Origin of the sequence: Cellulomonas sp. HD19AZ1 (assembly GCF_004535805.1) — a bacterium.
GTDB lineage: Bacteria > Actinomycetota > Actinomycetes > Actinomycetales > Cellulomonadaceae > Cellulomonas > Cellulomonas iranensis.
Genome location: NZ_SPHX01000002.1, coordinates 458442 through 573784 on the forward strand (window position 1 = coordinate 458442; position 115343 = coordinate 573784).

Genomic DNA, 115343 nt, shown 5'->3' on the forward strand with positions numbered 1-115343 from the left:
GCGCGAACAGGTGCTGGTCGAACGTCTGCATCTTGTAGAAGTCGCCGTCCTTGATGAGGTCGGTCAGCGGCGGGTTCTCCTGCGGCTCGACGATCGCCTCGGCCGTGCGGCCCGTGTTCACCATGACCTCGATGACCGCGCAGCGGCCCGCGCCGTCGGCGCGCCGCACGAGGCGCTGCGACACGATCCCGCGCAGCGTCTGCGCGAGCGCGATCCGCACCTGCTTCTGCTCGTGCGGCGGGAAGAAGTCGACGATGCGGTTCACGGACTCGGCCGCGTCGATCGTGTGCAGCGTCGAGAGCACGAGGTGCCCGGTCTCGGCCGCGGACAGCACCGCGCGCACGGTCTCGACGTCGCGCATCTCCCCCACGAGGATCACGTCCGGGTCCTGCCGCATCGCGGCGCGCAGCGCGACCGTGAAGTCGGCCGTGTCCTGCCGCACCTCGCGCTGCGACACGATCGCCTTCTTGTCCGAGTGCAGCACCTCGATCGGGTCCTCGATCGTGACGATGTTGACCTCGCGGTACGAGTTCACGAGGTCGACCATCGCCGCGAGCGTCGTCGTCTTGCCCGCACCCGTCGGCCCCGTCACGAGCACCAGCCCCCGGGGCTCCAGCGCGAGCTCCCCGACCACCTCCGGCAGGCCCAGCTCGCCCAGCGCCTGCGCACCGATCGCGACCCGCCGGAACACCAGCCCGAACGTGCCGCGCGCCTGGTAGGCGTTGACGCGGAAGCGCCCCACGCCCGACAGCGAGTACGCGAAATCCGCCTCCTTGGTGCGCCGGAACTCCTCCACGAGGTCGTCCGGCAGCACCTCCTCGAGCATGCGCTCGGTGTCGACCGGGCGCAGCTCCGCGGCCTGCAGCTTGCGCAGCCGGCCGTCCACCCGCACGCGCGGCGCCGAGCCGACCTTGCAGTGCAGGTCGGAGCCCCCGGTCGAGGCGAGGGCGTGCAGGAAGGGGACGACGGACTGGGGCTGCTGGCTCACCCGGGGGATATCGGGAGCGCGGCTCCCGCACTTGAGCGGCGCGCGGCGCGCGCGGTGTGTGGGACCATGGTGCGACATCCCCGGCGCGTGCCCCCGTAGGCGCGCGCCGCGACCCGAGGAGAAGCAGCGATGAGCAAGCGTGGCCGCAAGCGTCGCTCCCGCAAGGGGAACGCCGCCAACCACGGCAAGCGTCCCAACGCCTGAGCGTTCGACGCCGTGACGTCACGAGGGCCCCGGAGCATCGGCTCCGGGGCCCTCGTGCGTCCCGCCCGGCGGCCGCGGGCCGCCACGGTCACGGGTCGGTGGTCAGGAGTCCTGACCGGTCGCGGCGCGCAGCCGCAGCACCGTGATCTGCTCGCGGATGCGCACGCGCAGCTCCGCGGGCGCCTCCTCCTGGCAGCAGCGCCTCACGAGCTGCTTCATGACGAGCTCGACCTGCTCCTCCTCGAAGCAGTCGGAGCACTCGTGCAGGTGCGCCTCGACGCGGTCGCGGTCGAGCACGCCGAGCTCGGAGTCGACGTACTCCCACAGCCGGTCCACGGCCTCGTCGCACCCGCACGGCGAGCCGGGCGCCGCGCGGCGTAGGTCCGCACCCGGCCGGACGCCGTCCTCCGGGCCGTCGCCGACCGCGCTCATCGCGCACCGCCCGCGGTGAGCCCACGTCCGCGTGCGTAGTCCGACAGCAGGTCGCGCAGCTGCGCGCGGCCACGGTGCAGCCGGGACATCACCGTCCCGATCGGCGTCCCCATGATCTCGGCGATCTCCTTGTACGCGAAGCCCTCCACGTCCGCGAGGTACACCGCGATGCGGAAGTCCTCGGGGATCTGCTGCAGCGCGTCCTTGACGTCGGAGTCGGGCAGGTGGTCGAGCGCCTCGGCCTCGGCCGAGCGCAGCCCGCGCGACGTGTGCGACTCGGCGCGCGCGAGCTGCCAGTCCTCCACCTCCTCCGACCGCGACTGCTGCGGCTCGCGCTGCTTCTTGCGGTAGGAGTTGATGTACGTGTTGGTGAGGATGCGGTACAGCCACGCCTTGAGGTTCGTGCCCGGGCGGTACTGGTGGAACGCGGCGAACGCCTTGGTGAAGGTCTCCTGGACCAGGTCCTCGGCGTCCGCGGGGTTGCGCGTCATGCGCAGCGCCGCGCCGTAGAGCTGGTCCAGGTGGACCAGCGCCTCCGCCTCGAACCGGTCGCTGCGGGCGGCGTCGTCCTCGCCGACCGGGGCACGCGTCGTGCCCTCGTCGTCGAGGCCCGCAGGGCTCTCAGGGTGCTCGCTCATCGCCCACGAGCCTAGTGCTCCGACCTGGACGTCACCTGAGGAGACGGTGAGACCCCACGGTGTGACGACCGGCACGGTCCCGCCCGTCGGGACGGCGGCGACCGCGGTGGCCTCGGGGGTGGCGACTGCACAGCTCATGCCACCCCCAACAGCGACGCGCGGCGTGCGCATTCCCGTGCGGCGTCGCACGGTGCGCACGGCGCACCGTGCGTGGGCGCGCCGCCTCCCGGGTCCGGCACTAGCGTGGGAGGCACCGCGCGTCCGCGGTGGAAGTCCCGGAGGAGGAGCCCGTGCTGCTGCGCCGCATCGCCCGACCCCTGTTCGCCTCGTGGTTCGTCAGCCAGGGGGTGGACGCGCTGCGGCACCCCGCGGCGCACGCGCAGGTCGTGCGCGACGGCGTCGACGGCCTGCGCGGACGCGTGCCCGCGTCCGCGCGGCGACGCGCCCCCGGCCCCCTCGGCCGCGCGCTGGCGGGCGAGATCTCCGACAAGGAGCTCGCGACGCTCGCGCAGGCGCACGGCGCCGCGATGGTCGTCGCGGGTGCGATGCTCGCGGTCGGGCGCGCACCGCGCGCCGCCGCGCTGGCGCTCGCCGGGCTGACGCTGCCGGTCGTCGCGGTCAACCTGCCGGTGGGCCGCTCCGGCACGCTGACGAAGGACGAGCGCCGCGAGCGCTCCGAGCGGTTCGTGCGCGCGCTGTCGTTCACCGGGGGTGCGGTGCTCGCGGGCATCGACCTCGAGGGGCGCCCGGGCGTCGCGTGGCGCGTGCAGCACGCGCGCACCGACCGCGCGGCGCTGAAGGCGGCGCGCGCGGCCGAGGCCGCCCGGCACACGACCGACTGAGGGTGGACGCCGCAGGGCCGCGACACCGGTCGCCGCTAGCCTGAACGGCATGACGAGCCTGCACGCCGACCCGTGGTCCGCCCCCGTCGCCGCCGGGCCGATCGACGCGACCGTCGCGGTGCCGGGCTCGAAGTCGCTGAGCAACCGCTACCTCGTGCTCGCGGCGCTCGCCGACGGCCCGAGCACGCTGCGCTCGCTGCTCGTGTCGCGGGACACGCGTCTCATGGCGGACGCGCTGCGTGCGCTCGGGGTCGGCGTCGAGCTCGGTGACGACGCCGTGCACGTGACGCCCGGGGAGCTGCGCGGGGCCGTCACCGTCGACTGCGGCCTCGCGGGCACCGTCATGCGCTTCCTGCCGCCCGTCGCGGCGCTCGCCGACGGCCCGGTCCGGTTCACGGGCGACGCCGAGGCGCTCGTCCGCCCCATGGGTCCGCTGCTGCGGGCCCTGCGCGCGCTCGACGTGCGCGTCGACGACGAGGGCGAGCCCGGCCACCTGCCGTTCACGGTGCACGGCCGCGGCACGGTCCGTGGCGGCAGCGTCGACGTCGACGCGTCGGGCTCGAGCCAGTTCGTCTCGGGTCTGCTGCTCGCCGCGGCACGGTTCGACCAGGGCCTGACGCTGCGCCACACCGGGCCGACGCTGCCGAGCCTGCCGCACATCGAGATGACGGTCGACGTGATGCGCGCCGCGGGCGTCGTCGTCGACGACTCGCGCCCGGAGATCTGGCACGTCGAGCCCGGCACGGTCGCGGGGCGCGACGTGCAGGTCGAGCCCGACCTGTCGAACGCCGCGCCGTTCCTGTGCGCCGCGATGGTCGCGGGGGGCTCGGTGCGCGTGCCGGGGTGGCCCGCGCGCACGACGCAGCCCGGCGGCCTGCTGCCCGGGATCCTCACGCGCATGGGCGCGTCCGCGACGCTCGACGGCGACGTGCTGACCGTCACCGGCACGGGCGAGGTGCGCGGCGTCGACCTCGACCTGCGCGCGGCCGGCGAGCTCGCACCCACGATCGCGGCGCTCGCGGCCCTCGCGGACTCCCCCACGCGCCTGCGCGGCATCGCGCACCTGCGGGGTCACGAGACCGACCGGCTCGCGGCCCTCGCGGCCGAGATCACGCGTCTGGGCGGGCAGGCCGAGCAGACGTCCGACGGCCTGGTGATCACGCCGCGGCCGCTGCACGGCGGCACGTGGCGCACGTACGCCGACCACCGCATGGCGACCGCGGGTGCGCTCGTGGGCCTGCGCGTGCCGGGCGTCGCGGTCGAGGACGTCGCCACGACCGCCAAGACGCTGCCCGGGTTCGTCGACCTGTGGGCGGGCATGCTCGCGGGCACGACGCCGGCTGGCGCGACGGGGCCGACGGCCTGATGGCGCAGCGGCGCTACGACGAGCGGGACGTGCGGATCCGTCCCGGCCGCGGCTCGCGCCCCCGCACCAAGCAGCGCCCCGAGCACGCCGACGCGTTGTCCGCGATGGTCGTCGCGGTCGACCGCGGGCGCTACACCGTGCTCGTCGACCCCGGCGGCCCGGACGAGACGCGCGTGCTGGCGATGAAGGCACGCGAGCTGGGCCGCGAGCGCGTGGTCCCGGGCGACCGCGTCGACGTCGTCGGCGACACGACCGGCGAGGACGGCACGCTCGCGCGCATCGTGCGGATCGGCGAGCGGCGCACGGTGCTGCGGCGCACGGCCGACGACACCGACCCGGTCGAGCGCGTGATCGTCGCCAACGCCGACCGGCTCGTCGTCGTCACCGCGCTGGCCGACCCGGAGCCGCGCACGCGCATGATCGACCGCTGCGTCGCCGCCGCGTACGACGCCGGCATGGAGGTGCTGCTCGCGCTCACCAAGGCCGACCTCGCGGACCCCGCCGAGCTCACGGCGCTGTACGCGCCGATCGGCGTCGAGGTGGTCGCGACGCGGCGCGTGACCGACCCCGTCACGGGCACGACGACGATCGAGGGCCTGGACGCGTTGCGCGACGCGCTGCGGGGCGAGATCTCCGTGCTGGTGGGGCACTCGGGCGTCGGCAAGTCGACGCTCGTGAACGCGCTCGTCCCCGACGCCCGGCGCGCGACGGGCGTCGTCAACGACGTCACCGGGCGCGGGCGCCACACCTCGACGTCGGCGGTCGCGCTCGAGGTCCCGGACGCGGGCGCACCGACCTGGGTGATCGACACGCCGGGCGTGCGGTCGTTCGGGCTCGCGCACGTCGACCCCGCGCACCTGCTGCACGCGTTCGCGGACCTCGACGAGGTCGCGCGCGAGTGCCCGCGCGGCTGCACGCACCTGGGCGACGCACCGGACTGCGCGCTCGACGAGTGGGTGGCCGACGCCGCCGACGACGCGACGCGTGCGGCGCGGGCCGCACGGCTGGACTCCTTCCGTCGCCTGCTGGTGAGCCGCCTGGGCACCGCAGACGCCGACGACACGCGTCCCTGACGGCGGCGCGCGCCCGCGCGGGCGGACCCTCCCCCACGCGGACGGCGCGCTTGGGTAGGTTGACGCGCGGACCGGCCGCGCCCGTGACCGGCCCGGGGACCGACGAGGGAGCGACGATGGCGTACGACGACGACCTGCGGCTCGCGCACGTGATCGCCGACCAGGTCGACGCGCTGACGATGTCGCGGTTCAAGGCGATGGACCTCCAGGTGGAGACGAAGCCGGACCTCACGCCCGTCTCCGACGCCGACCGCGCCGCCGAGGACCTCATCCGCGCGCAGCTGTCGCGCGCGCGTCCGCGCGACGCGGTGCACGGCGAGGAGCGGCACGACACGGGCCACGGCCCGCGCCGGTGGGTGGTCGACCCGATCGACGGGACCAAGAACTTCGTGCGCGGCGTGCCGGTGTGGGCGACGCTGCTGGCCCTCATGGACGGCGACGAGGTCGTCGTCGGGGTCGTGTCCGCCCCGGCGCTGGGACGGCGCTGGTGGGCCGCGCAGGGCACGGGCGCCTGGACGGGGCGGTCGCTCGCGGCGGCCACGCGCCTGCACGTGTCGAAGGTCGCGACGCTCGCGGACGCGTCGTTCTCGTACTCGAGCCTCACCGGCTGGGAGGAGCACGGCCGCCTCCCGCAGTTCATGGACCTGCAGCGGCGCGTGTGGCGCACGCGCGCGTACGGCGACTTCTGGTCGTACGTGCTGGTCGCCGAGGGCGCGGTCGACGTCGCCGCGGAGCCCGAGCTCGAGCTGTACGACATGGCCGCGCTCGTGCCGGTCGTCACCGAGGCGGGCGGGCGGTTCACGTCCCTGCGCGGCGTCGACGGCCCGCACGGCGGCGACGCGCTCGTGACCAACGGGCTGCTGCACGACGACGCGCTGGCGGCGCTCACGCCCTGATCCCGTCGGACCCGATCCGAGGAGACCCCGACACCGTCGACCCGCGAGGAGGCGCCGTGACCGGCAGCAGGGACGACCGCCACGCCGCGCACGCGGCGTCGTTCACGCACCACGCCGACGAGTACGCGGCGGTCCGCCCGGGCTACCCGCCCGCGGCCGTCGACCTGCTGGTTCCCGCCGGGGCCCGGGACGTGCTGGACCTCGCCGCGGGCACCGGCAAGCTCACGGCGGCGCTCGTGGAGCGGGGGCTGCGGGTGGTCGCGGTCGAGCCCGCGGCGGGCATGCGCGAGCAGCTCGCGGCCGCGCTGCCCGGCGTCGAGCTGCACGACGGCAGCGCCGAGGCGATCCCGCTGCCGGACGCGTCGGTCGACGTCGTGACCGTCGCGCAGGCGTGGCACTGGTTCGACGAGCCCGCCGCGGCCGCCGAGGTCGCGCGCGTGCTGCGCCCGGGCGGGACCCTCGGGATCGTGTGGAACGACCGCGACGAGGACGTGCCGTGGGTCGGCGCGTACGGTGCGCTGCTGCACGAGGCCGCGGGCCCGCAGCTCGCGCGCGACACGCACCCCGAGCCCGGCGACGCGTTCACGGACGTCCTGCGCACCGACGTGCGCTGGGACCACGTGCTGACGCCCGACGAGCTCGTGCGCCTCGCCGGCACGCGCTCGTACGCGATCGTGCTGCCGCCCGACGAGCGCGCGGCCCTGCTCGACCGCGTGCGCACGCTCGTGACGACGCACCCCGACCTGGCCGGCCGCCCCCGCGTCCCGGTCCCCTACGTGACCCGCGTCTACACGGCCCGCCGCCGCTGATCTCGGCGCGAGGCGAGCGCACACGCGAACGACGACGACGTCCCGCGCCCGGCGCCCCGCCCTGAACCCGAACACGGCGACGACCAGTGCTCACCCCCACGAGCCACCCGACCGACCACTGGTCACCTCGGACGCACGACCACCCGAACAGGCACTCCGAAGTGACCAGTGGTCACCCCACGAACCATCCGACCGACCACTGGTCACCTCGGACGCACGACCACCCGAACAGGCACTCCGAAGTGACCAGTGGTCGTCGGACGTGCCGACGAACCGACCAGTGGTCGCTCCCGGGCGCGACGAGGTGACCACTGGTCGGCGGGCAGGCAGTGGCCGTCGCGCCGACGTCAGCGGTGCGACGTCAGCCCGAGGACGGCCGGCAGCTCGGCGAGGTCGTGGATCACGTGGACGCCCGCGGCGGCGACGTCGGCCTCGGTGACCGGCACGCGGCGCGGTCCGGGCCGGTCGAGCCACACCCCGACGAGCCCCGCGGCGCGCGCGGCGGCGGCGTCGACGTCGAGCTCGTCGCCCACGTACGCCGTGCGGGCCGGGTCGGTGCCCAGCCGCGCGCAGCCCTTGAGGAAGACGCGCGGGTCGGGCTTGCCGACGCCGAGCGTGTCGACGCCCACGAGCACCTCGATGCGGTCCGCCAGCCCGGCGCGCGTGAGCTTGTCGGTCTGGTAGCCGACGCGCGCGTTGGTCAGCGCGCCCACGCGCACACCGGCGGCCAGCAGCGCGTCGAGCGCGGGGACGGCGTCGTCGTGCGCGGCCCAGCCGTCGGCGAACGCGGCGTCGAACACCGCGTCCCACGCGTCGTAGGCCGCGTCGTCGAGCACCGGGCCGCCGACGGCCGCGTGCAGCTCGTTGGCGCGCGTCATGCGCTGCTGCCGGAACGTCTGCTCGCCGCGCGTGTACGCGCGGTAGTGACCGCCCGGGTCGGCGCGCCACAGCGCGAGCGCGGCGTCGAGGTCGGCGCCGGGCGCGTACCGGTCGAGCACCGCCGCGAGCGCGCCGCGGAACGCGTCACGCGTCGCCACAAGCGTGTCGTCGACGTCGAGCAGGACCCCGTCGACGCGGCTCACAGGCTCGCGCGCAGGCGTGCGAGCCGCGCGAGCGTCGCGTCCTTGCCGAGAATCTCCATCGACTCGAACAGCGGCGGCGACACGCGACGTCCGGTGAGGGCGACGCGCAGCGGCGTGTAGGCGAACCGCGCCTTGATGCCGAGCCCGCCCTCCTCGGCCGGGGCCACGAGCGCGGCGGCCAGCGCGGTCTGCGTGGCCTCGGTGGTGAACCCGTCCGCGGGCAGGTCGCCCAGCACGCGCGCGGCGGCGTCGAGCACGTCGGCGGCCTCGGGGCGCAGCGCGGCGCGCGCGTCCTCGACGACCTCGACCGCGTCGTCCGCCACGAACAGGAAGCCGAGCATGCCGACGGCCTCGCCCAGCAGCGTCATGCGCTCCTGCACGAGCGGCGCGCCCGCGTCGAGCAGCGCGCGGTGCTCGGGCGCGAGGTCCGCGTAGGAGTCGGCGGGCACCAGGCCGGCGGCGTGCAGGTACGGCACGAGCCGGTCGCGGAAGTCCTCGGGCGCGAGCAGGCGCACGTGCGCGGCGTTGATCGCCTCGGCCTTCTTGAGGTCGAACCGCGCCGGGTTCGGGTTGACGTCGGCGACGTCGAACTTCTCGACCATCTCGGCGACCGAGAAGATGTCGCGGTCGGGTGCGATGGACCAGCCGAGCAGCGCGAGGTAGTTCAGCAGGCCCTCGGGCGTGAAGCCGCGCTCGCGGTGCAGGAAGAGGTTGGACTCGGGGTCGCGCTTCGAGAGCTTCTTGTTGCCCTCGCCCATGACGTACGGCAGGTGGCCGAACTGCGGCATCACCGTCGCGACGCCCAGCTCGAGCAGCGCGCGGTACAGCACGACCTGCCGCGGGGTCGACGACAGCAGGTCCTCGCCGCGCAGCACGTGCGTGATGCCCATGAGCGCGTCGTCGACCGGGTTGACCAGCGTGTACAGCGGGTGCCCGTTGCCGCGGACGATCACGTAGTCCGGCACGGAGCCGGCCTTGAACGTGACGTCGCCGCGCACGAGGTCGGTGAACGTCACGTCCTCGTCGGGCATGCGCATCCGCACGACGGCCTCGCGGCCCTCGGCGCGGTAGGCGGCCTTCTGCTCGTCGGTGAGGTCGCGGTCGAAGCCGTCGTACCCGAGCTTGGGGTCGCGGCCCGCGGCGCGGTGCCGGGCCTCGACCTCCTCGGGCGTCGAGAACGACTCGTACGCGTAGCCGCCCTCGAGCAGGCGGCGCACGACGTCGCGGTACAGGTCGTAGCGCTGCGACTGCCGGTACGGCTCGTGCGGGCCGCCGACCTCGACGCCCTCGTCCCAGTCCATGCCGAGCCAGCGCAGCGCGTCGAGCAGCTGCTCGTACGACTCCTGCGAGTCGCGCGCCGGGTCGGTGTCCTCGATGCGGAAGACGAACGTGCCGCCCACGTGGCGGGCGTACGCCCAGTTGAACAGCGCCGTCCGGATGAGGCCGACGTGGGGCGTGCCGGTCGGGGACGGGCAGAAACGGACGCGCACGGGGGTGCTGGCGAGCACGGGACACCTCGGGTCTGGCGGCGGTGGGATCGACGTCAGCCTACCGAGCGCGGAACGCGACGACGTGCACGGACGTTGGGCTGGGCATGGCACCGGGGACGACCTCCACGCAGCAGACCGACGCGACGCCGGGAGGTCTGGTCCAGACCGTGCGGGACCAGATGGCGACCCACCTCGAGCCGGGGCTCGGCACCGGGGTCATCACGACGGTGCGCGACGCGCAGCGCGAGCTCGCCCGGTTCCGCATGGGCTACGAGTTCGGCATCGAGGAGATGCTCACCAAGATCCGGATCCTGCGCTCGGAGTTCCGCCAGACGCACGACCACAACCCGATCGAGCACGTGACGTCACGCCTGAAGTCGATCGACTCGATCCTGGAGAAGACGACGCGCTACGGCTGCGCGGCCGACCCGGAGACGATCCGCGAGCGCATCCTCGACATCGCGGGCATCCGCATCACGTGCAGCTTCGTGTCCGACGCGTACTGGGTCGCGGACATGCTCGCGTCGCAGCCCGACGTCGAGGTCGTGCGGCGCAAGGACTACATAGCGGAGCCGAAGGCCAACGGCTACCGGTCGCTGCACCTCATCGTGCGGATCCCGGTGTTCCTGTCGGACCGCACCGAGCACGTGCCCGTCGAGGTGCAGATCCGCACCATCGCGATGGACTTCTGGGCGAGCGTCGAGCACAAGCTGTCGTACAAGTACCACGGCGCGCTGCCCGAGGACCTGCGCACCGAGCTGCTCGACGCCGCGGTGACGGGCGCCGAGCTCGACGCGCGCATGGGGCGGCTGCGCGCCGAGGTCCGGGACCTGGGTGCGGAGGGCGCGACGGGCACCCCGCCGGGGACCGACACGCGTCCGGCCTGAGCCCGGCGGGGTCGTCGGGTCTCCGGCGTCAGGGCGTGCGGCGCAGCACCGGGTTGCGCAGCACGCCGATCTCCTCGACCTCGACCTCGACGACGTCGCGGTGGTCGATGCGGCCGACGCCCGCGGGCGTGCCGGTGAGGATGACGTCGCCCGGCAGCAGCGTGAACACCTCGGACGCGTAGGACACGAGGTACGCGACGTCGAACACCATCTGCGACGTGCGACCGTCCTGGCGCGTCTCGCCGTTGACGCGCGCGCTCACCGCGAGGTCGTCGACCTCGAGGCCGGGCACGACCCACGGGCCGAGCGGGCACGACGAGTCGAAGCCCTTGCCGCGCGTCCACTGCGCGTCGGAGCGCTGCACGTCGCGCGCCGTGACGTCGTTGGCGACCGTGTAGCCGAACACGTGCTGCAGGGCGCGCTCCGGCGGGACGTCCTTGGTGACCTTGCCGATGACGACCGCGAGCTCGGCCTCGTGCTCGACGTGCTCGGTCCAGTCCGGGAGCACGATCGGGTCGTCGGGGCCGATCACCGAGGTGTTGGGCTTGAGGAACAGCAGCGGCTGCGTCGGCACGTCGTTGCCGTGCTCGGCCGCGTGGTCGGCGTAGTTGCGCCCGACGCCGACGATCTTGGACCGCGGGATCACGGGCGCGAGCAGCCGCACGCCGTCGTCGTCGAGGCGGACCCGCTCGCCCGTGGGCTGCACGGGCGTGTAGATCGGGTCGCCCGTGATGACGACGAGCTCCTCACGGCCGGGCTCGCCCTCGACGAGCGCGTAGCGGGGGTCGGAACCGGTGGTGAACCTGGCGATGCGCACGGGCCCACCCTAGGTCAGACGCGCGCGAGCACCTCGCCGTGCGGGACCGCGAACCAGCCGTCGAGGGACTGGCCCCACTCGCGCCACGCGTCGGCGAGCAGCTCGAGGCCGACCTCGTCGGCGAGCTTGTGCGCCATGGCCTGCACGGCGAAGTTCGACGCGACGCAGCGGTCGGCCCACAGCCCGGCCCACCAGGCGCGGTCCTCGGGCGTCGCGTAGCACCAGATGCCCGCGCCGGGCGCGATGCCCGCGGGGTCGAAGCCCGCGTCGCGCACCCACGACAGCAGGCGGCGGCCCGCGTCGGCCTCGGCGCCGTTGGCCTCGGTGACCTCGTGGTAGAGCGCCTGCCACTCGTCGAGCCCGTGGTGCTCGGGGTACCAGGTCATGGCCGCGTAGTCGGCGTCGCGCACGGCGACGACGCCGCCGGGGCGCGTGACGCGGCGCATCTCGCGCAGCGCGGCGACGGGGTCGGTGAGGTGCTGGAGCACCTGGTGCGCGTGCACGACGTCGAACGAGTCGTCCGGGAAGTCGAGCGCGTACGCGTCGCCGACCTGGAACGTGACGTTGTCGGCGCCGGCCTCCTGCGCGTGCTCGACGGCCGCCTCGAGGACCTTCGCCGAGCGGTCGACGCCGATCACCTCGCCGGGGGCGACGCGCGACGCGAGGTCCACCGTGACGGTGCCGGGGCCGCAGCCCACGTCGAGCACGCGCTGGCCCGGGGCGAGCGCGGGCAGCAGGTAGCCGGCCGAGTTCTCGGCCGTGCGCCAGCGGTGCGAGCGCAGCACGCTCTCGTGGTGGCCGTGCGTGTAGACGTCGGGGGTGCGGGTGGTCACCAGGGCACTGTAGGCGCGCCTTCCGGCCGGTAACCACAACGCGGGACCGATCGACTCACATGCTGAGAAGGGCTCACCCGGTCGCGCGCGCCGTCGACGGCACCGCTCGCGGGCGCACCGGCGCCGTCCGCATAGGCTGCGCGGGTGCGACGCATCGTCGGGGTGGACACCGCCAGGGGGCTCGCGGTGCTGGGCATGGTCACGGCCCACGTGGGCCCCGACGACGCGTGGCGCACGACGCCGCCGGGCGGCTGGTCGCAGCTCGCCGACGGGCGCCCGTCTGCGCTGTTCGTGCTGCTCGCGGGCGTCGGGCTCGCGCTGCTGTCGGGCGGCGACCGACCCGTGGACGGCACGCGCCTGGTGCAGGCGCGGCTGCGGGTCCTGGTGCGCGCGGCGCTGCTCGTGGTGCTCGGCACGGTCCTCGTGCTGCTGGAGACGCCGGTCGTCGTGATCCTCGTCGTCTACGGCGCGCTGTTCGTGGCCGGGGCCGTGGTGCTGCGCTGGCCACGGTGGGCGCTCGTCGCGGCCGCGGTCGCCGTCGCGGTCGTCGGGCCCGTGCTGCGGCTGCTGCTCGTCCGGCACGTCACGATCGTCGACGAGCGTCCGCTCGACCTGCTGACGGTGCTGCTCGGCCACTACTACCCCGCCGTCGTGTGGGTCGCGTACGTGCTGGTCGGGCTCGCCGTGGGGCGCAGCGACCTGCGGTCGGCGCGCACGCACGCGTGGCTCGCGGCGTGGGGTGCGGGGCTCGTCGTCGTCGGGCACGGCGGTGCGTGGGCGGCGCGCCTCGCGCTGGGTCGCGTCACCGAGCTCACGACCGCGGAGCCGCACGCCTCGACGTCCTTCGAGGTCGCGGGCAACACCGGCGTCGGGCTGCTCGTGCTCGCCGCGTGCCTCGCGGTCGGGCTGCGGTGGCCGCGCGCGCTCGCACCGCTGAGCGCGACCGGGGCGCTCGCGCTCACGGCCTACACGGGCCAGCTGGTCGCGCTCACGCTGCTGGGCGACGACGTGGTGTGGCAGCCGACGACGGCCGGGTGGTGCGCGTTCCTGCTGGTCACCGTCGGCGCGTGCTGGCTGTGGCACGCGACGCTGGGCCGCGGGCCGCTCGAGCGCCTGCTGCACGTCGTGTCGACCCGCGCGGCCGACGTCGCGCCCGACGCGCTGCCGCCGCGCCGGGACGCCGCGCCGGCCGCGGACGGCGCCACCCGCTGACCCCTGCGCGCCGACCCCTCAGAGCGGGTCGAGGATCCGCTGCAGGAACCGGCGCGTGCGCTCCTGGCGCGGGTCGCCCAGCACGTCGCCGGGCCGCCCCTCCTCCACGACGACGCCGCCGTCCATGAACATCACGTGGTCGGCGACCTGCCGCGCGAACCGGATCTCGTGCGTCACGACGACCATCGTCCAGCCCTCGGCCGCGAGGTCGCGCATGACCGACAGCACCTCGCCGACGGTCTCGGGGTCGAGCGCCGACGTCGGCTCGTCGAACAGCAGGAGCCGCGGCCGCAGCGCGAGCGCGCGGGCGATCCCCACGCGCTGCTGCTGACCGCCCGACAGCTCGTGCGGGTAGGCGCCCGCCTTGTCGGCGAGCCCCACCTTCGCGAGCAGCGCCGTCGCCTCCGCCTCGACCTGCGCGCGCGGGCGACGTTGGGCGTAGACCGGCCCCTCGGTGACGTTCTGCAGCGCGGTGCGGTGCGGGAACAGCTGGTGCGACTGGAACACCATGCCGGACGTCGCGCGCAGGCGACGCAGCAGCGCGGGCGTCGGGCGCGCCGCCATGTCGACCTCGACGTCGTCGACCCGGACCGTGCCGGCCTCGGGCACCTCGAGCGAGTTGAGGCAGCGCAGCAGCGTCGTCTTGCCGGACCCCGAGGGGCCGATGAGCACGGTCACGCTGCCGCGCGCGACCGTGAGGTCGATGCCGCGCAGCACGTGCAGGTCCCCGAAGGACTTGGTGAGCCCCCGCACCTCGACCAGGGGGCGCGCGTCCCCCGTCGCCCCGGTGCTGCCGGTGCCGTCCGTCACGGCGTCCTCCTCCCTCGCGCGGCTCATCGCGCCACGAACCGGTCGAGCCGGCGCTCGAGGCGGGCCTGCGCGCTCGACAGCACCAGGCAGATGAGCCAGTAGATCACCGCGGCCAGCGAGTACAGCGCCATGAACTCGTACGTCGGCGCCGCGATCTCCTGCGCCTTGCGCAGCAGCTCGGTCACCATGATCGTCGAGGCCAGCGACGTGTCCTTGACCAGCGAGATGAACGTGTTGGACAGCGGCGGGACCGCGACGCGCACGGCCTGCGGCAGCACCACGCGTCGCAGCGTCAGGGTGTGGTCCAGGCCGATGGTCGCGGCGGCCTCCCACTGCCCCTTGGGCACCGAGAGGATCGCGGCGCGGATGATCTCCGCGGCGTACCCGCCGACATTCAGCGAGAACGCGACGACCGCCGACGGGAACGGGTCGATGACGATGCCCAGCGACGGCAGCGCGTAGAAGATGATGAACAGCTGCACGAGCAGCGGCGTGCCGCGGATCACCGACACGTACGCGCGGGCCAGGGCCGACACGACGCGCCGCCGCGACAGCCGCGCGAGCGCGACGAGCAGCGCCAGCACGAGGCCGACGGCGAACGAGATCAGCGTGAGCGGGATCGTGCCGCGGATCGCACCCGACAGCAGCGGCCCGATCGACGACAGCACGAGGTCCCAGGTGTCCGAGGTCACCGCACCCGCTCCCCCTCCCGCGCCGCCGCCGGCTCGTGCGGCGTCACTGCGAGACGTCCTGGCCGAACCACTTCTCGGAGATCGTCGCGAGCGTGCCGTCGGCACGGAGCGTCGCGAGCGCCTCGTCGATCTTCGGGGTCAGGTCGGAGCCCTTGCGCAGCGCGAACGCCTGCTCGACCGTGTCGCCGGTCTCGAACGCGATCTTGACCGAGTCGTCGCCCGAGGTCTTGAGGTAGTCGAGCACCGCGAGGTCGTCGTTGAACGTGACGTCGATGCGCCCCTGCTCGAGCAGCGCCATGGCCTGCGTGAGGCCCTCGACCGACTCGACCTGCGCACCGGCGTCCCGCGCGACCTGCGACCAGTTCGACGTCGCGGACTGCGCAGCGGTCTTGCCGCTCACGTCGGCGAGGGACGTGATGCTCGTGTCGTCGGCAGCCACCACGGCGACGCCCGTCGACACCGTGTACGGCGCGGAGAGGTCGTACTTCGCCTTGCGCTCGTCGTTGATCGTCACCTGGTTGGCGACGACGTCGTACCGCTTCGCCTCGAGGCCCGCGAAGATCGAGTCCCACGTGGTCTCGGAGAACTCGACCTGCATGCCGAGCTCGTCGGCGACCGCCGTGATCACCTCGACGTCGTAGCCCGTGAGCTCGCCGCTCGCGTCGTGGAACGTGAACGGCGAGTACGTGCCCTCGGTGCCGACGCGCAGCACGTCGCCCCCGGCCGACGCGGACGCACCGCCGCCCGGGGCGTCACCGGAGGAGCAGGCCGCGAGCGCCCCCACGGCGAGCAGGACGGAGGCGGCGAGCAGGCGACGGGGCGTGCGGGACATGGGGGGACCTTTCGGAGGGCGGCGCCGGTGGTCGACGCCGGGGCGGGGGCCCGGGACCAGAGTGCCCCCGGGCGGGGGGTGACGCTCGACGAACGAGCGCGGCGCGGCCGGGAGGCGGGCGCGCGGGACCGGAGCGGTCCGGTCGGTGAGGAGAGCCCTCAGCGACAGCGACGACAGGGACGACACGCGGCGGTGAGGAGCTCACCGGGCGTCGTCATGCGGCCGAGGCTAGCACCGCGGGCCACGTGACCGGGGTCACCGCCGGGCCGGGGCGGCAGGCGTCACGGCCACACGAGGCGGTGGGTCCAGCCCGCGTCGTCGCGGCGGTAGACGAGTCGCTCGTGCGCGCGGTCGGCGCTGCCCTGCCAGAACTCGACCTCGTCGGGCACGACGAGCCAGGCCTGCCACGACGGCAGGACGAACCCCGGGTCGGCGTCGACGCGCTCGCGGGCGGCGGTCATGGCGGCGCGCAGCTCGTCGAGCGAGCCCAGCGGCTCGCCCGGGCGCACGCCGGCCGCGGCCGCGCGCGACGCGGGCGAGCGCGCGAGGTAGTCGGCCGCCGACGCGTCAACGCCGAGGTGCCGGGCGGCACCCGTGACTCGCACCTGCCGCACGACCGCCGGCCACCAGAACCCCAGCGCGGCCCGCGGGTTGGCCGCGAGGTCGGCGGCCTTGGCGCTGCGCGCGTCGGTCGCGAACGCGAACCCGTCGGGGCCGACGTCCTTGAGGATGAGCACGCGCGCGGACGGGCGGCCGGCGGCGTCGGCGGTGGCGAGGGTCGCGGCGTGCGGCTCAGGCGCGCCCGCGTCGACCGCGGCCGCGAACCACTCCGTGAAGAGGTCGAGCGGGTCGTCGGGCGCCGCGCCCGGGTCGAACGGCAGGGGCGTGCCCGCCAGGGCGGGCAGGGACCGCAGCAGCTCGCGCACGGGAGCCATCCTCGCGGGCCGGGCGACGGTCGGCAACGGCTCGCGACCTACCCTGGTGCCGTGCCCTCCCCCGCCCCCGCCGCGCCCGCCGTGCTCGACGCGGCCGCGTGGTCGTCGCTCGTCGACGCGCACGCCGCGCGCGCGGACGCCGCGACGGCCGGGCACCGCGCGCGCCGCTCGCGCCACGAGAAGCACGCCGTCGAGGACTTCCTGTTCGAGTACTACCCGGCCACGCCGGGGCAGCTGCGGCGCTGGCACCCCGGTGCGGGCGTGGCCCTGGCACCGGGACCGGACGGCCCGGCGCCGCACGGCGCGTGGCGCTGGTACCGCACGGCCGACGACGGCACGGTCACGCTCGACGTCGACGCGTTCGCCGCGGCGCGCGGCGACACCGTGCGGTTCGTCGTTGGCCTGCTCGCGGCGACAGCGGGACGGCCGGCCGCGACCGGGTGCTTCGGGCTGCACGAGTGGGCGATGGTCTACCGCGAGCGCGCGGGCGAGCACCGGCACGCGTTGCCGCTGCGGCTCGGCGAGGCCGGCACCGACGCGGTGGTCGAGGCGCACCGGATCCGGTGCACGCACGTCGACGCGTTCCGGTTCTTCACGCCCGAGGCCGTCGGCCGCAACACGCTGACCCCGACGCGCGAGACCCAGACCGCCACGGAGCAGCCCGGCTGCCTGCACGCGACGATGGGCGTCTTGGATCACGTTGCAGGCACTCCAGAGACTGCTGAGCCACCTCCGCTGACCCGCGAGAACCAGTTGCTATACGAGCAGCCCGGCTGCCTCCATGCGGCGATGGACTGCTACAAGTGGGCCTTGAAGCTCGGCCCTCTCGTACCCGGAGATCTACTGCTCGACTGCTTCGAGCTCGCGATAGAGATCCGCCACACCGACATGGCAGCGTCCCCGTACAACTTCACGACGTACGGCCTGGCGCCGATCAAGATCGAGACCATCGAAGGCAAGGCGGAGTACGTGCGTCGGCAGCGCGACTACGCCGTACGGTCCAACACGCTTCGGCACCGGATTCTCGACGTCTGCCAGCTCGCGCCGTTCGCCTAGCTCTAGGCTTACCCGCGCGTGATGGTGTCGGCGGACCTGCACCCACGACCTTCAGGCCTGTGCCCGTGGAAGAAGCGGCCGGAGACGCTCCGTTGGATGGAGCACCCTCCATGAAGACGACCCGTCGACTCACCGCGTCAACAACGCATCGCTGGTTAAGTCAGAAGGTGGGGCCAGTCTGCCCCCGCTCATAATCACCCACCCCATCGGCCCCCTGGAGAAGCGACGGACGAGGCACTCGCTTGATTAATGGCTCAAAGACACCACCGTCGCATTATTTCCGACGTACGCAGGTAACGGCGGTTCGGTGAAACCTGGGATGTCGAGCGTCGAGAGCTGCGACCGCTCACCATCCGGAAGGCGTCCCGGCGCGTATACCCAGAACGGGCTATCGTCAACCCCCCGGATCACCATTTGACTCGGCGCCTTCTCGTCGGTGGGATTCAGATACTCTCCATGCGCACGCGGGTGGTACACGACGGCGTCTTTCACCTGAATTGCTTGACCCATCACGTCGTACGAAATGCTGGCGGTTATCGCGATGGCGAATTCTCCACCAAGACTGTCCCGCAAGCGCTCCGGGATGTCCTTGCGCAAGGTAGTCGTCAGACGACCAAACGCCGGCTCCAGGATCGCTCGCCCATCGAGGATGAGGCGAAGCCGGCGGATCTCGCATCGCGCATGAGTGGTGAGGCTGTCGGGAACGTCGAACGGCATACGCGAGTAGGCGGCGATCACCGCCAGGTCTTCGATCAGTTGCCGCTCATACGCCGGAGCGGACGCAACGACTGGACCGACATCGGGTCCTGTTCGAAGGCTGATCAATACCGAACTTCCACGCAGGACCTCGAACCCTGTGGCGGTAGGAATTGACTCGACTAACTCAATCGCCTGAAGCGCGTCTTGCGCGTTCTCACCCGACATCGCCTGGGTGACGTTTAGGGTCGCGGCCGAGTCGCCCCTGTTAAGCAACAACGTGACGCCCAGCCCACCTGAGCACTCGAGGACGACGCCGCGGCCAACGCCGCCTTCACCAACGTCCTCAACCCAGCCACGGACGGACCGAATAGTTACCTTGTCTTCGTCCACCGTTCGCACGACCACGGGGTCGTGCAGCCGCGGACGCCCACCCAGCTCGATGATGTCGCCTGCGCCCGGGCGAGGAGCCCACTCGGGACCCGTAGTTTTCATGTCGCTAATCGCGTCAGGCGGCAGAGCAACCGAACCGATCCCGTACTGCGCAACGAGTTGCAACGCGGTGCGTTCGTCCTGACCGAGACGGTCGCCAAATACGTTGAACGTATGAACTATCGGCTCGCGCAGGTGCGCATCCGGGCGCTTGGCTATCAACGTCTCGACCACGCCGCCGTCCGCACCGACACTGAACTCACTTCCCCAAAATGCGCTGCGCCCATTCGCCACCGAATGCAAATCGCGGAGTCGTTCAGCGAGGTCACCGGGGCCCGTGAGCGCCGCCTTCTCCTGCCCCATTATTCGCATCACGTCGACGAGCGCATCACGAGTGGCCGCAGCCAGCAGATCCGGTCGCGCCGCCAATTCAGCGTCAAGCTTTGCCCTGCCCCAGACTGCGACTTCGACCTTCCTTTTTTGAGCTAGGGCCCGCACCCATTGCCGCTCCTTTGGCGTGGCGTTTCGCGGAATCACAAGAACCCACCGACGCGGCCGATCCTTTATCGCCTTCTCAAAGGACTTCTTGATTTGCGGACGCCGCGACTTGCCGTGGTCGCCTGAGAACCCCTCGGGGAAAAATTTCAGCTGGTAGATCGTGTCAAGCTCTTCGAGATCGGGACCGACATGCACGTCGACATCACGCCCACCATCGCCACCTCGCCCATCGAGCGCGTCCGCATGCTCGCCCCGCTCCTGGTGGTACCGCACCAAGAGCGCCTCAACGATACGGTCGAACGATGGCTGGTCTAGCTGGTGCCACGGCACCTGGCCGATAACGGGCATTCGTCCATGCCTCCCGTGCTTCGTTACCTGTCGAGCGCAGCAAGAGGCTATCTGGATCTGCTGCGTAAATCGCGACCGTACCGCCAGAACAGCTTTCGGCGCGTCCACTACAGATGAGACCTGTACAAGTGGGCGCTCGAGCTCGGGCCGCTCGCGCTTGGTGAGCTGCTGCTCGACTGCTTCGACCTCGCGCGCGAGGTCCGCACCACGGACATGCAGGCCAACCCGTACGACGTGACGACGTACGGGCTCGAGCCCGTCGCGATCGAGACCCCCGACGGCAAGGCCGAGTACGTGCGCCGGCAGCGCGGCTACGCCGCACGCGGCAACGCGCTGCGCGCGCGGCTCCTGGCGGCGGCGTCACTGCTCGCGCCGACGCCGGCGCACCCGTCACCGGCCATCGACCTACCCTGACACCACCCGTCCTCCCCTCACCGGACATCCCCCTCCACTGACATCACCACCACCGCCGAGTGCGGGGTTACGCCGTTCCACGGCCCGCGAGACCGGCAGAACCCCGCGTTCGACGAGTGGTCGTCGGGGGCGTCGGCGGCACCGACCGCGGGTGCCGGAACCGAGGCACCGTCCTAGACCGTGCACAACCGTCGAACGCGGGGTTCTGCCACTTCCGGGTCCGCCAGAACGGCCGAACCCCGCGGTCGGCGGTCGCGGGTCGCTGGAGGCGCCGATCGGGTGGTCGACGGCTCAGGGGGCTCCGGTCAGCAGGTGGACGGCGACGACCGGCGGGCTCGGCGTCGGGCCGTCGGTGACGAACGCGACCTCACGAGCATCGAGGGCCACGTGCTCGTCGACCCCCGCGGCGACGACCGCGGCCAGCGGAAGGTCCACCGTGCGCGTGCCCGCGGCGGAGTCCGCGACCTCGAGCGTGCCGACCTCCACGCCGTCGACGAGCACGCGCGCGACGCCCGGCTGCGCGAGGTACGTCACGCGCAGCACCGCGCCGCGGCCCTCGGGGTCGGCCAGCCGGTAGGAGAACCGCTCGCGCGTCGCGCGCCAGTGCCGTCCGTCGTCGGTCGCGCCGGTCCACGTGCCGGTGCCGGCGTACCGGTGGTCGGTCTCGGGCTGCTGCTCGCCGCACGCGACCGCGTCGACCGTGCGGGCCGCGAGGCCGAGCTGCGCGTCGTCGGCGGCCGCGAGCGCGGCGCGGCGCGCGGGCACGGCGGCGGCGGTCGGCACGACCGGCAGGTAGAGCGTGTAGCGCGCGTCGTGCAGGGTCGCGAACGGCTCGAGCACGAGCGGGTCGTCGGCGCCGCGGTCGAGCACGAACGTGCCGTCGTCGGCGGGGCGCAGCGCGGCCGCGAGGTCGGCGTCGGAGCCGACGAGCAGCGGCGCCGCGGACAGCGGGCGCAGCGGGCCGTGTGCGACGTGGCCCATGCGCGCGTCGTCGGCGCGCAGACCCACGAGGTCGTCGGCGTCGCCGCGGACCGCGAGCGCGTGCGGGCCCCAGCGCAGCGCGACCCACCCGTCGTCGCCCGGCAGCCGCTCGGCCGCCGCGCCGGCGACCAGCCGCCACACGAGCGTCTCGCCGCCGTGCCACGTGCGGCGCACCGTGACGTGGCCGGCGCGCTCGCCACGACCGCCGACGGGCTCGCCGTCGAGCGTGAGCTCCACGTCGTCGAGCGCCCACGCGGGCCGGCGCACGTGCACCGCGAGGTCGGTGGGTGCGTCGACGTCGACCGTGAGCGCGACGTCGGTGACGCGTGCGGGCGCCGGGTACGTCGACGCGAGGCGCACGCGCACGCCGCGCTCGGCCCAGTCGAGCGTCGAGGGCACCGGCAGGTTGACGAGCAGGTCGTCGCCGGCGTGCGCGAACGCGAGCTCGCCGAGCCGCGCGTACGTCTCCATCGCCGTGCCGACGCAGCACCACATGCAGTCGTCGCGCGTCGAGTACACGCGGTAGTGGCCCGGGCGCGCGGACGTGAAGTACACGAACCCGCCGTCGGGGTGCTGCGCGGACAGCACGTGGTTGACGAGCTGGCGTTCGGCCGCGTCGAGCAGGGTCGTGTCGCCCGTGAGCGCGTAGAGCCGCCGTTCGACCTCGAGCAGGTTCGCGGTGTTGCACGACTCGGGGCCCTCGCGGTGCGTGACGTGCGCGGCCGCGTCGGGCGTGAAGTGCTCGGACACCGAGTTGCCGCCGAACACGAGCGTGCGGCGGTCGAGCACGGTCCGCACGAACGCGGCGGCCGCGTCGGCCTCGCCGATCGCGGGCCAGCCGACGACCTTGGCGATCTGCGTGTTGGCGTGCAGCCCGTCGAGCGCGTCGCGCCCCGCGCGCAGCGGTGCGAGCAGCTCCTCGTCGGCGAACCGCCGCGCGAGGGCCGCGTAGCGCGCGTCGCCCGTGAGCTCGGCGAGGTCGGCGTACGCCTCGCACATGCCGCCGAACTCGGTGCGCAGCATGCGCGCGAACGCGGCGTCGTCGAGGCGCTCGGACAGCGCGACGCCCCAGTCGGCGAGGCGCACGGCGACGGCGAGCGCGCGGACCGCGACGTCGGCGTGTGCGTGCCGGGCGGCGTCGACCAGGCCCGCGTACGTCTTGTGCACGTTGTACCAGGGCACCCACGCGCCGCCGAGGTCGAACGTGCCCGCCTCGGCGCCGCCCGACGCGACCGACTCCCACAGCGCGACCCCGCCGGGCACTCCCCCGACGTACCCCGTGCCGAGCGCGTCCTGGCAGACCCCGAACCCGTCGACGAGCGCGCGAGCCAGGTCCGCGGCGCGGTCGTCGCCCGTCACGGCCCACAGCAGCGACGCCGCGGACAGCGCGTGCCCCCCGATGTGACCGTCGAGCCCGATGGACTCCCAGCTGCCGTACGGCTCGGCGACCGGCGGCAGTCCCGCCTCGCGGCGGAAGGGCGCGAGCAGCCGGTCCGGGTCGAGGCCCAGGACGTACGCGAGGTCGGTGCGCTGCGCGGCGGCGAACGGGCCGTCGGCCAGGCGGACGGCGTGCAGCGGGAACAGGGTCACGGGCGCGGTGGTGGCGGCGGTGCTCACGGCGCCCAGCCTGGCACGTGTAACGATCAACTTCCAGGCGCGCGACGACGCGCGCGAAGTCGCCCCGGAGCCGTCAGACGACGCCCGCGCGCACCTGCGCGACGCCCTGGTTCGCGAGCGCGTCGGCACGCTCGTTGCCGGGGTCGCCCGCGTGGCCCTTCACCCAGACCCACGTGACGTGGTGCCGCGCGACCTCCTCGTCGAGGGCCTGCCACAGCTCCTTGTTCTTCACGGGCTTCTTCTCCCCCGTGAGCCAGCCGTTGCGCTTCCAGCCCGGCAGCCACTTGGTGAGCCCGTTCATCACGTACGTCGAGTCGACGTGCAGCGTCACGCGGCAGGGCCGGCGCAGCGCGCGCAGCCCCTCGATGACGGCCGTGAGCTCCATGCGGTTGTTGGTCGTCGCGGCCTCACCGCCGAAGAGCTCCTTCTCCTGGTCGCCGAAGCGCATCCAGGCGCCCCACCCCCCGACGCCGGGGTTGCCCTTGCAGGCGCCGTCGGTCCACATCTCCACCAGGGGCTGCTCGTCGTTCACGCTCACGCGCACACGGTACGGCGTCGGGCGGGCCCGCCCGTGTCAGGCGTGGGTGTGGAGGTTGTCCCGCACGACGCGGCGCAGCACCTTGCCGACCTGCGAGCGCGGCAGGTCGGGCAGCACGACGAGCCGGCGCGGCAGCGCGTACCGGGCCAGGCGCGTCTCGCACCACGCGCGCACGGCCGCGAGGTCGACGCCGGGCACGTCGCCGTCGAGCACGATCGCCGCGACGACCCGCTCGCCGAGGTCGCCCGCGGGCTCGCCGACGACCGCGACGTCGAGGATGCCGGGCATGCCGCGCAGGTGGTCCTCGACCTGCGACGGGTACACCTTGAACCCGCCGGTGACGATCATCTCCTTCATGCGGTCGACGAGGACGACCATGCCGTCGTCGTCGACGCGCACGACGTCACCGGTGCGCAGCCAGCCGTCGGGCAGCAGCTGCTCGGCCGTCTCCTCGGGGCGCTGCCAGTAGCCGGCGAACACCTGCGGGCCGGAGATGAGCAGCTCGCCCTGCTCGCCGGGCGCGACCTCGCGCGTCGGGTCCTCCTGGTCGACCACGCGGATGCGCGTCGAGGGGAACGGCAGGCCGAGCGCACCGGGGCGGCGGTCCTGCGTCAGGGGGCTGCCGAGCGCGACGGGCGAGGTCTCGGTCATGCCGTAGCCCTCGACGACGAGGCCGCCCGTGACGCGCTCCCAGCGCTCGGCGGTCTCGCGCGGCAGCGCCATGGCGCCGCTGATCGCGTACCGGAACGACGTGAGGTCGGCGCCGGACTCCTCGGCGGCGGCCGCGAGCCGGTCGAGCATGGGCGGCACCGCGGGCAGGAACGTGCCGGGCCGGCGGCGCTGCGCGGCCAGCACGCGCGCGGGGTCGAAGTTCGGGAGCACGACGAGCGTGGCCGCGATGCGCACCGAGTACGTGAGGCAGAGCGTGAGACCGAACGCGTGGAAGAACGGCAGGACGCCGTAGACGACCTCGGTGCCGTTCTCGGCCTGCGTCCACGCCTGGCCCTGGATGGTGTTGGCGAGCAGGTTGCGGTGCGTCAGCACGGCGGCCTTGGGCGTGCCGGTGGTGCCGCCGGTGTACTGCAGCAGCGCGACGTCCTCGGGGCGCGGCTCGTCGTGGCCCTCGGCCGCGATCCACGCGGGCACGGTGCGCAGCAGGCGGTGCCAGTGCGGGACGCCCGCCGGCACGGGACCGCGCATGGCGTCGCGCGTGCGGCGCGCGGCGGGCAGCGGCAGGCGCAGCGCGGCGCGCGCGGCACGCGGCAGGTCGGCGGACAGGTCGACCGCGACGACGCGCCGCAGCGCGGTGCGGTCCTGCGCCTCCAGGACGCGCGGCACGGCCTGCTCCCAGACGAGCGCGACGGTCGCGCCGGAGTCGGCGAGCTGGTGCGCGAGCTCGTCGGCGGTGTAGGTGGGGTTGTGCTCGACGACGACGGCGCCGAGGCGCAGCACGGACCAGAACGCGACGAGGTGCGACGTGCAGTTGGGCAGCACGAGCGCGACGCGGTCGCCCGCGCGGACGCCGAGGCCGTGCAGCACGCGCGCGCCGAGCTCGACGCGCTCGCCGAGCTCGCGGTAGGTGGTGGTCGCGCCGAGGAAGTCGACCGCGACGCGGTCGGGGTGCTCGCGCACGGCGCGGTCGAGCGTCGCGGTGAGCGGCTCGTCGGGGATCTCGACGTCGCGCGGGACGCCGACGGGCCACGCGGCGGGGAGGTCGACGGGTGCGGAGCGGTGCTGCGTCACGCCACGATCTTAACCTACGCAACCGTAAGTTACTGGTGCGTAGGTCCCGCCCGGGCGGCGTCCGCGCATGCCCCGTACCCTGCCAGGGGCCCGCGCCACGCGAGCCCCCGCCCGAGAGGGCCCGGGCCTGCGGGCCGACCCCACCCACCGGACGCACGGGAGGAGCGCGGCATGACCGACGACCGCACCGCCACGACGCCGGAGCACACCGACACGCCGGCGCTCCGCGACCTGCGCGCGCACCTCGAACGGCTCGACGTGCCGGACGTCGTCCACGAGCTCGGCCGCCTGGGGCCCACGCGGCGCGCCGTGGCGTTCCGGCTGCTGCGCAAGGACCGCGCCGTCGAGGTCTTCGAGGACCTCGACCCGGCGCTGCAGGTCGAGCTCGTCGACGCGCTCGCCGGCGAGGCCGCGGCGATCTTCGACGCGCTCGACCCCGACGACCGCGCCGCGCTGCTCGACGAGCTGCCCGCGGGCGTCGCCCGGCGCCTCCTCTCCGGGCTGTCGGCCGCCGAGCGCGCCGCGACGACCGCGCTGCTCGGGCACCCCGAGGAGAGCGCCGGCCGTCGCATGTCCCCCGAGGTCGTCTCGGTCCCCCTCGGCACGACCGTCGCCGACACCATCGCGCGCGTCCGCGCCGCGGGCGAGGACGCCGAGACCGTGTACGTCGTCCCCGTCGTCGCGGCCGGTCGGCGCGTCGTGGGCGTCGTGTCGCTGCGCCGCCTCGTGCTCAGCGACCCCTCCGCGCTCGTCGACGACGTCATGACGTCCCCCGCCACGACCGTGCGCGTGACCGACCCGGCCGAGCGCGCCGCGAACGTCGTGCGCGACGGCGGGTTCGTCGGCGTGCCCGTGGTCGACGCCGAGGACCGCCTCGTGGGCGTCCTCACGGTCGACGACGCGATGCGCGTGCTCGAGGCCGAGGACGACGAGGACTCGGCGCGCACCGGCGGGTCCGAGCCGCTGCGCCGCCCCTACCTGTCGGTGTCGGTGCTGGGGCTGGTGCGCTCGCGCGTGGTGTGGCTGCTGCTGCTCATCGTGGCCGCCACGCTCACGGTCGGCGTGCAGTCGTTCTACGAGGCCGAGCTGTCGCAGGTCGTCGCGCTCGCGCTGTTCGTGCCGCTGCTCATCGGCACGGGCGGCAACGCCGGCTCGCAGGCCGCGACGACGGTCGTGCGCGCGAGCGCGGTCGGCGACGTCCGCCCGTCCGACACGCTGCGCGTCGTGGGCCGCGAGATGCTCACCGGCCTGCTGCTGGGCGTCACGCTCGCGACCGTCGGCGTGGGGCCCGCGATCCTCGTCGCGGGACCGCAGATCGGGCTCGTGCTCGCGCTGACCGTGGTCGCGGTGTGCACGCTCGCGACGACCGTCGGGTCGAGCGTGCCGCTGCTCGCCAAGCGCGTCGGCATCGACCCCGCGATCGTGTCGGCACCGTTCATCTCGACGTTCGTCGACACCACGGGGCTCGTCGTGTACTTCACGATCGCGAAGGCCGTGCTCGGCATCTGACGGGTGGCACGATCGACGTCGTGCCCCCTGCCGACGACACGACCCCGCGCGCCCTCGCCGGCGCACCCACCGGCCCCGTCGCCGTGCCCGCGGCCGTCGAGCGGGTCGCGGGCGGCGCCCGGCTCGAGCCGGTCTGGGAGAACCAGCTCGGCGGCCTGACGTTCCGCGTCGGCGCCGAGCGCTACGTCAAGTGGGCGCCCGCGGGCGTCGCCGGGCTGGACCTGGCCGCCGAGGCGGCGCGGCTCGCGTGGGCGGCGCGGTGGACGAGCGTGCCGCAGGTGCTCGAGCAGGGCGCCGACGACGAGGGCGCGTGGCTCGTCACGGCGGCGCTGCGGGGACGGTCCGCCGTCGAGGCGCCGTGGGCCGACCGGCCCGCCGTGGCGGCCGCGGCGATCGGCGAGGGCCTGCGCGCGCTGCACGACGCGCTGCCCGTGGGCGACTGCCCGTTCTCCTGGTCGACCGCCGAGCGCGTCGCCCGGGCCCTCGAGCACCTCGACGCGGGCGACTCCCCGGCCGGGTGGTCGCCCGAGCACCGCGACCTCACCGTCGCCGAGGCGCGGGCCCGGCTGCGCGACGTCCCCGACGTCGACCTGCTCGTGGTGTGCCACGGCGACGCGTGCGCACCGAACACGCTGATCGGCGACGACGGCCGGTGGGCTGCGCACGTCGACCTCGGCCGCCTGGGCGTCGCCGACCGCTGGGCGGACCTCGCGGTCGCCGCGTGGAGCACCGAGTGGAACTACGGCCCCGGGTACGCCGGCACGGTGTACGACGCGTACGGGCTCCCGCCCGACCCCGACCGGGTCGCGTTCCACCGGCTGCTGTGGGACGCGACCTGACGTCTGCCGGCCGTGCGAGGATCGCGGGATGCCCGAGACGCTCGCCGACCGCCTGCCCACCGGGGACGCCGCGCAGGACCCCGACGCGCTCTACGAGGCGTTCACCACGTGGGCCGGGGAGCAGGGCCTGACGCTGTACCCGCACCAGGAGGAGGCGCTGCTCGAGCTGGTCACGGGCAGCCACGTGATCCTGTCGACGCCCACGGGGTCGGGCAAGTCGCTCGCGGGCGTCGCGGCGCACGCCGTGGCCCTGGCCCAGGGGCGGCGCTCGTACTACACCGCACCGATCAAGGCGCTGGTCAGCGAGAAGTTCTTCGCGCTGGTCGAGATCTTCGGGTCCGCGAACGTCGGCATGATGACCGGCGACTCGGCGGTCAACGCGAGCGCGCCCATCGTGTGCTGCACGGCCGAGATCCTCGCCAACCAGGCGCTGCGCGACGGCCCCGACGCCGACGTCGGCCTGGTCGTCATGGACGAGTTCCACTACTACGCCGACCCGCAGCGCGGCTGGGCGTGGCAGGTGCCGCTGCTCGAGCTGACGCGCACGCAGTTCCTGCTGATGTCGGCGACGCTCGGCGACGTGTCGTTCTTCGTCGACGACCTCGCGCGCCGCACCGGGCGCGACGTGTCCGTCGTCGCGAACGCCGAGCGGCCCGTGCCGCTCACGTTCTCGTACTCGGTCGAGCCGCTGCACGAGCTGCTCGACGAGCTCGTGCGCACGCGGCGCGCACCCGTGTACGTCGTGCACTTCACGCAGAAGGAGGCCGTCGAGCGCGCGCAGTCGCTGCTCTCGACGCCGCTCGCGAGCCGCGAGAAGCGCGACGCGATCGCCGCCGAGCTGGGCGGGTTCCGGTTCGGCCCCGGGTTCGGCACGACCCTGTCCCGGCTGCTGCGGCACGGCGTCGGCGTGCACCACGCGGGCATGCTGCCCAAGTACCGGCGCGTCGTGGAGCGGCTCACGCAGAAGGGCCTGCTGCCCGTGGTGTGCGGCACCGACACGCTCGGCGTCGGCATCAACGTGCCGATCCGCACGGTCGTGCTCACGAGCCTCGTCAAGTACGACGGCGTGCGCATGCGGCACCTGTCGGCGCGCGAGTTCCACCAGATCGCCGGGCGCGCCGGGCGCGCCGGGTACGACACGGTCGGCGAGGTCGTCGTGCAGGCGCCCGAGCACGTCATCGAGAACCGCAAGGCCCTGGCCAAGGCGGGCGACGACCCGCGGAAGCAGAAGAAGATCGTCCGCAAGCAGGCGCCGGCCGGGCACGTGAACTGGACCGACAAGACGTTCGAACGCCTGCGCGACGCGCCGCCCGAGCCGCTGACGTCGTCGTTCGCGGTGTCGCACGCCATGGTGCTGCACGTGCTGCAGCGCGGGCGCGACGGCCTCGGGGACCCGGTCGCCGTCATGACGCACCTGCTGACCGACAACCACGAGCCCGAGGGCGCGCGGGCGCGCCACGTGCGCCGCGCGGTCGACGTGTACCGCTCGCTGCGCGCGGCGGGCGTCGTCGAGCGCCCGTGGGTCGACGACCCGACCGCGCCGCACGGCCGCCGCCGCACGGTGCGGCTCGTGGCCGACCTCGCGCCGACGTTCGCGCTCGACCAGGCGCTGTCGCCGTTCGCGTACGCCGCGCTCGACCTGCTCGACCCGGAGGACCCCGGGTACGCGCACGACGTCGTGTCCGTCATCGAGGCGACGCTCGACGACCCGCGTCAGGTGCTCGCGGCGCAGGAGAACAAGGCCCGCGGCGAGGCCGTCGCGGCCATGAAGGCCGAGGGCCTCGACTACGACGAGCGCATGGCGCTGCTCGAGGACGTGACGTACCCGCGTCCGCTCGCCGAGCTGCTCGAGGCCGCCTTCACGACGTACCGGCGCACCAACCCGTGGGTAGCGGACCTCGCCCTGTCCCCCAAGTCGGTGGTCCGCGAGATGCACGAGCGCGCCGCGACGTTCGCCGAGTACGTGCAGCTGTACTCGCTCGACCGCACCGAGGGCGTGCTGCTGCGCTACCTCGCCGACGCGTACCGCGCGCTGCGTCGCACGGTCCCCGAGGACCGCCGCACCGAGGAGCTCGAGGAGCTGATCGCGTGGCTCGGCGACCTCGTGCGCCGCACCGACTCGTCGCTGCTCGACGAGTGGGAGCGCCTCGCGAACCCCGACCTCGAGGACGACGCGGCCGTCGAGGACGCCGACGACGCACCCCCGCCGCCCGTCACGACCGACCCGCGCGTGTTCCGCGCGCTCGTGCGCGGCGCGCTGTTCCGCCGCGTCGAGCTCGCGGCGCGCGAGGCGTGGGGTGCGCTCGCGGCGCTGGGCGACCGGGACGCCGAGGGCGACGCGTGGGACGCCGACCGCTGGGCCGACGCGGTCGAGCCGTACTTCGACGACCACGACGAGATCGGCACGGGCCCCGCCGCGCGCGGGCCGGCGCTGTTCCAGGTGACGCCGGGCTCGCACGACCCGCACGGCCCGGCCGCGGGCACGTGGTTCGTGCGGCAGGTGCTCGACGACCCGGCGGGCGACCACGACTGGCGGATCGACGCACTGGTCGACCTCGCGGCATCCGACGAGGCCGGCGAGGTGCGGCTGACCGTGCTCGAGGTCGGGCCGCTCTGAGGCGCGTGCTCGTGACCTGCGACGACCCCGGGGAAGGGTTGGCTGACCTACGTTTGCGCAGGTCAGGCCAGCCTTTCCTGCGGTGACAACCGCGCGCGACCGACCTACCGTGGAGCTATGACCACGACCTCCGAGCGCGTCCCCACCCGGGTCCCGGGCCTCACCGGGCTGCTGCACGGCTCGCGCGGCCCCGCCGCGCCGGCCGCCTCGAACGCGGGCCTGAACTGGCTGCGCGCGGGCGTCCTGGGGGCGAACGACGGCATCGTGTCGGTCGCCGCCACGGTCGTCGGCGTCGCGGGTGCCGCGGCGTCCACGTCGACCATCGCGCTGGCCGGCGGCGCCGCGCTCGTCGCGGGTGCGCTGTCGATGGCGTCGGGCGAGTACGTGTCGGTGAGCTCGCAGCGCGACGCCGAGCGCGTCGCCGCCGCGCAGGGCACCCCGGTCAACGGCGTCGACGAGGACTTCACCAACCCGTGGCACGCGGCGCTCGCGTCGATGCTCGCGTTCACGGTCGGCGCGCTCATCCCCCTGCTCATGGTGCTGGCGCCGTGGTCGGTGGCCGCGCGCGTGCCCGTCACGTTCGGCGCGGTCGTGCTCGCGCTGGTCCTCACGGGGTGGGCGTCGTCGCGGTTCACGGGCGCGTCGCCCGCGCGCTCGGTGCTGCGCAACGTCGTGGGCGGCTCGCTCGCGATGGCCGTGACGTACGGCGTCGGCGCGCTGGTGGGCGTCGCGCTCTGAACCGCCCCGCGGCGTCTACCCTGACGCCGTGGCCAGGAAGGACGCCCGCGCGCACGCCGGGACCCCCGCGCTCGTCGCGCTCGCCGCGGCGGGCGTGACCCACGTCGCGCGCACCTACGAGCACGACCCCGCGAGCGACCTCGGGTACGGCCTCGAGGCCGCGCACCTGCTGGGGGTGCCGCCCGAGCAGGTCTTCAAGACCCTCGTCGCCGACGTCGACGGCGCCCTGACCGTCGCGGTCGTGCCCGTCACCGGGCGGCTCGACCTCAAGGCCCTCGCGACCGCCGTGGGCGGCAAGCGCGCGACCATGGCCGACCCGCACGCGGCCGAGCGCGCGACCGGCTACGTGGTGGGCGGCATCTCGCCGCTCGGCCAGCGCACCCGCCTGCGCACGGTCGTCGACGAGACCGTGTGGCTCTTCGACACCGTGCTCGTCTCGGGCGGTCGCCGTGGGCTGGACGTCGAGCTCGCGCCCGACGACCTCGTGCGGCTCACCGACGCGGTCGTCGCGGACGTCGCGCGCGACTAGCGCCCGTACGCCGCGAACGCGCGGTCCGTCGGCACGATGTCCTTGCCGAGCGGCACGAGCGACACCGGGATCAGCTTGAGGTTCGCGATGCCCATGGGGATGCCGATGATCGACACGAACAGCGGCACGGCCGTGGCGACGTGCCCGATCGCGAGCCAGATGCCCGCGACGAAGAACCAGATCACGTTGCCGATGGTCGACAGCGCGCCCGCGGTCGGCTTGTCGACGATCGTGCGCCCGAACGGCCACAGCACGTAGCTCGCGATGCGGAACGACGCGATGCCGAACGGGATCGTCACGACCAGCACGCAGCAGACGATGCCCGCGGCGACGTAGCCGAGCGCGAGCCACGCACCCGCGAACACGAGCCAGATGACGTTGAGCAGGGTCTTCATGGCACCACCGTGCCATGACGCTGCGCAGGTCCGGCATCCGGGATCCCCCGGGTCGCACCCCGGTCTCAGTTCATCGACACGTCGTCCGGCGCCGTCGACAGGAGCGCGAGGTCGCCGGGCTGGCGCCGCAGCACGCGGCGCCACAGCCCGCGCGGGTCGGCGCTGAACGCGTCACCGGGCTCGTGGTCGACGACGAACCAGCCGCCCGCCTCGACCTCGGCGTCGAGCTGCCCGGCGGCCCACCCCGCGTAGCCCACGAACAGCCGCAGACCCCGGACGCCGCCCGCCACGAGCTCGGGCGGCGCGTCGAGGTCGACGACCCCCAGCCGGGTCTCGAGCGCCTGCACGCCCGGCGGCACGTCGTCACGGTCGACGTCGGCGAGCGCGAGCACCGAGTCCCGCGCGACCGGCCCGCCGTTGAAGAGCCGGCCCGGTGCGCTCAGGTGGGGCTGCCAGCGCGGCAGCACGGCCGACGCGTCCACGTCGAGCGGCCGGTCCAGCACCACCCCGAGCGCACCGTCCGCGGTGTGCTCGAGCACGAGCACGACGCTGCGCCGGAAGCTGCCGTCCCGCAGTCCCGGCGTCGCGACCAGCAGCCGGCCCGTGCACGCCTCCACACCGCCAGCATGGTGCCGGGCCCGGGGGCACGCCACACGGCGAGGGTCGCACGCGCCGCGGGCCGGGCACCCGGCGTCCACCGGGCGGAGGCGCGCCGACCCCGCGGCGCCCGCCGGGTACGGTCGGGCGTCGTGGAGTTCCAGGACGTCGCGGCGCGCCTCGCGCGCGTGCACGAGCGGGTCAGGTCGGCGTGCACGGCCGCCGGGCGCGACCCGCACGAGGTCCGCGTGCTGCTGGCGGCGAAGACCATGGACGCCCCCGCGGTGCGCACCGCCCTGCTGGCCGACGCCGCGGCCCGCGCCGCCGGGTCGGGCACCGCGCCGGTGCTGCTCGGCGAGAACCGCGTGCAGGAGCTCGTCGCGACCGCGCCGCACCTCACCGACCTCGCCCCGACCTGGCACGTGATCGGACCGCTGCAGTCCAACAAGGTCAACGCGGCGCTGCGCTGGGCCGACGCGGTGCAGTCCGTCGCCGACGACGCGCTCGCGCTGCGGCTGTCGCAGCGCGTGCAGGACCGCGCGGCACCGCTCGACGTGTGGGTGCAGGTCAACGTCTCCGGCGAGCCCACCAAGCACGGCACCTCCCCTGCCGAGGCCCCCGGCCTCGCGGTGCGCGCCGCCGCGCTGCCGGGCCTGCGGCTGGCCGGCTTCATGACCGTCGGCGCACGCAGCGACGACGAGCGCGTCGTCCGTGCCGGCTACGCGCGGCTGCGCGCGGTGCGCGACGCCGTGGTCGCCTCCGGTGCGCCCGGCACCGCCGACGCGCACGGGCTGTCGATGGGCATGAGCGGCGACCTCGAGGCCGCCGTCGCCGAGGGCGCGACCGTCGTGCGGGTCGGCACCGCCGTGTTCGGGGCACGGCCCGCGCCGCGGTGACGCCGCCGGGCCGCGCACGTTGCGAGGATGGGGTCATGTCCCCCGACGGCCCCGCCCCCGACCGCCGCTTCCCCCGGTGGGTCTACCGCGTCGGCACCGAGCCCGACGCCCGGTTCTCGCTGGCCAACGAACGCACGTTCCTCGCGTGGGCCCGCACCGGGCTCGCGCTCCTCGCGGCGGGCGTCGCGCTCGAGGCGCTCGACCTGCCGATCGCACCCGGCCCGCGCCTGACGGCGTCGGTGCTGCTCGTCGGGCTCGGGACGGTCGCGCCGACCCTCGCCTGGTGGGGGTGGGCCCGCGCCGAGCGGGCGATGCGGCGCGGTGACCCGCTGCCCGCCCCGCTGGGGTTCGGCGTGCTCGTGGCGGGCATGGGCGTGGCCGGGCTGCTGGTGCTGCTCGGGCTGCTGCTCGCATGACCGGGCCGGCCCGGCCGACGCTCGCGCCCGAACGGACCGCGCTGGCCTGGCGCCGGACCGCGCTCGGTCTCGTCGCCGGGTCAGTCGCAGCCGGTCGGCTGCTGTCCGTGGTCTGGGGCGTGGCGGCGTGGGGCGTCGCGGCGGCGGGCACCGTCCTGGCGGTCGTCGTGCTGGTCGCCGCCCGGCGCCGACGTACCGGCGGAGGTCGCGGCCCCGGGGCTGCCCCGCACGCGACCGCGTCGGACGCCCTGGAGCGCGCCCCGGGAGGCCGCCTCGTCACGGCGTGCGCCGCGGCGCTCGTGCTGCTCGGGCTCGCCGCCCTGGCCGTCGTCCTCACCGGGGCGGTCTGAACCGCACGCCCTGAGCGGCACGGCCCCGTCCCGCGCCGGGGCGCGCGGCCGCCCCGGCGCGTCCGGTCAGGGGACGCGCGCGGTCCAGACCGGGTCGGAGAACTTCGTCTCCACCAGGTGCAGGGCGCGCTCGAGCTCGGCCGGGCGCAGCTCGTCGTCGACCGTGCGGTAGCGACCGCGGAAGTGCGCGACGAACGCGTCGATGACCTGCTCGCGCGGGAGCCGGGTCTGCGAGCGCACCGGGTCGACCCGCTTGTTCGCCGAGCGCGTGCCCTTGTCGGACAGCTTCTCGCGCCCGATGCGCAGCACCTGGAGCATCTTGTCGGCGTCGATGTCGTAGGCCATCGTCACGTGGTGCAGCACGGCGCCGCCCGCGAGCCGCTTCTGCGCCGACCCGGCGATCTTCCCCGCGGGTGACGCGATGTCGTTGAGGCCCGACGTGGTGGCCTGCACGCCGACGTCGGCGAGCGCGCCCAGCACCCACGCGTTGAGGAACGCGTACGAGTCCTCGAACGACATGCCGTCGACCAGCGAGCCCGGCACCACCAGCGAGAACGTGATGCAGTTGCCGGCCTCCATGAACATCGCGCCGCCGCCCGAGACGCGGCGCACGACCGTCACGCCCAGGTCCCGCGCCGCGTCGAGGTCGACCTCGTTGCGCAGCGACTGGAACGAGCCGATGACGACCGCCGGGTCCTCCCACTCCCAGAAGCGCAGCGTGGGGCCGCGACGCCCCGCGTCGAGCTCCTCGGTGAGCACCTGGTCGAGGGCCGCGTGCACCGCCGGCGGCATCGGCCCCGGGTGCAGCACCGCGAACTCGTGGTCCGACCACGCGGTCGACAACCCGAGCGCGCGACGCACCGCGACCGCGACCGCGCGCGTGTCGAACCCGACCATCGCGACCGGCGCCACGATCCGGCCCTGCTCCTGCGCGAGGCGCAGCGCGTCGTCGAGCACCTGGACGAGCTGCGCGACGTGCGCGTCGCGCGGCACGCCCACGAGGGCGCCGGCGAGCACGCCGAGCGCGTCGTCGGGCTCGAGGAAGAAGTCTCCGGACAGGACGACGTCCCGCAGCCGGCCGTCGTCGTCGACCTCGAGGTCGATCACCACGAGCTTGCCGTCGGGCACCTTGTACTCACCGTGCACACCCCCACCCTAGGCGCGCCGCGGCCCTGCTCAGGTCAGCGCACGGACCGCCGCGAGCGCGCGCGACTCGACGACCGCGCTCAGCTCCGCGGACGAGCCCAGCACCGCGTGGGCGGCCTGTGCGTCGGCGGCGGTCGGGGCGCTCGCCGTCCAGGTGACCACGGCGTTGCCGACCAGCACGTGGCCCGTGACCTGCGGCACCGCGACCCCCTCGGTCACGGCCGTGACGTCCTGCACGATCGCCGGGAACACGCCCTGCCCCTCGAGCGCGGGCTCGGCCGTCCAGGTCGTGCCGGCCGCACCGGGCACCACCCGCGTGTACCGGGCGCACGCGTCGACGGTCGTGACCAGCGCGCGGAACGCGTCGCTCGCCGCGGCCGCGTCCGGGAGCACCACGACGTCCTGCTCGAACGTCATCTCGTCGTTGCCCCACGACTGCGCGTCGTGGTGCACCGGCGGCGACGTCACGACCGTGACGGCCGGCAGGCACTCGGGCGGCTCGACGACCGCGCCCTCGGGCAGGCCCCACGTGCTGGTGCCGGGCTCGAGACCGCGCCCCACACCCGCGGCGGCGGCCGGGAGGGCCTGCTCGAGGTCGGCGCGCGTGACGAGCAGCGACGCCGCCGTCGTCGCGTCGAAGCGCGCGTCGGCGCCCGGCGGGCTCACCGCCGTCGACGTCGGGCCGGGCGTCGGGGCGTCCGGCGACGCGTCGTCCGTGGCGGACGGCGTCGCCACGACGACCGTCGCCGTGGGGACGGGTGTCGCGTCCACGGCCCAGGGACGCGTGGCCAGCACGACGACGCCGACCAGCACGAGCACCACGACCGCGACCCACCCCGCGCGTCGCCACCCGCGGCCAGGGCGGGCACCGCCGCCCGGCCGCGCGTCCGCGCGCCACCTCGCCTCGTCGCCGGAGGGCGGGGGCGGGGCCGAGCCGGACACGGGGGCTCCTTCCGTTACGGGCCGCGGGGGCCACCCCCGAGGCTAGGGCGTGCGTCCGTCCCCGGCGCGACGACCCGCGGGCGCACCCCGCACCCGCGGCGGCGTCAGCGCGGCAGGACGCCCCGGTGGCGCAGACCCCAGATCGCGGAGTCGGTGAGCGCCTCCCACGAGGCCTCGATGAGGTTGGGCCCCACGCCGACCGTGCTCCACGACGTCTCGCCGTCCGTCGTCTCGATGAGCACGCGCGTGACGGCGTCGGTGCCCTGCATCTGGTCGAGGATGCGGACCTTGAAGTCGATGAGCTCGAAGCCCTCGAGCTCCGGGTAGACGCGCAGCAGCGCGTGCCGCAGCGCGTGGTCCAGCGCGTTGACGGGACCGTTGCCCTCGCCGGTGCTGACGATCCGCTCGCCGCCCGCGTGCAGCTTGACGGTCGCCTCGGCCGTCGCGGGCGTGCCGCGACCGCCGTTGCGCTCGACGATCGTGCGCCACGACTCGACGCGGAAGTACCCCGGGCGCGCGCCCTCGAGCTCCTCCACGAGCAGCAGCTCGAACGACGCGTCGGCGGCCTCGAACGTGTAGCCGTGCGCCTCGGCGTCCTTCACGCGGTCGGTGACGCGCGAGAGGACCGCGGGCTGCTCGGCCAGGTCGATGCCGAGCTGGCGCCCCTTGAGCTCGATCGACGCGCGGCCCGCCATGTCGGACACGAGCATGCGCATGTCGTTGCCGACCAGCGCGGGGTCGGTGTGCTGGTAGAGGTCGGGGTCGACCTTGATCGCCGACGCGTGCAGCCCGGCCTTGTGCGCGAACGCGCTGGCGCCCACGTAGGGCTGACGCGCGAACGGCGAGATGTTGGTGAGCTCGCTGATGGCGTGCGCGATGCGCGTGAGCTCGGGCAGGCCGCCGGGCGAGTCGTCGGTGCGCGCGAGCACGCGGCGTCCGAGCTTGAGCTCGAGGTTCGCGACGACCGACAGCAGGTCGGCGTTGCCCGTGCGCTCGCCGTAGCCGTTGACGGTGCCCTGCACGTGCGCGCAGCCCGCGTCCACGGCCGCGAGCGTGTTGGCGACCGCGCAGCCCGAGTCGTTGTGCGCGTGCATGCCCAGCACCGCGTCGGGGCCGATGGCGGCCCGCACGGCGGCGACGACCTCGCGCACCTGGTCGGGCAGCATCCCGCCGTTGGTGTCGCACAGCGCGACGACCTCGGCGCCGGCCTCGAACGCCGCCCGCGTCGCACGCACGGCGAAGTCGGCGTCGTACCCGTAGCCGTCGAAGAAGTGCTCGGCGTCGACGAACACGCGCCGCCCCTCGCGCACGAGGAACGCGACCGTGTCCGCGATCATCGCGAGACCCTCGTCGGGGGTCGTGCGCAGCGCGCGCTCGACGTGCCGCACGTCGGACTTCGCGACGAGCGTGACGACCGGGGCCTCGGAGTCGAGCAGCGCCCGCACCTGCGGGTCGTCGACCGCGCGCACGCCCGCCTTGCGGGTCGCGCCGAACGCCGCGAGCTCGGCGTGCCGCAGGTCGAGCTCCTTGGCGGCGCGCTTGAAGAACTCGGTGTCCTTCGGCACCGCGCCCGGCCAGCCGCCCTCGATGAACCCGACGCCCAGCTCGTCCAGCAGCGGGGCGATCGCGAGCTTGTCGGCGACCGACAGGTTGATGCCCTCCTGCTGCGCACCGTCGCGCAGCGTCGTGTCGTAGACGTGGAAGGTGGGCGACGCGGGGGCGTTCACGGGGTGCTCCTTCGGCGGTGCGGGAGTGCGTCGGCGGGTGCGCGACCGGCGGGGGTGGTGCCGGTGCCTCGTCGACGTGTCCGCCCGGCGGGGGGTGGTGCCGGGCTGACGTCTGGACCAACAAAAAGACCCCCCGAGGACGGGAGGTCTGCGCGTCGGCGGGTGGGCCGACGCGCTACGCGATGATGAGCGTGAAGCGGGTCACAGGGTGATCGTCGCACACGCCGCCCGCGTGCGGCAGGCGGTCCATCATGCGGAACAGCCGTCCGGTGCGGGCCGTGCGGCGAGGCGTCCCCCGCCGCACGGCGCCGCCGGTCAGACGAGCCGGTGCATCCAGCCGTGCCGGTCGGCCGCGCGGCCGTACTGCACGTCGGTGAGCTCGGCGCGGATCCGCATGGTCACCGGCCCGGCCTCGCCGTCGCCGACCACGAGGTCGAAGTCGTCGCTCGCGAGCCGCCCGATCGGCGTCATCACCGCGGCGGTGCCGCAGGCGAACACCTCGGTGACGCTGCCGTCGGCGAGGTCGCGGCGCAGCTCGTCGAGCAGCACGGGTCGCTCGGACACCTCGTGGCCCGCGTCGGTCAGCAGCTGCAGGATCGACGAGCGCGTGACGCCCTCGAGGATCGTGCCCGACACCGGCGGGGTCACGACCGAGCCGTCGGCCCGCACGACGACGACGTTCATGCCGCCGAGCTCCTCGAGCTGCGTGCCGGTGCGGTCGTCGAGGAAGCAGACCTGCTCGAAGCCCTTGGCGTACGCCTCCTGCTGCGGGAGCAGGCTCGCGGCGTAGTTGCCGCCGCACTTGGCCGCCCCCGTGCCGCCCGCGCCGGCGCGGTGGTACTGCTGCGACACCCAGATCGACACGGGCTTGACGCCGCCCGCGAAGTACGGGCCGACGGGCGACGCGATCACGAGGAACTCGGCCTCGAGCGACGGCCGCACGCCGAGGAACCGCTCGGACGCGTACATGAACGGCCGCAGGTACAGGCTCGTCTCCTCGCCCGACGGCACCCACTCGCGGTCGACCTCGACCAGCGCGCGGATCGCGCCGAGGAAGTCCGCCTCGGACAGCTCGGGCAGCGCGAGCCGCTGCGCCGAGCGCGCGAACCGTGCCGCGTTTGCCTCCGGGCGGAACGACCACACGCTGCCGTCGGGGTGCCGGTACGCCTTGAGGCCCTCGAAGATCTCCTGCGCGTAGTGCAGGACGGCGGTCGCGGGGTCGAGCTGCAGCGGGCCGTACGGCTCGACGCGGCGGTCGGCCCACCCGTCCGCGTGGGTCCACGAGACACGAGCCATGTGGTCGGTGAACACCGTGCCGAAGCGCGGCGACGCGAGCGCCGCCGCGCGCTCGGCGTCCGGGACGGGGTGGTCGGTGCGGTGCAGCGCGAACGCGGCGGACGAGGGGGTCGTGAGGGTGCTCATCGGGGGGCCTTTCACCAGGGTCGACGTCGACGGTACCGGTGCGGACGGCCGGGTGGACAGGGTGCAGGCGCGCGCCTGCGGACCGACGGACGCTCGTCGTGCGCGGCGTCGTCGGCGAGCCCCGGGCGGGGCGTCAGCCGGCGACGCGGGCGGCGAGGTCCTTGCCCACCTCGGCCGTCGACCGTACTCGGCCGGCGCGCTCGGCGATGTCGGCGGCCACCGCGGCCTCGACGGCGCGCGCGGCGTCGGGCAGGCCGACGTGGTCGAGCAGCAGCGCGACCGACAGCACCGTCGCAGTGGGGTCGGCCTTGCCCTGCCCGGCGATGTCGGGGGCCGAGCCGTGCACGGGCTCGAACATGCTCGGCGCGGTGCGGTCGGGGTTGATGTTGGCCGACGCGGCGAGGCCGATGCCGCCCGTGATGGCGGCGGCCAGGTCGGTGAGGATGTCGCCGAACAGGTTGTCGGTCACGATGACGTCGAACCGCGCGGGGTCGGTGACGAGGAAGATCGTCGCCGCGTCGACGTGCAGGTAGTCCACCGTGACGTCGGGGAACTCGGCGTTGACGGCCTCGACCGTGCGACGCCACAGGTGGCCCGCGTGCACCAGCACGTTGTGCTTGTGCACGAGCGTGAGCTTCTTGCGGGGGCGAGCCGCGGCGCGCGCGAACGCGTCGCGCACGACGCGCTCGACGCCGAACGCGGTGTTGACGCTCACCTCGTTCGCGACCTCGGCGGGCGTGCCGACGCGGATCGCGCCACCGTTGCCGACGTAGGGACCCTCGGTGCCCTCGCGCACGACGACGAAGTCGACGTCGCCGGGGGCGGCGAGGGGGCTCGCGACGCCCGGGAAGAGCGTGCTGGGGCGCAGGTTGACGTAGTGGTCGAGCGCGAAGCGCAGCTTGAGCAGCAGCCCGCGCTCGAGGACGCCCGACGGCACGCTCGGGTCGCCGATCGCACCGAGCAGGATCGCGTCGTGCGTGCGGATCGCGGCGAGGTCCTCGTCCGTGAGGGTCTCGCCCGTGGCGTGCCAGCGCCGGGCGCCGAGGTCGAAGTCGGTCGTGCGGACCGTGGTGCCGGTGCCGTGCAGGGCCTGCTCGAGCACGAGGAGCCCCTGCTCGACGACCTCCGTCCCGATGCCGTCGCCGGCCACGACGGCCAGGTTCAGGGACGTGGGAGGGGTCGTGTCAGCCATGCCGCCACAGTAACCAGCGGTCCACGCCTCGGACGTCTCGTCTCATCAGACGGACGCTGGCTCAGTCGACCGCCGGCGCCGACCCCGTCGTCGGGTACACGAGCTCGAACCGCTCCGTGACGACGTCCATCGTCGGCGAGAACACCGCGTCCCCGAGCACGCGCCGCCACACGGCCTCGTGCTCACGCCGCCACGCCGCGACCGACCGGTCGCCCTCGCCCTCCGCCGCCGCGTGCTCGTCACCCACCGCGTCGAACGGTACGACGTCGACCGCCGTCGTGCGCAGCAGCGCCCGCGGGTCGCCGCGCGAGTCCAGCACGATCGACACGTCCCCGACCCGCGGCAGCGGCGCGTCGGCCGCCGTGAGCTCCGCGAGCGCCGTCGACGTCGCCGTCTTGCGGCCCTCGAGCACCAGGCCGAGCAGCGCGTCGGCCGCGACCGGGTCGTCGCCGAACGACCACGCCGGCGGGGCGACCGCACCGTCGACCGTCTCCCCCATCACCGGGTCGAGCTTGCCCCACCCCAGGTGCCCGCGCGCCGCGTCCCAGAAGTCCGCGATCCGCGTGTCCTGCGTGCCGTCCGGCGCCTGCGGCAGCTGCTCGGTCATCGTGCACCCTTCCCTCGAGGTCACGGGCGACGTACCCGCGCAGCGATCCTTCCGCGCCGCGCGGCGACCTGCACCCCCACCAGGTGCGAGAGGGCGATCCAGCCGGTGCTGGATCGCCCTCTCGCGGTGGGCGGTGGTGGGTCAGCGCGCCGCGCTGCCCTCCGTGTAGTCGGAGTCCGAGGGCTTCACCCACGCGAACAGCTGGCGCAGCTCGCGGCCGACCGGCTCGATCGGGTGGTTCTGGCCCTTCTCACGCAGCGCCTGGAACTCGGGCGCGCCCGCGTCCTGGTCCGTGATGAAGCGCTCCGCGAACGCGCCGTTCTGGATGTCCGCGAGCACGGCCTGCATGTTCGCCTTGACCTCGGGCGTGATGACGCGCGGGCCCGAGACGTAGTCGCCGTACTCGGCCGTGTCCGACACCGACCAGCGCTGCTTGGTGATCCCGCCCTCGAAGATGAGGTCGACGATGAGCTTGAGCTCGTGCAGCACCTCGAAGTACGCGACCTCGGGCTGGTAGCCCGCCTCGGTCAGGGTCTCGAAGCCGTACTGGATGAGCTGCGACACGCCACCGCACAGGACGGCCTGCTCACCGAACAGGTCGGTCTCGGTCTCCTCGGTGAACGTCGTCTTGATGCCCGCCGCGCGCAGGCCGCCGATGGCCTTCGCGTACGACAGCGCGAGCGCCCACGCCGAGCCCGACGCGTCCTGCTCGACCGCGACGATGACCGGCACGCCGCGCCCGTCGACGTACTCGCGGCGGACGAGGTGGCCCGGGCCCTTGGGCGCGACCATGAGCACGTCGTGGTCCGCGGCCGGCTTGATGTAGCCGTAGCGGATGTTGAAGCCGTGACCGAAGACGAGCGCGGCGCCGTCCTTGAGGTTCGGCTCGATCTCCTCGCGGTAGACGATGCGCTGCACCTGGTCGGGCGCGAGGATCACGACGACGTCGGCACCGGCGACCGCGTCGGCGACCGAGGCGACCGTGAGGCCCTCGTTCTCGGCCTTGGCCCGCGACGCCGAGCCCTCGCGCAGGCCGACGGTCACGTCGACGCCGGAGTCGCGCAGGTTGAGCGAGTGCGCGTGCCCCTGGCTGCCGTAGCCGATGACGGCGACCTTCTTGGACTGGATGACCGACAGGTCGGCGTCGTCGTCGTAGAACAGCTCAGCCACGGTGGATCTCCTCGGTGGTGTGTCTTGGCAGGGTGGGGTCTGGACGGGGTCAGGCGGACCGGCTCACGCGCTCGAGCGCGCGGTCGGTGATGGACCGCGAGCCGCGGCCGATGGCGACCGTGCCGGACTGCACGATCTCACGGATGCCGAACGGCTCGAGGGCCGCCAGCAGGGCGTCGAGCTTGCCCGGGCCGCCGGTCGCCTCGATGACGACCGTGTCGGGCACGACGTCGACGACGTGCGCCCGGAACAGCTGCACGACCTCGAGCACGTGCGTGCGCTGCGACACGTCGGCCTTGACCTTGACGAGCAGCAGCTCGCGTTGGACCGACGCCGCGTCCTCGAGCTCGACGATCTTGATGACGTTGACCAGCTTGTTGAGCTGCTTGGTCACCTGCTCCAGCGGCAGCGCGTCGACGTCGACGACGACCGTGATGCGGCTGATCTCGGCGTGCTCGGTCGGGCCGACGGCCAGCGAGTGGATGTTGAAGGACCGGCGCGCGAACAGCCCCGCGACGCGCGTGAGCACGCCGGGCTTGTTCTCGACGAGGACGGACAGGGTGTGGCGGGTCATCGCGGTTCCTTCCTCAGTCCTCGCGGTCCCACGCGGGGCTGATGCCCCGCGCGTACTGGATGGCGTCGTTGCTGACGCCGGCGGCGACCATCGGCCACACCATCGAGTCGCGCGAGACCGTGAAGTCGACCACGACGGGGCGGTCGTCGATCTCCATCGCGCGCTTGATCGTCGCGTCGACGTCGGCCTTGGTCTCGCACCGCAGGCCCACGGCGCCGTACGCGTCGGCGAGCTTGACGAAGTCCGGGACTCGCGCCGTGCCGTGGCCCGTGTGCAGGTCGGTGTTGGAGTAGCGCGACTCGTAGAACAGGGTCTGCCACTGGCGGACCATGCCGAGCGAGCTGTTGTTGACCACCGCGACCTTGATGGGGATCTCGTTGATCGTGCAGGTCGCGAGCTCCTGGTTGGTCATCTGGAAGCAGCCATCGCCGTCGATCGCCCAGACGGTGCGCGACGGGTCGCCGACCTTCGCGCCCATCGCGGCGGGCACCGCGAAGCCCATCGTGCCCAGGCCGCCGGAGTTGACCCAGGAGCCGGGCCGCTCGTAGCGGATGAACTGCGCGGCCCACATCTGGTGCTGCCCGACGCCTGACACGAAGATCGACTCGGGGCCGGAGATCTCGCCGATGCGGGTGATGACGTGCTGCGGCGCGAGCAGGCCGTCGGTGGGCTCGTCGTAGCCGAGCGGGAACGTCGCGCGCCAGTCGTCGAGCTGCTTCCACCACGCCTCGAGGTCGGGCCTGCCGTGCTGGGCGTGCTCGCGCTCGAGCTCGGGCAGCAGGTCGGCGATGACCTCGCGCAGGTCGCCCACGATCGGGACGTCGGCGCGCTTGTTCTTGCCGATCTCGGCGGGGTCGATGTCGGCGTGCACGACGGTCGCGCCCGGTGCGAACGACGCCAGCAGGCCCGTCACGCGGTCGTCGAACCGCGCACCGAGCGCGACCACGAGGTCGGCCTTCTGCAGCGCGGCCACCGCGGCGACCGTGCCGTGCATGCCGGGCATGCCGAGGTGCTGCGGGTGCGAGTCGGGCAGCGCGCCGCGGGCCATGAGGGTCGTGACGACCGGGGCGCCCGACGCGTCGGTCAGCCGGCGCAGCAGGTCGGACGCGCCCGCGCGGATCACGCCGCCGCCCACGTACAGCACCGGCCGGCGCGAGGTCGCGAGCAGCCGCGCGGCCTCGCGGATCTGCTTGGCGTGCGGCTTGGTGACCGGGTGGTAGCCGGGCAGGTTGACGTCCTGCGGCCACGAGAACGTGGTCTGCGCCTGCATCGCCGACTTGGCGATGTCGACGAGCACGGGGCCGGGGCGTCCCGACGACGCGACGTGGAACGCCTCGGCGATCGTGCGCGGGATGTCGTCGGGGTCGGTCACCAGGTAGTTGTGCTTGGTGATCGGGAGCGTGATGCCGACGATGTCGGCCTCCTGGAACGCGTCCGTGCCGATCATCGACGCACCGACCTGGCCGGTGATCGCGACCATCGGCACCGAGTCCATGTTGGCGTCGGCGATCGCGGTGACGAGGTTGGTCGCGCCCGGGCCCGACGTGGCCATCGTGACGCCGACCTTGCCCGAGGCGTACGCGTAGCCCGCGGCCGCGTGCCCGCCGCCCTGCTCGTGCCGCACGAGGACGTGGCGCACGCGCGAGGAGTCCATGAGCGGGTCGTAGGTCGGCAGGATCGCACCGCCCGGGATCCCGAACACGACCTCGACGCCGGCCTCCTCGAGGGACCGGACGATCGACTGCGCGCCCGTGACCTTCTCGGGGCCGATGCGCCGATCGGCCGCCGGCGCGTCACCCTGCCGGGGCGTCGCCTCGGCGGCCGGGCGCACGGGGCGCACGGCAGCGCGCGGTGGTGCGGGATGGGGACCCTGAGCCATCGTCGTCTCCTGCGGGTCGAGTGCGGGTGTGGTCGTCCGGTGCGGGGTGCGCCGGGCGGCTGCCGGGCACGAAAAAGCCCCTCGACCCGGGCACCGGGATGGACGAGGGGCGAGCGCGCGCGACGAGCGACCTGTGCGGTGGCGTCAGCCGGCGCGCTCAGGAAGTACTACGAGGATCATCTGCACGTCGGCGACCCTACGCCTGTCCCGTGCGGGTGTCACATCCCTCACCTCTCGTCTCACATCGTGGTTCACACGTCCATGGCGTGGAACGTCGACCCGGACCGCCGCGCCTCGGCGGGTCACGCGCCCGGCCTGGTGCCCCCGCCCCCTAGCGTGGACGCACGCGACAGGGAGGCCACCATGACGACCACGACCGCCCGCCGGCTGCTCGCCGCGGCGACCACGCTCGGCCTGGGCGCCGCCCTCGCGGCGTGCGCCGACGACCCCGCGCCGACGTCGACCGCCACGACGACCGTCTCCGCCACGCCCACCCCCACGGGCACGTCGTCCCCGACGCCGACGCCGACCGGCACGGCACCGACCGGCGCCGCCACGCCCGGCGCCGCCGAGCCGACGGACGGGCTCGACGGCTTCGCCGCGCCCGGCACCGAGCTCACGTCCGAAGGGGACGCCTCGCTCTACGTCGTCACCGGGGTGCGCACCGGCGAGCACGAGGGGTACGACCGGGTCGTCTACCAGCTCGAGGGCGGCACCGGCACGCCCGGCTACCGCGTGCGGTACGTCGAGCGCGCGGTCGAGGACCCGAGCGGCGCCGTCCGCCAGGTCGACGGCGACGCGATCCTCCAGGTCACGCTCCTGGGCACCACCTACCCGACGCAGGACGGGCTGCAGGAGTTCTCGCAGGACCTGCGGCCGGACGACGGCGACGTCGAGCACGTCGTGCGCCCCCTGACGTTCGAGGGCATGACCGACTCGTTCGTCGGCGTCGACGACGGGCCCCGCGCGTTCCGGGTCCTGGTGCTCGCCGACCCCGTGCGCGTGGTCGTCGACGTCGAGGACCGCTGACGCGCGTCAGACCACGGCGCGCGACGTCCCCGACAGGCCGAGCACCACGACGCACAGCACGGCCACGACCATCGCGAGCGTGAACGGCGCGCGGCTGCGCCCGCGGCGCAGGCCGACCAGCCCGGCGACCACGCCCACCAGGACCGCCACGACCCCGACCGTCGCGGCAGCGGCGCGCGGCGGCCCCGGCGGCCCGAGCACGGCCACCACGACCGCCACCGCGAGGACCGCCGGCGCCAGCACGCTCGCCGCGCGCCGACCCAGCCGGTGCGGCAGGCCCCGCACGCCCGTCGCGGCGTCGTCCTCGAGGTCGGGCAGGACGTTCGCGAGGTGCGCGCCCACGCCGAGCAGCGCACCGACCGCGAGCAGCCACCCCGCCGGCCTGCCCGGCCCGGGCAGCGCGAGCACGACGAACCCCGGGAGCAGCGCGAACGCGAGCGCGTACGGCAGCCAGGACGCCGCCGTCGCCTTGAGCCCGAGGTTGTACGCCCAGCCCGCCGCGACCGCGACGAGGTGCGTGCCCGCGGCGAGCGCTCCCGTCGGCAGCGACGCGAGCACCGACACCACGACCGCCGCGACCGCGGCGCCGCGCAGCAGCCGGGCCGTCACGGTCCCCGCGACCACCGGCTTGTCCGCGCGCGCCACGGCGCGGTCGCGCGCGGCGTCGAGCCAGTCGTTCGACCAGCCGATCGACAGCTGGCCCGCGAGCACGACGACGAGCACGAGCAGCACGGTGCGCGGCGGCGCCGCGAGCCCGACCGCCAGCGCCGTTGACAGACCCGTGACGACGACCGTCGGTCCGGCGTGGGACGCGCGGACCAACCCCGCGAGGGTCCTGCCGGGTGCGGCCCGCCGGGCCGGGTCGCGACGCAGCGCGCGGTCGGGGTCGGTGGTCGTCGACGGCTCGCGCACGACGCGACGCTAACCCGCGGCACCGCGGTGCGCGCGGCCTGCGGGCGACCTGCGCGCGACCTGCGCTCCCCCGCGCGGGCACCGCCGCCGCGTGCCACGATGCCGGGATGTCGCACCTGCTGGCCGTCGCCCCCGCGCTGCCGGGGCCGCCGCGCTCGCAGCACAAGATCCTCGACGTCGTCGCGCCGCTCGTCGCCGCGGGCGACGCACGCACCGAGGCGCTCGCGCGACGCCTGCACGCCGGCTGCGGCGTCCGCACGCGGCACCTCGCCCTCCCCCTCGAGCGGTACGGCGAGGTCCGCGACTTCGGGCAGGCCAACGACCTGTACCTCGAGCTGGCCACCGAGCTCGCCGCGCGCGCCGCGGCCGACGCGCTGGACCGGGCCGGGCTGTCCGCGCAGGACGTCGACCTCGTGTTCCTCACGTCCGTGACGGGCGTCGGCGCCCCGTCGGTGGACGCGCTGCTCGTCGACCGGCTCGGCCTGCGGCGCGACGTCACGCGCGTGCCGTCCTTCGGCCTCGGGTGCGCGGGCGGCGCGGCCGCGCTCGCCCGCACGCACGACCACCTCACGGGTCACCCGCACGACGTCGCGCTCGTCGTCAGCGTCGAGCTGTGCTCCCTCACGCTGCAGCCCGACGACCCCAGCCCCGCGAACCTCGTCGCGAGCGGCCTGTTCGGCGACGGCGCCGCCGCGGCCGTGCTCGTCGGCGACGACCACCCCGCCGCGGCGGTCACCACCGGCCCCCGCGTCGTCGCGGTCGGCAGCCGCCTCTACCCGGGCACCGCCGACCACCTCGGCTGGCGGGTCGGCGCCTCGGGGTTCCGCATCGTGCTGTCCGCGGGGCTGCCCGACGTCGTGCGCGCGGGCGTCGCGGCCGACGTCGAGGGTCTGCTCGCCGCGCACGGCCGCAAGCCGGGCGACGTCACGCGCTGGGTCGTGCACGCGGGCGGCCCGCGCATCCTCGACGCCGTGCAGGACGCGCTCGGCCTGCCCGCCGACGCGCTCGACGCGAGCCGCGCGTCGCTCGCCGACGTCGGCAACCTGTCGTCCGCGTCGGTGCTGCACGTGCTCGACCGCACGCTGCGTGCGGGGACGCCCGCGGGCTCCCCCGGCGTGCTGCTCGCGTTCGGGCCCGGCGTCGGCCTGGAGATGGTGCTGCTCGAGTGGTCCACGGGAGGACACGGGTGCTGACCGTCTACCTGGTGGTCGTCGGCCTCACGGCCGTCGAGCGCGTCGCCGAGCTCGTCGTGTCGACGCGCAACGCCCGCTGGTCGTTCGCGCGCGGCGGTGTCGAGAGCGGCCGCGGGCACTTCCCCGCGATGGTCGCGCTGCACACCGCGCTGCTCGTCGCGTGCGTCGTCGAGGTGCTCGTCGCCGACCGGCCGTTCCTGCCGTGGCTGGGGTGGCCCGCGCTCGCGCTCGTCGTCGCGAGCCAGGGGCTGCGGTGGTGGTGCATCGCGACGCTCGGGCCGCGGTGGAACACGCGCGTGATCGTCGTGCCCGACCTGCCGCTCGTGGACCGGGGGCCGTACCGCTGGCTGCGCCACCCGAACTACGTCGCGGTGGTCGTCGAGGGGATCGCGCTGCCGCTCGTGCACACGGCCTGGGTCACGGCTCTCGTGTTCACGCTGCTCAACGCGGTGCTGCTGGCGCGGTACCGGATCCCCGCGGAGGAGCGCGCGCTGCGCGCGGCGACCGTGGGCGCGTGAGCGCGGGGCGACGCGCGGCGCGGCCGTCGCGCGGCGGGCCGGTGCCGTGACGGACACCGACGTGCTCGTGGTGGGCGGCGGCCCCGTGGGCCTGGCCGCCGCGGTCGAGGCGCGCCGCCGCGGGCTCGACGTGGTCGTGCTCGAGGCCCGCGACGGCACGGTCGACAAGGCCTGCGGCGAGGGGCTGATGCCGGGTGCGCTGCGCCTGCTGCGCGCGTGGGACCTCGACCCCGCGGGGCACGTGCTCGCGGGGATCAGCTACCGCACGGCGAGCGGTCACGTCGACCACGCGTTCCGCGGCACCCCCGGGCGCGGCGTACGGCGCACGGTCCTGCACGACGCGCTGCGCGCCCTCGCGGCCGACGTCGGCGTCGTCGTCGTCCCGCGCCGCGCGCACGACGTGCGGATCACGCCCGCGGGTGTCGACGTCGACGGCCTGACGGCTCGCCACCTGCTCGCGTGCGACGGCCTGCACTCGACCGTGCGCCGCCGGCTGGGGCTCGAGCCCGCGTCCGAGCCGCCGACGGAGCGCGCCCGCGAGCGCGTCGCGGGCCGACGCCGCTACGGCCTGCGGCGGCACTACCGCGTCGCCCCGTGGAGCGACCTCGTCGAGGTGCACTGGGCACCGCACGCCGAGGCGTACGTGACGCCCGTGGCCGACGACCTCGTGGGCGTCGCGGTGCTCGGCCCGCGCGGCACCGACCTCGACGCGACGCTCGCCGCGCTGCCCGAGCTCGCGGACCGGCTCGCCGGCGCGGCCCCCGCGAGCACCGTGCGCGGCGCCGGGCCCCTGCGGCAGCGCGCGACGCGTCGCGCGCTCGGGCCCGTGCGGCTCGTGGGCGACGCGTCGGGCTACGTCGACGCGCTCACGGGCGAGGGGCTGCGGGTCGGGTTCGCGCAGGCCCGCGCGGCCGTCGCGACGCTCGACGACCCGGCGGCGTACGAGCGCGCGTGGCGTGCGGCGACGCGCGAGTACCGCGTGCTGACGACGGGGCTCGTCGCGTGGGCGAGGTCGCCGCTGCGGCCCGCCCTCGTGCCCGCGGCGCGGCACCTGCCGGCGCTGTTCGGCGGGGTCGTCGAGCGCCTGGCCCGGTGACCGCCGCGCGGCGGTCTCACGCGTCCGGCGGCTCGGGGTCCATGTCGAACCCGGGCAGACCGTCGACGCTCGTGCGGTTCCAGAGCCGCCGGTACGCCGCGCGCCCCTCCGCCCCCTTGCGCTCCATGAACGGGGGCAGCAGGTCACGCTCGCCGACGTGCGACATCAGCGGGACCCCGTACCCGCAGGAGTCCGAGACGCGCTCGACGTCGACGACGATCACGGCCCGGGCGCCACGCGACTCGTCCAGGCCGCCCTCGAACCGTCCGAGCAGCTCGTCGAAGCCCTCGTCGTAGAGCGTCACGAACCGGCCGCGGCCGTGCAGGCGCACGATGTCGGGCGGCCCCTCGAACGCGCAGAACATCAGCGTGATCCGCCCGTCGTCGCGCAGGTGCGCGATGGTCTCCGAGCCCGACGCCGTCAGGTCGACGTACGCGACCGTGCGCTCGTCGAGCACCGCGAACGTCCCGCCGACCCCCTTGGGCGACACGTTGACGTGACCGCCCGGCCCGCTGGGGGCCGTCGCGACGAAGAACACGTGCTGCGCCAGCAGCCACGTGCGCATGCGCTCACCGATGTGCTCGTGCACCTTGCCCATGCGCGCATGGTGGCACCGACCGCCCGAGCGCGGCGTCGTGCGTCCGCCCTGCGGCTCGCACCGCCCTACGCGGCGCGGCGCACCCAGGCCTCCCAGGGGCGCAGCGTGACGCGCCCCGCGACCACCGCCGAGGGCTCGGCGAGGTTGCCCAGCACGAGCGACGCGTCGTGCCACCCCTCCCCCAGCTCGACCGTGCGCTCGTCCCCGGTGAAGTTGCCCACGACGAGCAGCCGCGAACCGTCGAGCGAGCGCTCGAACGCGTAGACGTGCGGGTCGTCCGGCAGCAGCATCGTGAAGTCGCCCAAACGCACCACGGGGTCCTCGTGGCGCAGCGCGACCAGCCGCCGGTAGTGGTGGAAGACCGAGCGCGGGTCGGCGCGCTCGGCCTCGGCGTTGACCTCGACGTGGTTCGGGTTCACGGGCAGCCACGGCGTGCCGGTCGTGAAGCCCGCGTGCGCGGTCGCGTCCCACTGCACGGGCGTGCGGGCGTTGTCGCGGCTCATGGCCGCGAGCCCCGCCAGCAGCCGCTCGTCGGGCACGTGCCCGAGCGCGCGCTGCTCGGCGGCCCACCGCACCGACTCGATGTCGCGGTACTCGTCGAACGACGTCAGGTGCGCGTTCGTCATGCCGAGCTCCTCGCCCTGGTAGACGTACGGCGTCCCGCGGTGCAGGTGCAGCACGGTCGCGAGCATGGTCGCCGAGTCGCGGCGGTGCGCGCCGTCGTCGCCGAACCGCGACACGACGCGCGGCTGGTCGTGGTTGTCCCAGTAGAGCGAGTTCCACCCGCGCTCGGCCAGGCCGGCCTGCCACCGCCCCAGCACGGCCTTGAGGTCGCGCAGGTCGAGCGGCACGGGGTCGAACTTGCCGCCCGGTCCGTGGTCGAGGCCGACGTGCTCGAACGTGAACACCATGTCGAGCTCGCGCCGCGCGGGGTCGGTGAGCAGCACCGCGTCGTCGACCGTCGCACCGGGCGTCTCGCCCACCAGCAGCAGGCCGTCGCGGCGCCCCTCGAACACCTCGCGGTGCATCTCCTGCAGGTACTCGTGCAGGCGCGGGCCGTTCGTGTACTGCGCCGTGCCGTCCCCCAGCGCACCGTGGGTCACCGGGCCGTCCGCGAGGCCGCCGTCGGCGTCCACGACCTTGGATACCAGGTTGATGACGTCCATGCGGAAGCCGTCGACCCCGCGGTCGAGCCACCAGCGCATCATCGCGTAGACCGCCTCGCGGACCTCGGGGTTCTCCCAGTTGAGGTCGGGCTGCTTGCGGCTGAACAGGTGCAGGTAGTACTCGCCCGTCGCCTCGTCGAGCTCCCACGCGGGCCCGGAGAAGAACGACGCCCAGTTGGTCGGCTCGGCGCCGGGGGTGCCCGGTTCCATGCCGTCGCGGGCCGGCCGCCACCAGTACCAGTCGCGCTTCGGCGAGTCGACCGACGCGCGCGACTCGACGAACCACGGGTGCTCGTCGCTCGTGTGGTTGACCACGAGGTCCATGACGACCTTGATGCCGCGCGCGTGCAGCGCCGCGACCACCTCGTCGAGGTCGTCGAGCGTGCCGAACAGCGGGTCGACGTCCTGGTAGTCGCTGATGTCGTACCCGTTGTCGTCCTGCGGGCTGCGGTACAGCGGCGAGAACCACACGACGTCGACGCCGAGCTCGGCGAGGTGGTCGACGCGCCGCAGCACGCCCCGCAGGTCGCCGACCCCGTCGCCGTCGGAGTCCTGGAAGGACCGCGGGTAGATCTGGTAGACGACCGCACCGGTCCACCAGGGGGCGTCGTCGACGGTGAAGGTCATGCGCGGCAGCTCCTCGCCCGAGGCGTCGTGGGGACGGTCCGACGCTCGCACGGCGCCGCGCGCGACGCACGTCGTCCGCCGCGGCGCCCGGGGCACCCCGGCGCCGCGCTGGGCCGTCCGGGCGATCCCGGGACCTCGGTCCCCCGCCGCGTTGACACATCGTCAATAGCGTCCTCCTCATGAGCACCGAGCAGCGACGGGTCGTCAAGGCCCCCGACGTCCGACGCGACGAGATCGTCCGCGCCGCACGTGAGCTGTTCGCCGATCAGGGCGTCCGCAGCACGACGTTCCAGCACGTCGCCGACCGCGTCGGCGTCACCCGCGGGCTCGTCTACCACTACGTCGGCGACATGGAGACGCTCGTCGGCCTCGTCATCGACGCCTGCATCGACGACTTCGTCGCCGACCTGCGCGCGTGGGACGCGGCCCGGCGCCCCGGCGACGTCGACGGCGCGGTCGTCGAGTGCGTCGCGCTGTTCCGCCGCCACGTCCCGACCCGCCGCCGGGGCGACGGCAGCAGCCCCCGCACCGCGACGCCCCTGCCGCGGTTCGACGACGCCGCACTCTCGGTGCAGTTCCTCGACCGGGCGGTCGAGGCGCTCGTCGACACCCTCGAGGTCACGACGATCCCCGCCTACGCGGCCCGGCACACGATCGAGATCGCGCACGTGCGCGCCACGTTCGTGGTGCTTGTGCACGGCCTCATCGCACTGGTCCGATCCCAGCCCGACACGCCTGACGACGTGCTCGCCACGCTCGTGCGCCAGACGTTGCGACTGGCACCCAACGACCCTGCCGCGTCCTAGCGGTCAGGGCGCACGTCGAAGGAGAGACATGTTCCTGTTCGAGAGCATCACGCCGCTCCAGGCACTGATGTTCGTCGTGGTCCTCGCGGGCCTCATCGGCCTCAACGAGATCTCGCGACGCGGCAAGGTGGCCGGGCTCGCGCTGTTCGTCGCGCTGCCCCTGGTCCTCACGGTCTTCGTGTGGCCGCACACCGCGGGCGCGGGGTCGTCGACCGGGTCGTGGTTCCACTGGGTCAAGGTGTACTCGGCGCTCGCCGGCTGCCTGGGCTTCATGCTCATCCGGTACGTGCCGCGCCTGGCCGCGAACAGGTGGATGCTGCTGTTCCCGCCCGCGATCCTGTCGATCAACATCCTCGAGGCCGTCATCCGTGACTTCCAGGTCTCGGGCATGCAGGAGGGCGTCGTCGACGGCGTCATGATGGTGCCCGGCCCGTGGAACGTCATGAACGGCGTCGCCGGCATCCTCAACATCGTGACGATCTGCGGCTGGGTCGGCATCTACGTCAGCCGCGACAAGACCAAGGACATGATCTGGCCGGACATGCTCTGGTTCTGGATCGTCGCGTACGACCTGTGGAACTTCGCCTACGTCTACAACTGCGTCGGCGACCACGCCTTCTACGCCGGCGCGGCGCTGCTGCTCTCGTGCACGATCCCCGCGTTCTGGCTGCGCCGCGGCGCGTGGCTCCAGCACCGCGCGCACACGCTCGCGTTCTGGATGATGTTCACGATGGCCGTCCCGGCGTTCGTCACCGACTCGCAGTTCTCGGTGCAGTCGTCGCACTCCCCCGCCGCGCTCTTCACGGTGTCGGCGCTGTCGCTCGCGGCCAACGTCGCGGTCGTCGTCTACCAGGCCCGCCGCCTGCTGACGCGCCGCCTCAACCCGCTGCGCGACGAGCTGTGGACCGACCTGCCGGCGTACCGCCGCGTGGTCGAGAACATCCCCGGCTACCGGCTCGCCGGTGCCGGCGCCCCCGTCGCTGTCACGACGGGCGCAATCGCGGAGCCCGAGGTCGTCGCCCCGCGCTGACCCACCCCGCGCCGACCCACCCCACGACGCCGGGTCCGGGCACGTCCCGGGCCCGGCGTCGTCGTGCGTCCCGGAACGTTCCACCCCGCCGGGGCTCGCCCGCGACGCGCCCCGTCGGCGAGGCTGCTGCCAGACCCGAGCCGAGCCAGGGGGCCCACCATGACCGACGCGTTCCACGGTGCCGACGTCGCCGCGCTGCGCACGCAGGCCGTCGCGCTGCACGACGCCGCGCAGACGCTCGTGACGTGCGCGCAGCGCACCGGCCGCGGGCTCGACGCCCTCACGTGGGCCGGCCGCGACGCCGACCGCGCCCGGACCGCGTGGCAGACCGAGCAGGTGCCCGCGCTGCTGCGCACCGCGCACGCGCTCGGCGAGGCCGCGCTGCGGCTGCTCGACGAGGCCGACGCGCAGGAGTCCGCGAGCGCCGCGACCGGGGTCCCGGGCGGCGCGACCGAGGGCCCGGGCGGCGCGGCCCCGACGCCGGGCAGCGGCCCGGGCGCGGCCGTGCCCGCCCCTGCGCCCGCCGGCACGGGCACGGCGACGGGCGCAGGCACGTCGTGGGCGGACGTCCGCGCGCAGGTCGACCGCGCGCACGACGTCGTGTCCGACGCGCTCGGCCGGCTCGGCACCGTCACGACGGCGGCGGACGCGGCGGCCGTCGCGGCGGCGCTCGGCCGCTGGGACAACGTCACGCTCGGCTCGTCGTACCGCGTGCTCGACCAGGCGGTCGGGATCATGCAGGACGCGCACATCGGCCCCGCGGTCGGCGGCGTGCTGCAGGGCGCCGCGGCGCTGGGCGTCGCGTCGGACGCGTACGGCGCGTACCGCGCGCACGGCGCGGGCGACCTGCACGGCACGGTCGACAACGCGGTGTCCGCGGTGCTGGGCGCGGGGTCGTTCGTGCCCGGCTGGGGCCTGGGCAGCGCCGCCCTCGGCGCGTCGTGGCAGGTCGGCACCGCCGTGGGCACGGCCGCGAACGACGCGATGCAGGGCACCGACTTCCACGCGCGGTTCACCGACCGCATGGACGCCGCGTTCGACCTCGGCGGCGCGTGGGGCATGCTCAACACGCCCGGTGCGCTGATCGTCACGGGTGCCGAGGAGGTCGGCCTGCGCGCCCGTGCGCTGTGGGACGGCCTCACCGGTCCGGCCGACGGCACGCTCGACGGCCGCCGCTAGTCTCGGTCGCGGGGGACGCCGGGCACCGGCGCGGGGCGGGGACGAGGAGCGATGGACGACGACGAGCTGTGGGCGCCCACGCCGACGCGCACGACCCGGGTCGACGTCGACCTCGGGCTGCCCGGGTACACCGACCTGCGCGAGGTCGCCCGCGGCGGCGACTCGGTCGTCTACCGCGCGCACCAGCCCGCGCTGCACCGCGACGTCGCGATCAAGGTCCTGCTCGAGACCGACCCCGCCACGCGTGCGCGGTTCGCGCGCGAGCTCGAGATCACCGTGCGGCTGGGGCGCCAGCACCCGCACGTCGTGACCGTGCTCGACACCGGGACCACCGCGCAGGGCCACCCGTGCCTCGTCATGGACTTCCACGACCTCGGCTCGCTGCACGACCGCCTGCGCAGCCACGGCCCGCTGCCCGTCGCGGAGGTCGTGGCCGCGGGCACCGCGGTGGCCGACGCGCTCGCGTTCGCGCACGCGCACGGCGTGCTGCACCGCGACGTCAAGCCGCAGAACGTGCTGCTGCTGCCCACGTCGTACGTCCTGACGGACTTCGGCATCGCGCGCATGGCGGACGCGGGGCACACCGCGTCGCTCGAACGCTTCAGCTACCGGCACGCGTCGCCGCAGGTGCTCGACGGGCTGGAGCCCACGGCCGCCGACGACGTGTGGTCGCTCGGCTCGACGCTCTCGACCCTGCTCGACGGGCGCGCGCCGTTCGCCGCGCCCGACCCGGACGACGACACCGCGCTGGGCTACCTGCGGCGCGTGCGCACGGGCGAGCGGCGTCCGGTGCGGCGCGACGACGTGCCCGCCGCGCTGCTCGCGGTCGTCGACCGGTGCCTCGCCCCGGCGCGCGAGGACCGGTTCGCGTCCGCCGCGGACGTGCACGCCGCGCTGCTCGCGCTGCCGACCGAGACCCGGTCCTGGTCGCCGGGCGGCGCGCCGGCCACGCCCGCGCCGTCGCCGACGGACGCCGCGCGGCGCGCGGCCGCCGAGGCTGCCACGCCAGCGGGGGCGGCCGCTGCCCCCGCCGTCGACCCCGCGCCCGGCACCGGGACGCCCGCCACGTCGGACGCCGCGCCCGCCGCCGCACCCGTGGCCGCCCGGGGAGGCGCCCTCCCCCCGCTGGAGCTGCCGCCCGTCCAGCCCGAGGACGACCGGGCGCTCGCCCCGTCGGCGCTCTCGCTGCTGCACGCCCCGGTCCCGGCGGCCGTGGGCGCCGACGACGAGGCCACGGGGCTGCACCCGGCTCCCCCGGGGCTGCCGCCACGCACGGCCGACGCCCCCGACGCGACGGCCGGCGGCGGACGCGGCGGCTGGGTGCGCGTCGCGGCGTTCGTGGGCGGCGCGATCCTGCTGGGCAGCGCGGTCGGCGTGGGCGTGACCACCTGGGCGTCGGCGCGGCAGGCGCCCGGGACCGCGCAGCCGACGCCCTCGCCCACGCCGACGGCCGCCGAGGTGCCGGTCCGCGAGGACCCCGTGCCGTCGCCGACCGGCCCGCTGCAGCCCGAGGTGTCCGACCCGGGGGTCACCCCCACCGACCTCGTGGCCGTGGACCGCGGCACGAGCGTCGAGCTGAGCTGGGGCGACCCGACGGGCGGCGGGGCGACGTTCGTCGTCGTCGACCCGCTCGACGACCCGCCGCGCGCGCTGGTGTCGCTGCCCGCGGGCGCGACCACGTACACGGTCGAGGGCGTCGACCCGCAGTCGCCGCGCGTGTGCCTGCGCGTGGTCGCGATCCTCACCGAGGACACGCAGCGCCGGGGCATCTCCGACGAGGCCTGCGTGGACCGGTAGGGGCGGAGGTCCCCGGTCGGCCACGTTCACCCGTCCGTGTCCCTCAGACGCCGCGGGCGGCGCCGATGGGTGAGACGCACCTCGCGTCCCACGCCCCCGGAGGCACCCCATGAGCACGTCCCGCCCTCGACGTCTCCGCTTCGACGACCGCAGCGTGCGCACGCGCGTCTTCACGATCGCGGCCGTGCTCATGCTGGGCCTCGTCGTCGTCGCGACGACGTCGCTGCAGGGCGCCGCCCGCGTCGCGGCGCTGCGCGACCGCGCGGACGACGCGGTCGCCGTGCAGGCGCGGGTCGAGGCCGGCCGGTACGGCATGCTCTGGGCCGCCGACTACCTCGCGATCATGGCGTGGTCGTCGCGCGTCGACGGCGGGGACGTCGCCGCCGCGACCGGCGGCGACACCATGGCCGGCTACACGCAGGGCATCTCCGAGTTCCGCGACAACGTCGTCGACCTCGACCCCGCGACGCTCGACGCCGACGGCCGCGACGCGCTCGCGGCCATCGACGCGGCGTGGCAGGGCTACGTCGACGCCGACCAGAAGATCTTCGCGGCGTGGCGCGACGGCCGTCTCGACGAGGGCGACGCGACCTGGCAGGGCGAGCGGTGGGACGCGTACTTCGTGGTCGCGGGCGCGCTCGACGACCTGCGCGCGGCCGTGCAGGCCCAGGTGGACGACCTCGACGCGCAGGTCCTCGCGACCGAGACCCGCAGCCGCTGGCTGACGATCGCGACCGCGCTCGTCGCGCTCGTCGCGGGCGGCACGCTGGCCTGGTTCGTCTCGGGCGGCATCATCCGCCGCCTGCACGCCGTGCGCGGCGCGCTGCAGCGCCTCGCCGAGGGCGACCTGACGGTGCGCGTGCCCGCGGACTCGCAGGACGAGGCCGGGCAGATGGCGCGCGCCCTCAACGAGGCCGCCGAGCGGGTCGCCGCGCTCGTGCGCGACATCACCACGACGACCGCCGCGCTCACGAGCGCGAGCGAGGAGCTCACGCAGGTGTCGACCGCGGTCGCGGCGGCCTCGGACCGTGCCTCGCGGCAGGCCGGCGAGGTCACGACCGCGGCCGCCGGCGTCTCGACGAACGTCCTCACGGTCGCGTCGGGCTCGCACGAGATGGAGACGTCGATCCGCGAGATCTCGCGCAACGCGACGCAGGCCGCGCAGGTCGCCGCGACCGCGGTCGACGCCGCGGGCCGCACCGACACCACGGTCGTGAGCCTCGCCGAGTCCAGCGAGGAGATCGGCAACGTGGTGCGGCTCATCACGGCGATCGCCGACCAGACGAACCTGCTCGCGCTCAACGCGACCATCGAGGCGGCACGTGCGGGCGAGGCGGGCCGCGGCTTCTCGGTCGTGGCCGGCGAGGTGAAGGAGCTCGCGCAGCAGACGTCGCGCGCGACCGACGAGATCTCCCGGCGCATCGAGGCGATCCAGTCCGACTCGCGCGGCGCGGCCGACGCGATCCGGGAGATCGCGCAGATCGTCGGCTCGATCAACGACTACCAGATGACGATCGCGTCGGCCGTCGAGGAGCAGACCGCGACGACCAACGAGTCGGGTCGCAACATCACCGAGGCCGCCGCGGGCTCCGAGGCGATCGCGGCGCACGTGGCCGACGTCGCGGACGCGACGCAGGAGGTCGCGGGCGGCATCGCGCAGGCCCGCGAGCGCATCGACGGGCTCGCGACCCTCGCGCAGGCGCTCAGCGCGCAGGTCGCCCGGTTCCGCTGCTGACGCGCGACCGGGGCGCGCGCGGCGGCGGGGCGAGCCACCACGTGAGCCGCCGGGCGGGACGCGCGCCCCGGCGCAGCAGCCGCTCGACCTCGCGGGCCTGCTGCCACGCCGCCGCGTCGTCCGTCGCGGCGCCGGGGCCGAACGCGGCGGCCTCCGCGCGCCGCGCGAGCCCGGACGCGTCGACACCCGTGAGCGCGGCCATCCGCTCCGCGAGCCGGGGTGACGTCGCCGCCCCGGGCGGGGGGCCGTCGCGCAGCGCGAGCGCCTCGGCCGCGTGCTGCCACGCCCCGACGGCGCCCGCGGCGCGCAGGCGGCGTCGCCTTACGACCCGCAGCGCGGCCAGCGCGGCCGCGGTGCCGGCCCCGGCCGCACCGAGCACCACGACGAGCGCGAGCGCCACGACACCGAGGGCCGCGCCCCCGGCGGCGTCGCGCGGCGGCACGTCGGCGTCCGGGTCGGGTGCCGGCGCGTCCTGCGGCGCGTCGACGGGCACGTCGTCCTCGACGGGGGTCCCCGCGTCCTGCTGGCGCGCGTCCGGTGCGACGCCCGTGGCCGTCGCCGCGTCGGGCGACGGGTCGAAGCGCACCCAGCCCGTGCCCGCGAGGTACACCTCGGCCCACGCCCGCACGTCCGCGCCGCGCACGTCGCGCGGTGCGGCGTCGTCCTGCGCGGCGCCGCCCGGCACCGCGAACCCCAGCACGACGCGCGACGGCAGCCCGACGGCGCGCGCGAGAACCGCGAACGCGCCCGCGAACTGCTCGCTCGTGCCGACCTGGCCGCCGTCGGCGCGGTCGGCGAACAGGAACTCGCGCAGGCGCGCGTACGACGAGCCGCTGACGGCGTCGACCGCGAGCTCGCGGTCGGCCCGCACGGTGTCGGCGAGCAGCGTGGCCTGGTCGAGCCGCGAGTGCGCGCCGGCGACGACGTCCTGCGCGTAGCGGCGCAGGTCCGGCGGCACGCGGTCGAGGCGCAGGTAGCGCTCGACCTCGGCACCGCCGGGCACGCCCGCGCCGGCCGCCCGGGCCGCGTCGGGCGCGTCGACCTCGCCGCGCACGCGGTACGTCAGCCCCGCGGGCAGGCGCCCGTCGGGCGTGGGCGGCACCGCGAGGACGCCCGTGTCGGCGTCGACGAGCGCGCGCGGCGCCGTCGTCGCGACCACGTCGCCGGCCGACGGCAACCACGGGCCGGGCGACCCCGACGGCCCGGCGAGCGCCGCGAGCTCGACCTCGACGTCGACCGCCGACCGCGCGCGGCCCGGTGCGAGCGAGGGCTCGACGACCGTCCCGACCGCGCGCAGGTCGAGGTCGGCCGACCACCCCGTGCCGTCGAAGTCCGGCAGCGCGACCCACGTGAGGTAGCCCGGGTGCGTGCCCGCGACGCGCAGCACCGTCGCGTCGGCGTCGGTCTGCCAGCGGGACAGCTCGGCGAGCGGGTGCACGGCCGGCGCGGGGACGCGCGGCGGCGCGACGTGCTCGCGCGGCTCGAACGCGCGCCCCGTGACCGCGCCCGCGCTCGCGACGCCGACGGCCGCGACGAGCGCGACGACGACGAGCCCGGCGACGCCACCGGCGCGCCACCGCGTGCGGGGGCCGCGCGCCGCGTGCCCGAGCCGGGGCGCCTCGCGCTCGCGCGCGACCGCGTCGCCCCCGAGCAGCACCCACCCCGCGGCCGCGACCGCGACGAGCGCGACCGCGACGACGCCGCGGTCCGCCGCGCCGGCCGTGAGCAGCAGCGCGGCGGCGTAGAGGACGCTCGCCCCGACCAGCGGCGCGACGCGTGCCGGTGCGCGACGTCCGAGCGCGAGCGCGACGCCCAGCGCGACGAGCGCCGCGAGCACGACCAGCGGCAGCGCGAGCAGCGGTGCGGCGGGGCGCGGTGCCGTGAGGAGCCGCGCGACCGCGTCGGCGACGGGTGCGAGCGCGGCGGCGGCACCCGTCGAGCGCCACGCGTCGTCCGTGCCGTCCGGCAGCGGCACCGCGCCGACCCGCGCGACGGAGGCCGCGACGACCAGCACGAGCGCGACGACCGCCGTGCCCGTCGCCCACGCGGGCACGCGCAGGCGCCGCGCGAGCGCGACGAGCCCGAACGGGACGAGCACGGCGCCCGCGAGCGGCGCGAGGACCACGGGTGACGTGAACGCGGCGGCCGTCGGCACGCACGCGAGCAGCAGCAGCGCGCACGCCCACGCGGTCACCGCGAGGCCCGCACCGCGCGCGCTCACCGCGCCACCGCCAGGTCCCAGCCGCGCAGCAGGTCCTCGGCGCGCGGCCCGCGCACGACGGTCGCGGCGCCCGACGCGCCGAGCACGCGCTCGGGAACGGGGTCGACGACGAGCAGCAGGCAGGTCGCCGCACCGCGCCCGGCGAGCAGGAGCGCGGGCAGCGGCGCGCGGTGGCCCGTGACCACGGCGAGCACGTCCACGACCGCCCCGCCGCCCGGCGGCACGGCGACCGCTGCGTCGAGCGACGCCTCCCGCGGGCCGCCCGGCGCGACGACCGTGAGCCGGTCCGCGGCGTGCGCCGCCGCGCGCAGCGGCTCGCCCGAGCCGGGCACGCCCGCGGGCGCCTCGACGTCGAGCCGGCCGGTGAGCGTCACGCAGCGCACCGGGACGCCGTCGGCCGCGCACGCCTGCACGAGCGACGCCGCGACGTCCACGGCCTCCTCGAAGCCGTCGCCCGCGGCGTCGTCGCCGTACGCGGCGGCGCGGTCGTCGAGCAGCACCGTGAGGTGCGGCTGCGCAGGGTCGGCGTCCTCGCGGACCATCGGGGTGCCGACGCGCGCGGTGCTCGCCCAGTGCAGGCGGCGCAGGTCGTCGCCGGGGACGTACTCGCGCAGCCCCACGAGGTCGGTGCCCCCGTGCTCGACGCGCTCCTGGGTGCCGACGTGCCCGCGGCGGCGCCCGGGCGGCGGCGCGGACGCGGCGAGGAGCCGCGGCACGACCTGCAGCGTCGACGAGCCGCCGCGGCGCTCGCGCGCACGGGCGAGGTCGGCCAGCCCGCGGCGCTCGAGCACGAACGGCCCGACCGGGACGAGCCCGCGGCGGTCCGTCGGCACGGGCACCTCGACCTCCCCCGTGCCGCGCGGCGCGAGGCGCACGGGTGCGAGCGGCAGCGCGCGGCCCGCGACGTGGTCGGTGCCCGCGACCTCGAGCGGGAGCCACGGCGAGGCGTTGCGCAGCGCGACGTGCGCGGCCGCCGGGGCGAGCCGCGGCGTGCGCGCGGGCTCGACGCGGTGCGTGACGTCGAGCGGCGTCGGCAGCGCGAGCCCGACGAGCGCGGCGAGCACCAGCCCGAGCGCCGCGACGCCGAGCGCGACGAGCCCCGGGTAGCGCGCGAGCAGGCCGAGCACGAGCGCCGCGACGCCGAGCACGGTCAGCACCGTGCCGCGCGCCGTGGGACGCAGACCGCGGGACACGTGCCGCGCCTCAGACGGCCGCGGGCCGCGGCACCTCGACGGCCTCGACCGCCGCGGCCACGACGTCGGCGGCGGTCGTGCCCTCGAGCAGCGCCTCGCGCGTGAGCACGAGACGGTGCTCGAGCACGGCGTGCGCGACGCGCTGCACGTCGCTCGGGACGACGTAGTGCCGCCCCTGCGCGGCCGCCTGCACCTGGCCCGCGCCGACGAGCGCACGCAGCGCGCGCGTGCTCGCGCCCAGGCGTGTGCGTGCGTCCTCGCGCGTCGCCTCGCCGAGCGCGCGCACGTAGCGCAGCAGGGGGTCGGCCACGTGCACGGCGCGCAGGTCGCGCACGAAGCGCGCGACCTCGTCGGGGCTCGTGACGACCGGGACGCTCGCGACGTCGCCCGCGCTCGACCCGGGCCGCAGCACCGCGAGCTCGTGCTCGAGGTCCGGGTAGCCCAGGCTCACGCGCAGCAGGAACCGGTCGAGCTGCGCCTCGGGCAGCCGGTACGTGCCGTCGAGGTCGACGGGGTTCTGCGTCGCGACCACGAGGAACGGGTCGGGCACGGTGTGCGTCGTGCCGTCGGCCGTGACGGTGCGCTCGGCCATGACCTCGAGCATGGCCGACTGCGTCTTGGCGGCGGCGCGGTTGATCTCGTCGGCCAGCAGCACGTGCGAGAACACCGGCCCGGGGCGGAACCGCACCTCGCCGGTGGCGGGGTCGAGCACGCTCGTGCCCGTCACGTCGGCCGGCAGCAGGTCGGGCGTGAACTGGATGCGGCGCGACGTGCCGCCGAGCGCCGCGGCGACCGCGCGCGCGAGGGTCGTCTTGCCGGTGCCGGGCACGTCCTCGAGCAGCACGTGCCCGCCCGAGAACAGCGCGGCGACCACGAGCTCGACGACGGGCCGCTTGCCGTGCACGGCGTGCTCGACCGCGTCGACGACGCGCCCGTGCAGCACCCGGAAGTCGGCGACGGTGGTGACGGCGTCGGTCATGCGGGGCTCTCCTCGGTCGGGGCGTGCGGGCTCGGCGGTGCGGTCGGTGCGGCGTCGTCCGTGGCCGCCGCGGCGGGGCGGGTGCGCAGGCGTGCGGCGCGCAGCGCACCTGCGGCGAGCAGGAGGCCCGCACCGGCCGCGGCGAGCGGCGGCCGCTCGGGCCCCACGGGAAGCCGCGGGGTCCACGGCAGCGGCACGACGACCACGTCGGGGTCGCCGGGCGTGATGCTCACCGGCTGGGTGCAGATGCCGGTGTTCGGGTTGCAGTACGCCCACGTGTTGCGCGGCGGCACCTGCTCGGTCACCGAGGCGGACGTGACCGTTCGGCCATCGACGTTCTCGGCCCGGACGGCGACGGTCACGGAGCCCCCGGAGAAGCTGCCGAGGTGCACCGCACCCCCGGAGCACGACACGCTGCCCGCGGCGGCTCCGTTGACGACGAGCGTGCAGCCGCCCTGGTGCGCCGCCCACGACGCGGGGGGCGAGAGCTGCGCGGACATCGGGACGTCGGGGTCGCCCAGGCCGGGGGTGCCGTAGTGGACGTAGGCGACGACCGAGTCGCCGTCGGCGGGCGGCGGCAGGGGCGGCGCGGGGACGCTCACGCCCGTGCTCGCAGCGGGCCCGGCCCCGACGCCGTTGGCGGGCGTGACGGTCACGGTGAGCGTGCCGCCGTCGGTGCACAGGGGCTGCCCGCCGCAGGGCACGCTCAGGGTCGCGCCCGTCGCGGCGGTCGTGGTCGAGCCGCCCGTGCCGCCGCCCGACCACGCGACCGCGTACCCGCTCAGCGGCGAGCCGTTGTCGGCGGGGGCCCCCCAGGACACGTCGACCGTGAGCACGTCGCCCGCGCGGCCCGCGAGCGCGGCCGCGAGGCCGCCGACGCCGCCCGGGGGGCCCGCGACCGTGACCGCGTTCGACGGGGCCGACGCGGCGGTGAGGCCCTCGCGCTGCGCCTGCACGACGAACCGCACACCGGCGCCGGGCGGCAGGTCGCGCAGCACGAGCGAGGTCGCGTCGCCCGACGTCGTGGTGGTCGACCCGCCCTCGGGGCCGACGAGGTAGGCGTCGACCGGGGTGCGCGACGCGGTCCACGACACCGTGACCGACCCGTCGCCGCCCGCGACGGCCGTGACGCCCGTCGGGGCGGCGGGCGCCTGCGGCGGGCACGCGGGCGTCGTGACGGCCGCGCTGGTGGCCGCGGCCGAGCGCTCGGCACCCGCGACGGCCTCGACCGAGAACGTGACCCGCGTGCCGCACACGACGCCGCGCACGGTCGCCGTGGTGGCGCCGCCGCCGACCTCGACGGGCGCGACGCCCGCGACCGACGTGCGGACCACGTGGTCGTCGGCGGGCGGCGTGCCCGCACGCCACGTCACGGTGACGTCGGTGAGCCCCGCGGCGTCGGGCGTGCCCAGGGTCGCGACGACCGCCGACGGGCGCCCCGGCGGCGCGTCGGGCGTCGGGGTCGCGGTGCCGGTCGGGGTGGGGGTCGGCGTCGGGGTGCCCGGCGGGCGCCCCGTCGGCTCGCCCGTCGGCGCACCCGTGGGCGTCCCGACCGGGAGCGTCGGGGTGCCGCCCGGCGTCGGTGCGTCGGGTGCACCGGGCGGCGGCTCGGGCGCGCCGACCGGCGGGACGCCCGGGTCGGCGCCCGGGGGCGGCGCGCCCTGGTCGGGACGCTGCGGCTGCGTCGGCTGCTGCGGACGCTGCGGCGGCACGGCGGCCGACGGGCCTGCCGCCGTGTCGCGCGGGTCGTGCACGGGCGCGCCGGAGCGCCCGGTGTCGATCGCGCGCGTGCTGCCGTCGGCCTCGACGACCACGGCGCGCGCGCCGTCCTCGGTGTGCACGACGAGGCGCCCGTCGTCGACCAGGAGGCGCGGGTCGCGACCGCCCGGCACGACGACGTCGGCGCGGGCGCGCGTGCCGTCGGGCCGCAGCACGACCACGCGTCCGGCGCCGGTGCAGGGCACGTACACGAGGCCCGCGAAGACCGCGGGGCGTCCCGGGCGCTCGCACCCGAGCGCGCCGACGCCGACGTCGAGGATCCGGTCCCCCGCGAGCATGACGACCGCCGAGCGGCCGGGCACGCCCGCCGGTGCGAGGTCGGTCGGCGAGGAGTCCGCGGGGAGCACCTCGCCCGCGAGGTCGGGCACCGCGACCGCGAGGTCCCGGCCGACCCCGACCTGCAGCACGGCGCCGCCGTCGGGCGCGAACAGCGTCACGCCGCGCTCGTGCGGCAGCAGGCGCGTGCCGGAGCCCGCGCCCCGCACGGGCCGCGGCTCGCCGACGTCGAAGCGCTCGTCGGCGGGCTTCCAGGTCACCTGCTGCAGGTCACCGCCCGCCGTCACGACCCACACCGTGCCGCGCGCGTCGACGACCGCGTCGGCCAGCGCGCCGCCCACGCGGTGCGGCGTGCCGAGGTCCTTGAGCGTCAGCGGGTCCACCGCGCGCACGACCCCGCTGCCGGGCGTCACGAGGTACACCAGGCCGCCGCCGACCAGCACGCGGGCCGGCTCGCCGCTCGTGCGCTGACCGCTCGCGAGCAGCGTCGCGAGGTCGATGCTCGTGAGGCTCCCGGTGCGGCCGTCGCCGACCACGAGCACGCCGTCGCGCTGGCTGATGTCGAGCTCGGCGCCGGGGCCGGCGACCTGCAGCCGACGCTCGGCGCGGCCCGTGCCGGGGTTGATCTGCACGACCTGACCGGTCTGGTCGTCGGGCAGCCACGTCACGCCGTCCGACATCGTGACCACGGTGCTGGCCACGCCCGAGCCGAGCGCGGCGCCCAGCACGAGCGCGGCGCCCGTGACGGCGACGCCGGCCTCGGCGAAGCCGCGCTGGCGGTCGCCCGGACGGCCCAGCAGGCGCCTCATCAGGCCGGATGCGGTGGCTGATCGGTTCAACGGACGGTCTCCCGGTCGGCTGTCGGCGATAGTACCTGGACCACCCGGACGCCCCCGGCGCTGACCAGCAGGCCGCGCCCGACGCCCGTCGCGGGCTCGTGCGTGTGCATCGGGACGGTCGCGCCGACGAGCGAGCCGTCGGCCATCTCGGGGGCGAGCAGCACGGCGCGTCGTGCGCGCCGGGCGGCCGCGACCGCGCCCGCGACGTGCTGCCGCGCGCGGGCCTCGTCGGCGTCGGCCGCGACGACCACGGCGACGCGGCGTGCGGGCCCCTCCTCGACGGCGCGGGCCAGCAGCTCCACGAGGCGCCGGTCGTCGCCGCCCCGCTCCCAGCCGCGCTCCCACTCGTGCACGTCGTCCACGAGCAGCACGCGCCAGGCGTCGTCGGCGGCGGCCGGCGTCGGGTCCGCGAGCAGCTCCTCGAGCAGCGCGGCGGCCGCGGCGGGGTCGGCGACGGCCGTGACGCCCGCCGCGTCGCGCGCCCGCGGGCCCAGCAGGTGCACGGCCGCCGGCGGCTGCGCGGCCCGCGCGACGGCCTGCGCGAGGCCGAGCAGGAACGACGTGCGCCCCGACCCGCCGCGGCCCAGCACGAGCAACGGCGCCGGCAGCAGCGGCAGCACGACGCCCGTCGCGAGGTCGCCGTCGACGCCGAGGCACACGTCGTCGCGCTGCGGCGCGGGCACGAGGTCGACCGGCACGCGCGTCGGCATGGCGGGCACCGCGACGGGCGGCTGGGCGGCGTACCGCGCACCCTCGCGCGCGGCGACGTCGCGCAGCAGCGCGGCCTGGCGCGGCGTGCCCGCACCGCCGACCGTCGCGACCTGGACCTCGGTGCGGCCCAGCAGGCCGCGGCCGGGCGGCGTGCGGTCGTCGAGCACGGTCTGCGGCACGCCGAGCACCTGGTAGTCGTCGACCGACGTCATGCGCAGCACGAGCCGCTGCCCGAACGCGCCCGCGAGCGCCGACGGCAGGCCGGTGCGCCGCGGGGTCGTGGCGGTGACGTGCACGCCGCAGCGGCGGCCGTCCTGCAGCACGGCGACGAGCTGGTCGACGTGGCCGCGGCGCAGCGGGCCGCCGCCCTCGAGGTGCTCGACGAGCTGCGGCAGGTTGTCGACCAGCACGTGCACGCGCGGCAGCACGACGCCCGCGGCGGCGAGCGCCTCGACGTCGGCCGCGCCGTGCCGCGCGAGCAGCGCGTTGCGCTCGGTGAGCGTGCGGTGCAGCATCCGCACGAGCCGCGTGACGCGCTCGGGCTGCTGCTCGACCACGACCGACCCGACGGACGGCAGCACCTCGAGCGCCGCGAGCCCGCCGCCCGCGGCGTCGATGCCGTAGACGAGCGCGGGCGCGAGGTCGTGCGCGAGCGTCGCGGCCAGGGCCACGGTGCGCAGCAGCTCGGTCTTGCCGCTGCCCGAGGCGCCGTGCACGAGCAGGTGGCCGGCGCGCGCGTAGTCGACGAGCAGCGGGCGCTGCGTCTGCTCGTCGGGGAGGTCGGCGAGGCCGAGGGGCAGGACGCCCGGGCCGGGCGTGCAGGTGTGGACGTCGGGCGTCACTCCGGGCACGGCGGCCTCGTCGCGCGCGTCGGCGCCGAGCAGCAGCGTCCCGGGCTCGCCGCCCGCGAGCAGCACCTCGTCGCGGAGCGCGGGCAGCCACGGCCGCTTGGGGGCGGCCAGGCCCGAGCGGGCGAACGCCTCCCCCACGGTGAGCACGAGCCGCTCGAGGTCGGACCGCTCGCGGACGCGACCGCTCGCGGCCGCGGGCGCGGCGTCGGAGCGCGCCGTGAACGCGCGGACCGCGACGGTCGCGGCCTCGTCGCGCGCGGGCTCGTGCGCGCCGACCCACGCGACCTGCACGAGCTCGCGCGTGCCGTGGCCCGTGCGCCGCAGCCACGCGCGCCCCGGCGTGCGCCGCGAGAGCGTCGCGGCGTCGGGTGCCTCGACGACGTCCGTCGAGTCGTCGGTCGACGCCATGCGCAGCGCGATCCGCAGGTCGGTGTTCGCCTTGATCTGCGGGGTCACGACGCCCGCGGGGCGCTGCGTCGCGAGCAGCAGGTGCATGCCGAGCGAGCGCCCGCGCTGCGCGACGTCCACGACGCCGTCGACGAACTCGGGCACCTCGCCCAGCAGCGCGGCGAACTCGTCGACGCAGATGAGCATGCTGGGCGGGGCGACGTCGGGGCGCAGCTTCTCGAGGGCGACGAGGTCCTTGGCGCCGTGCTCGGCCAGCAGGTGCTCGCGCCACGTGAGCTCGGCGCGCAGCGACACCAGGGCGCGCTGCACGAGCGCGGGCGTGAGGTCGGTGATGTAGCCGACCGTGTGCGGCAGGTCGGCGCACTCGCGGAACGCCGCGCCGCCCTTGTAGTCGACCAGCAGGAACGTGATGCGCGACGGCGGGTTGTTGGTGGCGAGCGAGCAGAGCAGGGTCTGCAGCAGCTCGGACTTGCCCGAGCCGGTGGTTCCCGCGACGAGGCCGTGCGGACCGTCCTCGCGCAGGTCCACCGTGACGACGCCGTCGGCGCCCGCCCCGAGCTGGGCGCGCAGGCCCGCGGACTGCGCCCAGCGGTCGAGCACGGCGGTCGCGTCGTCGGGGTCGCGCAGGTCGGAGCCCAGGTCCGGCAGGCGCACGGCGTCGGGCAGCGCCGAGTCGGGCGGCACGACGGCCGCCTCGTCGCGGAACGACGTGAGCGTGCGCGCGGTCTCCCACGCGGCCGCGAGGTCGAGCTCGTCGACCGCGTCCACGACGTCGTCCCCGCCGCGGTCGCGGCGGCGCACGAGCCCCGCGTCGAGGTCGAGCAGCACGTCCGTCGCGGACGGCACGCGCGTCGCGTCGCGGCCCACCCACAGCAGGTGCACGTCGCGCTCGGCGGCGGCGCCCGCGACGGCCTCGACCGCGCGGCGCGGCACGCCCGCGTCCTCGTCGACCACGCAGACGACGTGCCCGCGCGCACCGTCGGCCGCGACGAGCGCGTCGAGCAGCACGACCCCGTCGGCCGCGCCGACCGCCACGGGCGGCAGGCCTGCGACGCGGTGCGCGGTGTGCGGCAGCCACCGCAGCCACGTCTCGACGTGCGTCGCGTCGGGCCCGAGCACGGCCGCGAGCGCGACGTCGGTCGGCGAGTGCGCGGCCGCGAGCCGCACGAGCAGCGCGCGCACGGCCGCGTCGGCGCGGTCCCGGTCGGTGCACGTGACGGCCGCGAGCCGGTGGCCGCCGAGCACCAGCGGCACGGGCTGCGCGGGGATCGTCGCGCGCTCCTGGAACTCGCGGACCGCGAGGTCGCGCTGCACGCGGTCGCCGCCGCGCGCGACCGTCCCGGCCACGAGCGCGGGGCGCGGGCCGAGGCCGGCCCGCACGTGCAGGAAGTCGGGGTCGTCGACGCGCCGCGCCCACGTGCCGGGGTGCCGCGCGGCGACCCGCTCGCGCACGGTCACGAGGTCGGGCTCGTCGGTGCCGGCGCGCTCGCGCTGCACGGCGGCCGCGGCGTCGACCTGCGCGACGACGTCGTCGACGTCGTGCCGCCACGCGCGCAGCTGCGCGTCGTGCTCGGTGCGCTGCTGGCGGCGCTGCACGACGTGCTGCACCGACATCATGAGCGGGAACCCGAGCATGAAGACCAGCGAGAACGGGCTGCGGTTCATCGCGAACATCGCACCGCCCAGCAGCACGGGCATGAGCATCATGGGCCACGGCAGCGGCGCGCGGCGCGGTGCGGTGGGCGGCGCGGGCGCCTCGAGCTCGGCGGGCTCCAGCCGCGCGCCGAACCGCGGCGGCCGCAGCACGCCCGTCTCGCCGGGCAGCGGGGTCGCGTCGCCGCGGTGCACCTCGAACGTGGTGCGGCCGACCTCGACGCGCTCGCCCCAGCCCACGGGCTGCGCGCGCTGCACGGGGCGGCCCGCGACGCGCGTGCCGTGCGCCGAGCCCTCGTCGCTCACGACCACGCCACCGGCGAGGAGGACGCGCGCGTGCACGCGCGACACGAGCGGGTCGGTCAGCCGCACGGTCGCGCCGGACCCGCGGCCGACCGTGAACGCGTCGGAGGCGACCGCGACCTCCTGCCCCGCGTCGGGGCCGGCGACGACCCGCACGCGCGCCCGCACGGCGCGTCGGCCGCCCGGGCGGTCGAGCCACGCGGCCGGCACCGACGCGACCGGCAGCACCGCGCCCGTGCGCAGCGGCGCCTGCGCGAGCGGCAGGTCGGCCGGCCACGGCGTGCCGTCGGTGGTCGGGGCGAGCAGCGCGCCCGTGCCGGCACCCAGGTGCCCCGCGAGCGCACGGGCGAGGTCCGCGACGCGCGCGCCCTCGCGCGCGACGACCTCGACGTCGACCGCGCGCAGCCCGCTGTCGCGGGTCGGCTGGACGCTCAGTCGCCACATGGGCGGTCTCCCGTCGGTGGGTGCGTGGGCGTGGGGCGAGGGCGGGGGGCGAGGGTGGTGACGTCCCGGGTGACGTCCGGCGGGACGCGGACGCCGGGGTGCCGCGCCGGACGGCGGCGGCACCCCGGCGGCGGGGTCAGGACGACGCGGTCTCCTGGTCGTCCGCCTGCTGCGCGAGCGCCGCGGCGTTGGCCTGCAGCGCCTCGACGACCCGCTGCAGGGCCGGCACGTACTGGCCGGTCCAGTCGGCGTTGAAGCGCTGCGCGTCGGGCCCGTACCAGGGCGTCGACTGCAGCTGCTGCGTGAGGCGGCTCGTGATCTGCGTGATCGAGTCGGCGTCGACGTTCATGACGCGCACGAGGTCACGGGCGGCGGCGATGTCCATGCCGAGGACGTTGCTCATGGTCGTTCTCCTTCGGTGCGTGCCCGGACCTGGCGCCCTGGGCGGGTGGGTGGCTCTGCCGGTCTCGGTCAGGCCGGGGCCGGGTCGGCGGCGCCGAGCCGGACGGAGGTGTGCGCGGCGGCGAGCGCGTCGCGCAGGTCGGTGGGGGTCGTGGCGGACCAGCTCGACACGACCGTGACGGCGTGCCGGTGGCCGCCGGGCACGGGCGTCGGGTCGACGTGCACGTCGACGCGCTGGTGCACGGTGCCGGTGCCGTGCGCGCGCACGAGCACCGCACGTGCGGTCCCGTCGGGTGCGCCGTCGCCGGCGCCGTCGCCGGTGCTCGCGTCGGCCGGCGGCACCGGCTGCCGCGTGCCCGGGTACTGCGCGAGCATCGCGTCGAGCACCTGCGCGGCGGTCGTGCCCGCGGGCACGAGGTCGGCCGTGACGGTGAGGTTCGGCTGGAAGCCGGGGACGTCGACCGCGGGCCGGGCCACCGCGAGCGCACGCGGCGCGGGGGCGGCGTGCCAGCCGTCGGGCAGGTCGAGGCGGAAGCGCGGCGCGCCGGGCAGCAGGGGTCCGGGGTGCTCGACGGTCGTGGCGGTCATCGCACGGTCCCGTCGATCGTCAGCTCGGTCACCACGGGGGTGCCGGGCCCGGCGTGGTCGCCCGCCGCGGCGTCGTCCTGCGGCTCGCCGTCGGCCGTGCCGCCGTCGGCGCGCAGCGCCCCGAGGCCCGCGGCACCCAGCGCGGCGAGGCCGAGCGGTGCGGCCGCGAGCGCGACGGGCGTGCCGCCGCCGTCCTCGAGCGCCGCCAGGCCCGCCGCCGCGACGGCACGCGCGTCCCCGCCGGCAGGGGCACCGCCCGCGGCGCCGCCGAGCCCGACGGGCGTGGTCGAGACCGGCGGGTCGCCGGGCACCGCACCCGCGTCGACGGGCGTGCCGCCGCCCGTGGCCCCGCCCGCCTCGACGGGTCCGCCGATCGCGGCGGGGGCCGGGGGCACCGGCGCGCCGCCGCCGGACGCGCCGCCCGAGCCGCCGGAGATCCGCCCGGCGACCTCGTCGGCGACGGCCGCACCGATGCGCTCGCCGAACGTGCCGCCGCCGACCGCGTGGCCGACGGCCCCGCCGACGACGCCGCCGACGACCTGGCCGAGCGTGCCGCCCGGGTCCTTGACGATGCCGGTCGCGATCGAGCCCGCGGAGACACCGGTGCTGCCGGCACCGGTCGCACCGCCGCCGGGCTCGGTGCGGGCCACGGGTGCGGTGGGCGTCGTGACGCCCGCTCCCCCGCCGCCGGCGCCGTTGACGTGCACCGTGATCGAGCCGATCGACACCGGCACGACGACCTGCGCACCGGCACCGGCCGCACCGCCGCCGGGCTGCGAGGGCCGCACCGCCGGGTCGGGCGCCGCGAGCACGGGCGCGTTCACGGTCGAGGCCTTCGGCAGCTGCACGGGCGTGAACCGCGCGTCGGGGATGTGCACGGTCGGGGTGTCCGCGCTCGTGTCCTTCTGCGTCTGCGAGACCAGCGCGAGCACCTGGGCGAAGCCGCGCAGGTACTTGGCGACGGTCTGGACCCACGGGATGACCACGGCGCGCAGGTAGCGGGCGAACGCGGCCGCCCAGCCGGTCCACGACATCGCCTCGAGCGCCGCGGCGAGCACGCGCAGCGCGGTGACGACGTCGTCGGCGAACTCGGCCGCGTCGGTCATGGTCCGCACGATGCGGTCGAGCCCGTCGACGTCGGACCCGCGGAACGTGCCGCTCTGCTGGAGCTGGGTCATCGGGTGCCTCCTGCGGTGGGCCGGACGGTCCGGCGGGGCTGCTGCGGGTGGGTCGTGCGAGGCGCTGCGGTGCGCCGGGGTGCGGGGCGTCGGCGCTGTCTCGACGCTAGGGAGCGGGCGGGCGGCGCGGCCAGCGTCGGCGGGGTGGAAGGTTCCGCCGCGCGGCCGGTCAGCGGCTCGCGTCCTCCTGCATCTGGGCACGCCGGTCGAGCTCGACCGCGTTGGTGCGGATGTTCTCGGCGGCGGCCTGCAGCTCGGGGCGCAGCGCGCCGTCCCACTCGCCGAGGAACCGCTGCGCGCCCGGGCCGGACCACTGGACCTGGCTCAGCAGCGAGCCGATCTGCCCGACGATGCGGTCGAGGTCGCCCGCACCCGTCTGCATCGCGCGGGCCTGCTGGCGGCTGTACTGCGGGTCGATGCCGTGGAAGGTGCTCTTGTCGTACATCGCGTGCTCCTCGCGTCGTCGGGCCGGTGCCCGGCACGCTAGGCAGCGCGCGGGCGGTCAGGACAGGGCGCCGGGGGTGGAACCTTCCGGGTTGAGGCCCGCGCCGCGGGCGCGCGCGGCCTCGACGACGGCCAGGTCGTCGGCCGTGACGAGCCGCACCTCGGCGGCACGGCGCGCGACCGCGAACCGCACGTTCTGCGCGCGGCCGCCGGCCTGGGCGAACGGGTCGTCGGCGGGGCCGAACGCCATGCGCGCGACCACGCGGATCGCGTCGTCGACGCGCTGCGCGCGCTCGAGGTTCCACGCGTGCCCGCGCCACGCGAGCACGCGCTCGTAGATCTCGCGGTTCGACGCGGGCCGCGGGTAGTCGTCGTCGCCGACGAGCCACGGCTCGGCGAGCGCGAGCGCGACGTACCACTCGCGGGACCACCGCTCGAGGCGCGGCGCGGGTGCGGTGACGGCGCCGTCGGGGTCGTGCTCGGGCACCCACGCGGGGCCCGTGTCGGGCTCGGCGGGCACCGACACGTCGACGACGAGCACGAGGTCGGTGTACTGCCCCGGGGCGGTCTGCCGCCCGCGCAGCAGCAGCACGTGGTTCTCGCCCTCGTCGAGCAGCGCGGCCATGCCGTCGGTGAGCGCGACGCGGCGCGCGCCGCCGGGCGCGTCGAACAGGCTCGAGAGCTGGGCCTCGGTCGAGCCGCGCCAGCGCAGCCGCACGACCTCCTCCCCCACGACGATCTCGCCGACGAGCCGCGACACGTGCGGTGCGGCGCGTGGCAGGGTCAGCGCGGTGCTGCGCAGCGCGGCGTCCGCGTCGGCGTCCGGGAGCGCGGCGTGCGGGTCGCGGCCGACGAGCAGCGTCTCGCCGGACCCGAGCACGACGGTGGGCACGCCGACGCCGCGCAGGGTCACCCGCAGCACGGGGTCCCCCTCACGTCAGGGCTGGGTGCGGGCGCGCCGTGGCGGCCCGTGCGGTCCGTGTGCATCTGTCGGAGTCTGTCCGACGCGCGCGGGCGGTTCACGCCTCCCGGACGTTCCCGGACGGTTCCGGACACGCTTTCACCCGATCCGACCAGCGATGCCGCCACCACACGCCCGGCGGGACGACCGTGGCGGCGCCGGCGCGGACGCCGCGCTCAGCCGAGCACGGCCCCCTTCGACGCGGACTGCACGAGCTTCTGGTACTTGCCGAGCACGCCGCGCGTGTACCGGGGTGCGAGCGGCGTCCAGCCCTCGCGGCGGGCCGCGAGCTCGGCGTCGTCGACGAGCAGGTCGAGCGTCGCGTGCGCGACGTCGAGGCGGATGCGGTCGCCGTCGCGCACGAACGCGATCGGTCCGGCGTCGACGGCCTCGGGCGCGATGTGCCCGACGCACAGGCCCGTCGTGCCGCCCGAGAACCGGCCGTCGGTCACGAGCAGCACGTCCTTGCCGAGGCCCGCGCCCTTGATCGCCCCGGTGATGGCGAGCATCTCGCGCATGCCGGGGCCGCCCTTGGGGCCCTCGTAGCGGATGACGACGACGTCGCCGGCCTGGATCGTGCCGTCCTCGAGCGCGTCGAGCGCGGCCCGCTCGCGCTCGAAGACGCGCGCGGTGCCCTCGAACACGTCGGAGTCGAAGCCCGCGGACTTCACGACCGCGCCCTCGGGGGCAAGCGAGCCCGAGAGGATCGTGATGCCGCCCGTGCGGTGGATCGGGTCGTCGAGCGCGCGCAGGATCTTGCCGTCGGGGTCGGGCGGCGCGATGTCGGCGAGGTTCTCGGCGACGGTGCGCCCCGTGACGGTGAGGCAGTCGCCGTGCAGGAGCCCAGCGTCGAGCAGCGCCTTCATGACGACGGGCACGCCGCCGACGCGGTCGACGTCGTTCATGACGTACCGGCCGAACGGCTTGAGGTCGCCCAGGTGCGGCACCTTCGCGGCGACGCGGCTGAAGTCGTCGAGCGTGAGGTCGACCTCGGCCTCGTGCGCGATGGCCAGCAGGTGCAGCACGGCGTTGGTGGACCCGCCGAACGCCATGACGACGGCGATCGCGTTCTCGAACGCCTCCTTCGTCATGATCTGCCGCGCGGTGATGCCGCGGCGCAGCAGCTCGACCACGGCCTCGCCCGAGCGCTGCGCGTACTGGTCGCGCCGGCGGTCGGCCGACGGCGGTGCGGCCGAGCCGGGCAGCGACATGCCCATCGCCTCGGCCACCGACGCCATGGTGTTGGCCGTGTACATGCCGCCGCACGCGCCCTCCCCCGGGCAGATGGCGCGCTCGATGCGGTCGACGTCCTCACGGCTCATCAGCCCGCGCGCGCACGCGCCGACGGCCTCGAACGCGTCGATGATCGTCACGTCCTTCTCGGTGCCGTCGGACAGCTTGACCCAGCCCGGCATGATCGAGCCCGCGTAGAGGAACACGCTCGCGAGGTCGAGGCGCGCGGCGGCCATGAGCATGCCGGGCAGCGACTTGTCGCACCCCGCCAGCAGCACCGACCCGTCGAGCCGCTCGGCCATCATCACGGTCTCGACGCTGTCGGCGATGATGTCGCGGCTCACCAGCGAATAGTGCATGCCCTCGTGGCCCATCGAGATGCCGTCGGACACCGAGATGGTCCCGAACTCCAGCGGGTACCCGCCGCCCGCGTGCACGCCCGCCTTCACGGCCTTGGCGAGCCGGTCGAGCGACAGGTTGCACGGCGTGATCTCGTTCCACGAGCTCGCGACGCCGACCTGCGGCTTCGCGAAGTCCTCGTCCCCGAGCCCGACCGCGCGCAGCATGCCGCGCGCCGCCGTCGCCTCGAGCCCGTCGGTGACCTGCCGCGACCGCGGCTTGATGTCGACCCCCGCCTGCTGCGCGTCCGTCATGAGGTGATCATAGGCAACCCATCTAGAACCGCCTCGAGCACCCCTAAACTGCGCGAGCTCGCGGGAACCGCGGATCCGTCGCCGAGACCATGCGCTCGGGACCGGAACCAATCGCGGGCAGCCGCTCATTTAGGGACCCAACCCGGGTAACGGTACCATTACTGCGCAGGTCTGGACCGAGACTCTCTCGCCCAACCAAGGAATAAGTTGGAATTGCGAGACAAGAACGCCTCACGCGAGAGACGTGGATGCAACCATCGCCGCTCGACCCGTCACGCACTCGCCCGCGAGGGAGGCCCCCGAAAGCAGCTAGTTGAGTGAGCGGAAAGCCGCGGGCGCCACCCTGTTTGCTTAACAGCCGGGGAGTCCTTCGTCAAACGGCATATTCAGCTCGACATCACCCGACCGACCCGCCACGGCGACCGCTATCGCAGCGTCCCGCGCCGAGAAGTCCTCTGGAGGTGTTTCCACTGGCCGGTTCCGGGGTGACACAATCGAGCACAAGACCCCTCGAAGTCGCTTACATTCGTCCGGCATGAGTGCTTCATCTTGGCGAGCGGCAACCAATAGCGCGTCTACCATTACATGAATACTCTTGTATACCGGTATGCGCCGCTGGAGCGAACCAAGCACTAGCTTTCCGTCCACATACAGGTGCCAACATTCCTCCCATCGGTCAAGCATTTCAGTTTCGACCCTCTGGTGCACGTCTGCGTAACAGTCGAGCCTGGCCTTCCATGCGAGCATCTCACGCCACAGGCGCGCCTCAACTGGATCAGCAGGTGCCAAGTCGGTTGGGAACTCTTGATCCGCAACTGGCTCTTTGCGGACGCGCGCCTCCACAAACTGCCCCAGCGCGACATCGAAACCGCTCTTCACGCTCGCTTTTAGGACTGGACCCAGCTGCTCGTTCTCGGCAGCGATTCCTGCGACGAGTACGATTTTGAGTAGCGGCTCAGTCAGTAGGACATTCTCAAGCATTCGCGCTCGCCACACGAAGACTCCGCCCCCACTCTCAGCGGCTTCCGCCTCTGCATCCGACCAAAAGTCGCGATCAACCACACAGAGCCACGGAACGCCGACAGCGAGACCTCGAAGAGTCGTAGCGGCTCGCAAGACCGCCTCGCGCCCTCCGCCGACAACTACTCGGGCCCCCGCTAACTCATCGGGGAAGAGCAGCCTTAGACGACGCTCATCATCGGCACCTTCAACGAAGAGCAAGAGATCCGCTTGGAACAACTCGCGTCGAGAAATCCCCAGATCGACGAGTACATCCAAATGGCCACTGTCATCAGACACCCGGCAAACCTGATTTCCCGCCGACTCCCAGGCCGGCTGTACTACCAGCACGTCATCGGGTGCAGCACCCCCAATCAGAGTGGGCGAATGCGTTACTACGAAAACCTGCCCACGGCCCGCGACCGACATCATTGCAGTGAGAACCGCCTGCTGGAGCGTCGGATGGAGGTGCTTCTCCGGCTCGTCTAGCAGAAGCACACCTCCTTGCGCGGAGAGCTGACTCACATAGTAGAGCATTCCGAGCATCTCGCGTTCGCCATTTGAGAGACCCTCAAGCGAATGTTGAACACCCGACGGCAACTCGACGTCGATTGAGCTCTTTGTCGTTACCGGATCATAGTGCGGGAGGGTGATACGCTTACCGGTCGCGCTCTCGAATATCTGCTGGAGTCGAGAGTACTCGCCGTTGACAGATAGGCCCGCACGAGCCGCAACGTAGTCGCGGTAGTCGAGTGAGGTCAGGTATGCGCCAACGTCAGGCATCTGCATCCCCGACTTCCAGCGAATCTCCTGGTCGTACATCATGCGCCGCTGATCCGCATTCGTGGTGCGATCAAGCATCGAAAGATCGACTGTCGTCGTCGTTGTTAGCGAAACCTGCCTGCGCGCCGACAAGAGATCAACGCTCGCGAAAGGATGATCCCTGGAGAATAGCGGGTTTTGAAGCGTCTCAATAAGAGCATCTCGCTGCAAATATCGACCCGTCGATTCGCGATTTGTGGAAACCACCTCGAGCACGTGTTCCTGCAGACGCGTTATCGGCGAAAGAGCGCGGGCGGAACGCCAACGATCGACGAGTTCATACTCTTCGGCCGTGAACGCCAACCCAATCTCAATCACTAGTGAACTGCCGTAGGGTCCGACGAACTCCGGGAGGTTGATGTTCCCAGACCAGGCCGCTGTTAGCGCTTCAAGGATTAGGCTCTTGCCGGTGCCGTTCCTGCCGGTAATGAGAGTCAATGGTCGCGCCTCTAGCGAGGCCGCTGTGGCCGCTCGGACGCCTTTATAGTTCTCTATCCGGAACCTGACGATTCGCATGGCCGCCTCACCGACGCAGGACGCCTATCGGCCGATAATATTGCGTGAACTCCCTCTACGCGCCCGAAACGACGGGTGAAGAGTTGCCTTCAGCGCTTCAGACCCGGCGGATGCGGCTCACGTCGCGCACGGCCCCGCGGTCGGCGGACGTCGCCATCGCGGCGTACGCCTGCAGCGCGGGCGACACGTAGCGGTCGCGGTCGAGCGGCTGCCACGGGTTCTCGCGCGCCTCCATCTTGGCGCGGCGCTCGGCGAGGACCTCGCCGGGCACGTTGACGCGGATGAGGCGCGTCTCGACGTCGATCTCGATCTCGTCGCCGTCCTCGATGAGGCCGATCGTGCCGCCCGCGGCCGCCTCGGGGCTGATGTGCCCCACGGAGATGCCGCTCGACCCGCCCGAGAACCGGCCGTCGGTGATGAGCGCGCACACCTTGCCCAGGCCGCGGCCCTTGATGAACGACGTGGGGTACAGCATCTCCTGCATGCCGGGGCCGCCGGACGGGCCCTCGTACCGCACGACCACGACGTGGCCGGGCTCGACCTCCTTGCGCAGGATCTTGTCGACCGCCTCGTCCTGCGACTCGCACACCAGCGCGCGCCCCACGAAGTGGAAGACGTCGGGGTCGATGCCCGCGGTCTTGAGGATCGCGCCGTCCTCCGCGAGGTTGCCGCGCAGCACCGCGAGCCCGCCCTCGACCGTGTACGCGTGCGCGACGTCGCGGATGCAGCCGTTCGCCGCGTCGGTGTCGAGGGACTCCCACACGTTCGACGTCGAGAACGCCTGCGTCGTGCGGACGCCGCCGGGCGCGGCGTGGAACAGGTCGACCGCGCGCTGCGTGGCCTTGCCGCCGCGCACGTCCCAGTCGTCGAGCCACGCGCGCAGCGTCGGGGTGTGCACGCTCGTCACGTCGTGGTCGAGCAGCCCGGCGCGGTCGAGCTCGCCCAGCAGCGCGGGGATGCCGCCGGCGCGGTGCACGTCCTCCATGTGGAAGTCCGGGTGGTTCGGCGCGACCTTCGACAGGCACGGCACGCGGCGGCTGAGCGCGTCGATGTCGTCGAGCGTGAAGTCGACCTCGGCCTCCTGCGCGGCGGCCAGGATGTGCAGCACGGTGTTGGTCGAGCCGCCCATCGCGACGTCGAGCGTCATCGCGTTCGAGAACGCGGCGCGCGTCGCGATCGACCGCGGCGCCGCGGTGTCGTCCTCGTCGTCGTAGTAGCGCCGCGCGAGGTCGACGATCGTGCGCCCCGCCTCGAGGAACAGCTCGCGGCGCGCGCTGTGCGTCGCGAGCGTCGAGCCGTTGCCGGGCAGCGACAGCCCGAGCGCCTCGGTGAGGCAGTTCATCGAGTTGGCGGTGAACATGCCCGAGCACGAGCCGCACGTGGGGCACGCGTTCTCCTCGACGCTCGCGAGCGCCGCGTCCGACACGTTGTCGTCGGCCGAGTAGTTGATCGCGTTGATGAGGTTGAGGTGCGTCTTCGCGACGCCGTCCGCGACGACGGCCTTGCCGGCCTCCATCGGCCCGCCGGACACGAAGATCACCGGGATGTTCAGCCGCAGCGCCGCGTTGAGCATGCCGGGCGTGATCTTGTCGCAGTTGGAGATGCACACCAGGGCGTCGGCGCAGTGCGCCTGCACCATGTACTCGACCGAGTCGGCGATGAGGTCGCGGCTGGGCAGCGAGTACAGCATGCCCGCGTGCCCCATCGCGATGCCGTCGTCGACCGCGATGGTGTTGAACTCCTTGGCGACGCCGCCGGCCTCCTGGATCGCCGACGCGACGAGGTCGCCCATGTCCTTGAGGTGCACGTGGCCCGGCACGAACTGCGTGTACGAGTTCGCGATCGCGACGATCGGCTTGCCGAAGTCCTCCGAACCCATGCCCGTGGCGCGCCAGAGCGCACGCGCTCCGGCCATGTTGCGACCGTGGGTCGAGGTACGTGAGCGCAGGGGACGGCTCATCGCGCAGTTCTCCTTCGGGGGCGGGCACCGTGCTGGTGCCCGCCCACCGTACGTCGGCCCTGGTGCGGGGCGTCCCGCGCGTCCGGCCTGTGATCCTCCGAGGGCCGGACGCTCAGACGGCGGTGACGTGCGTCCAGCGCGCGTCGTCCAGCGTCACGGCGTAGGTCTCCCCCGCGAGCTCGACGCTCGCCTCGACCTCGCGCTCGGCGCACGACGGCCCGACCCACACGCGCAGCTCGCCGGGCTCGACCACGCGGCGACCCGAGCGGTCCGTGAACGCCAGGCGCGCGGCGGGCACCGTGAGCTCGACGTCGACGCTCTGCCCGGGGGCGAGCTCGACGCGGTGGTAGCCGAGCAGCTGCGCGACGGGGCGCGTGACGCTCGCGACGACGTCGTGCCCGTACAGCTGCACGACGTCGGCGCCCGTGCGGCCGCCCGTGTTGGTGACGGTCACCGTGACGGCCAGGCCGCCGTCCGTGGTCGCGCCGGGCGCGACGCGCAGGTCGGTGTGCGTGAACGTCGTGTACGACAGCCCGTGCCCGAACGGCAGCGTGGGCACCGTGCTGAGGTTGGTGACGTCGCCGTCGCCGCCCAGCGCGGGGTGCAGGTAGGTGTACGGCTGCGCCCCGGCCGAGCGCGGCATGCTGATCGGCAGCCGGCCCGACGGGTTGACGCGCCCGCTCAGCAGCCCCGCGATCGCGGTGCCGCCCTCCTCGCCCGGGAAGAACGCCTGCACGGCCGCGGCGCAGCGCCCCAGCGCCCAGTCCACGGCGTACGGGCGGCCCGTGAGCATGACGAGCACGACGGGCGTGCCCGTGGCGAGCACGGCCTCGACGAGCTCGCGCTGCACACCGGGCAGCTCGAGGTCGTCACGGTCGCAGCCCTCGCCGACCGTGCCGCGGCCGAACAGCGCCGCGTGGTCGCCGACCACGAGCACGGCGACGTCGGCGTCGGACGCGAGCGCGACGGCCTCGTCGAAGCCCGAGCGGTCGTCGTCGTCGACCGCGCAGCCGCGCGCGTAGGTGATCTGCGCGGCGTGCTCGCGGCGCAGCGCCTCGAGCACCGTGGGCGACTCGATGCCCACCGGCACGTCCGGGTGGTGCGCGAGCACGTGGTTGAGGAACGAGTAGCAGCCGAACAGAGCGGCCGTGCGGTCGGCGTTGGGGCCGACGACGGCGATGCGCGCGTCGGGCGCGACGGGCAGCGTGCCGTCGTTGGTCAGCAGCACGAGCGACCGCTCGGCGAGCTGCGCCGCGATCTCGCGGTGCTCGGGGCTGTCGAGGTCGACCTCGGTGGGCGGCTCGTCGTCGAACCGCGCGTCGAGCAGGCCGAGCTCCTCCTTCTGCGCGAGCGCGCGCAGCACGGCGCGGTCGACGAGCGCCTCGTCGACCGTGCCCGAGCGCACGGCCTCGGCGAGCGGCGTGAGGTACGCGTCACCCGTGGGCAGCTCGATGTCGACGCCCGCCGCGAGCGCCTGCCCGGCGGCGTCGCCGAGGTCGGCCGCGACGTGGTGCAGCAGGTGCAGGAAGGCGACGCCGAAGTAGTCGGCGACGACCGTCCCGTCGAAGCCCCACCGGTCGCGCAGCACGCCGGTGAGCAGCTCGGGGTTGGCAGCGACGGGCACGCCGTCGATCTCGGCGTAGGAGTGCATGACCGAGCGGACGCCGCCGTCGAGCACGGCCATCTCGAACGGCGGGAGGAGCACGTCGGCGACCTCGCGCGGGCCCGCGTGCACGGGCCCGAAGTTGCGGCCCGACTGCGACGCCGAGTAGCCGACGAAGTGCTTGAGCGTCGCGTGCACGCCCGTGGACTGCAGACCCCGCACGTACGACGTGCCGAGCGTGCCGACCAGGTACGGGTCCTCCGAGATGCACTCGTCGACGCGGCCCCACCGGGGGTCGCGGATGACGTCGAGCACGGGCGCGAGGCCCTGGTGGACCCCGAGCGTGCGCATCGAGCGGCCGATGACCTCGCCCATGCGGGTCACGAGGTCGGCGTCGAACGACGAGCCCCACGCCAGCGGCGTCGGGAAGGTGGCGGCACCCCAGGCCGACAGGCCCGTCAGGCACTCCTCGTGCACGAGCGCGGGGATGCCCAGGCGGGTCTCGTTGACGAACCAGCGCTGCTTGTCCCACAGCCAGCGCGCGCGCTCGACCGCGTCGATCGGACGCGTGCCGTACACGCGCGTGAGGTGGCCCAGCCCGTCCTTGATGACGTCGTCGAGGCCGCGCTCGACCTCGAACTCGCCCTGCAGCGGCGCGACGGCCTCGCCCTCGCTCTTCTCCCAGAAGCCCACGATCTGGGCGAGCTTCTCCTCGAGCGTCATGCGCTCCAGGAGGTCGCGGACGCGGGTGCTGGGCTGCGACGGTGCAGCCGTCTGGAGATCCGTCACGGATCCGACTCCTTCGGGACAGGGAGCGGCAGGCGGCCGCGACGCAGGTGTGACGCAGGTACGTGGGTGGTGCAGGTACGGCAGCGGTGCCCGCGCACGTCGACCGTGCGCGGGCACCGCGGTGCGGTCAGCCCTTGACCGCGCCCGTCAGACCGCCGACGATGCGGCGCTCGAACAGGCTGAAGAACACCAGGGCGGGGAGCATCGACAGCGACGTGAACGCCAGGACGCGCGCCGTGTCGACGGAGTGCTGCGACGCGAACGCCTGCACCCCGAGCGGCAGCGTGAACGCCGACTCGTCGTTGAGGATGAACAGCGGGAGCATGTAGCTGTTCCAGCTCGCGATGAACGCGAGGATGCCGACCGTGACGACGCCGGGCATCGACAGCGGCACGACCATCCGCCAGAAGAACGACAGCTTGCTGCACCCGTCGAGCAGCGAGGCCTCCTCGATCTCGTCGGGGATGGCCCGCAGGAACGGGACCAGGATGATGATCGTCGTCGGCAGCGCGAACGCCACCTGCGGCAGGATCACGCCCGCGAGCGAGTTCATGAGGCCGAGCTCGCGCACCAGGATGTACAGCGGCGTGATCGCGACGGTCATGGGGAACATCAGGCCCGCCGCGAACAGCGAGTACAGCGCGCCGCGGCCGCGGAACCGGTACCGCGCCAGCACGTAGCTGGCCGCGAGCCCGAGCGCGACGACGCCGAGCGTCGTGCTCAGCGCGGCGACGGCCGAGTTGAGCACCTGCGTCCAGAAGACGCTGCCGCCGAGGACGTCGAGGTAGTTGCCGACCTGCCACGGCGAGGGCAGACCGGACGGGTCGAGCGTGATCTGCGAGTTCGTGCGGAACCCGCCGAGCACGATGTAGACGACCGGCGCCAGGATCGCGGCGATCAGCAGGGCGGCGACGCCCCAGACCGCGGCGTCGCCGCGGCGACGGCTCGAGGTCTTGCTGACCGTCGTGGCGGTCGTGGCCGGACGGCGGATCGTGGTGGTCGCCATCAGCGCTTCCCTCCCGTGGTCGCGCCCTCGGTGTCGCGCCGCAGCACGAAGCGCTGGTAGATGAGCGCGACGATCAGCGAGATGACGAAGAGGACGACGGCGACGGCGTTGCCGTAGCCGAAGCTGCCGGCGTTCCGCCCGTTGACGACCATGTAGGTCGCCATGGTCGAGGTGCCCGCGGTCGAGGCCACGTACTGGCCCCAGACGATGTAGACGAGGTCGAACAGCTGCAGCGAGCCGATGATCGACAGGAACGCCCAGATGCGCAGCGTGGGGCCGAGCAGCGGGAGCGTGATGCGCCGCTGGACCTGCCAGTACGACGCGCCGTCGATCGCGGCCGCCTCCGAGAGCTCCTCGGGGATGCCCTGCAGACCGGCGAGGAAGAGGATGACGGCGAAGCCGACGTACTTCCACGTGATGATGATCATCAGGGTCCAGATGGCGATCTTCGGGTCCGACAGCCAGTCACGCTGCAGGCCCTCGAGCCCGAGCTTGCCCAGCAGGTCGTTCACCGCACCCGAGGTCTGGAGCATGAGGCTCCAGCCGGTGCCGACGACGACCTCGGAGATCACGTACGGCACGAAGATGAGGACCCGGATGACCGACTGGCCGCGCATCTTGCGGTTGAGCAGGAGCGCCAGGGCGATCGCGATCGGTCCCTGCATCACGAGCGACATCACCATGATGAAGGCGTTGTGCCGCAGCGCGTCGTGGAACGTCGGGTCGGTGAGGATCGTGACGTAGTTCCGCAGGCCGACGAAGTCGGTCGGCGGGCCGAAGCCCTGCCAGCTGAAGAACCCGTAGTACGCCGCCATGACGACGGGGAAGATGACGAAGGCCAGGAAGACGATCAGGGCCGGGCCGGCGAGCAGGGCGATCTCCGCCCGCATGCGCCAACCGATCCCGCGGGCCCGCCCCGCCGAGGGCGGCACGGTGACCGTGCCGCCCTCGGCTGCGAGACCCGTGGGCGAGCCCTGTGCGTCGCGCACGTTCTCGCTGATGGATGACATCGTGGACTCTGCCTCAGCCCTTCGCGGCAGCGTCGTTGACGGCCTTGACGATCGCCTCGGGCGAGCCCGAGCCGGCGAGCATGTCGACCACGCCGACGTTCAGCGCGTTGCCGACGTTCTGGCCGAACAGCGTGTCGAGCCAGACCGAGACGTAGGCCGCGTCGTTGTACGCCGCGAGGACGTCCTGCAGGGCCGGGTCGGTGACGACGCCCTGCGCCTCCTTGCTGGCGGGCAGCGTGACGAAGGCCTCGGCGTACTTCTCCTGGTACTCCTTCTGCATGTAGAAGTTCAGGAAGTCGGCGCACTCCTTGGGGGCCTTGACCCAGCAGGAGTTGCCGTCGACGCCACCCATCATGGCCGACGGGTCACCCTTGCCGCCCTCGACGGCCGGGAAGGGGAACCAGCGCAGGTCCGCGAGGGGCTCCTTGGTCGGCGTGAGGTCCTTGATCACGCCCGGGTCCCACGCGCCCATGAGCTCCATCGCCGCCTGGTGGTTGGCGATGAGACCGGCGGACGAGCCGGCGCCCTGCTGGGCCGACGTCGTGAGGTAGCCGTCGTTGAACGGCTCCGTCTCGGCGAAGTCCTGCAGGTCCTGACCGGCCTTGAGGAAGCAGTCGTCGTCGAAGCTGCGCGACTCGGCGGCCTTGTCGATCGCGTCCTTCGAGCACTCGCGCAGCGCGAAGAAGTAGTACCAGTGCGCGGCGGGCCACGCGTCCTTCGCGCCGAGCGCGACCGGGCTGGTGCCCGCGGCCTTGAGCTTGGAGACCGCGTCGTTGAGCGAGGCCATGTCGGTCGGCGTCTCGGTGACGCCGGCCTCCTTGAAGAGGTCCTCGCTGTAGTAGATGCCGCCGGGCAGGATCGACTGCGGCATGCCGTAGACCTTGCCGTCGACCGAGAGCGCGGAGAGCGCGCCGTCGCCGAGCGCGGACTTGACCTCGGGCGAGATCAGGTCGGTCAGGTCCATGACCTGGCCGGCCTTGACGACGTCGGCGAGCTTGCCGCCACCGCGCGACATGAAGATGTCCGGCGCGTCGCCCGCGTTGAGCGCGGTCTGCAGCTTGCCGTCCATGTCCTCGTTCTGGACGACCTGGGCCTTGATCTTGACGCCGGGGTTGGCGTCCTCGAAGGCCTTGATGGTGTCGTCCCAGAACTTCTTGCCGTCACCCGTGGTGGAGTTGTGCCACAGCGTCATCGTGACGTCGCCGCCGTCGCTGCCGTCGCCGCTGTCCTGCGAGCACGCCGTGATGCCGGCGGCCAAGACGAACACCGCTGAGGTGAGCGCCAGGGTCTTCCTCACGTTCATGAACCCGTCCTCTTCGTCGAGTCGATCCCTGTAGGGACGCGCCCTGCTCGGTCGTCGACCTCGCGGGACACGCATCCTGCACCGACGGAACGGCCCCCTCGCCGGCCCTCGGCACCCGGTCGGTGGCGACGTCGCCGTCCCCGACCGGGCTTGACGCTGACGAGTCTGAACCGGCGTCCGGGTCGAAGTCAAACGATGTCGATAACGATATCGGCACGATGGCCTATGCTCACCGTGTGGAGCAGGTCACCCGCGTCAAGATGGCCGACGTCGCCCGGACGGCAGGGGTGTCGGTCGCGACCGTGTCGAAGGTCGTCAACGGCCGCTACGGCGTCTCGCAGGAGACCCTGGCGCGCGTGCAGCAGGTGATCGACGACCTCGGGTACGAGGCGAGCCTCGGCGCACGGTCGCTGCGCAGCCACCGCACCAACGTGCTCGGGATCCTCGTCGCCGAGTTCGAGCCGTTCTCGACCGAGCTGCTCAAGGGCGCCGGCTCCGTGGTCGCCAGCACGGGCTACGAGCTGCTCGCGTACTCGGGCGGCGGGGGCGGCGAGGTCGGCTGGGAGCGCCGGTACCTGTCGCGGCTGTCCGGCACGCTCATCGACGGCGCCGTGATCGTTACGCCCACCGTGCTCGACACCTACCCGGGCGTCCCCGTGATCGCGATCGACCCCCACGCGGGCCCCTCGGGCCTGCCGACCGTCGACTCCGACAACCTCGCCGGCGGCGTCATGGCGACCGAGCACCTGATCTCGCTCGGCCACCGCCGCATCGCGCACCTCGGCGGCCGCACCGACCTCGACTCGGCGCGGCTGCGCGAGCAGGGCTTCCGCCAGGCCATGGCCGCGGCGGGCCTGCCCGTCGACGAGTCGCTCGTGCTGCCCGGCGGGTACCGCCGACTCACGTCGGCGGCGCCCGCGCACGACCTGCTGGACCGGCCCGACCGACCCACTGCGGTGTTCGCCGCCAACGACCTGTCGGCGCTGGCCGTGCTCGACGCGGCGCGCGACCTCGGGCTGCGCGTGCCGCACGACGTGTCGGTCGTCGGCTTCGACAACGTCCCCGAGTCCGCGCTGAGCGAGCCGCCGCTCACCACGGTCGCGCAGCCGCTGCGCGAGATGGGCGCGACGGCGCTGCGGATGCTCGCCGACCTCGTCTCGGGCCGCGAGGTGCCGATGCACCTGCGGCTCGCCACCGAGCTGCACGTGCGCTCGACCACGGCTCCCCCGCCGCCCTTCTGACGGCGGCCCGGCCTCAGGACCGCGCGGCCACGTCCGCCTCGGACTCCGCGCCCTCGCGCACGTGCCGCGTCACCCACGGCGCGAGCGCGAGCATGACGCCCGCGACCGCGAGCGACACGACGCCGATGCCGCCGAAGAACGCGGTGCGGCTGACGCCCTCGGTCACGGTGATGAGCTGCGCCGTGACCGCCTGACCGGCCGCGGGGGCGAGGAACCACAACGCCATGGCCTGACTGCGGAAGGCCCGCGGCGCAAGCAGCGTGGTCGCCGCGAGGCCGACCGGCGACAGGCACAGCTCGCCGAGCGTCTGCACCACGTACACGACCACCAGCACCCACCAGGGCGAGCGTCCCTCGCCGGCGACCGCGGACGCGCCCGCGAGGAACAGGAAGCTCGACGCCGCGAGCGCGAGGCCGAGCGCGAACTTCACCGCGGTCGACGGGCGGTCGCCCAGCCGCACCCACAGCCACGCGAACACGGGCGCCAGCAGGATGATCGCCGCCGGGTTGACCGACTGGTAGAGCACGGGCGAGATCGTCACGCCCAGCACGTCGAGGTCGGTGTGGTCGCGCGCGTACTGGGACAGCGTGCTGGACGCCTGCTCGAAGATCATCCAGAACAGCGCGGCGGCGACGAACAGCGGCACGTACGCGGTGAGGCGCGACCGCTCGGGCGCGGTGACCTTCGGCGACCGGAACATCACGAGGAACATCACGACGGGTGCCGCGAGCGCGAGGTAGGACAACGCGTCGATGACGACGTCGAGCGGCCCGCCGCCCCCGGCCCCGACGAGCCACGCGACGACGCCCGCGGCCACGACCGCGAGCAGCACGAGCAGGCCCGTCCGCACGACCTGCGGGCGGTCGGCGGGCGTGAGCGGGTTCGGCACGGCGTCACCGGCGCCGTGCAGCGCACGACGACCGAGCACGAAGGCCACGAGCGCGAGGGCCATGCCGACCGCGGCGACCGAGAACCCCGCGTGGTAGCCGCCGACCTCGCGCGCGGCCTGCACGAGGAACGGGGCCGTGAAGGACCCGATGTTGATGCCCATGTAGAAGATCGAGAACGCCGAGTCGCGGCGCGGGTCGTCGCGCGAGTAGAGCTCGCCGACCATGCTCGAGACGTTCGGCTTGAGCAGCCCCGTGCCGAGCGCGACGAGCACGATGCCGAGGTAGGCGGTGCCGGCCGACGGCAGCGCGAGGCTCACGTGCCCGGCGGCGATGACGACGCCGCCCCACAGCACCGAGCGCCGCGCGCCGATCACCCGGTCGGCGGCCCAGCCGCCCACGACCGTGACGAGGTAGACCGCCGACCCGTAGACCGCGACGAGCGCGGCGCCCGACGCGTCGTCGAGGCCGAGCCCCCCGTTCACGACCGTGTCGGTGAGGAAGTAGAAGAGGATCGCCCGCATGCCGTAGTAGCTGAACCGCTCCCACAGCTCGGTCGTGAACAGCGTGTACAGCCCCAGCGGGTGGCCCAGCAGGGTGCGCCCGCCGGCGGCGGCCGCGCGCGGCCCCGGTGCGGCGCGACCCGGTTCGTCGGCGGTGTCGCTCATCCGGCCATCGTGGCCGTTCGGGGGCGTCGGCGCACGTCGCGAATTCGTCAACCGGTTGACATCGAGGGTGTCAACCAGTTAACTCGTGGTCGTGGACCTCTCCAGCACCGCCGACCACCCGCTCGGCGACCGCGTCACCGTCACGCTGCACCACCTCGTCGACGTCCTCGACGAGTTCGCGGACGACGTCCTGAACCGCGAGCACGGCGTGACGTTCAACCAGTACCTCTTCCTGGCCGTGCTCTGCGGCCTCGACCGGCCCGACGTCACGTCGCTCGCGCGCTGCCTGCGGGTCAGCAAGGCTGCCGTCAGCAAGCGCGTCGGCTCGTTCGTGGCGGCGGGCTGGGTCCGCACGCACGACGACCCCCGCAACGCGCGCCGCGTGCTGCTCGACCTCACCCCCGCGGGCCGCACCCTCGTCGACACCGCCGGCCGGCGGATGGAGCACGAGTTCACGTCCCTGTTCGCCGACGTCACCGACGTCGACCTCGACCGGCTGCACACCGACCTCACGACGGTCCTGACGACCCTGCGCACCGCGGCCGCGTCACGCGTCCCCACGTCGCCGTCGACCTGAGCGCCCCCTCACCCGCCTGAGGCGAGCCCCGCCGGACGTCGCACCGCCGTCCGGCTGCCCCGTCCTGCCCTCTCACCGCTCGTCCGATCCCGACCCCGCACCCCGGAGGTACCCGTGCACGTCCTCGTCGTCGTCGGCCACCCCCTGCCCGACTCCTTCAACCACGCCCTCGCGCGTTCCTACGCCGACGCCGCCCGCGCGGGCGGCGCGCAGGTGCGGGTCCTCGACCTCGCCACCACGCCGTTCCCCCACGACCCGCCGTCGAGGCGCGCGCTCGCGGCGCACGGCGGCACGACCGACCACCTCGAGCCGGAGGTCGCGGCGCTCGTCGAGCACGTGCGCTGGGCCGACCACCTGGTCGTGACGCACCCCCAGTGGTGGGGCACCTACCCGGCCGTGCTCAAGGCATTCCTCGACCGCGTGCTGCTCGCCGGTGTCGCGTTCCGGTACACGAAGGGCCACGCGCCGCGCCGCCTGCTGCGCGGACGCACCGCGCGGACGTTCATGACCATGGACTCGCCCAAGCCGTGGAACCTGCTCGCGTACCGGGACGCCGCGGGCGCCTCGCTCGGCGCGGCGACGCTGGCGTTCACCGGCCACCGGCTCGTGGGCCGCACGACGTTCGCGCCCGTGCGCTTCTCGACCCCCGAGCGGCGCGAGCGGTGGCTCGCGACCGCCGCGCGCCTCGGCCGCCGGGACGTCGAGCGCCTCACGGCGCGGCACCGGGCCAGGACGCGGGTCGCCGTGGCGGCCTGAGCGGCCACGCCGGCCGGCTGCCGCCGCCGCAGGTCGCCGCACGCCGCGGCGGGGCCCGCACCACGTCGCCGCGCGTGGTGCGCCGCCGCGGGTTAGCGTGCGACGTGCCGACGATCTGCTGGTTCCGCCGCGACCTGCGGCTGTCCGACCACCCCGCGCTGGTCGCGGCCGTTGCCGAGTCGCGCGCGGCGGACGACGAGGTCGTCGCGCTGTACGTCGTGGACCCCGCGCTGTGGCGGTCGGCGGGCGCGCCGCGGCTCGCGTACCTCGCGGCGTCGCTGCGTGCGCTCGACGAGGCGACGGGCGGCCGGCTCGTGGTGCGGCACGGCCGCGCGGACCACGTGGTCCCGCAGGTCGCGCGCGAGACGGGCGCGACGTCCGTGCACGTCAGCGCGGCCACCGAGCCCTACGGGCGGCGGCGCGACGACGCGGTCGAGGCGGCGCTCGGGCCCGACGTGCGGCTCGTGCGCACGGGCTGCCCCTACGCGGTCGCGCCCGGCCGCCTGAGCACCGGTCAGGGCGGGCCCTACAAGGTGTTCACACCGTTCCGGAACGCCTGGCTCGACCACGGCTGGCACGAGCCCGCGCCGCGCCCGCGCGACGTGCCGTGGGCGACGCTGCGCGGCGACGGCATGCCCGGCGCCCCCACGACCGACGTGCGTCTGCCGCGGGCCGGGGAGCGCGCGGCGCGCGAGCGGTGGCGCGCGTTCGTGCGCGACGACCTCGCGGGGTACGACGTCGACCGCGACCGCCCCGACCTCGACGTGACGTCGTGGATGTCGGTGCACCTCAAGTACGGCGAGATCCACCCGCGCACGGTCCTCGCGGACCTCGCCGAGGCCGGGCGCGGGGCCCGGGGCGCGCTGGCGACGTCGGTCGCGACGTACCGGTCGGAGATCGCGTGGCGCGAGTTCCACGCCGACGTGCTGTGGCACTCCCCCTCCGCGTCCCGGCGCTCGCTGCGCGAGGTCGTGCCGGCCGATGCGTGGGCCACCGGCCCCGAGGCCGACGACGCCTTCACGGCGTGGGCGCAGGGCCGGACCGGCTACCCGCTGGTCGACGCCGGCATGCGCCAGCTGCGGGCGCTCGGCTGGGTGCACAACCGCGTGCGCATGGTCGTCGCGTCGTTCCTCGTCAAGGACCTGCACGTCGAGTGGCAGCGCGGCGCCGACCACTTCATGGCGTGGCTCGTCGACGGCGACGTGCCGCAGAACCAGCTCAACTGGCAGTGGGTGGCGGGCACCGGGCGCGACGCGGCCCCGTACTTCCGCGTGTTCAACCCCGTGACGCAGGGCCTGAAGTTCGACCCGTCGGGCGACTACGTGCGCCGCTGGGTGCCCGAGCTGCGCGACGTGCCGGGCGCGGCCGTGCACGAGCCCTGGAAGCTCCCCGACGGCGTGCCGGACGGGTACCCCGAGCGGATCGTGGACCACAAGCACGAGCGCGAGGTCGCGCTCCGGGACCACGCACGCCGAGCCGGGTGAGCCCCGTGCGGTGACCAGGCCACCGACCGGCCGCCGACCGGCCCGCGTCCGCCGCGGCGTCAGGTGCGCGCGACCTCGTTGACCGCGGGCTCCCCCGCGAGCAGCGCCTCGAGCTGGCGGCGCACGAGCGCCGCTACGCGCGGGAACGTCGCGTCGGTGTTGCCGCCCTGATGCGCGGTCACCAGCACGTTCGGCGCGTGCCATAGCGGGTGGTCGGGCGGCAGCGGCTCGGGGTCGGTGACGTCGAGCGCGGCGCGCAACCGGCCCGCGGTGAGCTCGGCGAGCAGCGCGTCGGTGTCGACGACCTTGCCGCGCGCGACGTTCACGAGCAGCGCACCGTCCTTCATGCGCGCGAGGGCCGCGGCGTCGACCAGGTGGTACGACGTGCGCGACAGCGGGATCGCGAGCACGACGACGTCGGCGTCCGGCAGCAGGCCCGGCAGCTCGTCGACGCCGTGCACGTGCCCCTCGGCGTCGTCGCGGGCGCTCGACGCGACCCGCACGAGGTCGACCTCGAAGGGCCGGAACCGCGCGACGATCGCACGGCCCACCGAGCCCTGCCCCACGACCAGCACGCGGCGGTCCGCGAGCGACGGTCCGAACGGGTTGTCCCAGCGGCCCTCGTCCATCGCGCGCACGGCACGCGGCAGGTCGCGCTGGACCGCGAGCGTGAGGCCGACGGCCAGCTCGGCCGTGCCCGCGTCGTGCACGCCGCGACCGTTGCACAGCACGACGCCGGGCGGCAGGTGCGGCAGCGCGTGCTCGTACCCCGCGCTCGGCAGCTGCACGTACCGCAGCCGCGGCAGGTCGCGCAGCACGTCGAACCCGCCGGGCCGCACGAAGTAGTGCGGGATCACGACGAGGTCGACGTCCGCGGCGGTCGCGGGGGCGAGCGGACCTGACAGGTCCCAGCGGACCAGTCGCAGGTCGTCGGGGTGCGCGGCCGCGACGTCCGCGAGCCGCGCGAGCAGGTCGTCGTCCGGGACCGTCGCCGTGAGCACCCGGTCAGCCACCGATGCGCCCCGCGCGGTACTCGTCCTCGAGCATCGACATGACCACCGCGTCGCACCAGCCCTCGCCGTCGCGGTACGCGTCGCGACGGCGCCCCTCGAACCGGAAGCCGATGTTCTCGTACAGCGACACCGCGCGCGTGTTGATGCTGAGCGCCTCGAGCTCGACCCGGTGCAGCCCGAGCCCCTCGAACGCGAACTCCAGCACGAGCTCGATGGCCTCCGTGCCGTAGCCGCGACCGCGGTAGACCGGGCGCATCGACAGCCGCAGGCTCGCGCAGCGCACGTCCTCGTCGACGTCCGAGAGCACGATCTCGCCCCGGAACTCGTCGTCGCCGTCGACGGTGACCGCGAAGTCGAACCGCCCCTGCGCGGCCTCACGGCTCGCGCACCACGCGTCGACCTCGGCGCGCGTGAACGTGCGCGTCGTGCCCGTGAGCCGGTTGCCCTCGGCGTCGTCGAGCATGTCCCACATCGCGTCGGCGTCGTCGGCGCGCACGGGGCGCAGCACGATCATCTCGCCCTGGAGCGTCGGCTTCTGCATGACAACCCTTCCGTCGCCGCCCGGTCGGTGCGACCAGGCGCAGCGCACGTGCCCCTCGGCGCGCATCGGATCGTACGGACCCCGTGTGACCGAGGTGTTGCGTCCCGACGCACGCCGAGGGAATGACCCTCAGGCCTGCACGCGCTCCAGCACGAGCTCGCGGACCCGGCCGGCGTCGGCCTGCCCGCGGGTCGCCTTCATGACCGCGCCGATGATCGCGCCGACCGGCCCGAGGTTGCCCGAGCGGATCTTCTCGGCGATGTCGGGCTGGGCCGCGAGCGCCGCGTCGATCGCCTCGAGCAGCGGGCCGTCGTCCGAGACGACCTCGAGGCCGCGCGCGACGACGACCTGCTCGGGGTCGCCCTCACCGGCCAGGACGCCCTCGAGCACCTGGCGCGCGAGCTTGTCGTTGATGCGGCCGGCGTCGACGAGCTGCTGCAGCGCGCCGATCTGCGCGGGCGTGATCGGCAGCTCGGCGAGCTCGACCTCCTGCTGCTTGGCCGTGCGGGCGAGCTCACCCATCCACCACTTGCGCGCCGCGGCCGGGCTCGCGCCCGCCGCGACGGTCGCCTCGATCAGCTCGACCGCACCCGCGTTGACGACGTCGCGCATCTCGGCGTCCGCGTAGCCCCACTCGCCCTGCAGCCGGCGGCGGCGCGCCTGCGGCAGCTCGGGCAGCGCGGCGCGGATCTCCTCGACCCACGCGCGGTCGGGCACGACCGGCACGAGGTCCGGCTCGGGGAAGTAGCGGTAGTCCTCGGCGTCGGACTTCACGCGCCCGGCCGTCGTGATGCCGGTGTCCTCGTGCCAGTGCCGCGTCTCCTGCACGACCGTGCCGCCCGCGTCGAGCACGGCCGCCTGGCGGCCGATCTCGTAGCGGACCGCGCGCTCGACCGAGCGGAACGAGTTGACGTTCTTGGTCTCGGTGCGGGTCCCGAGCGGGGACTGCGGGGTCGCGCGCAGCGACACGTTGACGTCGGCACGCACGTTGCCGCGCTCCATGCGGGCCTCGGACACGCCGAGGGCCCGGAACAGGTCGCGCAGCGTCTGCACGTAGGCGCGCGCGACCTCGGGGGCCCGCTCGCCCGCACCCGTGATGGGTCGCGTGACGATCTCCACGAGGGGCACGCCCGCGCGGTTGTAGTCCACCAGCGAGTACTCGGCGCCGTGGATGCGCCCGGTGGCGCCGCCGACGTGCGTGTTCTTGCCGGCGTCCTCCTCCATGTGCGCGCGCTCGATCTCGACGCGGAACGTCGTGCCGTCCTCGAGCTCGACGTCGACGTACCCGTCGTGCGCGATGGGCTCGTCGTACTGCGACGTCTGGAAGTTCTTCGGCACGTCCGGGTAGAAGTAGTTCTTCCGCGCGAACCGGCAGGACTGCGCGATCTCGCAGTTCAGCGCCAGGCCGATGCGGATCGCGTACTCCACCGCGGTGCCGTTGACCGCGGGCAGCGCCCCCGGCAGGCCCAGGCTCACGGGCGTGATCTGCGTGTTCGGCTCCTCGCCGAACGACTGCTCGGCGCCGTCGAACATCTTGGTGCGGGTGCCGAGCTCGACGTGCACCTCGATGCCGATGACCGGGTCGAACCGGGCCACCGCGTCGTCGTAGTCGACCAGGTCGACGTTCGTCGTCGTCATCAGGCTGCCCCTCCGGCCAGCTCGGGGGCGCGGCCCAGGAGCGGGCCCTCCCAGCTCGTCTCCAGCAGCTGCTCGAGCGCGGCGCCCACGCGGTACAGGCGGGCGTCCTCACGGGCCGGGGCCAGGATCTGGAACCCGACCGGCAGCCCGTCGTCCGACAGGCCGTTCGGCAGCGACATGCCCGGCACGCCCGCGAGGTTCGCGGGGATCGTCGCGACGTCGTTGAGGTACATCGCGAGCGGGTCGTCGAGCTTCTCGCCCAGCTTGAACGCCGTGGTCGGCGCCGTCGGCGAGACCAGCACGTCGGCCTGCTCGAAGGCGGCGGCGAAGTCGCGCTGGATGAGCGTGCGGACCTTCTGCGCCGAGCCGTAGTAGGCGTCGTAGTAGCCCGCGCTCAGCGCGTAGGTGCCGAGGATGATGCGACGCTTGACCTCGTCGCCGAAGCCCTGGCCGCGGGTCGCGGCCATGACGCGCTCGGCGGTCACGGGCCCCTCGGACGGCTCGACGCGCAGGCCGAAGCGCATGCCGTCGAACTTCGCGAGGTTGCTCGACGCCTCGGCGGGCAGGATCAGGTAGTACGCGGCGAGCGCGTACGTGAAGTGCGGGCAGGAGACCTCGACGACCTCGGCGCCGGCCGAGCGCAGCGCGTCGAGGGACTCCTCGAAGCGCGCGAGGACGCCGGGCTGGTAGCCCTCGCCCTGCAGCTCGCGCACGACGCCGACCTTGAGGCCGCGCAGGTCGCCCGACGCGCCCTCGCGCGCCGCCGCGACGTAGCCCGTCGCGGGGTCGGGCAGCGACGTCGAGTCGCGCGGGTCGTGCCCGCCGATCAGCTCGTGCAGCAGCGCCGCGTCCAGCACCGTACGCGTGCACGGCCCGGCCTGGTCGAGGCTGCTGGCCAGCGCGATCAGCCCGTAGCGCGACACGCTGCCGTACGTGGGCTTGACGCCGACCGTGCCGGTGACGGCCGCGGGCTGCCGGATCGAGCCGCCCGTGTCGGTGCCGATCGCGAGCGGCGCCTCGTACGCGGCGACGGCCGCGGCGGACCCGCCGCCCGAGCCGCCGGGGATCCGCTCGAGGTCCCACGGGTTGTGCGTGTTGCCGTACGCCGAGTGCTCGGTCGACGACCCCATGGCGAACTCGTCCATGTTGGTCTTGCCGAGGACCGGCAGGCCGGCGGCCTTGATGCGCTCGACGAGCGTCGCGTCGTAGGGCGGCACCCAGCCCTCGAGGATGCGCGAGCCGGCCGTGGTCGGCAGGCCGCGGGTCACGACCACGTCCTTGACGGCGATCGGGACGCCCGCGAGCGCGTGCAGGTCGTCGCCCGCGGCGCGGCGCGCGTCGACGTCGGCGGCGGTCGCCAGGGCCTCGTCGGCCGCGACGTGCAGGTAGGCGTGGACGGCGGGCTCGACGGCGGCGATCCGGTCGAGGTGGGCCTGCGTCGCCTCGACGCTCGTCACCTCGCGCGCGGTCAGGCGGTCGGCCAGCTCGGCGGCGGTCAGGCGGGTCAGGTCGGTCACGTCACTCCTCCCCGAGGATCTGCGGCACGAGGAACTTGCCGTCCTGCGCGGCGGGCGCCTGCGCGAGCACCTCGTCGCGGTCGAGCGGCGCGACGGGCTCGTCGGCACGGAACACGTTGGACAGCGGCAGCGGGTGGCTCGTGGCCGGCACGTCCGGGGTGGCGACCTCGGACACGCGGGCGACGGACTCGACGATGACGTCGAGCTCGCCCGCCAGCCGGTCGGTCTCGGCCGGTGTCAGGTCGATCCGGGCGAGCGCGGCGACGCGCGCGACCTCGTCGCGGGAGAGGGTGGACATGGCCTGGAGTCTAGACGTGGTGGGTCCCCCGGCCGCAGGCCGCCGCGCGTCCCGGTGCGTGGACCCGGCCATGGGCCTCGGCGCGATCTCGGTCGCCGAGCGGGCCGGGAGCACGCAGACGTGTCATGTCGCCTGTGACGGTTCAGACCCCCGCAAACCGGGCGCGCGGTTGCCCCGAAAGGGTCATTGTCGCTGGTCAGCGCATCTCGATAACGTTCTCGATAACGTTCCCCACAGATCCCGGGCGCATCGGCGCGCCCGCCGGGGTGAGGAGCGGCACGTCCCGACGCGGCACCGCAGCCGCGTCGGCATGCACGCGAAGGAGCGACATGCACGCACCCGCCCAGGGGCGACGGCACCGGCGCGCGATCGGAGGTGCGGCGGCCGCCACGGCCCTCGTGCTCACCGGTCTCGTGGCACCACCCGGCGCCGTTGCCGCCGACTCCGGCACCGTCCCGTACACCGTGATGTTCAACAACTTCGAGAGCAGCGTCGGCAGCCGGGCACCCGCCTGGTCCGCGCTCGACGTCGCGGGCCCCTCGGGCACGCCGGCCGCCACGTCCTTCTCGACCACCGACGTGCGCACGCGCGTCAGCCACGCGCGCAGCCTCCGCGTCGCCGCGCGCGACCACGTCGGCGACGGCGCCCAGATGCCGATCCCGGCGACCCTGCTCACGGCCGGGCAGACCTACACGGTCTCGGTGTGGGTGCACGTCGCGGAGGGCTCGACCCCCGTGACCGCCGGCACGCCGCTCACCGCGCGCGTCGCCGTCGGCGGCACCGCGCTGCCCGCCGCCGCGGGCACGGACCTCGTCCTCCAGCCCGGCGTCTGGAAGCGCGTCGCCGTCACCTACACGCACACCGCCGGCGCGACCCCGCTCACGGTGTCGATCGACAACACCACGGGCACGTTCTACCTCGACGACGCCATGATCTCCGGCGAGCGGGTCGGCGACCCCGTGCCCGCGACCGGCACCCTCAAGAACACCCTGGGCTACCCCGTGGGCGTCGCCGTCGAGCGCCGCTCGACCCTCGTGGGCACCGAGCCCGAGCAGGTCCTGAGCGCGCAGTTCGACCAGGTCACGCCCGAGAACGCCATGAAGCCCGAGTCCTGGTACGGCGCCGACGGCAAGTTCGCCGGCTCGCCCGGCGCCGAGATGACGTCCAACGAGGGCGCCGACGCGCTCATGGACTGGGCCAAGCGCAACGACGGCCGCGTCTACGGGCACGTGCTCGTGTGGCACGGGCAGAACCCCGGCTGGTTCTTCCAGGACGGCAACGGCCAGCCGCTCGACGCCACCGCGCTGAGCGCACGCATGCGCACGCACATCTTCGACGTCGCCGAGTACCTGGCGGACCGGTACGGCCCGTTCGGCTCGCCCGGCAACCCGCTCGCGGCGTTCGACGTCGTCAACGAGGTCATCGCCGACAGCGCGTCGACCGCGTCGAACGGCATGCGCACCAGCACGTGGTTCAACACGCTCGGCGAGCAGTTCGTCGACCAGGCGTTCCGCGACGCGGACGAGGCGTTCAACGACGTCTACGCCGCCCCCGGCAGCGACCGCCCGGTCAAGCTCTTCATCAACGACTACGGCACCGAGGGCGGTGACGCCGCCGGGTCCAAGCTCAACCGCTACTACGACCTCGTGCAGCGGCTGATCGCGCGCGACGTGCCGATCGACGGCGTCGGGCACCAGTACCACGTCAACCTCAACACCCCGACCGCGAACCTGCGCACGGGTCTCGAGAAGTTCACCGCCACCGGGCTGCAGCTCGCGGTCACCGAGTTCGACGTGACCACCGGCTACCCGCAGACGGAGCGCCTGGCGATCCGGCAGGGGCAGTACTACCGGACCGCGTTCGACATCTTCAACGCGTACGACCGCGCCAACCCCGACCGCCTGTTCTCGGTCACGGTGTGGGGGCTCAACGACGCGGGCTCGTGGCTGTACTACGACGGCGCGCCGCTGATGTTCGACGACTACCTCAACCCGAAGTGGTCGCTCGTCGGCGCCCTGGGCGGCGACGTGCCCGCCGAGCCGAAGGCGATGACGGTGTTCGGCAGCGAGGTCGACCTCGACGCGCCGCGCGTCACGAGCGACCCGCAGTGGCAGCTCGTCGCGCCCGCCGCGGTCGGCGACCACGCGCGGTTCGCGCTGCGGTGGTCCCCCGACACGCTCACGGCGTACGTCGACGTGACCGACGCGAGCGTCGAGGCGACCGACGCCGTCACGTTCCGCGTCGGCGCGCAGCGGTACACGTTCGCGCGGTCCGGCGAGGGTGACGTGCCGGGTGCCGTCACGCAGCGCCCCGACGGCTGGACGGCCGTCGTGCAGCTGCCGCTGACCGGTGCGGCCGAGGGCGGCACCGTGCCGTTCGACGTGGCCGTGACGGACGGTGCCACGACCGCGGGGTGGAACGCCCCGGGGATCCTCGGCGAGCTCACGCTGCGCGAGCCGCTGTCGCACGTCGACGTGCTCCAGGTCGACGCTCCCCCGGCGGTCGACGCCGAGGTCGACGACCTGTGGGCGGCGGCCCCCGTGGTCCGCACCGACAAGGTCACGCAGGGCAGCGCGGCGGCGGCCTACGCCGACGTGCGCACGGTGTGGTCGGGCGACGGCTCGTCGTTCTTCCTGCTGGCCGAGGTCACCGACCCGCAGGTCAGCCTCGCGCCGAACAACGCGTGGGAGAAGGACTCGCTCGAGATCTTCGTCGACCCGGGCAACGCCAAGAACGGCGCGTACCGCGCCGACGACGTCCAGATCCGCATCGCGGCCGACAACGCGGTCTCGAGCGGCGCGGGCCGCGTCGTGGCGTCCGCCACCCGGCAGACGGACACGGGCTACGTGGTCGAGGCGGAGATCAGCCTCCTCGCGGCGGGCGGGCCCGGCACGCTCCACGGCCTGGACTTCCAGGTCAACGACGCGACCGGCAACGCCCGCACGGGCGTCAAGGCGTGGGCCGACCCGACCGGCCAGGGCTACCAGAACACGGCCCGCTGGGGCGTCGCACGGCTCGCCGAGCGACGCACGCCGGCCCTCGCGCTCGGGACCGACGAGGTGCGGGCGGGCGGCGACGTCACCGTGACGGCGACCGGGTTCCCGGCACGCGCCACGGTCGAGCTGCAGCTCGTCGCGGCGACGTCGGGTGCGGCACGCGCCGCGGCCGACCCCGTCGCGCTCGGCACGGTCGAGGTCGCGGCGGACGGGGTCGCGGAGACCACGGTCACCGTGCCCGCGTCGGTCGCCGCCGGTGACTACCGGGTCGCGGCCGTGACCGCCGACGAGACCCTCGCCACGGCGGACCTGCGGGTCGTCGCGGCGGCGGTCGAGCCGACGCCCGAGCCGACGCCCGAGCCGACGCCCGACCCGACCGGCTCGCCGACGCCGGGCGCCACCCCGACGCCGGGCGGCACGGGGAGCGCGGGCGGCACCGGCGGCACGGGGTCGAACCCCGGGCGCCTCGCCACCACGGGCTCGGCGATCGCGCTGTGGTCCGCGCTGGCGGCGGCGCTGCTCGCGGGCGGCGGCGTGCTGGTGCGCGCACGACGCGCGGCGGGTGCCGACGACTGACGTCGGAGCGCCACGGCGGCCGGGTCGGACCTCGTGTCCGGCCCGGCCGTCGCGCGTCCCGGCCCGGACACGGGGCACGGCCACGAGGGCGCCGTCACCTGGGCGCGGTCTCGTTCCCCGGGTCGGGTGCCGTCCGACGCGTGTGCCGTCCGACGCGCGTGCCGGTCGGCGCGGTCTCAGCCGACGCGCGAGGTCGCGGCCGTGACGAGCGCGAGGAGCGCCTCGGCGTACGCGTCGGCGGGCTCCTCGGACGTGAACACCCGCTCGGGCTGCCCGCCGATCTCGACGAGGACCTGGTAACGGCCGTCGGTCGAGCGCGCGAGGCTGCGGAACGTGCCGCCCAGCAGCTCGCGGAGCTGGTCCTCGCGCGGCAGCCAGAGGGCGTCCTCCTGGCGCAGCGAGTCGAGCGCCCACTCGGTCGTCCCGTTGAAGCCGAGCACGGTGCCGGTCGGGTACTCGTGCGCCTCGACGACCATCTCGGAGATCGTGAACACCTCGCCGCCCATGTCGGCACCGCGCACCACGAAGCGGTCGCCGGCGCGCGGGTGCCACTGCAGGCCGGCGGCCTCGAGGGCCACGGCGTTGTCCGTCGAGATCATGCGCCCAGTATCGGCTCCCGCGCCCCGATCGGCCCGCCCGGGAGGGCGGCCGCGGTGCACCCCGCACGCCGCCACGGCGCGGGGAGCGCGGGACCGCCGTGGCGCTCCCGTCGGGTCAGCGCGAGCCGGTCGACGGCCCCGCGGCGAGCTCGCGGTACGCGTACCCGTGCGCGAGCCGGAACCCCAGCGCCTCGTACAGGCGCAGCGCCCCTGCGTTGTGCGACTCGACCTGCAGGAAGGCGCGCCGGGCGCCGTGCTCGGCGGCCGCGGCGAGCGCCGCCGTCGTCAGCGAGCGCCCCCAGCCGCTCCGGCGTGCCGCGGGGGCGACCTGCAGGCACGACAGGCCGACCCACTCCCCCGCGAGCGCCGCCCGGATCACCGCGACGTCGTCCCCCGCCTCGTCGGTCGCGGTGAGGTAGAGGGCGGGCGCGGCGCCGACGATCGCACGCGAGACGTCGCGCGCGCCGCCCTTGCCCCGCAGCCACCCGTCGAGCCACGCGTCGTCGGGCGCGTCCGCCACGCGCACGCGCCCGGGCGCGACGTCACCGGTGGCGGCCGCGCCCGCCGCACGCCCGCGCGGGAGCGGGTCGAGGTCGTGCACGAGCACGTCGGTGAGCGACGCGACGGCGTAGCCGCGACGGTCCAGCTCGGCGACGAGGCCCGACGGGTTGCCGGGGTCGCCGACGCGGAACGTCGACGGTGCGCCGTCGGCGCGGTAGAGCGCCTCGACGCGGTCGACGGCGGACGGCAGGTCGGCGACCGCGCACGGCGCGACCGTCGAGCTCGCCCGCCGGGTCACGCCCCGCGAGAGCCCGACGCGCCACCCGTCGACGTCGACCGTGCGCAGCGGGGGCCACGTCGCGACCTCGACGTCGACTCCGGGCGCCGGGGGCGCGTGCCACGTGCGCACGCGCATCGTGACCTCGTCGGTCCAGTCCCGCTCGGGTCGTGCCACGAACCCGAGGCGGGCGTAGAGGCGCTGCGCGGCGGTCATGGGGTCGAGCGTGGACAGCACGACGTCGCGCGCGCCGCCCGCGACCGCGGTGCGCAACGCACCGCGCACGAGGTGCTCGGCGACGCCCGCTCCGCGCCGCGCCGGGTCGACCGCGAGCATCCGCAGCTCGACCTCGTCGGCCCGGGCGACCTCGGCGTAGCGCGTGCCCGGGGCCGCGAGCGTGACCGTGCCCAGCAGGTCGTCCGTGGTCGCGTCGACCGCGACGAGCAGGGTCGCCTGCGCCGCGCGGGTCCGTGCGTCCCGCAGCTCGTCGGCGTACCAGTGGCGCGCGTCGACCAGCCCGTCGGCCACGTACGCGCGCGCCGTGAGGGCGCCGACGGCCGCGAGCTCGTCGTCGCGCGCCGCACGCACCACGACGGGTCCCGCGGCGCTCACGACGCGTCGTCGGGCGCGGCCGCCTCGTCGTCCTGCCCGGTCGCCCCGGCCGCCCCCGCGTCGCTGCCGCCGTCGGCCGCGGGCGGCGGCCCGACCGCGTCGGGGCCGCCGGCCAGCAGCGTCTCGAACCCCGCCTCGTCGAGGATCCGCAGGCCGAGCTCGCGCGCCTTGGTCTCCTTCGAGCCCGCGTTCTCGCCGACGACCACGAAGTCGGTCTTCTTCGAGACCGAGCCGGACGCCTTGCCGCCGCGCGCGAGGATCGCCTCCTTGGCGCCGTCGCGGCTGAACCGCTCGAGGCTGCCGGTGACGACGACGGTGACGCCCTCGAGCGTCCGGGGTGTCGAGGCGTCGGCGACGTCCTCCATGACGACGCCGGCCGCGGCCCACCGGTCGACGACCTCGCGGTGCCACGGCTCGCCGAACCAGTCGAGCAGCGACTGCGCGATCGTCGGCCCGACGCCCTCCACGCCCGAGAGCCGCGCGACCGCGGCCGCGCGGTGCGCGGCGCGCGGGTCCGGCGCGGGTTCCTCGGCGACGTCGTCGGCGGGTCCGTCGTCGGCCCCGGCCAGGTCGAGGGCGTCCTGCTGCCCCGCTCCGGCCCCGTCGCCCGTGCCCGCCGCGGCGGGTGCGTCGGGCTCGTCGGGCCACCACGTCGCGTCGACGACCTCGCGCAGCGCGCGCATCGACCCGAACTCCTGCGCGAGCGCGCGCGCGGCCGTCGGCCCGACGTTGCGGATGCTCAGCGCCACGAGCACGCGCCACAGCTCCTTGGACTTGGCCAGCTCAAGCTGGTCGAGCAGCGTGCGGGCGGCCTCGGACGGCTCCCACTCGCGCAGCACGCGCCCCTCGGCCTCGGCGGCGGCGCGCTGCGCCTTGGTGTGCTTGAGCGTGCGCCGGAAGGGCGTGCGGCGCCGGACGGTGCCGTCCTCGTCCTCCTTGGGCAGCCCCGTCTCGGCGTCGCGCACGACGACCTCGACCTGCGCGAGCGTCGCGAGGCTCACGTCACGCACGTGCGCGACGTCGTCGGGCGTCGGGTCGTCGCCGTAGCGCACGAGGTCGAACAGGTAGGCCTCGGTCGGCACGGGCGGCGTGCTCGGCACCTCGGGCTGCGTGAGCGCGGCGGCGGTGACCTCGCCGAGCACCTCGATGTCGAACGCGCCGCGCGAGCCGATGTGCTCGAGCCGGCCGCGCACCTGCGCGGGGCAGCCCTGCGCGTTCGGGCAGCGCAGGTCGACGTCGCCCTCGCGCATGGGCCGCAGGGGCGTGCCGCACTCGGGGCAGTCGGCGGGCATGTGCCACGCGGGCGGCCGCTCGCCCTCGTCGGCCTGCGGCGCACGCCCCACGATCTCGGGGATGACGTCGCCGGCCTTGCGCAGCACGACCGTCTCGCCCGGCCGCACGTCCTTGAGCCGGACGACGTCCTGGTTGTGCAGCGTCGCCTGACGCACGGTGCTGCCCGCGACCGTCACGGGCTCCATCACGCCGAACGGCGTCGCCCGCCCCGTGCGGCCGATGCCCACCTCGATCGCCAGCAGGCGCGTGAACACCTCCTCGGGCGGGTACTTGTACGCGATCGCCCACCTCGGCGCGCGGCTCGTCGCGCCCAGCCGGCGCTGCAGCGCGATGTCGTCGACCTTGACCACGATGCCGTCGATCTCGTGCTCGACGTCGTGCCGGTGCTCGCCGTAGTGGTCGATGCGCGCCCACACCTCGTCGAGCCCGTCGAGCACACGCGTGTGCGACGACGTCGGCACGCCCCACCCGGCCAGCAGCTCGTACACCTGCGACTGCCGCTCGATGCCCTGCCCGCGGCCCTCGCCCCAGGTCAGGGCGCCGATGCCGTGCGCGTACATGCGCAGCGGGCGCGACGCCGTGACGCGCGGGTCCTTCTGCCGCAACGACCCGGCCGCCGCGTTGCGCGGGTTCGCGAACGGCGGTCGCCCCGCCGCGACCTGCGCCTCGTTGAGCGTGCGGAACGCCTCGACCGGCAGGAACACCTCGCCGCGGATCTCGATGAGCTCGGGGTGCGTCGCGGGGTCGCCTGCGAGCACGTCGGGGATCGTGGTGATCGTGCGGACGTTGAGCGTGACGTCCTCGCCCGTGCGCCCGTCGCCGCGCGTGGCCGCCCGCACGAGCCGGCCACGCTCGTACAGCAGCGCGATCGCGAGCCCGTCGATCTTCAGCTCCGTGAGGTACGCGAGCGGCGCGTCCGACTCGAGGTCGCGGTGCACGCGCTGCGACCACGCGAGCAGGTCCTCGCGCGAGAACGCGTTGTCGAGCGACAGCATGCGCTGCACGTGGTCGACCGCCGTGAACTCGGTCGAGAACGTGCCCCCGACGCGCTGCGTCGGCGAGTCCGGCGTGCGCAGCCCCGGGTGCTCCGCCTCGAGCGCCTCGAGGGCCCGCAGCCGCTCGTCGTAGGCGGCGTCCGACGACGACGGCGCGTCGCGCACGTAGTACGCGAACTGGTCGGCCCGGATCTGCTCGGCCAGCTCGGTCCAGCGGTGCCGGGCCTCGGCGGGCACGTCGCGCTCGGCGGTCTGCGGGGTCGGGTCGCTCACGGGTCCATCATGGCGCGCGGCACCCACACGCCGCCCGCCGCGCCCGGCTCCCCGCCCGCCCGTCGGCCGGCACGTCCCGCACCCCCGCGACGGCCCTACACTCGGCCGCGTGCCCGGTCCCGCCGCCCCGCCCGACCTGCGCGCCCGCGCACGGGCGAGCGGCAGCCGCGTCGCGCGCCGCGTGCTCGACCAGCCGCTGCGGCGTCTCGGCGTCGTGGGCGCCGTCGTGCTGCTGGCCGCCACCGCGGCCTTCGGCGGGCTCGAGGAGCAGACCGACGACGGCCTCGAGGTCCTGGCGACCGGCGTGCCCGTCGACGTCGCGCCGTTCGAGCTCACCGTCGAGCGCGTCGTGTGGACCACCGCCCTGCCCGGGCAGGGCCTGAGCGAGCCCGGCAACCGCTGGCTCGGCGTCGTGGCGACCGTGCGCAACACGTCCGACGCGGGCGTCCTGGGACCGGTCCTGCGCGAGGCGCTCACGCTCGACGACGTGCCGGGCCTCGTCGGGGCCCCGGGCGACCTGGGCGTGCCCGCGTCCGCGGTCGCGGTGCTCGTCGACGGCTCGGAGCTGAGCCCCGTGCAGCCCGGCCTCGCGTACGAGGTCGCCTTCCTCTTCGAGCAGGACGGCGGGACGCCGCCGCCGACGTCCGTCGCCGTGCAGCTGCAGCGCCACGTCTGGGGCACCGGCTCGCTCGACCCGACGGCCGGCTGGCGCGACGCCGCGACCGTGCTGCGCGGCGACCTGCCGGCGCGCGAGGCCGTGGCCGACGAGGACGCCGCGTGAGCGCCGCGGACGGCGCGCGCCGGGCCCGTCCCCGCGTGCGCCCGCCCGCGGGCCGCGCGCTCGGCGCGGGCGCCGCCGTCCTGGCCGCGCTCGTGGTCGGTCACGTCGTCACGTCGGCGTTCCCGGTGGACGAGCGCGTGGCCGCTCCCTTCGTGCGCGAGGGTGACGTCGGCGACACGCTCGACCTCCGCTACGCGCGGCTCACCGTCGAGGAGCCGACGGGGTCGACCGTCCTGGCGCCCGAGGTCGGGTCGCTCCTCGCGACGCCGGGCGTCTGGCTGGTCGTCCCCGTGACGGTCGAGGCGAAGGGACAGCCCCGCGCGCTCGCGTTCGCCGAGCTGCTCGGCGGCGACGGCCGGACGTACACGGTGTTCACCGGGGGCCGCTCCGCGTTCCTGCCCGGTGCGGCGCAGCCCGGCGTGCCCCGCCACGCGACGCTGCACGTCGAGGTCCCGCCCGAGGCCGTGGCGGGCGCGCGCCTGCGCGTCGGCCTCGACGTCGAGGACCAGCGCCACGACGACGTCGCCGAGGTCGACCTGGGCCTCACGCAGGACGACGCGGACGCGTGGTCGACCGACGACACCCCCGTGCGCGCCCCCGCCGCGTCCGACGCACCGCCGGAGCAGCCGTGACCACCACCGTCCCGTCCCCCGCCGCCGCGCGTCCGCGCTCGTGGTGGCGGCGCAACCGCTGGGCCCTGGTCGCCCTGCCGCTCGCGCTGGCGCTCATGGCCGCCGCGTCCGCCGACCGCGTGCGCTCGCTGTGGTGGGAGCAGGGCCTGCACGATCCCACGACGGCCGCCCCCGGCGCGGCCGTCGCGTTCCACCAGGACGTGCGCGACGGGCTCGGCGGCACGCGCCCGCTCGACGTCGAGGTCAGGCTCGACGCCGTCGTCGACGCGACGACGCCGCCGCGCGACCTCGTGGTGCCCGCGGGCGCCCGCGCGGTGCAGGTCGAGATGACGCTGAGCGCCGACCCCGACGTCGTGCTGCGCGGCTGCTCGCTCGCCGTGCGGGACGCCGCCGGCACGCGGTACGACTACGTGGCGAACGGGTGGGGGACCACGCAGCCGGCCTCCCCCTGCGTGCCGGTCGACGCACCCGGCCCGGCACCCTCGCTCGGCGACCTCGACGACGTGCTCACGCCGGACTCGACCCCGCGGCGCCCGGCCACGTGGACCGTCTCCCCGGTCGTGGTCCTGCCCGCGGACGTCCAGGTCAGCGACGTGGTCCTGTGGTGGCAGCTGCCCCAGCACGTCGTCCTGCCGACCGCGCGCGAGTGACGCGGGCGGACGCCCCCTGCGTGACAGGATGGCGCCGACGAGGGAGCGGACCATGACGGACGAGGTGCGGCTGCGCGACGTGGCCGAGGCGGCGGGCGTGTCGATCGCGACCGCGTCGCGCGCGCTGACCGGCCGCAACCGCGTCTCCGCGTCGACGACGGCGCACGTCACCGCCGTCGCGCGGCGCCTGGGCTACCAGGTGAACAGCGTCGGGCGCGCGCTGCGGGAGGGCTCGACGCGCACGGTGGGCATGACGGTCCCCGTCATCGGCAACCCGTACTTCGCGCAGCTCGTCGACGCGGTCGAGGGCGCGCTCGTCGAGCCCGGGCTCGAGCTGCTGATCGCGGACTCGCACGGCGACGTGGACCACGAGGCCCGCCGGCTGCGGACGCTCGTCGGACGCCAGATCGACGGCCTCGTGGTGGTGCCGGCCGACGTCGAGCGCTCCGCCCCCGCGCTGCGCGCGGCACGCCGGCACGCTCCGGTGGTGCAGCTCGACCGCCGTGTCGAGGGCCTGACCACCGACTTCGTCGGGGTCGACAACGCGCTCGGCATGCGTGTCGTCGTCGACCACCTCGTGGACCGTGGCGCCCGCAGCGTCGTCCTCGTCGGCGCCGACGACGTGACGTCGGCGGGCGTCGAGCGCCGCGAGGGCTTCGAGGCGGCCGTCGCCCGCACGGGTCTCGAGGTGCACGCACCCCTGCTCGACGACTTCAGCCTCGAGGCCGGGCAGCGCGCCGCCGAGGAGCTGGTCGCACGCGGCCCGCTGCCCGACGCGGTCGTCGCCGCCGACGACCTGCTCGCCGTCGGCGTGGTCACGACGCTGCGCCGCCTCGGCGTCGACGTGCCTGGGCGCGTGCTCGTCACGGGGTTCGACGGCACCGTGATCGCGGGCATCACCGAACCGGCGCTCACGACGGTCGTGCAGCCGTTCGCCGCGCTGGCGCAGGAGGTCACCCGCACCCTGCTGGCGCGGATCGCGGACGGCGCGGCGCCGACCCGGCAGAGCCGGATCAGCCCCGAGCTGCTCGTCCGCGCGTCGACCACGCGCCCCTGAGGGGCTCAGCGGCGCGGGTACGACTCGACGGTCCCGTGCCGGGTCACCGCCTGCGAGGCCGCGGCGACCGCGCTCTGCACCGCACCGCCCAGGTCGACGCCCACGGCGAGCCGGGACGCGAGCACCCCGACGAACGCGTCGCCCGCCCCGGTCGCGTCGACGGCGTCGACGACGGGCGCGGCGACGTAGGCCGACGACGTGCACGTCGCCGCCACCGCGCCGCGCGCGCCGAGCGTCACGACGACCGCCTCCGCGAGCCGGCCCGCGGCGGCCGCGCACGCGAGCCGCCAGTCCTCGGGATCGGCGCCGTCGAGGCCGAGCGTGCGCGCCTCGTGCTCGTTGACGACCAGCGGGTCCGCCGTGCGCAGGGTCCGCGGTGCGACGTCGCGCGGCGGCGCCAGGTTGAGGACGAACCGCGCGCCCCGGTCCCGGCACACCTCGGCGAGGCGGTCGAGCACCTCGACGGGCACCTCGCCCTGCGACAGCACGGTCGTGCCGGGCCCGAGCCGGTCCGCGAGCGCGTCGACCGCCGCCGCGTCGAGCGCGTCGTTGGCGCCCGAGCTGACCGCGATCATGTTCTCGCCCCGGGCGTCGACGAGGATCTGCGCGATCCCGGTCGGCACGCCGCGCACGGCCGCCACGTCCGTCACGTCGACGCCCCACGCGGCGAGCTCGGCCCGCACGGCGGCGCCGCCCGCGTCGTCGCCCGTGCGCGCGACGAGCTCGACCCGGGCGCCGTCGAGCGCCGCGGCGACGGCCTGGTTGGCGCCCTTGCCGCCGAGCCCCTGACGGTAGGACGACGCCAGCACCGTCTCCCCCGGCGCCGGGAACCGCTCGACCCCCGAGACGGCGTCGACGTTGACGGACCCGACCACCAGCAGCGTGCGCTTCATGACGCCCCCTCGTACGCGGTCCCGCTCGCGGCGGGCGCCCGGACCTTCCCGACCACCCCGGCGACCGCGAGCACGGTCACCAGGTACGGCAGCATGAGCATGAGCTCGCTGGGCAGCGGCGACCCCACGATCCCCAGCACGTTCTGCAGGTTGCTGACGAACCCGAACAGCAGCGCCGCGGCCGCGGCGCGCAGCGGGTGCCAGCCGCCCAGGATGACGGCCGCGAGCGCGATGAACCCGGCGCCGGCCGTCATGTCCTTGCCGAACCCTCCCACGGACCCGAGGGTGAAGTAGGCGCCCCCGAGACCGGCGACCGCCCCGGCCAGCGCGACGACGCGCACCCGGGTGGCGCGCACGTCGATGCCGACGGTGTCCGCCGCCTCGGGGTGCTCGCCCACGGCGCGGATGCGCAGGCCCTGCCGCGTGCGGAACAGCACGACCCACACGACCGCGACGACGACGTACATCGCGTACACGACCACGGTCTGGCGGAACAGCACGGGGCCGACGACGGGGAGGTCGCCCAGCACGGGCAGCGCGATCTGCGGGAGCCGCGCGGGCGAGTTGAGGCGGGCCGCGTCGGGTGCCAGGGCCGTGGAGTAGAAGAACCCGGTGAGGCCCGTGACGAGCACGTTGAGGACGATCCCGACGATGACCTGGTCGACCAGGTACCGGACGGAGAAGACCGCCAGCACGGTGGCCACGAGCGCGCCCGCGACGACCGCGGCGACGAGTCCCACGAGCGGCTGCCCGGTCACGGTCGCGACGACGGCGGACACGCACGCACCCGCCAGCAGCTGACCCTCGATCGCGACGTTGACGACGCCGACGCGCTCGGACAGCACGCCGCCCATGGCGCCGAACACGAGCGGGATGGACAGCGCGAGCGCACCGCCGAGCAGCCCGACGACCGGGACGGTCGCGCCGGCGGCGGCCCACGTGAGCAGGGCCAGCACGAACGCGGTCCCGAACGCGGGCGCCAGGGCCCGGGCGGGCGGGCGCCCGGCGCGGACCCGCAGGGCCGCCACGGCGCACAGCGCCGCCATGACGAGCGTGAGCGCGACGGTCGCGGCCTGCGCGGGCACGGTCGCCGTCGGCAGCGCGAGCACGTCGGTCGGCTCGGACAGCCGGAACGACGTCGTGCCCGTGCGCGGCCCGAGCGCCGCCGCGAGCGCGGCGGCGAGCGTGAGGACGGCCATCGTGACCGGCGTGCGCCACGACGCCGCGGCCGTCCCGGCGCGTCCGTCGCGCCGGGGCGCGAGGGACCGCAGGAGCTGGGTGGGGGTCATGGGTCTCACTCCTGGCCCCGCGCCGGGGCGGGGATCCGGAACAGGGCGCGCACGAGCGGGGGCGCCGCGATGAACAGGACGATGAGCGACTGCAGCACGAGGACGAGGTCGACGGGGATGGCCTGCATGGACTGCATCGCGAACCCGCCGGCCTTGAACGCGCCGAACAGCAGGCCGGCGAGCAGCACGCCGAGGGGTCGCGACCGGCCCAGCAGGGCCACCGTGATGGCCTCGAAGCCGATGCCCGCCTCGATGCTCACGCCGAACCCGGTGGTGACGGTGCCGAGCACCTGCCCGGCGCCGGCCAGGCCGGCGAGCGCACCCGCCAGGACCATGACGACGAGGTACACGCGCTCGACGTCGATGCCCGCGACACGTGCCGCTCGGGGGTTGAGGCCCACGGCGCGGAACCGGAACCCGAGCGCGGAGCGGTCGAGCAGCCACCACACGCCCGCGACCGCGAGCAGCGCGAGCACGAACCCGGCGTGCGTGGTGTGCGCGTCCCCGAACAGCGGCGGCAGCACCGCGGTGGCGTCCGCGGGGCGCGAGCGCGGGTTGGCCGACCCCTCGACCTGCAGCACCGGCGTGCGCAGCAGCAGCGAGACCAGGTAGAACGCGACGTAGTTGAGCATGATCGTGACGATCACCTCGTGCGCGCCGGTGCGGGCCTTGAGCAGCCCGGCGATCCCGCCCCACAGCGCCCCGCCGGCCAGGCCCGCGGCGAGCGCGACGGCGACGTGCACGCCCACCGGCAGGTGCAGCGAGGACGACGCCCACCCGGCGCACGCCGCAGCGACGAGGATCTGCCCGCGCGCACCGATGTTGAACATGCCGACGCGGAACGCGAGCGCGACCCCGAGGCCGGCGGTGATGAGGGGCGTGGCGAACATCAGGCTGTCGGTCAGGGGGCGGATGCTCGCGGCGAACGTGTCGCGCGGCGCCCACACGGCTCCCTGGAAGAGCGCGAGGTACGCGCCGCCCACGGCCTGCCCGACCGCCGCGAGCAGGTCGCCGGGCCGCCGCAGGAAGTACGGTGCGGCGGCCGCGACGCGGTCGTCGGTGAGGCACACCAGCAGCGCGCCGAGCACGAACGCCATGAGCACCGCGAGCAACGAGGTGGTCACGCGTCCCTGCGTCACGGCGCGCAGCACGGCGCCCGCGCGGTCCGGCGGAGGCTCCTGGTGCGCCTGCTCGCGCACGGGGGTCTGCACGTCGCTCATGCCGCGTCCGTCTCCTCGATCGGGGTGCCGGCCATCATCAGACCGAGCACCTCCCGGCTCGTCCCGGCCGGGACGACGCCCACGACGCGCCCGCGGTACATCACCGCGATGCGGTCGGCGAGACCGAGCACCTCGTCGATCTCGGTGGACACCACGACCACCGCGGTGCCCGCGTCGCGGGTCTCGACGATGCGCCGGTGGATGAACTCGATGGAGCCGACGTCGACGCCGCGGGTCGGCTGCGCCGCCACGAGCAGGCGCAGGGGCCGGGCCAGCTCGCGCGCGATGACGACCTTCTGCTGGTTGCCGCCCGAGAGCCGCCGCACCTGCGTGCGGATCGACGAGGTCCGCACGTCGAACTCGTCGACGCGCTGGCGGGCGAACTCGGCCAGGTGCGCACGGCGGACCTCGCCGCGCCGCACGAACGGCGGCCCGAACGAGCGGTCGAGGACGAGGTTCTCGGCGATCGAGAACTCGCCGACCAGCCCGTCGTGCGTGCGGTCCTCGGGGACGTGCCCGACGCCGGCCGCGAGCACGGCGCGGACCCCGGCGCGCGTGAGGTCGTCGTCCCCGAGGCGCACGGTCCCCGCGGACGGTGCCCGCAGCCCGGTGATCGCCTCGACGAGCTCGGTCTGCCCGTTGCCCTGGACGCCGGCGATCCCCAGCACCTCTCCCCCGCGGACCTGCAGCGTCACGTCGTCGACGAGGGCGCGCCCGCTCGCGTCGCGGACCGTGAGCCCGTCGACGCGCAGCCCGTCGCCGCGCGGGCGTGCGGGCGGGCGGTCGACGGTGAGCGTGACGTCGCGCCCAACCATGAGCCGCGCGAGCTCGCGCGTGGTGGTGCCGGGCTCGGCGGCGCCGGCGACGCGGCCGTGCCGGATCACCGTGATGCGGTCGGCGACCTCGCGCACCTCCCGCAGCTTGTGGGTGATGAAGACGAGCGCGGTGCCGGCGTCGGCGAGGCGCCGCATCGTCGCCATGAGCTCGTCGGTCTCCTGCGGGGTCAGGACGGCGGTGGGCTCGTCGAGCACCAGGACCCGCGCGTCGCGGGCCAGCGCCTTGACGATCTCGACGCGCTGCTGCACGCCGACGGGCAGGTCGCCGACGAGCGCGTCGGGGTCGAGGTCGAAGCCGAACCGCTCCGAGATCTCCCGCACCCGCCGCCGCGCGGTGCGCATGTCGAGCCAGCCGGGGCCGCGCACGTCCTCGTCGCCGAGGACGACGTTCTCGGCGACCGTGAGGACCGGCACAAGCATGAAGTGCTGGTGCACCATGCCGATGCCGGCGCGCATCGCGTCGCCCGGTCCGTCGAAGCGCTGCGGCGCGCCGTCGAGCAGGATCTGGCCGGCGTCGGCGCGCAGCAGGCCGTACAGCACGTTCATGAGGGTCGACTTGCCGGCGCCGTTCTCGCCGAGCAGGCAGTGGATCTGCCCCGGCTCGACCACGAGGTCGATCGCGTCGTTGGCGACCAGGGTCCCGAAGCGCTTGGTGATGCCGCGCAGCTCGAGCTTCATCGTTCCTCCTTCCGGGCCGCGGGGCGCGGCGTCGCGCCCCGCGGCCCCGGGGTCAGCGCGGGGAGTTGACCGACTCGACGACGATCTCGCCGTCGGCGACCTGCTGGCGCAGGGCGGCGACCTCGTCGGCGAGGCCGTCCGGCAGGGTGTCGGCCAGGTCGTGGTACGGCGCCAGGTCGACGCCGGCGTTGGCGAGGTCGCCGACGTACGGCGTGGCGTCGAAGCGCCCCTGCGACCCCTCGTCGACGACGCTCACGATCGCGTCGCCCATCTGCTTCATGACCGAGCTGAGGATCAGGTCGCCGTACTGCGGCGCGATCGCGTACGTGTCGTTGTCGACGCCGATGAGCACGCCCCGGCCCGCGTCGCGCAGCGCCTCGGCGGTGCCCTGGTAGAGCGACCCGGCGACCGGCATGACCACGTCGGCGCCCTGGTCGAGCAGGTTGCGGGTGACGGACTTGCCCGCGGCGATGTCGTCGAACGTTCCGGAGAAGGTGCCGGTCTGGCTGGCCTTGTCCCAGCCCAGCAGGCGCACGTCGGTGCCGTGCACCTCGTTGTAGTGCGCGACGCCGTCGGCGAAGCCGTCGAGGAAGAGCATGACGGGCGGGAACGGCTGCCCGCCGTAGACCCCGACGACGCCGGTGCGCGAGTACCCGGCCGCGAGGTACCCCGCGAGGAACGCCGCCTGCGCGGTGTCGTAGACGACCGGCTTGACGTTCGGCAGGTCGATCGAGGAGTCGTCGACGATCGCGAAGCTGCGGTCCGGGTACCGCTCGGCGGCCGTCCGGGCGGCGTCGGCGGTGGAGAACCCGACCGTGACGGTCAGGTCGCAGCCCTGCTGGTAGGCCTGCTCGAGGTTGGGCGCGTAGTCGGTCTCGCTGTTCGACTCGAGCGTGAGGGTCCGGACGCCGAGCTCCTGCTCGGCGGTGCGCATGCCGTCACGGACGGCCTGGTTGAAGCCCTTGTCGTCGAGGCCCCCGAAGTCGGAGACCATGCACGCGGTGTAGTCGCGCCCGGACGTGCCGGCGGTGGCGGCGTCGGGCTCGGGTGCCGGTGGCGCGGCGCACGCGGCGAGCGCGAGGGCGACGAGCGCGGCGAGGGCGAGCGGCCGACGGGCGGTGGGTCGTGCGGTCATGTCGAAGCTCCTTCGATTCGCATGAGGCGGGACGTGCGGGGTCGATGGGACGGGCAAGAATGCGCAATCGTTTACGCGCAGTCGCTGACGGACGCCCTCAGCGGAGGGCGCGCAGCGCGGACTCGACGAGGCCCCAGAACCGCTCGACGTCGAGGTCGAGGGCCACCGTCGCGTTGTGCTCCAGGCGCAGGATGTCGATGAGGTCGACGCAGGTCGCACCCGCGGTGCGCTCGCCGCGCAGCTCGACGTCCACCCGCGTGCGGACGGTCGTCGCCACGGCCGGGTCGGCCACGAGCGCCACCGCGACCGGGTCGTGCAGCGGGCCCTCGGGCATCTTCTCGGCCTCGAGGTACGTCGAGCAGAAATAGTCGAGGAGCTCGACGCCGAACGCCGAGGTCGCGTTGCCGATCGCCGCGATGCGCTCGCGCACCTGCGCGCTGATGAGCGCCTGGTGCGTGATGTTGAGCCCGACCATCGTGAACGGCACGCCCGACGCGAGCACGACGTCCACCGCCTCGGGGTCGGCCCACGCGTTGAACTCCGCGTACGGCGTCGCGTTCCCCCTGGTCGTGGAGCCGCCCATCCACACGATCTCGCGGATCCGGTCGCGCGCCTCGGGGTGGTCGCGCAGCAGCGTCGCGACGTTGGTGAGCGGGCCGGTCGGGATGATCGTCACGGGCTCGTCGCTCGCCTCGAGCGTGTCGAGCACGAGCTGCACCGCCGGGCGCGGGTCGAGCGCGACCGTGGGCTCGGGCAGCTCCGGCCCCCCGAGGGCGTTCTCGCCGTGGATCCACGACGCGGGCGTCAGGGTCCGGGCCAGCGGGCGGTCGGCGCCGGCCGCGACGGGCACGCCCTCGATCCCGGCGACCGTGCACGCGACGAGCGCGTTGCGCGTCGTGTGCTCGAGGTACCCGTTGCCGGACACCGTGGTGATCGCGCGCAGGTCGAGCGCGGGGTTGCCCGCGGCCAGCCAGATGGCGAAGACGTCGTCGTGCCCCGGGTCGCAGTCGAGGATCACGGGGATGGGCATGGTGTCACTCCTTCGTCACACCGACCGGTCGGTTCGGTGTGGAAACGATTACGCACATCTGGACGCGCGTCAAGGCCCTCCCACCCGTCGGGCGTCGGTCGCCCGTCAGCGCGCGTCGGCCGCCTGCGGCTCGACGGGGGCCTCGTCGTCACCCCGGGGCGCGCCCTGCCCCCGCACCACGCGGTCGACGCCGGCCGCGAGCAGCGCGATCGTCAGCGTCAGCCCGATCGCGGTCGCGAGCCCCTCGAGCATCGGCACGAACGCCAGCCACGTGCGGACGTCCTGCGGGCCGAGCACCGCCCGCCCCAGCAGCAGCACGCCCTCCTCGACACGGGTCGCGACGAGGAACGCGAGCGCGAACACCAGCATCGGCCCGAGACCCGCGACGGCCATGCGCCGCAGCCCGTCCGCGAGCGCCGTGAACCGTCCCCGCACGTCGCCGACGACGGGCGCCGCCGCCTCGGTCGACCACCGGCGCACGGGGGCCGGCACGCGCTGCCAGGCCGCGGGAGCCGTGCGCCGCGGGCGCGGCGGGTCGGCCAGGCGGTGCCCGTAGACCACCGCGCCGACCGTCAGCCACGCGAGCGGGATGACGACGAGGTCGTCGAGGTTCCCCAGCACGCCCGCGACCGTGTCGACGACCGCGTCGACCGGACCTGCCAGCGGGCCCAGCGCGTCGAGCGCCGTCAACCACCACTCGAGCACGATCGACACCGCGCGCCGCGTCTCGACCCACGCCCAGACCCGGCCGGTGAGCTCGGTCGCGAAGGCCGCGGCCACGAGCAGCCAGAACGCCTCGACGTACGCGCCGACGAACGCGAGCGCGCGCCGGTGGCTGCGGCCCTCCCAGCGGCCGAGCGCCCACCGCAGCACGACCGCCACGC

General features: G+C 74.9%; 97 protein-coding genes and 1 pseudogene (2 of these 98 cut by a window edge). 36 read left to right on the forward strand and 62 right to left on the reverse strand.

Going from position 1 to position 115343, the window contains the following annotated elements; translation table 11 throughout:
- Window positions 1-988, reverse strand: the 5' portion of a protein-coding gene (locus E4A51_RS05625) for a type IV pilus twitching motility protein PilT (protein ID WP_046527910.1). 101 nt of this gene lie to the left of the window's left edge; only the first 988 of its 1089 coding nucleotides appear in the window; its start codon is at window positions 986-988; the stop codon falls past the left edge of the window.
- A 129-nt stretch (window positions 989-1117) separates the two neighbouring features.
- Between E4A51_RS05625 and E4A51_RS18960 the strand changes: the two genes are divergently transcribed.
- Entirely contained in the window at window positions 1118-1192 is a 75-nt protein-coding gene (locus E4A51_RS18960; RefSeq protein ID WP_099052597.1) for a 50S ribosomal protein bL37, read from the forward strand.
- A gap of 102 nt (window positions 1193-1294) precedes the next feature.
- On the opposite strand, the gene rsrA is transcribed toward E4A51_RS18960, so the two are convergent.
- Together rsrA and E4A51_RS05635 are read right to left on the reverse strand one after the other, a co-directional pair.
- Window positions 1295-1624, reverse strand: coding sequence for a mycothiol system anti-sigma-R factor (rsrA, locus tag E4A51_RS05630; protein ID WP_070319231.1), 330 nt, complete (start codon window positions 1622-1624; stop codon window positions 1295-1297).
- Complete coding sequence (locus E4A51_RS05635) at window positions 1621-2400, reverse strand: sigma-70 family RNA polymerase sigma factor (RefSeq protein ID WP_070319232.1); 780 nt, start codon at window positions 2398-2400, stop codon at window positions 1621-1623. Before E4A51_RS05635 ends, rsrA begins: the two co-directional genes overlap by 4 nt.
- A 152-nt stretch (window positions 2401-2552) precedes the next feature.
- Here E4A51_RS05635 and E4A51_RS05640 point away from each other — a divergent pair, with 152 nt between their 5' ends.
- The 5 genes from E4A51_RS05640 (at window position 2553) to E4A51_RS05660 (ending at window position 7248) form a co-directional block, all read left to right on the forward strand.
- Window positions 2553-3104, forward strand: coding sequence for a DoxX family membrane protein (locus tag E4A51_RS05640; protein ID WP_070319233.1), 552 nt, complete (start codon window positions 2553-2555; stop codon window positions 3102-3104).
- Between the two features lie 49 nt (window positions 3105-3153).
- On the forward strand, window positions 3154-4470 hold the full coding sequence (gene aroA / locus E4A51_RS05645) for a 3-phosphoshikimate 1-carboxyvinyltransferase (RefSeq protein ID WP_134851096.1): 1317 nt from the start codon (window positions 3154-3156) through the stop codon (window positions 4468-4470).
- A complete protein-coding gene (gene rsgA, locus E4A51_RS05650) occupies window positions 4470-5543 on the forward strand; it encodes a ribosome small subunit-dependent GTPase A (RefSeq protein WP_134851097.1) in 1074 nt (357 codons plus the stop codon). The genes aroA and rsgA overlap by 1 nt, the downstream gene beginning before the upstream one ends.
- Before the next feature lie 116 nt (window positions 5544-5659).
- Window positions 5660-6439: a histidinol-phosphatase gene (gene hisN / locus E4A51_RS05655; protein WP_134851098.1), complete on the forward strand. Its 780-nt coding sequence runs from the start codon at window positions 5660-5662 to the stop codon at window positions 6437-6439.
- Window positions 6440-6495: 56 nt separating this feature from the next.
- The gene (locus E4A51_RS05660; RefSeq protein WP_070319235.1) at window positions 6496-7248 is read left to right on the forward strand and encodes a class I SAM-dependent methyltransferase; all 753 of its coding nucleotides are present in this window, start codon (window positions 6496-6498) and stop codon (window positions 7246-7248) included.
- A 347-nt stretch (window positions 7249-7595) separates the two neighbouring features.
- On the opposite strand, the gene E4A51_RS05665 is transcribed toward E4A51_RS05660, so the two are convergent.
- Entirely contained in the window at window positions 7596-8330 is a 735-nt protein-coding gene (locus E4A51_RS05665; protein ID WP_134851099.1) for an HAD family hydrolase, read from the reverse strand.
- Complete coding sequence (gene gltX / locus E4A51_RS05670) at window positions 8327-9838, reverse strand: glutamate--tRNA ligase (RefSeq protein WP_134851100.1); 1512 nt, start codon at window positions 9836-9838, stop codon at window positions 8327-8329. The genes E4A51_RS05665 and gltX overlap by 4 nt, the downstream gene beginning before the upstream one ends.
- An 86-nt stretch (window positions 9839-9924) precedes the next feature.
- Between gltX and E4A51_RS05675 the strand changes: the two genes are divergently transcribed.
- A complete protein-coding gene (locus tag E4A51_RS05675) occupies window positions 9925-10707 on the forward strand; it encodes a GTP pyrophosphokinase family protein (protein WP_240696392.1) in 783 nt (260 codons plus the stop codon).
- 28 nt (window positions 10708-10735) lie between these two features.
- Here the strand turns inward: E4A51_RS05675 and E4A51_RS05680 are convergent, their stop codons facing one another.
- Together E4A51_RS05680 and E4A51_RS05685 are read right to left on the reverse strand one after the other, a co-directional pair.
- Complete coding sequence (locus E4A51_RS05680) at window positions 10736-11524, reverse strand: fumarylacetoacetate hydrolase family protein (protein ID WP_134851101.1); 789 nt, start codon at window positions 11522-11524, stop codon at window positions 10736-10738.
- Window positions 11525-11538: 14 nt separating this feature from the next.
- Window positions 11539-12357 carry a methyltransferase domain-containing protein gene (locus tag E4A51_RS05685; protein ID WP_046527902.1) on the reverse strand — a complete coding sequence of 273 codons (819 nt, stop codon included), beginning with the start codon at window positions 12355-12357 and terminating at the stop codon, window positions 11539-11541.
- Between the two features lie 144 nt (window positions 12358-12501).
- Between E4A51_RS05685 and E4A51_RS05690 the strand changes: the two genes are divergently transcribed.
- Window positions 12502-13569: a heparan-alpha-glucosaminide N-acetyltransferase domain-containing protein gene (locus E4A51_RS05690; protein ID WP_134851102.1), complete on the forward strand. Its 1068-nt coding sequence runs from the start codon at window positions 12502-12504 to the stop codon at window positions 13567-13569.
- 18 nt (window positions 13570-13587) lie between these two features.
- Here the strand turns inward: E4A51_RS05690 and E4A51_RS05695 are convergent, their stop codons facing one another.
- From E4A51_RS05695 to E4A51_RS05710, 4 genes are all read right to left on the reverse strand, one after another.
- Window positions 13588-14379, reverse strand: a complete 792-nt coding sequence (locus E4A51_RS05695; protein ID WP_370297483.1) for an amino acid ABC transporter ATP-binding protein — start codon at window positions 14377-14379, stop codon at window positions 13588-13590.
- A 23-nt stretch (window positions 14380-14402) separates the two neighbouring features.
- Window positions 14403-15071, reverse strand: coding sequence for an amino acid ABC transporter permease (locus E4A51_RS05700; RefSeq protein WP_134851104.1), 669 nt, complete (start codon window positions 15069-15071; stop codon window positions 14403-14405).
- Window positions 15072-15114: 43 nt separating this feature from the next.
- Window positions 15115-15903, reverse strand: a complete 789-nt coding sequence (locus tag E4A51_RS05705; protein ID WP_134851105.1) for an amino acid ABC transporter substrate-binding protein — start codon at window positions 15901-15903, stop codon at window positions 15115-15117.
- A gap of 281 nt (window positions 15904-16184) precedes the next feature.
- The gene (locus E4A51_RS05710; RefSeq protein ID WP_134851106.1) at window positions 16185-16838 is read right to left on the reverse strand and encodes a pyridoxal 5'-phosphate synthase; all 654 of its coding nucleotides are present in this window, start codon (window positions 16836-16838) and stop codon (window positions 16185-16187) included.
- Between the two features lie 51 nt (window positions 16839-16889).
- Between E4A51_RS05710 and E4A51_RS18680 the strand changes: the two genes are divergently transcribed.
- Window positions 16890-17894 (forward strand): 3-methyladenine DNA glycosylase, encoded by a 1005-nt coding sequence (locus tag E4A51_RS18680; protein ID WP_134851107.1) that lies wholly within the window; start codon window positions 16890-16892, stop codon window positions 17892-17894.
- 246 nt (window positions 17895-18140) lie between these two features.
- Here E4A51_RS18680 and E4A51_RS05720 read toward each other — a convergent pair whose 3' ends face one another.
- Entirely contained in the window at window positions 18141-19868 is a 1728-nt protein-coding gene (locus E4A51_RS05720; protein ID WP_134851108.1) for a hypothetical protein, read from the reverse strand.
- Window positions 19869-19985: 117 nt separating this feature from the next.
- On the opposite strand from E4A51_RS05720, the pseudogene E4A51_RS05725 reads away from it, so the two are divergent.
- Window positions 19986-20282, forward strand: a pseudogene (locus E4A51_RS05725) (3-methyladenine DNA glycosylase); the annotation flags it as partial.
- A gap of 291 nt (window positions 20283-20573) precedes the next feature.
- Here the strand turns inward: E4A51_RS05725 and E4A51_RS05730 are convergent.
- The 3 genes from E4A51_RS05730 to E4A51_RS05740 all read right to left on the reverse strand — a co-directional run bounded on the left by E4A51_RS05730 (window position 20574) and on the right by E4A51_RS05740 (window position 25161).
- Window positions 20574-22880 carry a beta-L-arabinofuranosidase domain-containing protein gene (locus E4A51_RS05730; RefSeq protein WP_134851109.1) on the reverse strand — a complete coding sequence of 769 codons (2307 nt, stop codon included), beginning with the start codon at window positions 22878-22880 and terminating at the stop codon, window positions 20574-20576.
- A gap of 73 nt (window positions 22881-22953) precedes the next feature.
- A complete protein-coding gene (gene rnhA, locus E4A51_RS05735) occupies window positions 22954-23385 on the reverse strand; it encodes a ribonuclease HI (protein WP_046530382.1) in 432 nt (143 codons plus the stop codon).
- Window positions 23386-23454: 69 nt separating this feature from the next.
- Window positions 23455-25161, reverse strand: coding sequence for an AMP-binding protein (locus tag E4A51_RS05740; RefSeq protein WP_046527896.1), 1707 nt, complete (start codon window positions 25159-25161; stop codon window positions 23455-23457).
- A 171-nt stretch (window positions 25162-25332) separates the two neighbouring features.
- On the opposite strand from E4A51_RS05740, the gene mgtE reads away from it, so the two are divergent.
- The 5 genes from mgtE (at window position 25333) to ybaK (ending at window position 31393) form a co-directional block, all read left to right on the forward strand.
- Window positions 25333-26670 carry a magnesium transporter gene (gene mgtE / locus E4A51_RS05745; RefSeq protein WP_070319241.1) on the forward strand — a complete coding sequence of 446 codons (1338 nt, stop codon included), beginning with the start codon at window positions 25333-25335 and terminating at the stop codon, window positions 26668-26670.
- A gap of 20 nt (window positions 26671-26690) precedes the next feature.
- Window positions 26691-27509 carry an aminoglycoside 3'-phosphotransferase gene (locus E4A51_RS05750; protein WP_134851110.1) on the forward strand — a complete coding sequence of 273 codons (819 nt, stop codon included), beginning with the start codon at window positions 26691-26693 and terminating at the stop codon, window positions 27507-27509.
- A gap of 28 nt (window positions 27510-27537) precedes the next feature.
- Entirely contained in the window at window positions 27538-30126 is a 2589-nt protein-coding gene (locus tag E4A51_RS05755; protein WP_134851111.1) for an RNA helicase, read from the forward strand.
- A gap of 117 nt (window positions 30127-30243) precedes the next feature.
- Window positions 30244-30864, forward strand: coding sequence for a VIT1/CCC1 transporter family protein (locus E4A51_RS05760; RefSeq protein WP_070319244.1), 621 nt, complete (start codon window positions 30244-30246; stop codon window positions 30862-30864).
- 28 nt (window positions 30865-30892) lie between these two features.
- A complete protein-coding gene (gene ybaK, locus E4A51_RS05765; protein WP_134851112.1) occupies window positions 30893-31393 on the forward strand; it encodes a Cys-tRNA(Pro) deacylase in 501 nt (166 codons plus the stop codon).
- On the opposite strand, the gene E4A51_RS05770 is transcribed toward ybaK, so the two are convergent.
- Both E4A51_RS05770 and E4A51_RS05775 read right to left on the reverse strand, forming a co-directional pair.
- On the reverse strand, window positions 31390-31788 hold the full coding sequence (locus E4A51_RS05770; protein ID WP_134851113.1) for a YccF domain-containing protein: 399 nt from the start codon (window positions 31786-31788) through the stop codon (window positions 31390-31392). The genes ybaK and E4A51_RS05770 overlap by 4 nt on opposite strands.
- A gap of 65 nt (window positions 31789-31853) precedes the next feature.
- Window positions 31854-32405, reverse strand: a complete 552-nt coding sequence (locus E4A51_RS05775; protein ID WP_134851114.1) for a YqgE/AlgH family protein — start codon at window positions 32403-32405, stop codon at window positions 31854-31856.
- Between the two features lie 132 nt (window positions 32406-32537).
- Here E4A51_RS05775 and E4A51_RS05780 point away from each other — a divergent pair, with 132 nt between their 5' ends.
- The 3 genes from E4A51_RS05780 to E4A51_RS05790 are packed head-to-tail and all read left to right on the forward strand — an operon-like array spanning window position 32538 to window position 34047.
- Window positions 32538-33281, forward strand: a complete 744-nt coding sequence (locus E4A51_RS05780) for a YggS family pyridoxal phosphate-dependent enzyme (protein WP_240696393.1) — start codon at window positions 32538-32540, stop codon at window positions 33279-33281.
- 35 nt (window positions 33282-33316) lie between these two features.
- Entirely contained in the window at window positions 33317-33697 is a 381-nt protein-coding gene (locus tag E4A51_RS05785) for a YidH family protein (protein ID WP_134851116.1), read from the forward strand.
- Window positions 33694-34047, forward strand: a complete 354-nt coding sequence (locus E4A51_RS05790) for a DUF202 domain-containing protein (protein WP_070319255.1) — start codon at window positions 33694-33696, stop codon at window positions 34045-34047. The genes E4A51_RS05785 and E4A51_RS05790 overlap by 4 nt, the downstream gene beginning before the upstream one ends.
- A 66-nt stretch (window positions 34048-34113) precedes the next feature.
- Here E4A51_RS05790 and E4A51_RS05795 read toward each other — a convergent pair whose 3' ends face one another.
- The 9 genes from E4A51_RS05795 to E4A51_RS05835 form a co-directional block, all read right to left on the reverse strand.
- On the reverse strand, window positions 34114-35193 hold the full coding sequence (locus E4A51_RS05795; RefSeq protein WP_070319256.1) for a biotin/lipoate A/B protein ligase family protein: 1080 nt from the start codon (window positions 35191-35193) through the stop codon (window positions 34114-34116).
- A gap of 30 nt (window positions 35194-35223) precedes the next feature.
- Window positions 35224-36135, reverse strand: a complete 912-nt coding sequence (locus tag E4A51_RS05800) for a sensor domain-containing protein (protein ID WP_070319257.1) — start codon at window positions 36133-36135, stop codon at window positions 35224-35226.
- A 104-nt stretch (window positions 36136-36239) separates the two neighbouring features.
- Window positions 36240-37862, reverse strand: a complete 1623-nt coding sequence (cimA, locus tag E4A51_RS05805; RefSeq protein ID WP_134851117.1) for a citramalate synthase — start codon at window positions 37860-37862, stop codon at window positions 36240-36242.
- A 315-nt stretch (window positions 37863-38177) separates the two neighbouring features.
- Window positions 38178-39284, reverse strand: coding sequence for a branched-chain amino acid aminotransferase (locus E4A51_RS05810; RefSeq protein ID WP_134851118.1), 1107 nt, complete (start codon window positions 39282-39284; stop codon window positions 38178-38180).
- A 133-nt stretch (window positions 39285-39417) separates the two neighbouring features.
- Window positions 39418-40476, reverse strand: a complete 1059-nt coding sequence (locus tag E4A51_RS05815; protein WP_070319259.1) for a 3-isopropylmalate dehydrogenase — start codon at window positions 40474-40476, stop codon at window positions 39418-39420.
- 61 nt (window positions 40477-40537) lie between these two features.
- On the reverse strand, window positions 40538-41083 hold the full coding sequence (locus tag E4A51_RS05820; protein ID WP_070319260.1) for an ASCH domain-containing protein: 546 nt from the start codon (window positions 41081-41083) through the stop codon (window positions 40538-40540).
- Between the two features lie 141 nt (window positions 41084-41224).
- Window positions 41225-42253: a ketol-acid reductoisomerase gene (gene ilvC / locus E4A51_RS05825; protein ID WP_134851119.1), complete on the reverse strand. Its 1029-nt coding sequence runs from the start codon at window positions 42251-42253 to the stop codon at window positions 41225-41227.
- A 49-nt stretch (window positions 42254-42302) separates the two neighbouring features.
- Window positions 42303-42827 (reverse strand): acetolactate synthase small subunit, encoded by a 525-nt coding sequence (ilvN, locus tag E4A51_RS05830; protein ID WP_046527871.1) that lies wholly within the window; start codon window positions 42825-42827, stop codon window positions 42303-42305.
- 13 nt (window positions 42828-42840) lie between these two features.
- Complete coding sequence (locus E4A51_RS05835) at window positions 42841-44706, reverse strand: acetolactate synthase large subunit (protein ID WP_134851120.1); 1866 nt, start codon at window positions 44704-44706, stop codon at window positions 42841-42843.
- Window positions 44707-45069: 363 nt separating this feature from the next.
- Here E4A51_RS05835 and E4A51_RS05840 point away from each other — a divergent pair, with 363 nt between their 5' ends.
- A complete protein-coding gene (locus E4A51_RS05840; protein ID WP_134851121.1) occupies window positions 45070-45735 on the forward strand; it encodes a hypothetical protein in 666 nt (221 codons plus the stop codon).
- A gap of 6 nt (window positions 45736-45741) precedes the next feature.
- Here the strand turns inward: E4A51_RS05840 and E4A51_RS05845 are convergent, their stop codons facing one another.
- A complete protein-coding gene (locus E4A51_RS05845) occupies window positions 45742-46647 on the reverse strand; it encodes a UbiA family prenyltransferase (protein WP_370297484.1) in 906 nt (301 codons plus the stop codon).
- Between E4A51_RS05845 and E4A51_RS05850 the strand changes: the two genes are divergently transcribed.
- From E4A51_RS05850 to E4A51_RS05860, 3 genes are read left to right on the forward strand one after another with little or no spacing between them, the layout of a single operon-like run.
- Window positions 46578-47840 (forward strand): type III polyketide synthase, encoded by a 1263-nt coding sequence (locus E4A51_RS05850; RefSeq protein ID WP_305038341.1) that lies wholly within the window; start codon window positions 46578-46580, stop codon window positions 47838-47840. The genes E4A51_RS05845 and E4A51_RS05850 overlap by 70 nt on opposite strands.
- Window positions 47834-48358, forward strand: coding sequence for an isoprenylcysteine carboxyl methyltransferase family protein (locus tag E4A51_RS05855; RefSeq protein ID WP_206119951.1), 525 nt, complete (start codon window positions 47834-47836; stop codon window positions 48356-48358). Before E4A51_RS05850 ends, E4A51_RS05855 begins: the two co-directional genes overlap by 7 nt.
- 46 nt (window positions 48359-48404) lie before the next feature.
- Complete coding sequence (locus tag E4A51_RS05860; protein ID WP_087508212.1) at window positions 48405-49454, forward strand: NAD(P)/FAD-dependent oxidoreductase; 1050 nt, start codon at window positions 48405-48407, stop codon at window positions 49452-49454.
- A gap of 16 nt (window positions 49455-49470) precedes the next feature.
- Here E4A51_RS05860 and E4A51_RS05865 read toward each other — a convergent pair whose 3' ends face one another.
- Complete coding sequence (locus E4A51_RS05865) at window positions 49471-50052, reverse strand: pyridoxamine 5'-phosphate oxidase family protein (protein ID WP_070319267.1); 582 nt, start codon at window positions 50050-50052, stop codon at window positions 49471-49473.
- Between the two features lie 65 nt (window positions 50053-50117).
- The gene (locus E4A51_RS05870) at window positions 50118-51845 is read right to left on the reverse strand and encodes an alpha-glucosidase (RefSeq protein ID WP_070319275.1); all 1728 of its coding nucleotides are present in this window, start codon (window positions 51843-51845) and stop codon (window positions 50118-50120) included.
- A 179-nt stretch (window positions 51846-52024) separates the two neighbouring features.
- On the opposite strand from E4A51_RS05870, the gene E4A51_RS05875 reads away from it, so the two are divergent.
- The 5 genes from E4A51_RS05875 (at window position 52025) to E4A51_RS05895 (ending at window position 58392) form a co-directional block, all read left to right on the forward strand.
- The gene (locus E4A51_RS05875; protein WP_070319268.1) at window positions 52025-52651 is read left to right on the forward strand and encodes a TetR/AcrR family transcriptional regulator; all 627 of its coding nucleotides are present in this window, start codon (window positions 52025-52027) and stop codon (window positions 52649-52651) included.
- 28 nt (window positions 52652-52679) lie between these two features.
- Window positions 52680-53681 carry a DUF5692 family protein gene (locus E4A51_RS05880; RefSeq protein ID WP_240696394.1) on the forward strand — a complete coding sequence of 334 codons (1002 nt, stop codon included), beginning with the start codon at window positions 52680-52682 and terminating at the stop codon, window positions 53679-53681.
- Window positions 53682-53840: 159 nt separating this feature from the next.
- A complete protein-coding gene (locus E4A51_RS05885) occupies window positions 53841-54860 on the forward strand; it encodes a hypothetical protein (protein WP_134851123.1) in 1020 nt (339 codons plus the stop codon).
- Between the two features lie 51 nt (window positions 54861-54911).
- A complete protein-coding gene (locus tag E4A51_RS05890; protein ID WP_134851124.1) occupies window positions 54912-56657 on the forward strand; it encodes a serine/threonine-protein kinase in 1746 nt (581 codons plus the stop codon).
- Window positions 56658-56766: 109 nt separating this feature from the next.
- A complete protein-coding gene (locus E4A51_RS05895; RefSeq protein WP_134851125.1) occupies window positions 56767-58392 on the forward strand; it encodes a methyl-accepting chemotaxis protein in 1626 nt (541 codons plus the stop codon).
- On the opposite strand, the gene E4A51_RS05900 is transcribed toward E4A51_RS05895, so the two are convergent.
- The 17 genes from E4A51_RS05900 to E4A51_RS05985 all read right to left on the reverse strand — a co-directional run bounded on the left by E4A51_RS05900 (window position 58361) and on the right by E4A51_RS05985 (window position 85516).
- Window positions 58361-60613: a transglutaminase-like domain-containing protein gene (locus E4A51_RS05900; protein WP_134851126.1), complete on the reverse strand. Its 2253-nt coding sequence runs from the start codon at window positions 60611-60613 to the stop codon at window positions 58361-58363. The genes E4A51_RS05895 and E4A51_RS05900 overlap by 32 nt on opposite strands.
- Window positions 60610-61806: a DUF58 domain-containing protein gene (locus tag E4A51_RS05905; RefSeq protein WP_134851127.1), complete on the reverse strand. Its 1197-nt coding sequence runs from the start codon at window positions 61804-61806 to the stop codon at window positions 60610-60612. Before E4A51_RS05905 ends, E4A51_RS05900 begins: the two co-directional genes overlap by 4 nt.
- A gap of 10 nt (window positions 61807-61816) precedes the next feature.
- A complete protein-coding gene (locus E4A51_RS05910; RefSeq protein WP_070320881.1) occupies window positions 61817-62785 on the reverse strand; it encodes a MoxR family ATPase in 969 nt (322 codons plus the stop codon).
- Window positions 62782-65649 (reverse strand): fibronectin type III domain-containing protein, encoded by a 2868-nt coding sequence (locus tag E4A51_RS05915; protein WP_134851128.1) that lies wholly within the window; start codon window positions 65647-65649, stop codon window positions 62782-62784. Before E4A51_RS05915 ends, E4A51_RS05910 begins: the two co-directional genes overlap by 4 nt.
- A 26-nt stretch (window positions 65650-65675) precedes the next feature.
- Complete coding sequence (locus tag E4A51_RS05920) at window positions 65676-70049, reverse strand: FtsK/SpoIIIE domain-containing protein (protein WP_134851129.1); 4374 nt, start codon at window positions 70047-70049, stop codon at window positions 65676-65678.
- Between the two features lie 136 nt (window positions 70050-70185).
- Complete coding sequence (locus E4A51_RS05925; RefSeq protein ID WP_046527857.1) at window positions 70186-70452, reverse strand: hypothetical protein; 267 nt, start codon at window positions 70450-70452, stop codon at window positions 70186-70188.
- A 68-nt stretch (window positions 70453-70520) separates the two neighbouring features.
- Complete coding sequence (locus tag E4A51_RS05930; RefSeq protein ID WP_134851130.1) at window positions 70521-71039, reverse strand: hypothetical protein; 519 nt, start codon at window positions 71037-71039, stop codon at window positions 70521-70523.
- Window positions 71036-72217: a hypothetical protein gene (locus tag E4A51_RS05935; RefSeq protein ID WP_134851131.1), complete on the reverse strand. Its 1182-nt coding sequence runs from the start codon at window positions 72215-72217 to the stop codon at window positions 71036-71038. Before E4A51_RS05935 ends, E4A51_RS05930 begins: the two co-directional genes overlap by 4 nt.
- A 169-nt stretch (window positions 72218-72386) precedes the next feature.
- On the reverse strand, window positions 72387-72662 hold the full coding sequence (locus tag E4A51_RS05940; RefSeq protein WP_070320984.1) for a hypothetical protein: 276 nt from the start codon (window positions 72660-72662) through the stop codon (window positions 72387-72389).
- A 57-nt stretch (window positions 72663-72719) separates the two neighbouring features.
- Entirely contained in the window at window positions 72720-73583 is an 864-nt protein-coding gene (locus E4A51_RS05945; RefSeq protein ID WP_082131296.1) for a hypothetical protein, read from the reverse strand.
- 215 nt (window positions 73584-73798) lie between these two features.
- Window positions 73799-75508, reverse strand: a complete 1710-nt coding sequence (ilvD, locus tag E4A51_RS05950) for a dihydroxy-acid dehydratase (protein ID WP_134851132.1) — start codon at window positions 75506-75508, stop codon at window positions 73799-73801.
- A 351-nt stretch (window positions 75509-75859) separates the two neighbouring features.
- Window positions 75860-77845: an ATP-binding protein gene (locus tag E4A51_RS05960; protein WP_134851133.1), complete on the reverse strand. Its 1986-nt coding sequence runs from the start codon at window positions 77843-77845 to the stop codon at window positions 75860-75862.
- Between the two features lie 97 nt (window positions 77846-77942).
- Window positions 77943-79805 carry a dihydroxy-acid dehydratase gene (ilvD, locus tag E4A51_RS05965; RefSeq protein ID WP_134851134.1) on the reverse strand — a complete coding sequence of 621 codons (1863 nt, stop codon included), beginning with the start codon at window positions 79803-79805 and terminating at the stop codon, window positions 77943-77945.
- A gap of 112 nt (window positions 79806-79917) precedes the next feature.
- Window positions 79918-82131 (reverse strand): glycoside hydrolase family 3 N-terminal domain-containing protein, encoded by a 2214-nt coding sequence (locus tag E4A51_RS05970; RefSeq protein WP_082131664.1) that lies wholly within the window; start codon window positions 82129-82131, stop codon window positions 79918-79920.
- A gap of 193 nt (window positions 82132-82324) precedes the next feature.
- Window positions 82325-83203, reverse strand: a complete 879-nt coding sequence (locus E4A51_RS05975) for a carbohydrate ABC transporter permease (RefSeq protein ID WP_134851135.1) — start codon at window positions 83201-83203, stop codon at window positions 82325-82327.
- A complete protein-coding gene (locus E4A51_RS05980) occupies window positions 83203-84213 on the reverse strand; it encodes a carbohydrate ABC transporter permease (RefSeq protein ID WP_046527849.1) in 1011 nt (336 codons plus the stop codon). The genes E4A51_RS05975 and E4A51_RS05980 overlap by 1 nt, the downstream gene beginning before the upstream one ends.
- A 13-nt stretch (window positions 84214-84226) precedes the next feature.
- A complete protein-coding gene (locus E4A51_RS05985; RefSeq protein WP_087508488.1) occupies window positions 84227-85516 on the reverse strand; it encodes an extracellular solute-binding protein in 1290 nt (429 codons plus the stop codon).
- A 218-nt stretch (window positions 85517-85734) separates the two neighbouring features.
- Between E4A51_RS05985 and E4A51_RS05990 the strand changes: the two genes are divergently transcribed.
- Entirely contained in the window at window positions 85735-86757 is a 1023-nt protein-coding gene (locus E4A51_RS05990) for a LacI family DNA-binding transcriptional regulator (protein ID WP_046527848.1), read from the forward strand.
- 13 nt (window positions 86758-86770) lie between these two features.
- Here E4A51_RS05990 and E4A51_RS05995 read toward each other — a convergent pair whose 3' ends face one another.
- Window positions 86771-88312: a peptide MFS transporter gene (locus E4A51_RS05995; RefSeq protein ID WP_134851136.1), complete on the reverse strand. Its 1542-nt coding sequence runs from the start codon at window positions 88310-88312 to the stop codon at window positions 86771-86773.
- 91 nt (window positions 88313-88403) lie between these two features.
- Between E4A51_RS05995 and E4A51_RS06000 the strand changes: the two genes are divergently transcribed.
- The 3 genes from E4A51_RS06000 (at window position 88404) to E4A51_RS06010 (ending at window position 91129) form a co-directional block, all read left to right on the forward strand.
- Window positions 88404-88889 carry a MarR family winged helix-turn-helix transcriptional regulator gene (locus E4A51_RS06000; protein WP_240696395.1) on the forward strand — a complete coding sequence of 162 codons (486 nt, stop codon included), beginning with the start codon at window positions 88404-88406 and terminating at the stop codon, window positions 88887-88889.
- A 114-nt stretch (window positions 88890-89003) separates the two neighbouring features.
- A complete protein-coding gene (locus E4A51_RS06005) occupies window positions 89004-89645 on the forward strand; it encodes an NAD(P)H-dependent oxidoreductase (RefSeq protein ID WP_134851138.1) in 642 nt (213 codons plus the stop codon).
- A 104-nt stretch (window positions 89646-89749) separates the two neighbouring features.
- Window positions 89750-91129: a deoxyribodipyrimidine photo-lyase gene (locus tag E4A51_RS06010; RefSeq protein ID WP_134851139.1), complete on the forward strand. Its 1380-nt coding sequence runs from the start codon at window positions 89750-89752 to the stop codon at window positions 91127-91129.
- Window positions 91130-91188: 59 nt separating this feature from the next.
- Here E4A51_RS06010 and E4A51_RS06015 read toward each other — a convergent pair whose 3' ends face one another.
- From E4A51_RS06015 to gatC, 5 genes are all read right to left on the reverse strand, one after another.
- Window positions 91189-92142, reverse strand: coding sequence for a 2-hydroxyacid dehydrogenase (locus E4A51_RS06015; RefSeq protein WP_240696396.1), 954 nt, complete (start codon window positions 92140-92142; stop codon window positions 91189-91191).
- Window positions 92135-92683 (reverse strand): GNAT family N-acetyltransferase, encoded by a 549-nt coding sequence (locus E4A51_RS06020; RefSeq protein WP_134851140.1) that lies wholly within the window; start codon window positions 92681-92683, stop codon window positions 92135-92137. Before E4A51_RS06020 ends, E4A51_RS06015 begins: the two co-directional genes overlap by 8 nt.
- Before the next feature lie 129 nt (window positions 92684-92812).
- Entirely contained in the window at window positions 92813-94321 is a 1509-nt protein-coding gene (gene gatB / locus E4A51_RS06025) for an Asp-tRNA(Asn)/Glu-tRNA(Gln) amidotransferase subunit GatB (RefSeq protein ID WP_134851141.1), read from the reverse strand.
- Window positions 94321-95838, reverse strand: coding sequence for an Asp-tRNA(Asn)/Glu-tRNA(Gln) amidotransferase subunit GatA (gene gatA / locus E4A51_RS06030; protein ID WP_134851142.1), 1518 nt, complete (start codon window positions 95836-95838; stop codon window positions 94321-94323). The genes gatB and gatA overlap by 1 nt, the downstream gene beginning before the upstream one ends.
- A gap of 1 nt (window position 95839) precedes the next feature.
- Window positions 95840-96136 (reverse strand): Asp-tRNA(Asn)/Glu-tRNA(Gln) amidotransferase subunit GatC, encoded by a 297-nt coding sequence (gene gatC / locus E4A51_RS06035; protein ID WP_046527840.1) that lies wholly within the window; start codon window positions 96134-96136, stop codon window positions 95840-95842.
- Window positions 96137-96465: 329 nt separating this feature from the next.
- Here gatC and E4A51_RS06040 point away from each other — a divergent pair, with 329 nt between their 5' ends.
- Entirely contained in the window at window positions 96466-99708 is a 3243-nt protein-coding gene (locus E4A51_RS06040) for an endo-1,4-beta-xylanase (protein WP_167748831.1), read from the forward strand.
- Window positions 99709-99884: 176 nt separating this feature from the next.
- On the opposite strand, the gene E4A51_RS06045 is transcribed toward E4A51_RS06040, so the two are convergent.
- From E4A51_RS06045 to ligA, 3 genes are all read right to left on the reverse strand, one after another.
- Entirely contained in the window at window positions 99885-100307 is a 423-nt protein-coding gene (locus E4A51_RS06045; protein WP_046527838.1) for a hypothetical protein, read from the reverse strand.
- Between the two features lie 115 nt (window positions 100308-100422).
- Window positions 100423-101697, reverse strand: coding sequence for a GNAT family N-acetyltransferase (locus E4A51_RS06050; protein ID WP_134851144.1), 1275 nt, complete (start codon window positions 101695-101697; stop codon window positions 100423-100425).
- Window positions 101694-104258 carry an NAD-dependent DNA ligase LigA gene (gene ligA / locus E4A51_RS06055; protein WP_134851145.1) on the reverse strand — a complete coding sequence of 855 codons (2565 nt, stop codon included), beginning with the start codon at window positions 104256-104258 and terminating at the stop codon, window positions 101694-101696. Before ligA ends, E4A51_RS06050 begins: the two co-directional genes overlap by 4 nt.
- A gap of 109 nt (window positions 104259-104367) precedes the next feature.
- Here ligA and E4A51_RS06060 point away from each other — a divergent pair, with 109 nt between their 5' ends.
- Genes E4A51_RS06060 through E4A51_RS06075 form a run of 4 tightly spaced genes read left to right on the forward strand, consistent with a single transcriptional unit; the run spans window position 104368 to window position 107378 of the window.
- Window positions 104368-105039 carry a hypothetical protein gene (locus E4A51_RS06060; protein WP_134851146.1) on the forward strand — a complete coding sequence of 224 codons (672 nt, stop codon included), beginning with the start codon at window positions 104368-104370 and terminating at the stop codon, window positions 105037-105039.
- Window positions 105036-105671, forward strand: a complete 636-nt coding sequence (locus E4A51_RS06065; RefSeq protein WP_134851147.1) for a hypothetical protein — start codon at window positions 105036-105038, stop codon at window positions 105669-105671. The genes E4A51_RS06060 and E4A51_RS06065 overlap by 4 nt, the downstream gene beginning before the upstream one ends.
- On the forward strand, window positions 105668-106321 hold the full coding sequence (locus E4A51_RS06070; RefSeq protein WP_134851148.1) for a hypothetical protein: 654 nt from the start codon (window positions 105668-105670) through the stop codon (window positions 106319-106321). Before E4A51_RS06065 ends, E4A51_RS06070 begins: the two co-directional genes overlap by 4 nt.
- Window positions 106322-106373: 52 nt before the next feature.
- Window positions 106374-107378 carry a LacI family DNA-binding transcriptional regulator gene (locus E4A51_RS06075; RefSeq protein WP_167748832.1) on the forward strand — a complete coding sequence of 335 codons (1005 nt, stop codon included), beginning with the start codon at window positions 106374-106376 and terminating at the stop codon, window positions 107376-107378.
- A gap of 5 nt (window positions 107379-107383) precedes the next feature.
- Here the strand turns inward: E4A51_RS06075 and E4A51_RS06080 are convergent, their stop codons facing one another.
- The 7 genes from E4A51_RS06080 to E4A51_RS06110 all read right to left on the reverse strand — a co-directional run.
- Window positions 107384-108271 (reverse strand): ribokinase, encoded by an 888-nt coding sequence (locus E4A51_RS06080; RefSeq protein WP_134851150.1) that lies wholly within the window; start codon window positions 108269-108271, stop codon window positions 107384-107386.
- The gene (locus E4A51_RS06085; RefSeq protein ID WP_134851151.1) at window positions 108268-109560 is read right to left on the reverse strand and encodes an ABC transporter permease; all 1293 of its coding nucleotides are present in this window, start codon (window positions 109558-109560) and stop codon (window positions 108268-108270) included. The genes E4A51_RS06080 and E4A51_RS06085 overlap by 4 nt, the downstream gene beginning before the upstream one ends.
- Window positions 109561-109565: 5 nt before the next feature.
- The gene (locus E4A51_RS06090) at window positions 109566-110780 is read right to left on the reverse strand and encodes an ABC transporter permease (protein WP_082131294.1); all 1215 of its coding nucleotides are present in this window, start codon (window positions 110778-110780) and stop codon (window positions 109566-109568) included.
- A complete protein-coding gene (locus tag E4A51_RS06095) occupies window positions 110777-112294 on the reverse strand; it encodes an ABC transporter ATP-binding protein (RefSeq protein ID WP_070319719.1) in 1518 nt (505 codons plus the stop codon). The genes E4A51_RS06090 and E4A51_RS06095 overlap by 4 nt, the downstream gene beginning before the upstream one ends.
- 52 nt (window positions 112295-112346) lie before the next feature.
- Window positions 112347-113429, reverse strand: a complete 1083-nt coding sequence (locus E4A51_RS06100; protein WP_134851152.1) for a BMP family protein — start codon at window positions 113427-113429, stop codon at window positions 112347-112349.
- 97 nt (window positions 113430-113526) lie between these two features.
- Window positions 113527-114459, reverse strand: coding sequence for a nucleoside hydrolase (locus E4A51_RS06105; RefSeq protein ID WP_070319717.1), 933 nt, complete (start codon window positions 114457-114459; stop codon window positions 113527-113529).
- Between the two features lie 105 nt (window positions 114460-114564).
- On the reverse strand, window positions 114565-115343 hold the 3' portion of the coding sequence (locus tag E4A51_RS06110; protein WP_134851153.1) for a hypothetical protein. Its footprint extends 547 nt past the window's final position; the window shows 779 of its 1326 coding nt (coding positions 548-1326); the start codon falls outside the window, past its right edge; the stop codon is at window positions 114565-114567.

Excerpts from the sequence above, each read along its gene's own strand:
- rsrA (WP_070319231.1), bottom strand. The coding sequence starts at position 1,624 with ATGAGCGCGGTCGGCGACGGCCCGGAGGACGGCGTCCGGCCGGGTGCG.
- E4A51_RS05635 (WP_070319232.1), bottom strand. The coding sequence starts at position 2,400 with ATGAGCTGTGCAGTCGCCACCCCCGAGGCCACCGCGGTCGCCGCCGTC.
- aroA (WP_134851096.1), top strand. The coding sequence starts at position 3,154 with ATGACGAGCCTGCACGCCGACCCGTGGTCCGCCCCCGTCGCCGCCGGG.
- rsgA (WP_134851097.1), top strand. The coding sequence starts at position 4,470 with ATGGCGCAGCGGCGCTACGACGAGCGGGACGTGCGGATCCGTCCCGGC.
- hisN (WP_134851098.1), top strand. The coding sequence starts at position 5,660 with ATGGCGTACGACGACGACCTGCGGCTCGCGCACGTGATCGCCGACCAG.
- E4A51_RS05675 (WP_240696392.1), top strand. The coding sequence starts at position 9,925 with ATGGCACCGGGGACGACCTCCACGCAGCAGACCGACGCGACGCCGGGA.
- E4A51_RS05705 (WP_134851105.1), bottom strand. The coding sequence starts at position 15,903 with ATGTCCCGCACGCCCCGTCGCCTGCTCGCCGCCTCCGTCCTGCTCGCC.
- E4A51_RS05710 (WP_134851106.1), bottom strand. The coding sequence starts at position 16,838 with ATGGCTCCCGTGCGCGAGCTGCTGCGGTCCCTGCCCGCCCTGGCGGGC.
- E4A51_RS05720 (WP_134851108.1), bottom strand. The coding sequence starts at position 19,868 with ATGCCCGTTATCGGCCAGGTGCCGTGGCACCAGCTAGACCAGCCATCG.
- rnhA (WP_046530382.1), bottom strand. The coding sequence starts at position 23,385 with ATGTGGACCGACGGCGCCTGCAAGGGCAACCCCGGCGTCGGGGGGTGG.
- mgtE (WP_070319241.1), top strand. The coding sequence starts at position 25,333 with ATGACCGACGACCGCACCGCCACGACGCCGGAGCACACCGACACGCCG.
- E4A51_RS05755 (WP_134851111.1), top strand. The coding sequence starts at position 27,538 with ATGCCCGAGACGCTCGCCGACCGCCTGCCCACCGGGGACGCCGCGCAG.
- E4A51_RS05760 (WP_070319244.1), top strand. The coding sequence starts at position 30,244 with ATGACCACGACCTCCGAGCGCGTCCCCACCCGGGTCCCGGGCCTCACC.
- E4A51_RS05770 (WP_134851113.1), bottom strand. The coding sequence starts at position 31,788 with ATGAAGACCCTGCTCAACGTCATCTGGCTCGTGTTCGCGGGTGCGTGG.
- E4A51_RS05785 (WP_134851116.1), top strand. The coding sequence starts at position 33,317 with ATGTCCCCCGACGGCCCCGCCCCCGACCGCCGCTTCCCCCGGTGGGTC.
- E4A51_RS05790 (WP_070319255.1), top strand. The coding sequence starts at position 33,694 with ATGACCGGGCCGGCCCGGCCGACGCTCGCGCCCGAACGGACCGCGCTG.
- E4A51_RS05810 (WP_134851118.1), bottom strand. The coding sequence starts at position 39,284 with ATGAGCACCCTCACGACCCCCTCGTCCGCCGCGTTCGCGCTGCACCGC.
- E4A51_RS05815 (WP_070319259.1), bottom strand. The coding sequence starts at position 40,476 with ATGGCTGACACGACCCCTCCCACGTCCCTGAACCTGGCCGTCGTGGCC.
- E4A51_RS05820 (WP_070319260.1), bottom strand. The coding sequence starts at position 41,083 with ATGACCGAGCAGCTGCCGCAGGCGCCGGACGGCACGCAGGACACGCGG.
- ilvN (WP_046527871.1), bottom strand. The coding sequence starts at position 42,827 with ATGACCCGCCACACCCTGTCCGTCCTCGTCGAGAACAAGCCCGGCGTG.
- E4A51_RS05835 (WP_134851120.1), bottom strand. The coding sequence starts at position 44,706 with ATGGCTCAGGGTCCCCATCCCGCACCACCGCGCGCTGCCGTGCGCCCC.
- E4A51_RS05840 (WP_134851121.1), top strand. The coding sequence starts at position 45,070 with ATGACGACCACGACCGCCCGCCGGCTGCTCGCCGCGGCGACCACGCTC.
- E4A51_RS05865 (WP_070319267.1), bottom strand. The coding sequence starts at position 50,052 with ATGGGCAAGGTGCACGAGCACATCGGTGAGCGCATGCGCACGTGGCTG.
- E4A51_RS05870 (WP_070319275.1), bottom strand. The coding sequence starts at position 51,845 with ATGACCTTCACCGTCGACGACGCCCCCTGGTGGACCGGTGCGGTCGTC.
- E4A51_RS05875 (WP_070319268.1), top strand. The coding sequence starts at position 52,025 with ATGAGCACCGAGCAGCGACGGGTCGTCAAGGCCCCCGACGTCCGACGC.
- E4A51_RS05880 (WP_240696394.1), top strand. The coding sequence starts at position 52,680 with ATGTTCCTGTTCGAGAGCATCACGCCGCTCCAGGCACTGATGTTCGTC.
- E4A51_RS05885 (WP_134851123.1), top strand. The coding sequence starts at position 53,841 with ATGACCGACGCGTTCCACGGTGCCGACGTCGCCGCGCTGCGCACGCAG.
- E4A51_RS05890 (WP_134851124.1), top strand. The coding sequence starts at position 54,912 with ATGGACGACGACGAGCTGTGGGCGCCCACGCCGACGCGCACGACCCGG.
- E4A51_RS05895 (WP_134851125.1), top strand. The coding sequence starts at position 56,767 with ATGAGCACGTCCCGCCCTCGACGTCTCCGCTTCGACGACCGCAGCGTG.
- E4A51_RS05910 (WP_070320881.1), bottom strand. The coding sequence starts at position 62,785 with ATGACCGACGCCGTCACCACCGTCGCCGACTTCCGGGTGCTGCACGGG.
- E4A51_RS05915 (WP_134851128.1), bottom strand. The coding sequence starts at position 65,649 with ATGAGGCGCCTGCTGGGCCGTCCGGGCGACCGCCAGCGCGGCTTCGCC.
- E4A51_RS05920 (WP_134851129.1), bottom strand. The coding sequence starts at position 70,049 with ATGTGGCGACTGAGCGTCCAGCCGACCCGCGACAGCGGGCTGCGCGCG.
- E4A51_RS05925 (WP_046527857.1), bottom strand. The coding sequence starts at position 70,452 with ATGAGCAACGTCCTCGGCATGGACATCGCCGCCGCCCGTGACCTCGTG.
- E4A51_RS05930 (WP_134851130.1), bottom strand. The coding sequence starts at position 71,039 with ATGACCGCCACGACCGTCGAGCACCCCGGACCCCTGCTGCCCGGCGCG.
- E4A51_RS05935 (WP_134851131.1), bottom strand. The coding sequence starts at position 72,217 with ATGACCCAGCTCCAGCAGAGCGGCACGTTCCGCGGGTCCGACGTCGAC.
- E4A51_RS05940 (WP_070320984.1), bottom strand. The coding sequence starts at position 72,662 with ATGTACGACAAGAGCACCTTCCACGGCATCGACCCGCAGTACAGCCGC.
- ilvD (WP_134851132.1), bottom strand. The coding sequence starts at position 75,508 with ATGACGGACGCGCAGCAGGCGGGGGTCGACATCAAGCCGCGGTCGCGG.
- E4A51_RS05960 (WP_134851133.1), bottom strand. The coding sequence starts at position 77,845 with ATGCGAATCGTCAGGTTCCGGATAGAGAACTATAAAGGCGTCCGAGCG.
- ilvD (WP_134851134.1), bottom strand. The coding sequence starts at position 79,805 with ATGAGCCGTCCCCTGCGCTCACGTACCTCGACCCACGGTCGCAACATG.
- E4A51_RS05970 (WP_082131664.1), bottom strand. The coding sequence starts at position 82,131 with ATGACGCTCGAGGAGAAGCTCGCCCAGATCGTGGGCTTCTGGGAGAAG.
- E4A51_RS05975 (WP_134851135.1), bottom strand. The coding sequence starts at position 83,203 with ATGGCGACCACCACGATCCGCCGTCCGGCCACGACCGCCACGACGGTC.
- E4A51_RS05980 (WP_046527849.1), bottom strand. The coding sequence starts at position 84,213 with ATGTCATCCATCAGCGAGAACGTGCGCGACGCACAGGGCTCGCCCACG.
- E4A51_RS05985 (WP_087508488.1), bottom strand. The coding sequence starts at position 85,516 with ATGAACGTGAGGAAGACCCTGGCGCTCACCTCAGCGGTGTTCGTCTTG.
- E4A51_RS05990 (WP_046527848.1), top strand. The coding sequence starts at position 85,735 with ATGGCCTATGCTCACCGTGTGGAGCAGGTCACCCGCGTCAAGATGGCC.
- E4A51_RS05995 (WP_134851136.1), bottom strand. The coding sequence starts at position 88,312 with ATGAGCGACACCGCCGACGAACCGGGTCGCGCCGCACCGGGGCCGCGC.
- E4A51_RS06020 (WP_134851140.1), bottom strand. The coding sequence starts at position 92,683 with ATGCAGAAGCCGACGCTCCAGGGCGAGATGATCGTGCTGCGCCCCGTG.
- gatB (WP_134851141.1), bottom strand. The coding sequence starts at position 94,321 with ATGACGACGACGAACGTCGACCTGGTCGACTACGACGACGCGGTGGCC.
- gatC (WP_046527840.1), bottom strand. The coding sequence starts at position 96,136 with ATGTCCACCCTCTCCCGCGACGAGGTCGCGCGCGTCGCCGCGCTCGCC.
- E4A51_RS06040 (WP_167748831.1), top strand. The coding sequence starts at position 96,466 with ATGCACGCACCCGCCCAGGGGCGACGGCACCGGCGCGCGATCGGAGGT.
- E4A51_RS06045 (WP_046527838.1), bottom strand. The coding sequence starts at position 100,307 with ATGATCTCGACGGACAACGCCGTGGCCCTCGAGGCCGCCGGCCTGCAG.
- E4A51_RS06075 (WP_167748832.1), top strand. The coding sequence starts at position 106,374 with ATGACGGACGAGGTGCGGCTGCGCGACGTGGCCGAGGCGGCGGGCGTG.
- E4A51_RS06080 (WP_134851150.1), bottom strand. The coding sequence starts at position 108,271 with ATGAAGCGCACGCTGCTGGTGGTCGGGTCCGTCAACGTCGACGCCGTC.
- E4A51_RS06085 (WP_134851151.1), bottom strand. The coding sequence starts at position 109,560 with ATGACCCCCACCCAGCTCCTGCGGTCCCTCGCGCCCCGGCGCGACGGA.
- E4A51_RS06090 (WP_082131294.1), bottom strand. The coding sequence starts at position 110,780 with ATGAGCGACGTGCAGACCCCCGTGCGCGAGCAGGCGCACCAGGAGCCT.
- E4A51_RS06095 (WP_070319719.1), bottom strand. The coding sequence starts at position 112,294 with ATGAAGCTCGAGCTGCGCGGCATCACCAAGCGCTTCGGGACCCTGGTC.
- E4A51_RS06100 (WP_134851152.1), bottom strand. The coding sequence starts at position 113,429 with ATGACCGCACGACCCACCGCCCGTCGGCCGCTCGCCCTCGCCGCGCTC.
- E4A51_RS06105 (WP_070319717.1), bottom strand. The coding sequence starts at position 114,459 with ATGCCCATCCCCGTGATCCTCGACTGCGACCCGGGGCACGACGACGTC.